Source organism: Pseudoalteromonas rhizosphaerae (assembly GCF_028885455.1).
Lineage (GTDB): Bacteria > Pseudomonadota > Gammaproteobacteria > Enterobacterales > Alteromonadaceae > Pseudoalteromonas > Pseudoalteromonas rhizosphaerae.
In genome coordinates this window covers 4,670,980-4,786,322 of sequence record NZ_CP118496.1, presented here as the reverse complement: position 1 = coordinate 4,786,322, position 115,343 = coordinate 4,670,980, and the positions used below count along the sequence as shown (strand labels likewise).

Sequence of the window (115,343 nt, the reverse complement as noted above, 5' to 3'; positions counted from 1 at the left end):
TGAACTTTAGACCAGGGGTAAAAAAACTTAATTGATCGGTATTATTTAGCTGACTGATGATGGCTGTTGGTAGAGGGTGTTGAGTTAATATGCGTGTGGCGATATTTTGCAGATAAGTATATTTTACACTCATGCGTTGCGCACTGCTATATAAGTGCTGTAACTGCATGGCTTGTTGTATTGCAGATAAACTGGCAAAGCTATCAACAATGGCTTGCAACTGATGCTGCTGCATCTGTTGATTTAGTTGACTGATACATGTATCCATTGTTAATCCTATACGTTACGTGTATATCAATTGCTTTATCCTAGCGTAAAGCACTTGTTGGTCAAGTGTTTATCTATTTTTCAGGCAATAAAAAAGGCCGTAGATACGGCCTTTGTATATGTTATAAAGTAAGGATACTTAAGCTGCTAGTTTGCTTGCAACCCATTCATCAACAAAGTTTTCAAGTACGTTTAGTGGCACTGCGCCATTTTTAAGTACTACATCATGGAATTGGCGAATATCAAACTTATCGCCTAGTTTAACCTTGGCAGCTTCACGAAGTTCTAAAATCTTCAGCATACCTACTTTGTAAGCAGTTGCTTGCGAAGGCATTACAATGTGACGTTCAACCATTTTAACGCCGTCAGACGTCGCGTTTGGCGTGTTATTTACGTAGTAATCAATACCCTGTTGGCGAGTCCACTTCATTTCGTGGATACCAGTATCAACCACTAAGCGACATGCACGCCATAGTTCCATCGATAGACGGCCAAAGTCAGAATAAGGGTCTGCATACATGCCCATTTCTTTTGGTAATAACTCTGAGTACAAGCCCCAACCTTCGATATAGGCTGTGTAGCCACCGAATTTACGGAACTTAGGCACGCCTTCAAGCTCTTGCGAAATTGCAATTTGCATGTGGTGACCTGGAATACCCTCGTGATAAGCCAGCGCTTCCATTTGATACGTTGGCATTGCTTCCATGTCGTAAAGGTTAGCGTAGTAAACACCCGGGCGTGAACCATCTGGTGCAGGCTGTTGGTAGAATGCTTTACCAGCCGCTTTTTCACGGAATGCTTCAACACGCTTAACAATCATGTCGGCTTTAGGCTTAACAATGAATAGCTCATCCAAGCGTGATTTCATGGTGTTAATAAGTGCCGTGGCTTCGTCAAGGTATTGCTGCTTACCTGCTTCAGTATTAGGTAAGTAAAATTGCTTATCGGTTTTCATAAACTGCATAAAGGCTTTTAAATCGCCTTTAAAGCCAACTTTTTCTTTGATTTGGCGCATTTCGTCATGAATACGAGATACTTCAGCTAAACCGATGGTGTGGATTTCTTTAGCCGTTAAATCAGTAGTAGTAGTGCGCGCTAATGCGTTGTTGTAAAACGCTTCGCCATCAGGAAATTTCCAAGCACCATCACGATCATCAGCACGTTTTTCAAGCTGTGCTAAATAATTAATCAACTTAGAGTAAGAAGGTTTTACAGCCGCTTTAAGGGCTTTCTCAGCATCGCTGATTAACGCGTCTTTATCAGCTTGAGCAATTTCAAGCTTCGCAACTTTACGTTTAAAGTCGGCAAGTAAGGTGGAATCATCACCTTGTTCAAATGGCGCACCGTGAATGATATTTTTGCTTGAATCAATAACATGTGGGAATACAAATTTAGGAGCGATAATGCCTTTATCAGCACGTACTTCTAAATCGGTGATCAGTTGATCAATAACCGTGGTTACGCCATTCAAACGCGAGATATAGGCTTTGGCATCGGCAACATCAGAAATCTGGTGTTGGTTGATTAAAAAGGCCGGGATCATCGAGTGAGTACCAAACATTTGGTTCACTGGGTAGTTATGATAGCGCCATTTAAAATCAGCAATGCTGTTTTCAAGGTCTTGCTTTTTAAGGTCATAACTAACTTTTGTGGTGTCATCTAGGAGTTCGCGGTTAATAGCGTTTAATGCCACTAAATCATCTTTTGTTTGTTGATGATCTTTCAGTACGCGCGCTTCGCTACCGTCATCCCATTTGTCGTAGTCTTGTTTGATACCCATGTATGTTTGATAAACAGGGCTGCTCATCACATCACGGTTAAAAGTATCTTCGAAGAACGCATTCGCTTTGTCTATTTCGCTTTGTACCGGTTGTGCTTGTACAGTTGGCGTGCTTTGTTGCTCTGGTGTTTGCTGGCAACCACCTAGCAGTGCAATACTCACTGCGGCGGCGATAAAGGTTAGTTTACGCATGTTTTCCCTTTTGTTGTTAGAAACCATTGAAGGTTATTAATTATTATTAGTGTGTATTTGTTAGTAAAGTTTGGGTCGTTATTACACAAACAATTCTAGCAGGTCATTTAAAAAACGATGACCTTTTTGGCTTACCTGCCAGTGACTATCCGTTTGCTTAAGCAAACCCTTGGCAATGGCTTGTTGCAGCGCATCAGCTTGGCTTTGCAGCGGTAACTGAGTTAAGGCTGTAAAGTCACTAATTGGGCAGGCTTCAAATAACCGTAAGCGATTCATAAAGAATTCAAACGGTAAGTCGTGCTGTTCAACTGGCCACTGTTTAAATAAATAGGGCTTAGCTAAATCCATATAACCGCGAGGATGTTTTACTTTCTCAGTGCGGGTAATGATGCCTGTTTTAGCATCGGTTACCTTACCATGGGCACCACAACCAATGCCTAAATAATCGCCAAAGCGCCAATAATTTAGGTTGTGTTGACATTGGTAGCCAGGTTTTGCATAGCCGGAAATTTCATATTGCTGATAACCTGCCTCAGTAAGTAAGGCTTGGCCTTGCTCTTGAATATCCCATAAGGTGTCATCGGCCGGTAACGTTGGCGGTTTAGAGGCAAATTGGGTATTGGCCTCAATCGTTAACTGATACCACGAAATATGTGGCGGATTAAGGGCGATGACTTTTTTCAAGTCGCTCAGCGCATCAGCAACAGATTGCCCCGGTAAGCCATGCATTAAATCCAAATTAAAGCTGTTTAAACCTGCTTCATGGGCTTGCTCTGCTGCATATATGGCTTCATCGGCACCGTGAATACGCCCCAACGCTTTGAGCTTGTCGTCTTGCATGCTTTGCACACCAATCGAAATACGATTAATGCCAGCTGCTACATAGTCTTTAAAGCGGCCTGTTTCAACCGTACCGGGGTTGGCTTCTAAGGTGATCTCGCAGTTTTCACTTAGGCCAATTAATGAATCCACCGCCGTTAATAAATTAACGTAGGCCTCACCGGTTAATAAGCTAGGCGTGCCACCACCGATAAAGATTGAATGAATTTTACGTCCTTGCACTAAGTGCAGATCGGTTTTTAAATCATCAATTAAATGCTGCACATATTCCTTTTCAGGGAGCTCACCTTTTTGACCGTGACTATTAAAATCACAATACGGGCACTTTTGCACACACCAAGGGACGTGCACATATAAACTTAATGGTGGTAAATTCACAGGCCGCCTTTGAGCTTAAGCTCAGACAATAAACGTTGTAACGCCTGACCACGATGGCTAACTGCATTTTTTTGCTGTTTAGTCAGTTGCGCACTGGTGCATTCAAGTTCTGGCACATAAAAAATAGGGTCGTAACCAAAACCACCTTGGCCGTTTTGGGCTAAGGTAATTTGACCTTCCCAGCTCGCACTGCAAATCAGTGGGGTAGGGTCATCAGCATGACGCATTAATACCAGCACACACCAAAAGCGCGCACTGCGGTTTGGGTTGTCAGCAAGTTCGCTTAATAATTTATCAATATTATCTTGATCGCTAGCGCCTTCTCCGGCATAGCGAGCTGAGTAAACGCCAGGGGCGCCGTTAAGGCCATCAACCTCCAATCCTGAGTCGTCAGCAATAGCTGGTAGCCCAGTTATTTTTGCAGCATGGCGAGCTTTGATAATAGCGTTTTCAACAAAGGTGGTGCCTGTTTCTGCTACTTCTGGCACATTAAAATCGCTTTGTGGCACAACGTTTATTTCAAGCGGGTTTAGCATTTGCGCCAATTCGTTGACCTTACCCGGATTGCCAGTGGCTAACACTAAAGTTTTTTTCATGAATTAATCTACGTAAAATTTTTGCTGGAACTGCAGCTTTTGAAATTGATTACCTTGTTGTATTTCAATTTCAAAGCGCAGAATTTCTTCGTTAGTAAAATCAACTTGCGCGAGGTAATAAATTGCATCGCCTTCGATGACTTCTTTGAAATCTAAGGTTTGCTTATTACCAAGTAGGTTTTTAGCAGTGCCTTTAAGAATGGCGGTTTGCGCTGTGGCATCGCTATCTTTTTTAAGGATTGAAATATTTACAATGCCCTTATAACCACTACGTTCTAGGCCATAGGTTTTAGCTATTTGTGGTTGAATAAAGGTTGACGGAAATGCAATGTAATGTACTTGCCATGGGCCGAGTTCTTTGTATTGTGCGCCTTGCATTTGTTCACTGTGAGCACTAAAGGTAATGCCTGCCAGTGCAAAAAATAAAATACTTGCGAGCTTTTTCATAAATGACTCTTAAAAAAAGAGGCCTAGTAGGCCTCTGTGTTAATGATAAGGTTAGCCGACTAAATCCATAAACAAAAACTGGGCAAATTGCAGTGCGATAATCAGCACTAAAATCGATAGATCTAAGCCGCCCAGTGGCGGTAACACTTTACGAATAGGTCTTAACATTGGTTCAGTTAGCTGCTGAAATACCGCTTCTACTGGATTGTTGCCTTGGCTTACCCAGCTTAATAACGCGCGAATAACTAACACCCAAAACAACAAGTTTAAGCCTTCTTTAATCACCGTTACTAGCGCATTTAAAAGTACAAATCCAACTTCCCATGTCGCGCCTACTAAAAATATCAGCGCAGTAATTTTTGCAGCAGCGACAATGAACGCCAGTAATAACGAAGCTAAGTCTAGGCCACCTAACCCTGGAATAATTTTACGCAGTGGATTAACAGCAAATGAAGTAGCTTTGACCACAAACTGACTCAACGGATTGTAAAAATCAGCCTTGGCGGCTTGTAGCCAAAAGCGCATTAATACGACCATTAAAAATAGATCGAATAGTGTGCTTATTAAAAATTGCATGGCGTTCATAACGTACCTTAATTAAAAACCTTAAACATAAATAGGGCTAAAAGCAGCAAAGTGCTTTTAAAGTTCTTGTTCCATTTGCTCTGCGCGAGCAATACAGGCATCCATTGCATCGGCAACAGTATTAGTCAGACCGTGTGCTTTTAAATGTTCAACGGCTGCATGCGTGGTGCCACCTTTTGATGTCACATTAGCACGCAATTGTGAAATACTAATCTCAGGCTGAGATAGTGCCATTTCAGCTGCACCTAATGCTGTTTGCTGTACTAAGCGACGCGCGTCTTCATCGCTAAAGCCAAGTGCTTTGGCTTTTTCTTCTATGGCTTCCATAAATAAGAAAAAGTAAGCCGGTGATGACCCTGTAACAGCAATAACATCGTTAATTTGTGACTCTTGCTCAACCCATACCGCAATACCTGTACATTCAAATACTTGTTGCACAAAAGTGTGTTCTTGCTCGGTTTCGCCAGCACCAAATAAACCTGATACACCGCGCCCTAATAAAGACGGGGTATTTGGCATACAACGTATCATTTTAACGTCTTGTCCGAGCATTTCACGTAACCGCTTAACCGTTAAGCCTGCGGCGACAGAAATAAATAGCTTATCGCTAAAGTCGATACCCGAATCTTGAAATGATTGACATAAATCACCCATCATTTGCGGCTTTACAGACAACACAATAACATCGGCATCGCGCAGTGCTTCGTTGTTATCTGCGGTGGTTTTAACCCCGAAATCCGCTGCTACCTTAGCGAGTTTTTCTTGGTTACGATTTGTTGCAATAATATTCGATGCAGCAAATCCTTTTTTTACCATGCCGCCAATAATGGCGTAGCTCATATTACCTGTGCCTATGAATGCAATTGTTTTATCTGACATATCTTAGTTATCACCTTAGCTTCGTTGGCCAAAAATATCCGTGCCGATGCGTACCATGGTTGAGCCTGCTGCAATCGCAGCTTCGACATCACCACTCATCCCCATCGACAGGGTGTCTATTTGAGGATATTGGGCTTTAAGTCTATCAAAGCAAGCACGTAATTGCTCAAAATATTGTATTTGTTGCTGTGGATCGTCAGTTTTTGCTGGGATTGCCATGACACCACGCAATTCTAAATGCGGGCAATGGTGAATAAATTCAGCGAGGCTTGCAAGTTTATCGGGGTGGCAGCCTGATTTTGAGTCCTCTAAGCTGATATTTACTTGGATCAGTACTTTTAAAGGGGCTTTATCTGCGGGCCTTTGATCGTTTAAACGTTGCGCTATTTTTTCACGTTCAATACTTTGCACCCAATCAAAGTGGCTGGCAACAAGGGCGGTTTTATTTGATTGAATAGGGCCAATGAAATGCCAAACAATATCGCTATAATTTGCTAATTGGGTTATTTTATCAACAGCTTCTTGAACGTATGATTCACCAAATTCTCGGTGACTTTGTTGATAAGCCGCTAGAATGAAATCAGCAGGTTTGGTTTTTGATACTGCCAACAAGCAGACATCGTGCTCATTACGATGATATTTTTTTGCCGCTAAGGCAATTCTAGCATAGGCGGACTTAAGTCGTTCTGCTATTGTAACCATATAATTATCAGTTAGTTGTGGAGTCATAAATGGATATTACCGAATTGTTGGCCTTTAGTGTGCAGCACAAAGCATCAGATTTACACTTATCATCAGGGGTTGCGCCAATGATCCGTGTTGATGGTGATGTGCGACGTATTAATATACCAGCGCTGGAAAACAAAGATGTTAACAGCCTAGTTTACGATATTATGAACGATAATCAACGCAAGGACTATGAACAAAACCTTGAAGTGGATTTTTCGTTTGAAGTGCCAAACTTAGCACGTTTTCGTGTTAATGCCTTCAACTCAAATCGAGGCCCCGCAGCTGTATTTCGTACCATTCCCAGTGAAGTGCTGACGCTTGATGATTTAGGTGCGCCAGATATATTTAAAACAATCTCAGACACGCCGCGTGGTTTAGTGTTGGTAACAGGACCTACAGGCTCTGGTAAATCGACCACATTGGCTGCGATGGTGGATCATATAAATCAACACAAGCATCATCATATTTTAACCATCGAAGATCCCATCGAGTTTGTGCACGACAATAAACTGTCGTTGATTAATCAACGTGAAGTGCATCGCGATACGCATAGTTTTTCTAATGCATTGCGCAGTGCTTTACGTGAAGATCCAGACGTAATTTTGGTTGGTGAGCTACGTGATTTAGAAACTATTCGCCTTGCCATGACTGCTGCTGAAACCGGCCATTTAGTATTTGGTACATTGCATACTACGTCAGCCCCGAAAACCATTGACCGTATTATCGATGTGTTTCCTGGTGAAGAAAAAAGTATGATCCGCTCAATGCTTTCAGAGTCATTACGCGCAGTTATTTCACAAACCCTGTTGAAAAAAATTGGTGGCGGGCGAGTCGCAGCACATGAAATCATGATTGCAGTGCCTGCGATCCGTAACCTTATCCGCGAAGATAAAATTGCGCAAATGTATTCGTCCATTCAAACTGGCGCATCGCATGGTATGCAAACCATGGATCAGTGTTTAATCAATTTAGTGAATCACGGTGTTGTTACCAATGCTGAAGCGCGTGCTAAAGCACAAGATAAAAATAATTTCGGCGGCTAGGCCCGAGTAAGGAGCAGTAATGACACATTCTCTTGATTACTTTTTACATTTGATGATTGAAAAGCAAGGTTCGGATTTATTCGTATCGAGCCAATTGCCAGTCAGCGCAAAGATTAATGGCGAACTAATTGCACTTGGCGACGAAAAAATATCAGACGAAGAGTCGCTGCAATTAGTTGAATCAGCGATGAGTGAAAAACAAAAAGCAGAGTTTCATAATACTAAAGAGTGCAACTTTGCCATAGCTACCGATGAAGGGCGCTTTAGGATCTCGGCATTTTGGCAACGAGATTGCGCGGGTATGGTTATTCGCCGTATTGTTACGCAAATTCCTGATGTTGCTGAGCTTGGTCTACCGTCGACATTGACCGATGTGATCATGGCTAAACGTGGTTTAGTGCTGTTTGTCGGTGGTACTGGCACCGGTAAATCAACGTCGTTGGCTGCATTATTAGGTTACCGTAATCGTAATCAACGTGGGCATATCTTGACCATTGAAGACCCGATTGAGTTTGTCCATGAACATCGCAAAAGTATTATTACTCAGCGTGAAGTTGGCTTAGATACGGAAAGTTTTGAGGCGGCGTTAAAAAGCTCATTACGCCAAGCCCCCGATGTCATTTTAATTGGTGAAATACGCTCGCAAGAGACCATGGAATACGCACTTAGTTTTGCTGAAACCGGTCATTTATGTGTTGCTACATTACATGCCAATAACGCTAACCAAGCAATTGACCGTATTATGCATTTAGTGCCTAAAGAAAAGCACGATAAGCTAAAATATGATCTATCCTTAAACTTACGAGCTATCATAGCACAACAACTAGTGCCTACAGCTGATGGCAATGGTCGAGTAGCTGCTATCGAAATTTTATTGAATACCCCGATTATCGGCGAGCTTATCAAAAAAGGCGACATTGGCGGCATTAAAGAAGCCATGGCTAAAGCGAAAGATATGGGTATGCAAACCTTTGATCAAGCGTTATTTGAGCTCTACAAACAGCAACGTATCAACTATGCAGATGCTTTGCATCACGCTGACTCACCTAACGATTTACGTTTGATGATTAAGCTTCGAAATAATGAACAGCAAGGGGCTGGTTTTTTACAGGGAGTAACAATTGACGGGTTAGAACCTAAAGGTCAGTAGTATGAAAAAACGCATAAAATGGTTACTTGTAACAGTTAGTTTTTATGTTGTTAGTAACTCATTTTTTGCGATGGCGACAGATCAATCTATTGCTATTTTTATCCGAGATGACGTGCATTATGATTACACACATTTTTTAGCCGGTAGAGCACCGCAGGATATTACTGATTTTAGTGGTCGATTTATACGTCGCGATGTAGTTGATATGATCATTGCCCAACAAGCCTTGTACTTGGGGGGCTTTAATAAAACCTTCAGTTATCAAATTGGTAAAATTAATTTTCGTAATACCAAACTGTTAGAAAAAGGTGAGCTACTGATCAGCTTTGATAGTTATTGGTATGAAGATGCCAAATCACTGGCAGATAAAGTGTATATCAGCGATGAGCTGATCCGTAAAGGCGAGTATTTTGCGGGGATTTTTACTTCTCCAAACAATAAAAAAGTATTTCAGCTGCAGCACCTGTCAGATTTTAATCAACTAACTAGTGTGTCTACGCCGCGTTGGCGTACAGATTGGAAAACTTTATCGCAATTACCATTAAAAGATCTAGTTGCAGAGGATGAATGGCTCAGTCAAGTGCGTATGGTATCGATGCAATGGATTGATTTTATGTTAATGCCACTGATGCCACAGATGGGTAACCAATATGTACTTGAAGATATTGTTTTGCAAGCGGTACCTAATGTGCTGATATTATTAGATGATAGTCGTCATTTTGTAATATCAAAACGCCATCCTGATGGCGCTCAGGCTTTTAAAGCGTTGCAAAAAGGCTTAAAGATATTACGAGAACAAGGTGCGATAGAAAAAGCCTATCGCCAAGCTGGATTTATTCCTGAACTGAGTGAGCAGCTTATTATAAACCTACCGCTTACCCGTAAGCTTGTTCAAAGAAGCTTTCCAAAATAATAACAGCCGACATATTATCCACATTTCCTTTACCTAAGCTACGGTAACCGCCTTGCTCAAATAATCGTGCTTTTGCATCTGCTGTGGTTAAACGTTCGTCTTGGGTCTCTACAGGCAGTCCATAGTGATTATGTAAGCGGTTGGCAAACTTTTTAGCTTTAAAGGTGACTTCTTGATTTGTGCCATCCATATTAAGCGGTAATCCAACCACCAGTAAATCAGGTTGCCACTCATCGACATGCTTTTTAATAAAATCCCAATTTGGAATACCATCTTTGGCTTTGATAGCGCTTAGGCTCGATGCGGTTCCTGTTAGTTCTTGGCCGATAGCAACACCAATGCTGGTGGTGCCAAAATCAAAGCCCATCACGGTGCGTTCACCTTTGGGCTTTAGTTGTTTTTTAGTCATGCTATCTCTGTGCTTTAAAATTGTGGTTGACCACGCTTATGCGTGGCCAGCTTCCGAACTTAGTTGGCTAATATCAAAACCGAGCGTCGCGACTGCTTTTTCCCAGCGTTGCTCTATCGGTGTGTTAAAAATAATCTCAGGATCGGCTTTTATAATTAGCCATGAATTTTCGAGTAGCTCTTGTTCGAGCTGGCCTTGCTCCCAACCCGCATAGCCCAGTGTAATAATAAACTGTTCTGGTGCTTGGGCTGTGGTTAAACTTGCCAACACATCTTTGGATGTGGTTATCATGATTTCGCTGCTAAGTTCTTGGCTTGCGCTATAACCTGCTTTTGGAGAATGCAGTACAAAACCACGATCGGTTTTTACAGGTCCTCCAGCAAATACTGCAACACTTGCTGCGTGGGTGGATTTGTCGTTATCAATCTCTATTTTGTCGAGCAAGTCGCCGACTGTAATATTGATCGGCTGGTTGATCACCAGCCCCATAGCCCCGTCTTCATTGTGCTCACAAATATACGCGACAGCACGTTTAAAAAAAGGGTCTTGCATTGATGGCATTGCGATTAAAAAATGATTTTCTAATGATTGCATAACGATACCCCTTTATTGTTAGTAAATTTAAGTATGGCTCAGTTTTCTTTCTATGGCATCAAATAAGCGCCCAGTAATTGAAATATCATAGGCAGCTTCGATTTCTTTTACGCAAGTAGGTGCTGTAACATTAATTTCTGTTAGCTTATCACCAATGATATCAAGACCTACAAAAATAAGCCCTTTAGCTTTTAATGTTGGTGCAACGGCTTCGGCAATTCTACGATCTGAATCACTGATTGGGCGTGCTTCACCACGACCGCCAACAGCTAAATTACCACGTGTTTCACCATTTTGTGGAATGCGGGCTAGGCAATATGGGATCACTTCGCCATCGACCACCAATACGCGTTTATCACCTTGTTTGATCTCTGGGATATAGTTTTGTGCCATGGCAAAACGGCTACCGTGTTCGGTGAGTGTTTCGCAAATAACCCCAATGTTGGCATCATTTTCAGTCACACGGAAAATAGAGGCGCCACCCATACCATCTAAAGGTTTTAGAATGATGTCTTTATGTTCAGCCAAAAATGCGCGGATCTGGTGCTTACAACGGGTTACTAAAGTGTCAGGTGTATGCTCACTAAACCATGCGGTGAATAACTTTTCGTTCGCATCACGCAGGCTTTGTGGCTTATTAATAATAAGCGTGCCTTCAAGTTCGGCGCGTTCTAAAATATAGGTTGCGTAAATGTACTCAGTATCAAACGGTGGATCTTTACGCATTAAAATAACATCTAAATCAGCAAGTGCGATACTGGCTTTTTCTTCCAGCTCATACCAATGGTTTGTATCGTCGAACACGGTTGCTTTTGCGGCTGTGGCATACGCTTTGCCTTTACGCAATGAAAGATCATTCATTTCCATGTAGTAAATTTCATAGCCACGGCTTTGGGCTTGCATCATCATTGCAAAACCGGTGTCTTTTTTGATGTTGAATCCGCTGATCGGATCTGAAATTATACCTAACTTAATTGCCATGTTCGTTGCCTTACTGAATCTGTTGCTATTGATATGAGGGTGGTTTTACTAATTTCAATTAGCTAAATCGCCAAATTGTAGCTGTAGTGCACTTAAGACTGTCAAAGCGGCAGTTTCAGTGCGCAGCACGCGTGGACCGATACGGATATCAACAAAATTTTGTTGTTTGGTCTGGGCAATTTCATCATCAGTGAAGCCACCTTCAGGACCAACTAAAAACCGCACGCCAGCGCTAGGTACTTCGATTGTTTTAATACTGTGCTCTGCACGAGGGTGTAGGGTAAGCTTAATTTCATCACTGCTTTGTGCAAGCCATTGGCTGATGTCTATCGGTGGATGAATCGTGGTGATTCGGTTACGACCAGATTGCTCTGCTGCAGCAATCGCTATTTTTTGCCATTGCTGGTGTTTTTTTGCAAGTCGCTCGGCGCTTAATTTAACGCCACAACGTTGACTGAAAATAGGGGTGATTTCAGTGATCCCTAATTCAACAGACTTTTGAATGGTAAAGTCCATTTTGTCACCGCGAGAAATCCCTTGGCCTAGGTGAATGCTCAGCGGTGATTCAACATCTTTTTCATTAAATTCAAGCGGCATTGCAACGACTGATTTTTTTCCTACTTCAATGAGTTCGCAAAGATATTCGCCGCCTTGGCCATTAAACAACGAGATATGCTCACCGACTTTCATCCGTAATACGCGACCTATGTGGCCTGCTGCATCATCTTCTAACTGAAGTGCAGTGGCAATTACAATAGGACTTGCTTGATAAATATGAGGAACTCTCATGATGACCTTCAACAAAAATAGCTAATATCGTTATGGTATGTAAGTCATCTCTTCGGTGCAAATACTTATTGTGAGTCAGTGATAATTAGTTAAGTTTTATTTTAACTAATTATTAAGCTTTTCACATAATGCGTCTAAATTTTGCGGTGTTTCGGCTATTTCGGTTTGACATGATAAGTGATTGTTTTGTGCTAAGTCTGTGACTGGTTCAAACAGGTATCCATCATCAATCTCTTTAATTAAAAACCGTACAGAATGTAAAGAATTGAATATAAATCGTTGTTTATCATCAGCTAATAAATAATCCGTTTGATTGTATAGTACACCGGCAATATCATGGTGTTCATGTAAATAACTCGCCAGTTCTGACACGCTAATTTCATTACTAAAGTCGCAGTAGCAATAATCTTTGATCAACTGGTCAAACATTAATTTAACCAAGTGACGGGTATTTGCACCAGCAACAACAAGGGTACTTGGACTGGTGCCGTGTGGCTGAGCAAAATAATGTTCAGTGAATTGCCGGCTGAATTCACTGTCGTTATCGATCAGTAGATAGTTATTTACTTCAAACGGCATAAGGCCCCACGTATTACGTCATTTTCAATATTAAATTGAAAACATACTTATTAGTAAATAGCCTATAGCGCTGAAAACAGCAAATTCAATGCAAGCTATTCCAATATTATCCTGATGATCAATTTCAAGCTCAGTATCAATGTTTGGCAAAGAGATGAACTTGATTATAGTCGTTAATAGATACAGTAATAACCACATAGTTCCGCAATGTAAAGCTAATGTGAATAAATTCTCAACCATTTTACCACTGTGAAAAGTGGCACTGGCAAGACCCGCATAGATAGCTAATGCAAGGCCAATGGATTTACCGGCATAACGAATGCCAATAGAGGTGTTTTCTAAATTAAAGTTACTTTGTAATGACGCCCCTTGATTGGCGCGAGCAAAGCGATATTCACGGAATTTACTGTCTAAGGCAAAAATAGTTTGCAGTAAAAAGAAGCTGACAAAGGCAATTAGTAAGCTGCTAAACCCTTGGGTATGAGACCAGCTGTATAGCCCTAATGTAATAATACAGTTAGCGATCAACATGCCTGAATCTACCAAAGCGGCACAGACATTTTGTTTTAGTATGGCGGCTTCTTCATTAAAGCGGTGCAAGATCCACTTGCGGTGGATCAAGTGGCCTACTTTAATAAAAGTAAACAACAGAACTATCAGTACAATCATCTTAAGCGGGTTTGATTGGGCTGCACTGATACTAATTTCATCAAATAAAAATGCTACAGTCGCGATCACTACACTAATTTCTGACGCAAAACTAATTCCTAGAGCAAAATTGTCATGTTGAGCAAGTTCTTCTTTTAATGCTTGTTTAGCCTTGAGTTGACTCACTACCCGCAAACAAATAACAGCTAAACAAATAACCATAAAACAGATAGCAATCGCGAGTAAACTAGTGTTAGATAAAGATAAATATGACATTGAGAACCTAGGGTGGTTATTATTATGTTAACTATTCTAGTACGGTTACGACTGATATAAAAGAGAGTATTTGATGACACCAGGCGAACAACTCCCAACAGCACTGCATGGCTTAGGCAGCGAACGTTTTTTTCAGCTATATCCAGAGCTTCCTGCTAATGAATTAATTATTAATTTGTTAGGTTTGAGTGACTTCGCCTGGCGTTGCCTGCAATCTCAGCCGCAGTTAATTGAGATGTTGCTCAGTGATACTCAAATGAGTTTGCGAGATAGTCCTAACCCATTTCAAGACTTAAATCTTACCGAGGTTGATGAAGCGCAGTGCCATAAAATTTTACGCCGTTACCGGGAACGCTATTGGCTAAAAGTAGCGTGTTTAGATTTATGTTACAGCAATGATATAGCCGATAGTATTGGCTATATCTCGGCTTTAGCCGATAAGCTAATTGATAGTGCCAATAACTGGGCATTTGCTCAGGTTGCTCAGATTAATGGGCAACCATTCGATGAGCAACAACAGCCACTGGCGATGTTGGTATTAGGAATGGGTAAGTTAGGTGGCCAAGAACTTAACTATTCGTCAGATATCGATTTAATTTTTTCTTATCCGCGTAGTGTAAAAACTCAAGGTGGGCGGCGCTCTTTAGAAGCGCAAGTGTTTTACACTAAAGTGGCACAAAAGTTGATTGCCGCACTTAATCAAACAACAGTTGATGGACAAGTATTTAGGGTCGATATGCGGCTGCGGCCTTTTGGTGAAAGTGGCCCCTTGGTGATGAGTTTTAATGCCATGGAAGATTACTACCAAGATCAAGGCCGTGAGTGGGAACGCTATGCGATGCTCAAAGGACGTTTAATTGGCCCTCAAACGCGCTACTGTGATGAATTTTATCAGTTATTAAAGCCTTTTGTGTATCGTCGCTATATCGATTTTTCAGTGATTGAATCGCTGCGTAAAATGAAGCAAATGATAGCTCAAGAAGTACGCCGTAAGCGCTTAACCAACAATATAAAACTAGGCGCTGGTGGGATTCGTGAGGTCGAGTTTGTGGTGCAAGCATTGCAAATGGTACGAGGTGGGCGTGAAGCCAATTTACAAACACAATCATTACAAAAAGCGTTAGCTGAATTAGTAAATATTCAAGTTATTGGCGCAGATGAAGCAAAATTATTACGCCACAATTATTTGTTTTTAAGGCGAGTTGAGCAATATTTACAGATTTTTGCAGATCAACAAACGCAAACATTGCCAGATGATGCCCTGAACCAACAACGGCTAAATTACCTGTTAGAGCAGAGTGACTTCAGCGCATCTTTAGCGCAAATAAATGACATTATGGCTGGCATACACAGTGAATTTGAACAAGTTATTGGTTATGAAAGTGAGCCAGTTGATCCTTGCGAAAGTGCTTTTATAAGTGCTTGGGAACACACCGATATTAGTGTTTTAACCGACCCAAATGATGCATGGCAAATACCATTAGAAGATTTTAAAGCCCGCTTAACGAAAACTAAAATTGGTCATCGTGGCCGTGATATTCTCGATAAACTCATGCCATTAATGCTAAAGCAACTATCAGACAGTCAAGCAAGTGGTGACGTATTTAGTATGATCTGCCAAGTATTAAGCAAGGTTATTTCACGAACAGCCTATTTAGAGTTGCTGTTTGAAAACCAAGGCGCGTTAAAACAGCTTGTTTCGTTGTGTTGCCATAGTAAATGGATTGGTGAGCATATTTCGCGTTACCCGATTTTACTTGATGAGCTTATCGATCCTGCGGTGCTGTATAAGCCTACACCACTGACTGCATATAAAGACGAAATACGACAGTATTTTTTACGAATTGATAGCGCAGACTTAGAACAGCAAATGGAAGCACTGCGTCAGTTTAAACAAACCCATCAACTACGTATTGCTGCCGCTGATGCAACCGGTGTGTTAGATGTAATGAAAGTAAGCGATCATTTAACAGCATTAGCCGAAGCGATAGTTGAGCAAGCGGTGAACCTTGCTTGGCAGCAAATGGCGCAGCGTTTTGGTATTCCGCCCAATACTGATGAAGAGCACAAGGGCTTTGCCGTAATAGCTTATGGTAAAACCGGTGGTTTTGAAGTGGGTTATGATTCTGATCTCGATTTAGTCTTTGTACATAATAGTGATGGCTCAGAGCAAACTAATGGCACTAAAGCGATTGATTCACGGCAGTTTTATTTAAAATTAGCACAGCGACTAATGCATTTATTTAATACTCGTACGGCGTCGGGCATTTTATATGAACTAGATACGCGGTTACGCCCAGAAGGTGCCTCAGGGTTAATGGCAATCAATCTTGAGAGCTTTAACCACTATCAGCAAACGCAAGCTTGGACATGGGAACATCAAGCGCTAGTGCGTTCTCGGATGATTTTTGGGCAACCCGAATTACAGCAGCGCTTTGCGCAAATTCGCTTAGGCATTTTGTGCCAGCAGCGCGACCCGCAAAAGCTTAAAGAAGATGTGATCATCATGCGTGAAAAAATGCGCACACATTTAGCGAAAGGCAACGATATTGAGTTTGATTTAAAACAAGATACTGGCGGCATTGCTGATATTGAGTTTCTGACTCAATATTTAGTGCTTGATAACGCTTATAGCTTGGAGCAACTAACTACTTACTCAGACAACGTAAGGATTTTAACCGATGCAGCAAGGCTTGGTTGTATTAGTGATGAGATCAAGCAAGGGCTTATTACAGCCTATATTGATTATCGCTCGCGTTATCATGTGTTGAGCCTAGATCAGCAGGGACGTTGTGTAACAAAAGCTGAATTTGCGAAAGACATCGCATTTGTTACACAAGCATGGCAGCAGATATTTGAGTTAAGCGCTTAACTTCTTAGGCGCTTACAGTTTTCGCGCACATATTCAGAGGGCAGCTCGGTTATCACGGCTGCTCGCTGTTTAAAACAAAAGAAGGTATAAACTTCGTTTTCAAAGTCATCATTGATCGCCCGGCCAACTTGATAAAGTGTTGAATTAAAATTGCTATCCACTCTAAAGTGTTCTTTGATCACATAGTCTTTACTTAAATACCAATACAGAACGATATCTTCATCGCGTGCGTAATCAGTTAACACTTTTTTTAAAGTCGAGCCATTTTCAAAGCGTCTCGGCATTAATTCACCAGTCCAATTTGGTGAGGATGGTTCAACAACTTTAGCGCGCTCGGTCAGCGCCGCATCTATATTTATATCCGGATTAGCTAATTTAAGTACGTATTTATCGCGTTCATTGCTTTTATTTACTTGGTTGCGTAATGATGAATAAAAACGTGATAAACCTTGCGCAGCCGCATTTTTGGTATCTTTCATATCCATGACTGGACCATGGCCTAATAAAAAATAAATTGCTGCGGCAATTAAAATAGCAGCTAATGATAAATGCTTAACCCAAAACCACATGGCTCATACTCTTGTATTTGTATTTACTAATAAAAGCATATTACAATGCTGTTGTCACTTGTAATAAGAAGGTGCATCAATATCAGGGCGTGTTTTAAAACGTCTATGAAGCCACATATATTGCGTTGGTGCAACGTTTACAGCTTGCTCGATACGTTGGTTGACGCGTGTTACATCAGCATGATCATCACCACTTGGAAAATTATCTAGTGTTGGCAGTATTTCTAAATGATACTTGCCATGTTCATCGCGACGGCTGGTTAAACTAACTGTTTCGCAATTTTTGCTGGCTGCAAAAAGTAATGTACCAGTGGTACTTGCTGTATCTTTGACTGCAAAAAATGGTGCAAATTCACAACGTTTACGACCGTAGTCCTGATCTGGTAAATAGTAACAAACCTTTTTAGCCTTAAGTGCTTTTAGTAACCCTTTGACATCGCGCTTGCCAATTAAATACTCATTGGAACGTAAGCGGCCACGAGTCATAAAAAATTCCATTAGCGGGTTGTTATGTGGACGATAGAAGCCAATACCTTGGTGATTGAGCCCCATAATGCGGCTTGTCATTTCAAGATGAAGAATGTGTGGCACGAGTAACAGTACACCTTTACCTGATTGTTGGATCCTGTCAAAGTGCTCAAGTCCTTTCACTGAGCCATAAACGCGTTTTATCCGCCAGTTTGGCCACCACCATGCCATTCCGGTTTCAAGAGTCGCAATACCGGTGTTTTCCATATTCTGTTTGACCAGTGCGCGTTGCTGCTCAGCGGGCATTTCAGGAAAGCACAATTTAATATTTACTTCGGCAATATGGCGGCGTTTTTTCATAGTGCGATACACCAAACGGCCAAGTTGCCTTCCTAGCCAAAGTTGTAGTTTCGAAGGTAACCAAGATATTGTATATAAAATGAACACACCAAGCCAAGTAAGCCAATAGCGAGGCCCCAGAAAGGACCATTTAAATTCAGAAGAGTTGACCACGGAAATATCTCACATACGAAAAGTAGCTAGTTTAACTGGATGAATAAAAAAATACAAAAAAGCCAGCAATTTGCTGGCTTTTAAATGAGTAATGTTAAGCTTATCTTTATTGGATTTCTTTTAAACCTTGGTTGATGGCTTGTAAATCATTACTTGTTAACGTGCCCGCTGCTTGTTTTAAGCGTAGCGTTGATACAACGTAGCGATAACGTACATCAGCGAGGTTACGTTTGGCGTTAAATAAGTTTTGTGTACTGACCAGTACGTCAACAATAGTACGAGTACCCACTTCAAAACCAGCTTCAGTGGCTTTTAATGCACTTTCAGCAGAAACTACGGCTTGTTCAAGCGCTTTAAAGGTCGCAATATCTGATACTACTTGATTATAAGAGGTGATCACCGAGCGGGTTACGCCACGCAGACTAGCTTCTAGATCTTCACTTGCAGCAACATAAAAAGCACGTGCCTGCTCAGTCGCTGCAGTAGTAGCACCGCCTGAATATATTGGCACACTAAAGTTAATGCCAATATTTGTACTATCACCACGTGGGCGGGCAGTGTTGCTATTGCTATCAGTTAGTGTATCACCGTAGCTGGCATCTAAAGTCAGCTTAGGATAATGGCCTGCTTGTGCTAAATCAATTTGATCTTTAGCGATATCAACCGTTACCTTGGAGACCTGCAGGTTTAAATTATTTTGTTCTGCAAGCTTAATGTAATCGGGTGATTTTTTTGTCGGTTGTACCGTAGAGAATGTTTCGGTATTTAATACATCAAGCTTAGCATGATATTTACCGGTAATTTCACGAAGCTGCTCACGGGCAGTTTCAACGCCGTTTCTGGCAACGATTTCGCGGGCAACCGAGTTATCAAATTGTGCTTGCGCTTCATGCACATCGGTAATTGCCGTCAAGCCTACAGCATAACGCTGTTTGGTTTGCTCAAGTTGACGTTCAATAGCGCGTTTTTCAGATTGTACAAATTCTAAGTTATCAATTGAACTTAATACGCTGAAATAGCCATCTGCAACACGAACAATTAGGTCTTGCTTGGCAAAATCATATTGAGCAGCTGCTTGCAACGCTTGTTTGTCTGCAATACCGAGTGAATTCCATGCACCTAAATCAAACAGAGTTTGGCTTAGTCTAAGACCACGGCTGAAAGTATCTGAATCGCTATCGATCTTGGTATATCCTGCCGCATCAGTTCCGTTAAATGATGTGCTATCGGTTTTCTCATACCCCATAGAAAAACCGATTTGTGGCAATAATGCGCTCATCGCACGGTCACTGTTATAAGCTTGTGCATTTGCTTGGGCTTTTGCTTTTAAAACTGTAGGATCGTTAGCAGTGGCAATTTCATAAACTTGTAATAAGTCTTCAGCATTTGACGCTGTAGCTGTTAATGCGCAAGATATACCAATCAGCGCAGCAAGAATGTTCTTTTTCATTATTCGTTCAGTCCTTAGACAATTTACGTTCTAAAAGCATGGTAACCTGTTTTACATAAGAACAAAAAAAAATTTGCGTAAAACAGCGTAAACAAGTGTAACAGAATATAATATCCCGGACATGATAGTAAGTATCTAGGTTGAAACTCAAGTAATAATATGTGTAATAGGAAACTTCATGGCTGATGAAATACTCACAAAATTTACCAAGCAAGACGTTATAATAGCTCCTATAAAGGTACTTTATAACGGTTTTTTTAAGATTAACTTATATCAGTTTGAACATGCATTATTTGCGGGGGGCCAATCAGCGACGATCCGCCGTGAAATACTTGAACGCGGTGACGCTGTTGCGGTTTTACCGTATGATCCCGTAACAGACTGTATTTTGCTGATCGAACAAATACGTATTGGCGCGATAAAAAGTAAACAGTCACCTTGGTTATTAGAATGTATAGCAGGCATGACCGATGGCAGCACTAATTATGAAGATGTCGTTAGGCGCGAAGCATTTGAAGAAGCGGGCTTAGTACTGAGTGAATTAGAATTTATGCTATCGTATCTGTCAAGCCCTGGTGGGACTACTGAGCGGTTACATCTTTACCTTGCAAAGACTGATTTAAGCCAGCTGCAAAGTGGCGTGTATGGACTTGCAACTGAAGGTGAAGATATTAAAACGCATATTCTCAGTTTTGATGATGCAATGGCGCGTTTAGCAACCGGTGAGATAGATAATGCTGCCTCGGTAATTTCATTGCAGTGGTTAGCGCTTAATCGCGAACGTATAATTAATAATCAGCGCAGCTAAAATAGTAATAGACTACCCTTAACCTCTAACTTTATGGCGGTAATGTGACAGCACTTGCAGTGAAACAACGATATATTCAGAGTCTTCCTAAATACTTGACGTTATGTGAGCATAACTACCTACGTGCTTTAAAATTGTTGCCCAATGAGCGCAAAGAAGGCAATACACGTCATGTACAACTGGGTAATAACCAGTTTGTAATTAAGGTTGATGGCTGTGCTAAATACACGATGGATATTTCAATAACGCAATTAACCGGTATGTTAAAAGGGTTTAATCCGCTGTTTTTAACTGTGCGTTTATATCACGATGCAAAAGTTGCTGAAATAATTCACCATGATTACCATCAAAGGATCAAACCTTCATATGGTTACCCTAATCCGCAAATGCATCAAAAAGATGAAAAATATCAACTCAATGCGTTTTTGTATGATTGGTTAGTGGCGTGTGTTGAAAGTGGTCGAGCGGTACTTAACTGGGATATAAATGATGGCCTGGTTTGATGAGTCGGCGCAGTTCAATAATACTCAGCTGCGCTTAGCACATATTACCGATTGTCACTTATTTGCAGACCCACAAGGGGAGTATTTTGCGGTCAATACCGCTGAGCACTTTTCTCGCGCGCTTGCAGATATGGCAAAACAGTCACTAGACGCCGTGATCTTTGGTGGCGATTTAACCCAAGATCACAGTTTTGCATCATATTTGTTGTTTGCTCAGTTGATTGCCGATTCAGCACTTACTTGCCCAGTCTTTTGGCTGCCAGGTAATCATGATGATATCAGTGCGATGCAGCGTATTTCTGGTGGTCAAATCAATAGCGCAAAACGGTTAATTGCCGATGGGTTTGAAGTGTTATTAATTAGCTCTAAAGGGCCAACACCAGCAGGTTGGGTAAGCGAAGCCGATTTAAATGAACTCGCTGATTTATTAGCGACTTCACAGTCGCCAAGCGTGGCTTTTTGCCACCATAATCCATTACCTATTAATGGTTACCTAGACAAGCATATGCTCGAAAATGGCCCGCAATTACTTAATGTATTGCATAATAGCGCGCTAGTAAGACAGTTATTTCATGGTCATGTTCACAATGACTATCAATTTAAATTCAGAAGTATTGAGATTTTTGCTACGCCAGCAAGCTCAGTGCAGTTTACTAAATACACCGATGACTGGCAGCAACATAATGCGGGGCCTGGTTATCGATTGTTGACAATATCAAAGCCAACAAACAGTGCAAAACTATTAATTAACTCGGAACTGATGTGGCCCAACGAGTAATTTATATTCATGGTTTTAATAGCAGCGAACATTCATTTAAAGCTGTCCGCTTTGGTGAGTATATGGCACACTATGATGTTGATTATTGTGTGCCACGGCTAAGCCATGAACCGTTTCATGCGATAATTCAAATTGAACAATTATTAACGCCAAATACTGTATTACTTGGCAGTTCTTTAGGTGGTTTTTACGCCACTTATTTATCGCAAAAATATCAGTTACCAGCAGTGGTTATAAACCCTGCAGTTAAGCCTTATTTATTATTGAGTTCTTTGTTAGGGCCGAACTATAATCCCTATCAGGATAGCCATTACGAGCTCAACAATAGTCATATTAACGCGTTAAAATCACTGTTGATACCCTGCTTAGAGCGCCCATCATTACTGTATTTATTACAGCAAACGGGTGATGAAGTACTGGATTATCAGCAGGCCGTTAAATATTATTCACAATGCAAGCAACAGATAGAATTTGGTGGTGATCATAGCTTTGTTGGCTTTGAAGACTCCATTGCTAGTATTGTAGATTTTCTTAAAATCACGTAAAACATAGCTAAGCGCATAAAAGATAAAAACTATGAGTCAGCAAAATTATAACGCCGAAGCCATTGAAGTATTAAATGGGTTAGAACCTGTTAAACGCCGTCCTGGTATGTACACCGACACCACCCGTCCTAATCACTTAGGACAAGAGGTTATTGATAACAGTGTCGATGAAGCCATGGCCGGACATGCCACTAGAATTGATGTCATTTTGCATGAAGATAATTCGCTAGAAGTTAGCGATGATGGCCGTGGTATGCCTATCGATATTCACCCAGAAGAAGGTATTCCTGGGGTCGAATTGATTTTTACCAAGCTGCATGCTGGTGGCAAGTTCTCTAATAAAAACTACCAATTTTCAGGTGGTTTGCACGGGGTAGGGATCTCCGTGGTTAATGCATTATCAACGCGCGTTGAAGTGGTTGTGCGCCGCGATGCACAACAATACATGATGGCGTTTGAAAGCGGTGATAAAGTTGAAGATCTTCATGTTATAGGCACCGTAGGTAAACGTAATACAGGTACAACTGTACGTTTTTGGCCTGATGTAAGCTACTTTGACTCAGCTAATTTCTCGTTGACTAAATTACATCATTTATTAAAAGCTAAAGCCGTACTTTGCCCAGGCTTACGTATTAAGTTTGTTAATAAACAAACCAAAGAAACCCAAGAGTGGTATTACGAAACAGGCCTTAAAGACTACTTAAACGAAGCTGTTAAAGGTTACGAAGTACTGCCAAAAGACCCATTTACCGGTGAGTTTTCAAGTTCAACGGAAGGTGCTGATTGGGCGGTTGTTTGGTTACCTGAAGGCGGTGAATCGATAGCTGAAAGTTACGTTAACTTAATACCAACTGCGCAAGGCGGTACTCACGTAAATGGTTTGCGACAAGGTTTACTTGAGGCTATGCGTGAGTTTTGTGAATTTAGAAACTTACTGCCGCGTGGCGTTAAGCTCACCCCCGATGACATTTGGGAACGGTGTAGCTACGTTTTATCAGTGAAAATGCAAGATCCACAATTTGCTGGTCAAACCAAAGAGAAATTATCTTCTCGTTCGTGCTCGGCATTTGTATCTGGGGTGGTAAAAGATGCATTCAGTTTATGGTTAAATGAGCACACCGATACTGCTGAGTTACTGTCAGAGTTATGTATTTCTAATGCACAAAAACGTCTTCGCGCAGCCAAAAAAGTGGTGCGTAAGCGTGTTACCGCAGGCCCCGCATTACCGGGCAAATTAACCGACTGTAGCGCTGCAGATAACGACCGTACTGAGCTGTTTTTAGTAGAAGGTGACTCAGCTGGTGGCTCAGCTAAACAAGCACGTGATCGTGAGTTTCAGGCAATAATGCCACTACGTGGTAAAATTTTGAATACGTGGGAAGTTGAATCAGGGCAAATTTTAGCGTCACAAGAGGTGCACGATATTTCTGTGGCGCTGGGTATCGACCCTGACTCAACTGATATCTCTTCGTTACGCTATAATAAAATTTGTATCTTAGCGGATGCTGACTCCGATGGACTGCATATTGCGACTTTGTTGTGTGCACTATTTGTTCGTCATTTCCCAACGTTGGTGAAAACGGGTCACGTATATGTAGCTATGCCACCGTTGTTTAGAATCGACATTGGTAAAGATGTTTATTATGCCCTTGATGAAGATGAAAAATCCGGCATCCTAGCGCGTATTGAAGCAGAGAAAAAACGCGGTAAAGTAAACGTACAGCGTTTCAAAGGCTTGGGTGAAATGAACCCACTGCAACTACGCGAAACGACCATGGATCCTAATACTCGCCGCTTAGTCCAGCTAACCTTAGAGGATGAAGTGGAAACCATGGAAATGATGGATATGTTGCTGGCGAAAAAGCGCTCATCAGATCGTCGTCAATGGTTAGAAGATCATGGTAATCGTGCTCAAGTGTGATTTTTAAAGTTGTTTGTACTTGTATCGTATAAAGCTGTAACTCGATTTATACCAATTTATTAAAAACATGATTATTTAGTGAGTTATATCCCCCTAAGGTAAAATAACTCACTAATTTAATGCAATTGGTATTTGCTGACAAACGACTATGTAATCAAAGTCCTGATTACTTAATTAAAGCTCGTATAATCAGTGTTCGCGGTGAGTTCTAAGTCATGGCAAGTTTGCTGTGGTGAAAAAACGTCGCTCAAAGATTTTTAATAGAAAGCAGATTAAGCGTTATATGCAGCGAAGCAGCATGGCCAAATAGGGTAAAATCGATGAATAAATTACTAGTTTCTCTACTAACTTTAGGCTTGCTAAGCCCGTCCTTAGCAGCAAAAGAAATCCTTAAAGAACTCAGTGTTCCTGATGGCTTTACTGTAAACATATTTGCCAGTGATGTGGAAAATGCACGGCAATTAGCAGTATCTAAAAAAGGTATTGTCTATGTTGGCTCGCGCAGAGCGGGAAACGTATATGCACTTATTGATCACAATAGTGATGGGGTTGCTGATAAACAAATACTGGTGGCCAGTGGTTTAACTATGCCATCGGGTTTAGCAATCAAAGATGGCGACCTGTATGTTGCTGAAGTACAACGTATTATCCGCTTCAAGAATATTGATACACAATTAAAAGCACCTAAATATGAAGTGGTATACGACGCATTACCGACAGAAAGTCACCACGGTTGGAAGTTCTTACGCTTTTCACCAACTGGCGAGTTAATCATTCCTGTGGGTGTACCTTGTAATATTTGCGGCGAAGATGAGCGCTATGGGCGAATATTTTCATTGGATGTAAACACCAAACAAATGACCACGTTAGCACAAGGTGTGCGTAACTCTGTTGGTTTTGACTTTCATCCTAGCACCCAGGCTATGTGGTTTAGTGATAATGGCCGAGATATGATGGGGGATGATCTTCCACCGGATGAACTAAACCGCTTAACAACCGAAGGTGAACATTTTGGTTTTCCCTATGTGCATGCAGGTGCCATCTTAGATCCTGAATTTGGTAAAGGTAAAAATATTGCCGATTACAGTGCCCCAGCTTTAGCTTTGGGTGCGCATGTTGCTCCATTAGGGATTCATTTTTATCAAGGTAAACAATTTCCTGCTACTTATAAGCAGCAATTATTTGTTGCTGAACATGGCTCGTGGAACCGCAGTAAAAAATCTGGATATAAAGTGGCAGTTGCCACTATTGAGCAAGGACGTGTGATAAAATACACGCCGTTTATTACGGGCTTTATGAAAAACGAAGAAACATTGGGTCGTCCGGTTGCTTTTGCAGAACTTGCCGATGGCAGCTTATTGATCTCCGATGATTATGCCAATGTGATCTACCGTGTAAGCTATAAAAAAAATTAGGTAGGCTTTGATGAGTGATACAGATACCTTGCTATTGCAAGGAATTGAGCAACAAACAATGGGGCGTTTTACTGAAGACGCCTATTTGAATTATTCCATGTATGTGATCATGGATAGGGCATTGCCACATATTGGCGATGGTCTAAAACCAGTACAGCGTCGTATTATTTACGCCATGAGTGAACTGGGTTTATCGGCAACGGCTAAGTATAAAAAGTCAGCCCGTACCGTTGGTGATGTACTCGGTAAGTATCATCCTCATGGTGATAGCGCCTGTTATGAAGCGATGGTGTTAATGGCACAACCATTTTCTTATCGTTACCCATTAGTTGATGGGCAAGGGAACTGGGGTGCTGCAGATGATCCAAAGTCATTTGCGGCAATGCGTTATACCGAAGCGCGTTTATCTAAGTTCTCAGAAGTACTGTTAAAAGAACTTGGCCAAGGAACTGTTGATTGGACGCCAAACTTTGATGGCACAATGGACGAACCACAAGTATTACCTTCACGCTTACCACATATTTTACTCAATGGTATTACGGGTATTGCAGTCGGTATGGCAACTGACATTCCGCCACACAACGTGCGCGAAGTAGCCAGTGCCTGTTGTTTGCTGTTGGATAACCCTAAAGCTGAGTTAGATCAACTGCTTGAGCATGTACAAGCTCCCGATTACCCAACTGAAGCTGAAATAATCACTTCAAAAGCGGATATTCGTAAAATTTATCAAACCGGCCGTGGTTCGATAAAAATGCGCGCTATTTATACAGAGGAGCACGGCGATATTGTCATTACTGCACTGCCACATCAATGTTCTGGTGGTAAAGTACTTGAGCAAATCGCAGCGCAAATGAATGCCAAAAAGCTGCCTATGGTCGCTGATTTACGTGACGAATCAGATCATGAAAATCCAACCCGGATTGTCATCATTCCGCGTTCTAATCGCATTAAAGTGGAGCCGTTAATGGCTCATTTATTTGCCACTACGGACTTGGAAAAAAATTACCGCGTTAATATCAATATGCTTGGCCTTGATGGCCGTCCGCAGGTAAAAGATTTACGAACCATTTTAACTGAGTGGCTGGTGTTCCGTCGTGAAACAGTGCGCCGTCGCCTGCAATATCGTTTAGATAAAGTATTGGCTCGTTTACATATTTTAGAAGGTTTACTTGCAGCCTTTTTAAATATTGATGAAGTTATTGAGATTATTCGTAGCGAAGACAAGCCAAAGCCTGTGTTAATGGAACGCTTTGGTATTACAGACATCCAAGCCGAAGCAATCCTTGAATTAAAACTACGTCATTTAGCGAAACTTGAAGAGTTTAAAATTCGAGGTGAGCAAGATGAGCTTGCCAAAGAACGCGATAAATTACAGCTGACTTTAGGCTCTGAACGTCGTATGTCGACGTTACTAAAAAAAGAGATTCAAGAAGCAGCAGAGCTGTATGGTGATGAGCGCCGTTCACCGATTGTCGAACGTCTTGAAGCTAAAGCATTAAGCGAAAAAGATTTAATCCCATCAGAATCAGTAACCGTTGTGTTGTCTGAAAAAGGTTGGGCGCGTGTTGGTAAAGGCCATGATTTAGATGTTGAAGGGCTCAGTTACCGGGCTGGCGATGCATATAAAGCCTCTGCGCGTGGTAAGAGTAACCAACCTGCGGTGTTCTTAGATTCTGCTGGGCGTGCATTTGCCACTGATGCGCATGGGTTACCGTCGGCACGAAGCCAAGGTGAACCAATGACAGGTCGGTTTAACCTTACTGCAGGTGCTAATTTTGAGCATGTAGTGATGGGCGAAGACAAACAAGTGTTGTTAATGGCATCAGATGCAGGTTATGGTTTTATTACTGATTTTGTAGATCTAGTAAGTAAAAACAAAAACGGTAAAGCCCTGGTCAGTGTGCCTAAAGGTGGGCAATTATTAGCGCCAATTCGGGTTAATGATGTTGCTAACGATTACTGTATGGCGATATCTAATGAGGGCCGGATGTTGTTATTCCCATTACGTGATTTACCAAAACTAGGTAAAGGTAAGGGTAACAAGATAATCTCTATCCCAAGTGCCAAAGTACAAGCGCGTGAAGAGTTTGTTAAAGTGCTGGCAGTGGTGCCTGAAGGTACCAGTGTTACCTTGCATGCAGGTAAGCGTAAACTGACTCTTAAACCTACTGATTTGGAGCACTATCATGGCGAGCGTGGCCGTCGAGGTAACAAACTACCGCGTGGTTTACAGCGTGTCGATGAAGCGGTTGTAGAGCTGACGGCGATTGATGATGATATTGAGCCGACAGAAACCGAGTAAGTATTTTTTTATATCTATGAATAAAACGGCCTGCTATTGCAGGTCGTTTGTTTTTAAAGCAGAAAATTATTTTAAGCTTACATGTGTTCGCTAAACACTCGTTTAGCGGCAAAAATAACGCTATAATGCTGGCGTTATTATTTTTGGAGCGTTTTCTTTGTTAGCTATTATTCGTATTGTTATTATGGCATTGTTTATTTTATTAAGCTGTGTATTTGGTTTACTCCTTTGTTTAGTAAAACCTTTTCATATAAATAATGTACATATTATTTCAAGTTGGTTTGGCACAGTGGCTAAAATGCTTGGTGTAAACGTGGTTATTACACGCCATCCTGACGCGCAAAATTGTGGCCCTGCAGTGTATGTTGCAAACCATCAAAATAATTACGATATTTTCACTTTACCGGCGGCGGTACCAAAAAACTGTGTCAGTTTAGGTAAAAAAAGTCTTAAGTGGATCCCATTTTTTGGACAGCTATATTGGCTTTCGGGCAATATTTTAATTGATCGGGGAAATCGTTCTAAAGCGGCTAGCACGATCACTAAATCGGCCGATAAAATCAAACAAAAAGGCCTGTCAGTGTGGATTTTCCCAGAGGGAACCCGCAGTTACGGACGTGGCTTATTACCATTTAAAACAGGTGCATTTCACACGGCTTTAAATGCGGATGTACCTGTAGTACCTGTATGTATGAGCACAACATATAAAACCATTAAGCTAAATCGCTGGGACAATGGTATAATCTACATAGACATGTTAGCGCCAGAGCCACTTGATAAAACGATTGGAGCACGTGAACACGCAAAGCGTATTCATAGCAAAATGGCTGCTAGAATAACTGAATTAGATGCTCAAGTGAGAGAAAAGTAATGGAAAATTGGCGTGAAATTAGTGAAGACATTGTAACTTCGTTATTAGAAGATGGTTCTGATCCTGAGATCTTATACGAAGTAGAACATCACTTTGTTTGCGAAGACTTTGTCAAGCTTGAGCAAGCTGCACTAGCTGCGTTTAAACTAGGCTATGATGTTGAAGAGCCTGCAGAACTTGAGCTTGAAGACGGCAGTAAGATTTGGGGCTTTGACATCGTTGTTGAAGCTGAGTTAGATGTTGACGTAATAATGGAAGATGTTGATAAACTAGCACAACTTGCGATCGACACCGACGTAGAATACGACGGCTGGGGCACTTACTTTCAAGAGTAATATGTTATCCACTAGGTCCTAACCACTAGGACCTAGTGTAATTCATACCTATTATTGACTCGCCAACTCGCCAACTCGCCAACTCGCCAACTCGCCAACTCGCCATTTCCTAGTGCTTATTTCGTATTCGTTACTTTTGTTATAGACATTTGTAGTGGATCGTTGATAATCAGTAATTATTATTGTTTGAAATGAATTAATCACTTTATATGCTTATTACCCTTCCAATTTCTGAACTCGTACCAGGAATGTTTGTTGACAGTGTTAGCAAGCAGTTTGAGGGGGTTGATAGTATAAAAATCAAAACTCGCGGCCTAGTTCGCGATAAATCGATCATCAAGCGCTTGGTATCAGAAGGAGTGCAAGAGCTGCTGATAGATTTTACGCAAAGTGACGTGAGTGTTCCTGCCAAATATCAGCTTAAACCTGAAGTCGCGACTGTGGCAGCCGACAAGCCTAAAAAATCAAAAATAAAAAAGGTTATTACAGTTGAGCAAGAGTTTGCCAAAGCGAGTGTGAGCTATGAGCAACATAATCGTAATTTACAAAGTTTATATGGCGATGTTACTTCAGGCTTAAAGATGAATATCGCATTGCTTGATGGCATTGCCAAAGATATCGTGGCATCGGTATTTCGTAATCATAATGCAATGACTATTTTAACTCGTATTAAAGATAAGCATATGTACAATTGGCGACATATGACTAACTGCGCCATTTTTGTCACTGTATTTGCCAAGTACTTAGGTTACAAAGAAAGTGTTGTACAAGAGCTGGCTATGGGGGCCTTGCTACATGACTTAGGCCAAGCTAAATTACCACAAGGGATTTTTTCTAAACCTGAGAAAGTAAATAAGCTTGAGATGCAAGCGATTAAAAAGCATGTAGCGCAAAGTTTAGGCTTGGTAAAAGGCGAAAAAGGCATTACCCCATTAATGCTTGATATGATAGTTAATCACCATGAGCGCTTAGATGGCAGTGGTTATCCTCGAGGTCTGCAGGGCGAAAAACTTAGTCGACCAGCGCGAATTATGGCGATAGTTGACGTTTATGATGCAATGACCGCAGATAGACCCCATCAAATTGGTGATGAACCGATCAACGCATTGCGCTATTTATTAGCTAATAAACACATGTTTGATGGTGAGTTAGTACAGCGGTTTATTAAGTGTTTAGGTGTGCATCCGGTCGGTACGATTGTTAAATTAACCAATGAACGATTGGCATTAGTAACTGAAGGTAATCATCAGAACCCCATTCAACCTAAAGTTAAAGTTTTCTATAATGCTAAGCATAGTCATCATATTACGGCAAAAGATGTTGATTTAACTTCACCAGATCATGACTTAAAGATTTTAGCGAGTATCAAACCATTAGATTATCAGCTTAATTTGGCTCGTTTGTTAAAAGAGCATCTGTTGGTTTAAGCGGTTTTTTGGTTATTGCTTTGTTACAGTGTTTTTTAGTTGATTGCTTAGCCGATAATAGCGCACCACTGAAGCAACTTACCATTAATAATAGCCACAATAAAGTCCCATTCTCTGAATGTAACGCACTGCAGCAGCACACTAGTGCGACTAAAGCACAAACAATAGCACCTAACCAATAATGGTTAACAGGGTTATCGCATTCACCAGCTCTAGTGCAGGCACAAAAATTAGCTTTGCAAAAGCAATATACACTTACCCCACAAAAAGCCAACGCAGCAATAATTAATCCTATTTCCACCGCTTCATCTCCTTTGCTAGTCCTGTTTGGCAGTCTAATAGTGCTTATTAAACAATTCAATCTAAATGATAATTAATTGCAAATGAGTTTTTCGCAGCAGCTTATCCGATGAGTTTTAAAAAACTGTTACTTTGCTGTTAAAAAATGGTTTTTATAGGGTTTTTTAACGCTTTGTTACAGTTTTTTATTTAAAAGTAAGGTACTGTGCAAAGGTTTTGAAGTAACTTACTCCTAATAATTAGAGACAACACATGGGAACCCAAGCATTTTGTTTGGTTAAGGAAACACAATGAAATTTACAAAAACTTTAATTGCAGCATCACTTGCTGTTATGTCTGCAGATACGTTTGCAGCGGCTTTCCAGCTTGCAGAGCAAAATGCCTCTGGCTTAGGGCGTGCATATGCTGGTGAAGCAGCAGTGGCTGATGATGCCTCTGTAGTTGCGCGTAATCCAGCTCTTATGTCTGTATTTAAAGAGCAGCAGCTAAGTATTGCAGGTATTGCTGTCATTCCAGATGTCAGCCTTCGTGGCACTGAAGCTAGTAATCAATCAGTTAACCCTGGTCAACTAAACGACAGCAGTATTGCGCCAGCCGCTTTTGTTCCTGCAGGTTATTTTGTAATGCCTATCGATGACAAGTTTGCTGTTGGTTTTGGTGCGTTTTCAAATTTTGGTTTATCAACTGAATTTGAAGCAGATTACCCTGCAGGCCAGCTTGCTGGTGAAACAGAGATTGTTACTGTAAATATGAACGTAAGTGGTTCATACAAAATCAATGAGCAATTTAGTGTTGGCCTTGGCTTAAACTATGTTTATGCAGATGCGAAAATCATTCGTAACTTTGGTGCCAATCCATTAGGTTTACCAGCACAAACTCAAGCAGTACATTTAGAAGGCGATGATACTGGCTTTGGTTGGAACTTAGGAGCTAGCTATCAGATTGATGAAAATAGTCGCTTTGGTTTTAACTATCGTAGCGAGACAGATATCACATTTGATGGCGAGTTTTCTAACCAATTACCTGCACAAATCGGTGGCCTAGCTGGCGTAAGTGTACCTGGAAGTGTTGAAATCACTCTCCCTGCGATTGCTGAGTTCTCTGGTACACACCAGTTAGATGAGAAAACAGGCTTACACTACAGTGTATTATGGACTGGTTGGGATAGTTTCCAAAAGCTAGAAGCTTATGTTCCAGGCAAAGATACACCTGTATTCTCTAAAGATGAGCACTTCTCAAACTCAATGCGTTACTCAATCGGTGGCGATTATCAGTTTAACGATGCTGTACTATTACGTGCTGGTATTGCTTATGATGAATCACCAGCCGATCAAAAACACCTGTCGATTTCTATCCCTGATACTGACCGTTTTTGGTACTCGTTTGGTGTTAACTACACCATGAGCGAACAAGCAAACCTAGATATTGGTATGAGTATTCTCCGTGGTAAAACACAAAACTTTACTGAATCTGATGGCTTAGGTCAGCAGTGGGGCTTTGAATCAAAAGGTCATGCATACTTATTTGGTGCGCAGTATAACTACACGTTTTAATTTGTAGGCGCGGGTTTATCCCGCGCAAATAAAAAGCCGCGTTATTTATTAACGCGGCTTTTTTTGTGTCTAGCTGTGCGGGGTTCCCCGCATCTAGTTACAAGCTTTCGATCTTGGCTTTTTGCTCAAGTAGTTTTGCTTTCGCATCTGAGAACTCTGCAAGTTTCTCATTTTCTTTAGCAAGGACTGCTTCAGGTGCATTGTTAACAAACTTTTCGTTTGCTAGTTTATTTTGCACTTGAGCTAGGCCTTTTTCGGCTTTTTCAAGCTGCTTAGCAATACGTGCAAGTTCGGCGTCAACATCGATTAGACCTGCCATTGGGATCATGATCTCAAGGTTACCAACATAAGATGTTGCACATGCAGGTGCGTCATCTTTGTTATCAAGCAGCGTAAATTCTTCAATTTTAGCAAGTGATGCTAAGAAAGATTTATTTTCTTCAATACGACGTACATCATCCGCAGATGCATTTGCTAGTAATACTGATAACGGCTTGCTTGGGCTAATATCCATTTCACCACGAATGTTACGAATGGCTAAAATGAATTGCTTAACCCACTCTAAATCATCCATTGCTTTTGCATCAACGTTAGCTTCATTGTAAACAGGGAAGGCTTGTACCATGATACTAGTGTTCGCTGTTTCAAGACCTGCCAGTGGCGCAACACGTTGCCAAATCGTTTCGGTAATGTATGGCATCATTGGGTGCATTAAGCGCAGTAGGCTTTCAAGCACAGTGATCAGTGTATGACGCGTACCACGTTGTTGTGCTTCATTGCCTTTGAATAATACAGGCTTAGTCAGCTCTAAGTACCAATCGCAAAATTGGTTCCAAGTGAACTCATAAAGCGTATTGGCTGCAAGGTCAAAACGGTAGTTATCTAAGTGCTCAGTATAGGTTTTAACAGTTGCTTCAAATTGGCCTAAGATCCAACGATCAGCAAGTGAATACTCTTTAACTGCATCATTTGTAAAGCCACAATCTTGCTCTTCGGTGTTCATTAGTACATAACGGCTGGCGTTCCATAACTTATTACAGAAGTTGCGGTAACCTTCAAGGCGGTTCATATCCCAGTTGATGTCACGACCAGTCGACGCCATTGCCGCTAAAGTAAAGCGCAGTGCATCTGTACCGTGGGCTTCAATGCCGTTATCAAAGGTTTTACGAGTATCTTTTTCGATTTTCTTAGCGACTTTTTCTTGCATCAGGTTACTGGTGCGTTTTGTTACTAAGCTTTCAAGGTCGATACCGTCAATCATGTCGATTGGATCAAGTACGTTACCTTTTGATTTTGACATTTTATCGCCATTTTCATCGCGAATAAGACCCGTAACGTAAACCGTTTTAAAGGGCACTTGTGGCTTGCCGTTATCATCTTTGATGAAATGCATGGTCATCATGATCATGCGCGCTACCCAGAAGAAGATAATATCAAAACCAGTTACCAATACGTCAGACGGGTGGAAAGTTTTCAAATCATCTGTGTTCGCAGGCCAGCCTTGGGTTGAAAAAGTCCAAAGTGCTGATGAGAACCAGGTATCGAGTACATCTTCGTCTTGGCTAAGTGTTACGCTATCAGCAATGTTGTTTTCACGACGTACTTCTGCTTCATCACGGCCAACAAAAACGTTGCCTTCGCTGTCGTACCAAGCAGGAATGCGGTGACCCCACCATAACTGGCGCGAAATACACCAATCTTGTACGTCGTTCATCCACGAGAAATACATGTTCTCGTATTGCTTAGGTACAAATTGAATATCGCCATTTTTTACTGCGTCTTTTGCAGGCTCAGCCAGTGGTGCAACACGTACATACCATTGGTCAGTAAGTAGCGGTTCAATAACCACACCAGAGCGGTCGCCGTAAGGTACGGTTAGAGCGTGATCTTCAATCTTTTCAAGTAGGCCTAACTGTTCAAATTCAGCCACAATTGCTTTACGTGCATCGAAGCGGTCAAGACCATGCAGGCGCTCAGGAATTGGTGCATCAAACTCAAGCTCTTTACCATCAAAGGTGTAGGTTTCGCCTTGGCTTAGAATTGCGGCATCTTTATCGAAGATATTGATCAACGGCATTTGATGACGCTTACCAACTTCGTTATCGTTAAAGTCGTGTGCTGGCGTGATTTTTACACAACCAGTGCCTTTGTCTTTATCGGCATGTTCATCAGCAACAATTTTAATTCGACGATTAACAATCGGCAGTAAAATCTCTTTACCGATCAAGTCTTGATAGCGTTCGTCATCTGGGTTTACTGCAACACCTGAGTCACCAAGCATGGTCTCTGGGCGAGTCGTTGCCACTACAATGTAGTTTTTACCGTCTTGGGTTGTAACACCATCAGCCAATGGGTAACGTAGGTGCCACATGTGGCCTTGTTTGTCTTTGTTTTCAACTTCAAGATCAGAGATAGCCGTGTGTAGCTTTGGATCCCAGTTTACTAGGCGCTTACCACGATAAATTAAATCTTCTTTGTGTAAGCGTACAAACACTTCTTTAACTGCTTCTGATAAGCCGTCATCCATTGTGAAACGTTCACGATCCCAATCAACCGATGCGCCAAGGCGACGAAGTTGTTTTGTGATAGTCCCGCCAGATTGTTCTTTCCACTGCCAAATTTTGTCGATGAAAGCTTCACGGCCTAAGTCGTGGCGTGTTTTACCTTCTTCAGCAGAGAGTTTACGTTCAACCAGCATTTGCGTAGCAATACCTGCGTGGTCAGTACCTACTTGCCATAATGTGTTATTACCTTGCATACGTTTAAAACGCGTTAAGGTATCCATAATGGTGTCTTGGAAAGCGTGGCCCATGTGTAAGCTACCAGTGACATTGGGTGGCGGGATCATAATTGAATATGCATCGCCTTTACCTGATGGTTTGAAGTAGCCTTTTTGTTCCCAGTCTTGGTATAACGACTGTTCAATATCTTGCGGATTGTAGGTTTTATCCATTACACAGAACCTTAAATAAGTACTTAAATGAGTTAGTTAGCTATTTATACAAAAGGTATGTTAGCTATTAATATCTTGCGTGGTGATATTAGCACCGAGTTGGCGTAGCTTTTTAAAGCGCTCACGGGCAGCTTGTTTAGCAGTGGCTTCAACGGGCACAAAATCAAAAACTTGGTTAAACCGACGAATAAAGTCCGGCAATTGTGCAGCCAAGTTAATTAAAACTTTACGATTACCGACTGGCGGGGTAGTACCTATTTCAACGGGCGCACCACCTTTTGGACCTTCACCTTGGAGATTGTGAGGCACAAAACTGTCGGGGTCGAATGACCAAATAGTTTCATCAATGGCATGGGCAATTTCAAGATCATCAACGTAAATAAAGATACGATGACCAAGACGATACTGTTCAGCAGCAATATCAGCCGCTAAGCTAAAGTGATCATCAGCCTTGGCTAATGACTCATCTTGTTGCTTTAGAACGAAAAACTGGGCGTTCATGCTCATTATATCGGGGCTTCCCACAGTATTGAAAATAATACTTAAATCAAAGCAGGGATTTTGCCATATAACGCGTTTTGCTTCAATTAATACGCTAATTTATACGTTAATAAGTGGGGAATAAATAAGGCGCTAAAAAGCGCCTTATTTAAATTTACAATGTATTGTTAAACGCGGGGTTTAATCTTGGCTGGTTTCGCTTACACCGGCACGGTTGAGTAAATATTGCGTAAGCATCGGCACCGGTCGACCTGTTGCGCCTTTGTTTTTACCACTGCGCCAAGCAGTGCCTGCGATATCTAAATGGGCCCAGTTATACTTTTTAGTAAACTTAGATAAGAAGCATGCTGCTGTTATCGTTCCCGCAGAGCGGCCGCCTAAGTTAGTAAAATCAGCAAATGGGCTTTCTAGTTGATCTTGATAATCATCCCACAGTGGCAACTGCCACGCACGGTCGCCACTTTGCTCAGATGCTTTTAACAAGTCATGTGCCAGTGGGTTGTGGTTAGATAATAACCCCGTTGCATGAGCGCCAAGGGCAACAATACAAGCGCCAGTTAAAGTAGCGACATCAATCACGGTTTCAGGTTCAAAGCGCTCAACATAAGTGAGTGCATCACATAATACTAAGCGGCCTTCAGCGTCGGTATTTAGTACTTCAACTGTTTGCCCTGACATAGTGGTCAAAATATCACCCGGACGATAAGCATTCGAGCTTGGCATGTTTTCACAACCTGCGAGTACACCAATTACGTTAATCGGTAATTGCATTTGCACCAAAGCACGCATTGCGCCAATAACACCGGCTGCACCGCCCATGTCGTATTTCATTTCATCCATGGCTTCGCCTGGTTTGAGTGAAATACCACCTGAGTCAAAGGTTAAACCTTTACCAACTAGCACGATTGGGGCTTGATCTTTCGCGCCGCCTTGGTAGTTAATTACCGACATAATAGATTCGTTATCACTACCACGACCAACTGCTAAGTATGAATCCATACCTAACTCTGCCATTTTATCTTCGCCAATTATATCAACCGTAACGTTGTCAAAGTTAGCTGCAAGTTCTTGCGCTTGTTCACCTAAATATGCAGGATTACAGATGTTTGGCGGCATATTCGCTACGTCTTTACATAACTTACTACCTGCAGCGATCGCTAGACCATGTTCAATGGCGCTTTCACCAATGGTAAGTTCGCGGCGAGTTGGCACGTTAAACACAATTTTACGCAGCGGGCGACGCGGGTCACTTTTTTTGCTTTTTAATTGGTTAAATGTGTACAAGCAGTCTTGGGTGGTTTCGACCGCTTGGCGGACTTTCCAGTAGGTGTCGCGACTTTTAACATGTTGCTCAGTTAAAAAGCATACCGCTTCCATCGACCCAGTTTCATTTAGGGTATTGATAGTTTTTGAAATAATTTGTTTGTATTGTTTGTCGTCTAGCTCGCGCTCTTTACCACAGCCGACCAATAGTATGCGTTCACTTAACACATTGGGTACATGATGCAATAACAGCACTTGTCCCGGCTTGCCTTCAAGGTCGCCGCGACGCAATAAATTAGAGATATAACCATCACTGATTTTATCGAGTTGTTCACCAATGGGGGATAAACGACGTGGCTCATAAACGCCAACTACAATACATGCGCTACGTTGCTTTTCAGGACTACCACTTTTTACGCTAAATTCCATTGTCACTCCTAATTTTGAGTCATTTAACCCTTAAATAAGGGTAATAAAATAAAAATCCAGATACTAGCTTAATATTAGCTTATAAACGCTGACTCATTATGTGTATTTGAACTTTATACTTTTGTAGCCATCAATACCACTAATGCGACAATATATCGAGTTGCTAGGTATGATATTTAATGTTGATGACATATAATAAAACCCTAAGTTTACTCAAATTTTCTTACTCTTGAAGTAAAACATCATGTTTAACAGGGGCGATCATTGCTAATTTTCCGTTATTTGACCACTGAAGTTTTAAAGTCTCAAGCTGCTGTATTTGTAACTTTGATGACTATTTTTTTATCTCAAAATTTTGTGGTTCTGTTAGGTGAAGCTTCGGAAGGGGACATACCTGCTCAACTATTATTGTCCGTTATTGCACTTAGGTTGCCGCAACTTGCTTCGCTCATTTTACCATTGAGCATTTTTTTAGGCATTATTTTAGCCTACAGCCGTATTTATGCGGACAGTGAGATGACTGTATTGAAAGCCTGTGGTGTGAGTGAATGGTATGTTGTTCGAGTAACATTAATATCGAGTACAGTATTGGCTATTTTTGCCACTATTCTTACTTTTTACTTGGCACCTTGGGCAAGTGAACAAGAGTATCAGCTTGCAGAAAAAGCAAAAACAGATGCGGGTTTATCTACATTGAGAGCAGGCCGATTTCAGCAAACAGATAATGAAAAAGCTGTTGTATTTATTCATAATATTGAAAATGGCGGTAAAGAGTTACATAAAGTGTTTGTAGCACAGCTACCGAGCGACAGTAAGGATAACTTGGCCCGTTTAGTTTATGCCGAGCGTGGTGTAGTTATCGACTCTGCTACGGGAGAGCAGCAATTGATTTTAAACGATGGCAAAAGATACGAAACAGATGGTTTAACTAAAGCATTAAATCTCACTGAATTTGATGGCTACAGCGTACAAATTCAAGATAAAGAAATAGAACATAAACGGCGCCAGTTAGAAGCAATCTCAACATCTGATTTACGGTTAATGGAAACGCCAGAGGCTTATGCCCAATGGCAATGGCGAATAGCAGTACCTCTATCAATACCGTTACTTACCTTACTTGCTGTACCTTTAAGTGTAGTAAACCCTCGACAAGGTAAATTTGCTAAATTAGTGCCTGCAATTAGTTTGTATTTAGGCTATTTCATTTTATTGAATGCAGCAAAATTTGCCGTTGAAGATGGCAAAATACCGCCTTCAATTGGTTTATGGTGGATCCATTTAAGTGCCTTGTTTATTGGCGGTTTTTTAATAATTAAAGGACGTCCTTTAGGTACTTGGGTGAAAGCGCTACTCACTAAGTGGAGAGGAGGCGCATGATGAAAACGCTTGATTGGTACTTAGGTCGTAGTATCTTGCAAACCACAGGTTTTACTTTAATGGTATTGGTGGGTATCAGTACTCTGATTAAATTTATTGACCAGCTAAGAATTGTCGGTCGAGGCAGTTATGATATCACTACTGCATTACTTTATACCTTGTACAGTATGCCTGGCGATCTGGTGATATTTTTCCCAATGGCTGCGTTAATCGGGGGGCTAACGGGGCTGGGGGCACTCGCTTCAAGTAGTGAGTTAGTGGTTATGCAAATGGCGGGAATGTCACGTTTACAAATTATACTATCGGTGATGAAAACTGCTTTGTTTATGGCAGTTTGTATGATGGCATTAGGTGAATGGGGCGCGCCAGAGACGCAGCTTAAAGCCAAAGAAATGCGTAATCAGGCTATTCACGGTGGTGATGTATTTAATGCTCAGCAAGGTGTATGGGCTAAGGATGGTAATAACTTTATAAACATCGAAAATGTTGATCAGAATGGTACATTACACAACGTGAATATGTATCAATTTGACAAATCCTTGCAGTTAACTCAAATAACTAGAGCACGCGAAGCCGTGGGACGCGAAAATGGTTGGCTATTACGTAATGTAAATAAAGTAAAATTGGGTACGGAAACTATTACGACACAGCAGGTAAAAGAAGAGTTTTATGAATCACAGTTAACCGCTGAAAAACTGGGCGTGGTATCGGTAAAACCAGAGGCGCTTTCTTTCACAGGACTTTGGTCGTATTTAGGTTATTTAAAACAAAATGAGCAAGATACCAGCACCTATGAGCTGGCTTTATGGCGTAAAATTATGCAGCCAGTATCGATTGCGGTGATGTTATTAGTGGCGCTATCGTTTATCTTTGGACCATTACGTACGGTTACAATGGGTGCACGAATTATAATGGGTGTCATCACGGGTATTACTTTTTACCTAAGCAATCAGATATTTGGTCCTGTAGTGGTGGTATATCAGATCCCTGCAATTATTGGTGCTATTTTACCAAGCTTACTTTTCACTGGTTTTGCGATTTACTTACTCAATAAGCGAAATTGATAGTGAGGAGCTAGCAGCCTAGCTCCTTATTGCTAATCTAAAGAACGATAAATTCGTTTGTTTTCTTCTTTTGTTAGCGCAACAACCTCGGTTTTAGACAGGTAATCTTGCAGCGCTCGTTTGTTTTTAAAATCAACTAATACCACTAAATTACCCAAGCCAAGTAATGCGGTTACGCTACGAATAACGGCTTGTGACCAACTAATTAGCTTACCATCGCGAGTTTGTACTTTTAAACGCCATGCGCGCATACCAATCGTTTGGCCACTCTTAGTCCAAAAATAGCCAAAAAACACTAACGCTACAACGACTAAAAGTGTACTGCGAAGACCTGATAACAATAGTGAATTTTGAATTAGCGCAGACACATCCTCAGCACCATTTAAACTAATAACCTCAAGTGAAATAAGCCCTTGTACGGCAAACAAATACAAAACAACGCTTAGCATAGCAAATGCAATAATAGCTAACGTATCGTAAACTAACGACGCAAAGCGACGCCAAAAGCTCGCACGCGGAAATTCAGCAGACATAAATAAACTCACAAAGTTAATATGTGCGCTAGTTTAGCAAATAGCGAGACAAATACTAGCTAGTCGCTTTTATGAGTGAATGTTAATGGTTGCTCAATTGTTAAGCGGTTGATCGTGGTTTTGTAAAAAACGCTTGCTGCTCCTCTTATTGTTTGTATAATGCATGGCATAGAGACAAAGACAGCTTGATAAGTCCTAGCTCTAAAGTGGTTTTTCTTTATCTTCTCATGTTAGAAGGTTAAAGAAAAATGATGCCAGCGTGATGAAATTGGTATACATGGGGGATTCAAAATACAACCTGTTTAGGTGTTTTTTATTTTCAGCGTGTTGATTTATATGGTTTTTTGGTTAAAAACTAGTTGGTTCATATCTGGTATGAGTTGGTATGAAGTTTTGGAGTAAAGTTTTAAAATACAATTATTTAAGTTGTTTTTTAAAACCTTATTTAGGTTAAAGAGTTTTGCCGCGGTGGTGGAATTGGTAGACACGATGGATTCAAAATCCATTTTCTTCGGAAGTGACGGTTCAAGTCCGTCTCGCGGTACCATCATAAGAGAGCCTTGCTAGAAATAGCAGGGCTTTTTTTTTACCAAAATTTCATATCTAAATCACTTTCTATCAAAGCCAAACAGAATTCAAAATATTTGTTGTTAACTTAAATTGTTAAATTTAAAACAAACATCACCAATAAAGATACTTATAGTCGGTCGACTTATAGTCATCTTTTGGGCCTAATTTATCTTATGACAAAAAATAATATTCAGATCACTTTTGGTTTGTCTGTTCGTAAAGAAAGAAACCTCAAAGGTATGACCCAAGAAGAACTAGCACATTTGTGTGGGTTAGATAGGACTTATGTGGGCGGTATTGAACGCGGAGAGAGAAACGTCAGTTTAATAAATATTAGCAAAATAGCATTTGCTTTAGATAAAGAAATAAAGGATTTATTTTAATGAATTACGACCAGTTAAAACAAGAGATTTTTGATTACTTTCATACTGAACTAAGAGATATTACTTTTCAAATTCAAAACAGTAATATAACAAGAAATAAAAAAGCTACTCAAATTAATAATGCTGTTGAAAATGTTAAAAATAGAGTTGGTGATTTATTGGTTAATAAATATTCTCATCTAAATCGCCCCAAACTTTATATGCTTGTTCAATATTGTTATACAGTAATGAGCTTTGAATATAGAAATACGGTGTGGCCGTATGAATATATGGCTTTTTCTCGAAGAAATGGTGAACTTTGGGAGCGATTTTGTAAAGCTGCTTGGGATCACTCAGAAAAAGATACACTTTATAGAATACAAGCTCCTCATTTTAATGAGGTTAAGAACAATTTTATACAAAAAATCAGAGGTTATGTAGATGCCCCTGTCCAACAAAATCAATTAGTCGCGGATACAAATGAAATTTTTGAACTTGTTGGTGAAATCAATATGGTTGAAGATGAAATGTTTAATCTTCATAATCAAAACCACATAATTGATTTTAAAAGTGGCTTTGGCTCAAATGAGAAAGGGAATACATTAAGACTTTTAGCCGTTGGTAAAGCTTATAAACATTGGGATCAAAATGTAAATTTACTTTTCCTAGTTAGACAAAATGAAAATAATAATTACCTAGAAACAATTAGACGTAGTAATCTCTGGTCAGTTTTTTGCGGTGATGATGCTTATAATAAAATTGATGAATTGACCGATGCGGGGATTTGTGAAGTTAGGCGTGAGGCCGTAAATTTTCAAAATGATCTATCTCCAGAGTTTTGGAGCTATTTAGTCCAAGAAAATATTCATGGTTATTTAAATTGGTAAAAACTTAAATAGATTTAAAGGTGCAGGTTTGATCCTGCACCTTCAAATCTATAAGTTTTAAATAACAGATTTTATATATTTCGCTCTCATTAATTTAGTTTCGTTCCAGCCAAGCGATTTTGCCGTTTCTACTATTTTTGTTGCTTCACTAAGCTCTTCAATAGTTAACTTTGGAATTTTTAATCTTTTTAAGTAATTTGCTGAATTATTTGCTCCTGGAGCAATTAGTGATTTTAATTTTGATGAAAAATCATCATTTAAATAAATTAATAAAAAATTATGGTAATCATTATTTTTGGCAAAAACACCAACAACTCCTTGATCAAATATAGCATTATTAAAAGTAGAAGCTGAGAGTCGACCTGAAGTCACCATAGGTATAGCTAATCCTTCTTTAAAATAAAAAACCTTGTTTTGTAATCTTGCTTTTTTATCTTTATCGTAAAAAATGACAGCTTCTTTATCCCACCTAATACAACTATTGGTTGTTTCAAATGGTTCTCTATGTCCTCCTCGGATAAACGGAACATATGCTACTTCTTTAGCTATTCCAGACTCTTTCTCATCTAGAGTAGGGGTCATTATAACATCACTCCAGTTAACAGCATGCCCATTTACCCGCTTGGGTGGATTGTCTATGTTATAACCGCAATAGTCAGTATTATTTCCTGTATAAATACCTGTTTTACAATCGGCAATTTCATCTAAAGTAATAACATCACGACTAAAAGATACTGAACCAATAACCTTGGGGCTTATCCATGAATCATTGCAGTTTTCTATTAAATAAGAGCCTTTAATTGTTGTTTTGTCTGTATCAAGCAAATTAATTAGTGCTTCATCAGATGAAACAGCATCAATCCAGTTGATATCACAGTCAGGCGTGGTTTTTGTTTTAGTTCCTGCAATTATACATAAATTGCCGTATCCAAAATTCACCGAGCCAAACCTCTTACTCTTAAATTGCAGTATATGGGTAGGTTTTGCTGTCTCTAAAATAAACTTTCTTAAATAAGTTAAATTTGTACTTGTAAAAAAAGTATCAGGCATGATGAAAACATATTTTCCATTTTCTTTTAAAGACTTCAATGTTAAATAGAAAAATAGCCCGTAAGATTCCCTAGCATACACATCAGGAAATTTTTTCTTAATATCCTTTCTATATTCTTTTGAGAATTTAAGCCCGTATGGGGGGTTACAAATCGTAGAGTCGTATTCCCTATCTGGTAACATTTCAACTCTATTTTCTGAATGAATATGGTAATCAATAAAGTCTAAGTGATAATAATTGCAGTTGTTAAATTTAACTTCGCTTTTAAAATGCTCTTCATCTATGTCAATAGCATCTATTTGTTTTGGAGAACCTATTAAGTCTTTGATAAATGCCCCTTCACCAAAACAAGGCTCAATTATGGTGTGTCCTGAAGTATCACCAAGTAGTTCAATCATCGTATGTCTGATATCATCAGCGTTGGTAAAAAAGCCTTGAAATGACTTATCGGTATATCTATTATTCATATTGAAATTTCAACTTAAGAAGGATACTAAAAGTCATCAATTTAACAGGGGTTAGTACAAATTTCAAGGGGTATGTATAAATAAACAGTACTCGAATATTGTTAGGTATTGCATTTAACAAGAAAAACAAGCTAAGCTACTGATTTTAATGAGTAATACAACTTGTTTTTATTTTATTTTTTTGTTTTTTCGTAAATAATCAACGCGAATTCTGTCTGAATATTATGCTTTTATGCCTTATTTCAAGGTAAGTTCTAAATTCACTGCATGAATCAACCGTCTAGTGATTTCGCAATCAGACCATGCTTCATGAGCTGATAAATCAGATATATCAATGCGTTGTTGTCGTGCGGCACTGGTTAGTTTTTGCCAAGTATAACTTTCAAAATAGTCATTCCAACAATCGTAATATTCTGAATACCATTCCATGACACAAAATATGTCCCATTTTTCAATGGTATCAGGGATACAATCATGCATTACTGCGGTTTGATAGGTAATGCGTTGATCAAATTCAGCATTATAAATAAGTACTTTTTTACCTGCTGTTAATTTAACTACTTTTTCATGAATAGATTGATAAGTAATACAACCTTTAACTTCTTCATTGGTTATACCATGAATATTTGATGCTGATTTTGAGATGGACGTTATAGGTTTTAATTTTTCATTTAATAGAATCTTACCAGTAAAGCCGTCAATGATAGCAATTTGCACTATTTCATCTTCATCACCTAAGCCAGTGGTTTCAGTATCAAGAATCACAGTATTTTTTAATTTTATTTTTTTAACCATTATTTTTCTCCTTTTAGATTTTGGTTAATTATTGTTTTGAGGGAGTATCATTACCTGAAAGCGGTAATGAAATTCCCTTAATGAGGGAAGCTAGATGTTGGGTTTTCCGCAGGAACTTGGGAGTTTTCGGTATTGGCCTTATCTATATGTATATAGGTATTGCTACTCTTAACTATCTTTCTTCTTTTTATTAGGTTAAATAACTTGGTTAATAAACTAGATTTTTGAGGAAATGATGCTTCTAGTGTTTCTGTTTTTTTAGTTTTAGTTCTTTTTTGTTTAGTTGGATTAACTGTTTTATTTTTAGCTAATGTAGCGTGTTTTTTGATGAAGTTGGGTATAGCACTAAAATCAAAAGTAATGGCCTTGATTGGGCTAGTTTCATTTGATTCATCTACATGTTCGATGTTGTAGGTTATATTGTCTCTCATCTTACGATTTTCAGACCAATTGCCTTTTCCCATATAATATGGGTTTAGCAAATACGTTCCTTTACCGATACGAGCAATAAGCTGTTGTTTTACAAGTTCGGTTAATGCATTGTCTAGTGTTGAACTAGCAATGTTTAAATCATCACAAATATCCTGCTTTAAGATGGTATTAAGTATTACTTGATTAGTGTTATAGCCAGAGTAAAAACTTAGCTCTAAATAAACCAAAATATGATTTTTAGCTATATTCTTGAGTCTGTGTCTGTCTTGGTAATAGACTTTTGCAAAGTGAGGCTCTGAATCTATTTGAGCTTTATATTCGTTTACCTCTTCAGAAGCAGTATATTCACCCTGTTCATTTAAGACACTTTTTGTAGTGCTTCTTTTTAGTGTTTGTTGTTTTTTCTTCGTATTAAAAATATCAACCATGTTAGTTCTCCTATGTATTAACCCAGTTAATACATAAAGAGCATATATTTTAATTAATACAAGTCGCTAATCTGAAATAAATTAAGTTCTATCAGTTAGTTGGTGTTAGCCACTAAGTGTTGAACCTTATTTTTAGGGCTAACGTTTTTCTTTTTTTTCTGTGTTTTTTTGTTGTTATTATTTAGATAGATTAGTTGAATGTTAGGGTGTTTCTCACATTTGAAAGGGAATTTATTTCTCTCGCGTTGAGGGAAGTGTTCCTCCCTGATAGAGGGACTTGGAGTGATATTATTCTATTGAAAAATAAATTTAATAATTATTAAAAATAATGAAAATATTTTTTGGTTTGAGTGTTTTACACAGAAAGGTCAGAAGTTTGGTTAGCCAATAAAATAGTGAAGTATCATTTTTATGGCTAACATTTTGGATTATTTATTGCTTTTTCTCCAGCTTCGCAGAACCAGTGACAACCTATGAACGAAGTGAATGATCAAGGTTGTCCTATCTGGAAGGTTCAACTTCCCCCTCTGATTCTCATCACGTTTTTGACTTTTAAAATTTGTATGGTAAATATTATTATATAATCAATAAACTACATGGAGGTAGTTATGAAAAATTGGGTCGTAATATCAAAACCAATAAAAGAAAGTGCAAAAGGACTTGCTAAGTATTTAAGTTATTTAACTAGCCCTAACCATCAGAACCATAAAAATAAAACCAATATTATTCCGCTGTTTGGTAATAATCAGAATTTATATAAGCGCATTATTTTTTCAGTGGCTGATAAAGAGCTAAAAACAGCCAAAAAACGAAAGGGTGGTAGACCAATAAGTTCTTTTGCTCAGTCGTATGTATTTACCCTGCCTGAGGGGATTGGCACTAAACCAACCAAACAGGAATGGTCTTATATTGCTAAAGAGTTAATTCATACTCTGATGTTTTTTACTGGTTCATCAAAAGAGGATATTGCCAAGCATATTTTTATTAATATTCATGATCAAAAAAATCCTCATCTAAATTTAGTTGTTTCAAAGATCATTAATGGCAATGTTAAAACTGAGCTTCAAAAGAAAAGTATTGTTACAGCTCTTAAAAAGACGTTTAACTATGCAGTATTAAACCGTCTTAAAATTTCCCCAAGTGACTATCAACCACAGACTAAACGCAATAAGCGTTATAACTCAGATTATTATCATAAAAATGATCAGTTCATAAATCATATTAGCCGAATAGATGAACCAACTCCTGAAGAAAAAATTATTTTTAAGGATACATCAAAGCTTAATAAACCAAATCCAAGTTTGGGTAGGAGGTTTAATTAATGGCAAGTTGGGAATTAGCCAAGTATTTAGCTGCTGAATTAGTTAAGGAGCATAATCTAAAAAATGCAGAAAGTTGGTTAACTGACGAAGTGCTTTATTTATTAAATAAATATCCTGAACTTGAATCTTATATAGATAGTAAATCTGGTACATTAACTATCTCTGATATTATTTCAGCATATCTTTTATCGCCAAGAAACAACAAGAAAACTAAACGACTATATCTACGAGGGTTCAAACCAGAAACGCTTTATAAATTGAGACTATCGCATTACCTCTTAGCGGGATTTTTGTTTTCTACTGCACTGAGGTTTTGCTTTAATCATAGGTATAATAAACAGCAATTAATTTTGTGGGAAATTGACTATACAGAATCAAAAAAGTTGATTTTAAAAAAATTAGCAATTCAGGAAATAGTTGTAACTATTGATAAAGGTAAAGATACAAAGGGATGTAAGTATAAAAAACAATAGTTTTAATATGTGAGGTAAAATTAATTGCTATATGAAAATAGCTTACTCAATTATGTAGGTTTAGTCGGGTAAGCTTCATTGGATAATTTATATTTACTCAAAAATATTCAGGTTTTCTTGGTTTAGATCTTCCATAACAAATTCAGATGCTAAAGCTGAGAAACTACCATCATAATAATCTCTGATCATTGTGGGACTATTTCCAACATATTTTGCAAGTTTATAAACATCAATTTCTTGATGCAGTTTTTTAGTAATAAAATAATGCCTAAATGAGTAAAGTGTAAATTTATCTTCCGTTAATTTTTTCTTTAAAAAAGTTCTGTACTGCTTCCATACATCACAATAATCAGGCGTTTTACCACAACTTCTGGCGAAAATATATTCATTACCATGATCTTGTTTTAATTGCATAAAATCATTTGATGGAATTCCGTTTGCATGTTTAAACAAAAATGCTATTTCTTTTTCTGATTTGAATTTTTTAAAATATAGCTGTGTTAGTAATTGATATGTTTTTCTATCTATATGAATTTCTCGTGTTTTGTTTCGATCACCCATTTTACCTTTTTCTAGGAAAATAGTAGTTCTAGCTTCATTTTTAAATTCACTTTGAAAAATATGCTTCCATTTTATTCCTGTTGTTTCGTCTCCTGGTCTAGTGCCAGTATTTTCGATAAATTTGATATAGAATTTGAAAAGGTTCCTGTTCGCCTTCACTTTTTTGTTAGTTGATTTACCGATAAATAAATCAATATTTTTGTCTACTGAATCAACATCTACCTTCCTGAAGGTAAGGCGTTTTTTTGACTTGGTTGTTTCAATTTTAATATCTTTCCATAACGGTCTATCAGCTTGAACAATCATTTTCTTTTTAAGCGCATAAACGTAAATACGGTCTAGAGCGGTTTTAGTCATTGTAGTTTGTGTATCACTGTTGCCAGTATCACGCTGATCAAAAAAATCAATAAGCTCATTCAGACCCAGATTTTTAATGTAGCAATTACCCAGTACAGGGATAATTTGATTTTCTATAATTCGCAAATACCCTTTTTTAGTTTTATCGTGCAATTTTTCTTTTTTGAATTCATCAATAACTTTTAAAGCAACTTGTTTCACTGTTGGTTTAAGATCAGATAGAGGTAAGCCTTCTTCAAGTAGAACATCATGTTTGTTCTTTCTCTTTTTTGCAAAATTAACCGCTTCTATAAAGCTTTCCAGAGTTCCAATTTTACACCCAGTAGAAAATCTAACTCTATTATTCTTAAAACCTAATTCTGGCGGTGTTTTTATCTGCGCCCACCAATTTGACGAAGTTTGTTTGAAAATAACTAAGTCACCATTTTCAAAAATATTATATGGTGTGATCGTAAATGAATTGGAAATGTCCATCTTTGAATTCCGAATCTGGTATGAGGTTTGGTATGATATAATCATGTCACTATACTAAGTTATTGAATAATTAGCTATATATAGTAAACCAAATGAATTCAAAATCCCCTGCCGCAAGGCGTGCCGGTTCAAGTCCGGCCGCTGGTACCACTTTTGATAGCCCTTGCTTTTTAGCAAGGGTTTTTTTATGCCTATAGAAAAGTGAAATGCGGACTCGAGCGCCACTCAAACCAATATTTGACGATGAACCATAGCTTTTTTAGCCAATCCGTATCGTTTTAACTTTCCCTCATGCTGATTAAAAAACTTATCAACAATAGTCTATTGGTAAATAAATACAGATTACCTATTGTGGGTATAGTAGAATGCGCGCCCTAAATATATTTTTACTTTATTACTTACCCATACTCAAAGTTCGTACATTGAGGCATTTTAAAGGAAAAAAAATGACGACTAATCGCTTATTTATCTTTAAGCATATTTTTATTTTGTGCATTCTGTTTACATTATCTGCTTGTGGCGGTGGCTCTGGTAGTGCAGAAAAATCTGACACAGGAACTAATTCAAACCTAGATATAACAGCGCCTGTTATTACTTTAAACGGTTCGCAAGCTATTACGCTCAATATAGGCAATAGCTACCAAGAGTTAGGTGCATCTGCTTCAGACGATAAAGACGGTAGCGTAAGTGTTAGCGTGTCAGGCTCTTTGAACCTTAATCAAGCTGGTGTATATACGTTTACATACACTGCTACTGACAGCGCGGGAAACTCTTCAAGTGTAATTAGAACAATTACAGTGGTTGCACCCGACGATACACAAGCGCCAACTATAACGTTGAATGGTGAAAAGTCTATTTCTCTTGAGCTGGGCGAATCATACCAAGAACTAGGGGCGCAAGCACAAGACAATGTGGATGGAACAGTCAGTGTCGCTATTTCAGGCTCTGTGGACGAAAGTACGCACGGCGACTACACAATTACATATACTGCAGTCGATTCCGCTGGTAATACGGGTTCAATTACCCGAAAAGTGACAGTACTTGAGGCTAAAGACACCTCGCCACCGCTGCTTACTCTCATTGGTAAAGAGTATATTAAGCTATTTTTAAATGAAGAGTACTCAGAGCAAGGGGCGTCGGCACTTGATGACTTTGATGGTGCAATCAGTGCAACAGTATTTGGTGAAGTGGACGTTAAGAACACAGGTGTATACATAGTTACCTATACTGCAACAGATAAAGCAGGAAACACGGCAAGTATTGAGCGCACTGTTGAGGTGGTTATACCTCGTGAATTTATCACAACCTGGAAAACGGATAATACACAACTGTTCTCAACAGATGCTAATACAATTAAAATTGCAACGAAAGGTGAAGGTTATAACTTCCAGATAGAGTGGGGGGATGGCACTATCGACCGTAATGTTGTTAATACAATTACCCACACATACGACACCAGCGGAACCTATACTATTAAAATAAGTGGTGACTTCCCACGTTTTTACTTTGATGAAACGCAAGCTGATTGGAACAAATTATTAACCATAGAGCAGTGGGGTGATATTCGTTGGACATCTATGGAACGCGCATTTATAAACTGCTCTAACCTTGTTATTAATGCCTTAGATACACCTGACTTATCAAACGTCACGAATCTCTCTTACATGTTTTCGTATGCGCAATCGTTCAATCAAGACATAAACGATTGGGATGTTTCTACTATTACTGATATGACCGGTATGTTTCAAGGTGCTATTTTATTTGATCAAGCTCTTGAAAGCTGGGATGTGTCTCGTGTCGTAAGAATGGGGCATATGTTTGATGGTGCAACGAACTTTAATCAAGATATTAGCAATTGGGATACAGCGAGCTTAAAAGACATGATACGCATGTTTAATAATGCCAGTCAATTCAACCAACCAATAGGCAGATGGACAGTTGGCGGTGTTTATAGGATGACAGGACTATTTGCTAATGCAGTGTCATTTAATCAAGACTTAGGTGATTGGAAAGTTGGGTTTGTATTTTATATGGGCAATATGTTTGATGGTGCATCAGCATTTAATCAAGACATTGGCCGCTGGAATGTGTCCGACGTTGCCTATATGAACAGTATGTTTCGCAATGCGGTTTCATTTGATCAGAACTTAAGTGATTGGGATATTTCTAACCTCAGTGATATGCGTAGCATGTTTGAAGGGATTGCATTGTCGGTTGAAAACTACGATGCTCTACTCAATGGCTGGAGTAAGTTATCGACTCCACCGCTAAAAATTGGTTTTCATGCTGGTAATAGCCAGTATTCTGAAGCTGGAAAAACTGGACGCGATATTCTCACTAACATACATGAATGGAATATTGCTGATGGCGGATTAGTACAATAGCATTTAACCAGTAAGCTGTGTTGTTCTATGTTTAGAGCATCGCAGCATTTACTTGCATCACAGAAGTGCATGGTAAATAAGCTCTATATTATATAAGTGTAAATTTATCTAGTGTTTATGAGTTACGGTAATAAGCCTTTTAAAAACGCGATACATGATAAGTTGAGCCATAAAACAAGTTGGCAGAGAACTTAACTTATTGATTAAAAATCTAGGTAATGCATACAAGGACAGTCGTAAAGCAAATTCACACTGTTCTTCAGCGCACTTATCAAATAGAAGCAAGTTGCTCAGTATTAAATCAACAGATACTTTAAATATAGTTTTAGTCGTGCGGACTTGTCTACCTTCAGCTTTAGTTAAAACGTGAGCCAAGAAAACCTAAACAGGTGAGAGCTAAGCGACGTTCAAAGTTACTATACGCCGCTTAATTTAATCTAGTAGAGCAAACTATGTTCTATTTAGTCAATTAGAGTCACTTTGCATTGGTAGGTATTATCACCCACTGAAAAACTGCCTTTGCCATTCCATTGATTATCAACGCCAAAGCTTGCCGTAAAAGGTGACTGGTAACTACCAATTGCAGGTGGTGGAAAAGACACCACTGCTTGACCTGTTAGCGCGCCAACTTTAGTTACATCATTATAGCCAGTTGCATGCATATGGCCTGATGCGCTAGCGGTGAAATGAGGTGAATGCTGCGTTCCTTCTTGGATGCTGCCATTCGCTCGACCATTTAATGAAGCTGTTTTTGGATCTACAGCAAACTGAATTTCCATAGAGCCACCACCAACAACACCAGATTGAAATTGTAATTTAACGAGATATAAGCTTTCATCAGACATTTTCTTGTTCCTTTTGTAGATTGCATTCGCACTGTTATATGGTTACTCAGTAACCGAGTGAAATTGTAGAATGACCACCACAAAAGACATATTACAGCGTATTACATGAAGTTGAGTTTGAGGGCGTACAGGTTTTTTTATCGTTGTTTTTTAGAATAGGGGCTGCTTTTACAAAGTATTCGCTGATTAAACTAAATGTTCTTTTTAGTATTTCTTTTCGAAGCTAGCTACACTGGCAATAGTATTGTTGCGACTGCACCTTGGTGTTTTTCTTTATTCGCTAAGCTCAAACTACCATGATGCTGCTCTATCACGTTGCGACAAAAGCTTAGACCAATCCCTTGACCTTGTTGTTTAGTGCTGTAAAACGGCACGAATATGTTATCGGGGTTGGCAAGGCCTTGGCCGTTATCATCAATGGTGATGCAGCTTACTTTTCCTTGCTTATGCACACCTAATGTTATTTTAACGGGCGGGGTGCTTGCTTCGATGGCATTTTTTATTAGATTGATCATGACTTGATGAATAAACGTGCGGTCGGCCTTAAAAGTTGCGGCGTCTGTTACGCAGCTAAATGCAACGTCAGGGTATATTGCGCACACTTGTTTTAAAAATGTGTCGGTGTCTATTGCTACTATATTAAGTGCCAGTGGTTTATTTATATCGCCATAGCGCGTGACAAATTCATTAAGATAATTACAGCGCTCACTTATAACATTAAGTGCTTGTATTTGTCGTGGCTCGGTGAGCTTCACGGCGAGATTTTCAGCCATTGCAGTAACTGGTGTGAGTGAGTTGCGAATTTCGTGACCGAGTACGCGAATAATTTGCTGCCATGCTTGCAGTTGGCTTTCGCGAAGGGCTGAGGTGATGTCGATCATAACAATAAGTTGATGACAGCTGCCTTGCTCTATAAATTCACTGTGGCGTATTTGCCATTGCTGGGCTGTAATAACATCGCTAAATTGCCAATGTGCGTCTTGCTTTGTAAGCCCTAATTGTTCAGCGCTTGCATAGCGTAAGGTTTGCCATTGAGTCTGTTTAAATTCGCTAAACGCATTATTGGCATAACTGAGCTTATTATGTTGATCGAGCACCATGATCGGCACATTAAAATGCTCAATTAATTGGTACACCAAAAAAACATGCTGATCGTATCGCGACTTCTTTTTAAATAACTCTTCACTTAACTCAATCAAGCTTTGTTGTAATTGGTGAATACTCCCCGCCTGATAGCTGGGCTTAACGAGCTGGTTATAATCTTCGTTTAAAATGGCATCTAGGTGGGCGTAATTGCGGTTAAAGCTGTTGATCACTTTTTTATAGGTACGAATAAACAGCTTAAGATAAATAGCTAAAAATAGGATTGAGATAACGGCAGAAGTAACAACAGATAAAGCAAAATATTGGCCAATAAAATAGCACCCCAACGCTGCTAAAGTGCTACTAAAAAATGCAAAGCCAATTAAACTGCGTTCCAGCGATGAGTGATAAAGACAACTAAGTTTCATACTGCTTTTCATACGGTAATCCCGTATTTTTCAAGGCGACGATACATAGAAGATTTACCTAAACCTAATAATTTAGCGGCGTTAGGAATATGGCCTTGGGTCTGCTTGAGGGCTAAATCAATTAATTGGCGCTCTGCGTGCTCTAGTGTCATTAGTGGTAATGTGTTATTGATTTGACTGCTGTGCAGGTTTAAGTCATCGGCGGTCAATGTGTCGGTTGTTGCTAACAATATTGCCCGTTCAATCACATGGCTTAGCTCGCGTACATTACCCGGCCAAGTATAGTGGTTTAATTCCTGTTTAGCGCATTCACTCAATGTAAGTATGGTGCTTGAGTATTTTTTAGCATGTAAATTTATAAAGTGCTCGCACAAAGGCACTATATCTTCAATGCGTTCGCGTAGTGGCGGTATTACAAACTCCAAAGTGTTTACCCGGTAGTATAAATCTTCTCTAAACTGGCCTTGTTTTATCAGTGTGGCAATATCGCCATTGGTGGCACTGATCAAGCGTACATTGGTTTTTTTAGTGTGACTCGCGCCAACCATCTCAAACTCTTGGCTTTCGAGTACCCGTAATAATTTTGCTTGTTGTGGTAGTGGTATATTGGCTATTTCGTCTAAAAATAAACTGCCGTTATCGGCCAGTTCAAAGCGGCCAATGCGCTCATTTTTAGCATCAGTAAACGCGCCTTTTTTATGACCAAACATTTCGCTTTCAAATAACGATTCAACAATAGCCCCCATATTCACTGCAATAAACGGTTGTGTATGGCGCGTTGACTGCTGATGAAGCCATTGTGCTAATTGGCTCTTACCCGTACCATTTTCACCGGTTAGTAAAATGTTGGCATCGGTTTTAGCCACCTTAGCTAACTGACTTATCAGTTGTTGCATAGCGTGTGACTGATACACAAATGCAGGCGAGGCATGATCGTTAAGCTGTTGCAGCAACTTTTGATTTTGTTTGTTTAACTTTTTAAGTGTGAGTTGCTGATCGAGCAATTTTAATAAGCGCTGGTTTTGCCATGGCTTTTCAATAAAGTCACACGCACCGTGTTGCATAGCGCGAACCGCTAGATCTACGCTCGACCACGCAGTCATTGCGATGACAGGGATATCTAACTGTTGTTTATGTAAGTGCTGTAAAAACGCCAAACCTTCGTCACCTGATGTGGTGTCGCGGGTAAAATTCATATCGAGCAAAATAAGGTCAATCGCTTGGCTATCTTTAACTACTGTTTGCGCGCTAAAAGGTGAGTCGCATTCGAGCACTTGGTAGCCGTTATCTTCTAAAATAAAGCGCGCGCTTAGGCGGATTTCGGGGCTATCTTCAATGATCAAAATAGTGGCAGGCATAAACTTCCAAATAGGTGAATAAGCACAGGTTGATTGTAGCGTATAGCGATTTCTATGCCAGTGATTTTATTTTTGTATTTCAGCTTGTTAGCTATTTAAAGGTGATTTCAGTAGGTGTTCCAGTCCGATTACGGACTGCTTGCGTCCGATTTTGGGTTAGCGTGTCTGTCGAAGTGAAAGCCTTTAACTAGGGCCAGTCTCAAATTGATACTGAGGAGTCCGGTATCGCCGCTCAATAAGAATTTTTAAATAGTACATACTTGTAATTGTTTGTATTTATTGATTTTTAATGTTGGCACGTGTTTCGCTATAGCTTAGATATACAAAGCATAATGCGGTGCAATATGGACATAGTAAAAACAAAAGTAGTCAAGCAGTTATCGCTTTGGCATAAGCTAATTTTATTACTGGCTGTTATTTTAATTGTGGCAGTGATTTATCAGCGCAGCAGTCAAGTAGGTGTGTCAGTATCGCGCAGTAATATTATTATTAGTAATGTACGCCAAGGCGCGCTTGCGATTACGGTTACAGGTTATGGTGAACTTAAATCTGCGCAGCAGCAATTGCTTACGGCAAAAACGTTGGCCACTGTGCAGGCTATTTTATTAAAACCAGGCGCAATAGTGACCAGTGACTCAGTGATTGTGCAGTTAGCCAATCCAGCGCTTGAGCAACAGCTCGAAAATGCGCAGCAAGAACTTAATAAACTCAATGCTAACTTACGCCAGTTAAGATTAAACAATACTCGCGAGTTATTAAACGAGCGCTCTCATGTGGCGCAAAGCCATGCCGCTTACGAAAATGCCAAACTAAAATTAAAAGCTGAAACCAGTTTGGTTGAACAGGGCATAGTCTCAACGCTTAATTATCAGCGTAGCGTGTTAGACGAGCAACAACTTCGCCAGCAATTAGCAATAGCTAAGCAACGTTCAGAGCAACTAAAAGCCGTACACATAGAATCTGAAAACATTCAGCTTGAGCAAATTAAACAGCAACAAGGGTTAGTAGTTATGGCACAAACACAATTGGCCAATCTATCTGTAGTAGCGGGAATGGATGGGGTATTACAGCGTTTACCGATTGAGCTTGGGCAAAGCGTAAATGCAGGGCAAGAAATTGCGCTTATCGGCTCGGTTGATTCATTAATTGCAATTATTCAAGTACCACAAAATCAAGTAGATGATATTCGGTTAGGGCAGCTCGCAGAAGTAGATACACGCCGCGGTGTTGTTATGGCAAAGGTGTCACGCATCAGCCCTGTGGTGAGTAATAATACAGTAGAGGTAGAGTTATCGTTGCCTAAAGAGCTCCCTGAAAATGTTCGGCCGCAATTAACCGTCGATGCCAATATTAAGGTCGCACAGCTAAAAGATGTTACTTATATCGAGCGCCCAGCAAACGTAAAACCGCACAGTGTAAGAGATCTGTATCAGGTAAACTCACAGCAGCAAAGCGCACACTTGGTTGATATCAAATTTGGTCGCGAGGCTGGGCGCTTTATCGAAATACTAAGCGGCGCACAGTTAGATCAGCAATTAATTATTTCAGATTTAACCAACCTTACTCGCAGCAATAGCGAAATTCTAATTAACTAATGAACAGGACAAAAATAATGACAGAGCAAAAAATAACGAACACCCAAGCCGATGTCGTATTAGCAATGAAAGGAATTAGTAAGGTATTTGAAACCCAAGAGTTACAAACCTATGCACTGCGTAGTATTGATTTGTGTATTTATCGCGGTGAATACTTGTCGATATCGGGGCCATCTGGCTGTGGTAAATCAACATTACTTTCATTATTGGGTTTACTTGATATGCCAACCAGCGGTGAATATTTAATTGACGGTAAAGACGTCTCTGCACTTTCGCTAAATCAGGCTGCTGAAATTCGCAATGCAAAAATAGGATTTATTTTTCAATCATTTAATTTAATTGATGAGTTAAGTGTGTTCGACAACGTGGCATTACCACTGCGTTATCACCACTGTAAACCAAACAAGCAAATAATTGCTGAAAAAGTAAAAGCGTGCCTTGAAAAAGTAGGGCTTGGGCATCGTATGAGTCATAAACCTAACCAATTATCAGGAGGACAGCAACAACGCGTGGCGATAGCCCGAGCGCTGGTGACTGAACCGGCAATATTATTAGTTGATGAGCCAACGGGTAATTTAGACTCAAAATCGGGAGATCAAGTTATGCACGTATTAAGTGAGCTACATGCAGCCGGCACCACTATTTGCATGGTGACACATGACCCGCGTTACTGTGATATGGCTACAAGGCAACTAAAGCTATTGGATGGTGAGATGCTAGGGGCTGTGGGTATAAAAGATCAGCTAAGTGCTTAAATAACCTGTTTAGTGAGAGTAAAATGGAATATCCAAAAATAATAAAACGTCAATGGCTATTAAGGGATAACTTAACGGAGTGCCATAATGACTTATAATTTAAAAAATGCATTACTTAATATAACTAATCATAAAGTTTACAGTTTAAGTGTTGTAGCGACGTTAAGTATTGTTTTAGCTGCATTAATTACTGTATTAACACTTGCCTATATTATGCTGTTAAAACCATTGCCATACCCTGAGCAAATGCGGTTAGTAAAAGCTGAATATGCTCAAATAGACCAAACCGGGGCGCTTAATACCCGCGCTTTTAATTACCCTGCACTGATTGATTTATATAAAAATCATAAATTATTTGAGCAAGCTGCGTTGGTGTATTACGGTGAACAACGCCTTGATGATGTAGCGGGCTTACCCATAGTAAACACCTCATTTGTTACCCCTCAGTGGTTTGAAATGTTTGCAATTAAGCTACATTTAGGACGAGGTTTTACGCAAACCGAAGCTCTTGATAGTTTTAACCCCGTTGCCGTTATAAGTTATCGAACATGGCAAAATGACTTTGCCAGTAAAGAAAACATAATAGGTCAAACACTTAGTGTGGGCGCTCAGCAATTCAAAATTATAGGTGTGGCTGCAGCCAACTTTAAATCGCCTGCACTTATCAAAACAGGGCAGGTCACTGACGTATGGTTGCCGTGGGATTATAATTTAACCTCTGCAGAGGCTAAACCATTTTGGTGGAACCGTTACTCGCGCAGCCATTTTGTGGCTAAATTACCAAGCGATGTAAGCATTGAGCGGGCGAGTAAAAGGTTATCGCAGTATGTGGATGATGTATGGCAACAGCATATTACGACCGAAGCATTCTTTGCAGGTTGGCATATCGAACTTGAGCTAAACACCTTGCAAACAGTAATATTAAAAGAGACACCGCAGAATATTTATTGGCTCATTTTAGCTGTAACGGGGTTGGTTATTATTGCCTGTGTAAACATTAGTAACGTGTTTATTGTAAGAACTGCAGCGCGTAAACACACATTAGCACTGAGTGCGGCGCTGGGCGCAACACGGTTTACTTTGTTTAAACAGTTTTGGCTGGAGATTGCCTTGCTAATAGGCTTAGCAAGTATAATAGGCCTTGCGTTAGCGGCGATTTTTTTAGCAACCTTAAGCGATTTTGCCATGGCAATATTACCGCGCGCCAATGAGCTTTCTATTAATGCAGTATCATTCCTTATCACACTGGTTAGCGGCTTAATATTAACGACGCTGTTCGCTTTTTTATGTACGCGAATAGTAAATTACCAACAACTGATAAGTAGTTTAAAGTCAGCAGGTAAAGGGACGACAGTGCAGGTGGGCAAGCGCGTATGGCAAGGCTTGGTCGCTTTTCAAGTAGCTGTAGCGTGTACATTATTGTTTATTAACTTTTTAGTTTTTAGCGTTAATAAAAGTAATATTGACGAGGCTTTCACACTGCCACTTGAGCAATTAACGAGTTTAAAGGTTAATGTAGCAAGCCATGTAGCGGCTGATAGAGACAAAGCAAATCAGCTATTAGAGCAAGTAGCTAACGAGCTTGCTTTACTGCCAGAGGTTAGGCAAGTAAGTCGTTCATCATCACCTATAAACGATAATTTAATTACTTGGTCATTGGTTGAGGTAGCAAGCAATCAAAACGTATTACCTTATGGTAAATCAGTTGATGAGCAGTATTTTTCATTACTTAAACAACCCGTATTACAAGGACGTGGTTTTACAAACGAGGATACTAAAAGTAATGCGAATGTTATTATTATTAATGATGTACTAGCAGAAAAATTATCAAATGATGGTAATGCATTGGGTATGCATTTGAGTTTTGATATAACTTCAGGGCGCGAAAATGATTTAGTAATAATAGGCATAGTTAAAACAATGCTTATACCGGGGAAAACGTCGCTTGAGCCTAAAGCTTATTTGACTCGTGCTGGTTATAATTCATTTATTATCGAGTTTAAAAGTGCTCAGCACTTAACAAAAAATACGCTTAACACCTTATTACAATCTATTGATTCAGGCTTATCAGTTCATCAATTAGCGCCATTAAATGCACAGCGCGATACAGCACTGTTTCGTCAATATGTAGTATCGGCGACAACGCTGATGATCATTGCTGCCACTATTGCCTTAACCAGTATTGGTTTGATAGGTATTATGCGCTACTCAGTGTTATTAAGGCGTGCTGAAATTGGTATTCATTTGTGTGTTGGCGCAAAGCCACTGGCATTGTTTTTGTTAGTATTTAAGCAAAATGGCAGCGCAATCGTAACGGGTATAATACTCAGTATTGCGTTATTGCTGGCTTTACAACAACCACTACAACTGATTGCGGATGGAGTACCGCAAATTATGCAGCTTGGTATGTTATTCATGACTTTATTGTTTGTAATTAGCCTTGGCGCACTGGCGTGTTATTTACCTTTAAGTGCCCAGCTAAAGCGCCCTGCAATTTACGGTGTACAAGGATCACAACAGTAAAGTGTGTAGTTTAGGAGGGACTGATTGAGTAAAAGGCTTAAATCAGCTCCTTCAACTAGCTCTTTTAAAAACACTTTATAAAATTTGGCACGTTGATAAGTTAATAATAATTATAAAGATGGTACGGGCTGAATGTTATTATCTGCAGTCTATACAACTAAAAATGCTACAACAGGGATTTCAGTCAATGATTGCAAAGTTAGATAATGCAAATGAGGCAGTCGCAAAGCAAATTTACACCACCTTTCAACGCTCTTATAAAATAGAAGCTGAATTAATAGGTACGCAGAATTTTCCGCCTTTATCGCGCACTGTTAATGATATACACAATTCGCAAACGCTTTTTTATGGATTTTATGACGATACTCAGCTTGCAGGGGTTATTGAACTGGTAATTATCAATGAGCGATTAGAAATTAATAGCTTAACGGTTGACCCAAAGCATTTTAGAAAAGGCATCGCCGATAAGTTAATCCGCTATGCGTTAACTAACTTTATTGAAACAGCATCAACAGCGATAGTTGAAACCGCAGTAGTTAACGAGCCCGCTATTAAGTTATATAAAAAGCATGACTTTGTTGAGTTTAAAAGATGGACGCCCGATCACGGTATTGAAAAGCTAGCCATGATTCGAACTGGCATTGTTTGATTCAAAAGCCACAGTGTAAAAAACGTTGTAAATTCAATTTCTTTTCAATTATTAGTTTAACTAGCAAATACTTATCGAAAGGTAACCAACGGTTGTTATTTTGTTATGCCAATCACTTAAGTTTATTTTAAGTTTTACTGTTTACGCTTAACCAACCATATTTAAACATGATTTTTGAAATACAAATTTTATGTTTTAGATCACTAAATACTTAGTAACGATAGGTTACTGTATGTGGAGTATTTAATACGTACAAGGGTAGAGGTTACCTCTTCAAGCTCTCAAAACATAAGAGGTAGGTTGATGAGTAGCCATGTAATACCGATCGACTTAAATATTTAACCATTCTAGCGAGCTAAATAAAGCGCTAACTGCGTTATGATTTTTTCAAGTAGAACAACTACATGTCAAAATTTATGCCTTGTTATCACTGTATTTATCTGTCGCTATAAATGGTCAGTAACTTAACACGATTGGTATAATTTCATTTTTCGAGAGGCATTATGAATTTAAAAAACACGACAACTCATTACAATACGCTCTCCATTGCTTTGCATTGGCTTATGTTCATATTGATTGTAGCTGTTTACGCAAGCATTGAACTGCGCGAATTATTCGACAAAGGGACTACAACCCGAGATGCCTTTAAAATGTGGCATTTTATGCTTGGTTTATCGGTTTTAGCTTTAGTAAGCGTTAGGCTAATTGCTCGCGTAGTGGGTGGCTCGGCTCCTGATATAAAACCAGAACCAGCTAAGTGGCAAAATAACCTGGCCAAACTAGTGCATGTTATTTTGTATGGTTTCATGTTTGCTATGCCTATTGCGGGATGGTTAATTTTGAGCACGGCAGGCAAACCAATTCCGTTTTTTGGTCTAGAGCTGCCGCCATTGGCCAGTAAAGATTTAGACTTGGCTAAAACCATCAAAGAGCTGCATGAAACCGCTGGGGAAGTTGGCTATTACTTGATTGGATTACATGCCGCCGCCGCCTTATTCCACCATTATGTTTTATCTGATAATACGGTTGCACGAATGCGTTTGCCGAAAAAATAACAGCGAATAAAAATTTAAAAAAGGGAGATTCAGTCTCCCTTTTTTAATTTTGCTACTTTCTGTTTGACTTAACGCTATTGCCACTTTGACGAAGTTCGGCTAATAGTGATAGCCAGACATTGAAATTGACTAAATATAATAGCTAATTAAGTGCTCAAACTGTTGTTTGCGCACATATTCAAGGATATGAGCGGCGCGCGTATATTGTTTCATTTAGCTTTGCTTAAAGATAATAGAAAACTTAGTGATAGTAATACCTTAGCTAATTTGTTAAAACTGTGTAATGTATTAATGTGAGAGTGGTCGGAGTAGAAAGATCCGCCCTTCGCGCATTGTAAAATGCGATATTCATTTTTGATTAACAAGAGAAATGTTAATGGAACAAATTTTTAATGATGGGTTTTGGTCTATTTCAGGAGCTGTAATCGGTGCATTTCTTGGGGCTTTATTTGGTTTTATAGTATCTATTTTTCTCGATTACCGAAGAAGTACTAAACTTGAAAAATGTCTTTATAAAGAAGCTGATTTTGTATCAAGTTACATGAGTTCATTTTTGATTTCTGTAGTTAATGAAAATGACAAATTAGAAATTAACCTTAATCAAGGTGATAGTATTAGTGCTCCGCGCAAAATCGACTTTGATGTTTTCAATATATTGTATTTAGAGTTGTATAAAACAAAAATAGTCCCTACAGATGATCATAGACGGTTCGTTCATAATGTTAGTTATCAATGGGAACAAATTTTCTCTTTAGATAAAGATCGCATTGTAAGGGTAGGAAAAAGTGCTATCTATAAGATAAATAGAGCTAAATGTAAGAATGTTGTTTATATTTTAGTGGGGTTACTTTATTACTTTGACTTGTTCGTATCAAAAAAAGGAAAGTTTAAATTCGATGGAAGTAACGATTTCAGAACAATGGCTAATTTGGTATTTCGTAAGTATCAAATAAATAATGAGAATTTAATTAATGTAATTAGCAATGAAACGGCTCATTGGTGAAATGAATATAACAAATGCATCAACACGATTTACGACACTTGGTGTTGTTAGTTTACCTTTAGTTTCAGTGAGTAAGGCGTTGAATTTCAGGAGAAACAATGAAGCTCATTCTAGTAACAATCCTCTCGCTAGTATTTTCAGCTAGCACTTTAGCAAGTGAGGCAGTTGAACTTCGCCACAAAGGTGTGGAGGCAGCATCGAAAGGTGATTTTGCATCAGCTCAAAAATACCTAGATCAGAGTGCAAAACTAGGATTTTACACAGCACAAGTTGAGTATGCATATTTGCTAGAGTCTAGCCCAGGCTCAGTACAAAATAGTGTTGAGTCTTATGCTTGGTACAAAGTGGTTATTGCGCGAGCAGGTACTGACAAAGAGTTCGCAAAAGAGGGTTTGGCTCGGCTAACCAAAGCAATGTCTGAGGCAGAGTTAAACCAAGCAAAAGAAACTACCACAAAATATATTGAACAATATGCCAAGTAAAAATTTAACACATATGAGCCTGAACTCATTTCATAGGCACTTGTGTTCTATTTGACAGTTTTCATTTAGTGGCGGTCAACTCTAAATCAATAAACTAATTCGTTTACTTCGTCTGTCGATGTGGCTGTTAAGCAAGTAGCTTACGGCAAACACATATAGAGGCGCTTTTATCGCAGCCAGGTTTTTCCCATATCCTTTTGGGGTCGCTGGGGCACTACGACCAAATGGATTTAGAAGGTAGGGCGAAGCAGTATGCCAGAGCCGAGACATTCATCGGTTAACTTCATCATGGCACTACTCAAGGGGGCTGGTTTCATCAATCGAATATGTCAGTCTAGTTTAGTCTAATTTTAATCTACATGCTCGTTAGCTGTGTTTCCTAAATTGCTTACTCAGTGCTACTATAGTGATACATTTTTGTGGAGGTTATTATGAGAGTAGAGTTAGTAACAACATTGAAACGCCAAGCGACGAAAATATTATCTGAACTGCATTTAACTAAAGAGCCCGTATTAATCACCGAACATGGGCAACCGTCAGCGTATCTTGTTGATGTTGATGACTTCGAATTCATGCAAAAACGTATGCAAATCCTTGAGGCGTTAGCTAAAGGCGAGCAGGCAATAAGTAGAGGAGAAACTACGTCAAATATTGAAGCTAAAGAGAAAATGAATAAATGGCTGAAATGATCTGGACAAATCCTGCTCTGGAAGATTTAAACGATATCGCTGAATATATTGCATTGAGTAACTTGCTGTCAGCTAAAAAGTTGGTGGTGAAAATCATTGCTAAAGTTGAACGCCTTGAAGAGTTCCCTGAATCAGGGAAAACACCGATTGAACTATCAAATCTGAATTATCGTGAAGTGATAGTTAATCCTTGTCGTATATTTTACAAAATAGACAATGATAAGGTTTTTATTTTACACATAATGAGACAAGAGCGTGATTTACGTAAGTTCTTGTTGCAAATGTAGCTTACACTAATCGGGTAGCCTGAGCTCTTTCAACATCACCCATATGCGCTTATTATTTACAGTAAGTGCAGTGGGCGGTTCACCTCCTGTAATCACGATGTACTGATAAGGCTAGGTACTTACCGCCTAAAATAAACCACTCAGACACCTGCAAAAATGCCAATTAAAACAACACCAAGCCCTCTTTTTATATTTTACGTGAAAGTCAGTTGTCGATTGAATCAAAATAGCAACTGGGCTATGGTTGAACCATCAATAAAAATAAATTAAAAACGAGTAATTCTACAGCCTCGTTAGAGTTTTCTGTATGTCTCTTGTAAACGGAATTCCAATTTCAGAACTACCAAAGGTTCTTAATCTTATCTTTGAAGATGATGTTCTTATTTACGAAGCTTATTCAGATTTCGATAAAGAAATACAAATTTTTTCTAATCGGAAGGATTTGAATGAATATGCTAATTTCAAACTATCTGAGAATGACTTTAGGTGTAAAGATATCAACTTGACTCTCCACTACTCTGACACTGGTGGGGAGGTTTACATTGAGAAACATGATTTGGTTCCAGATAAGTGTGATGGTGCTACCTATAGATATACAGCAGATGGCTGGGGCACAATCAATTTCAATATTTTTATTGAAGGAGATTACTTCGTGTTGTTTTCGCTTCATGCAAGAGATAAAAAGGAAGCAAAAGAGTGGCAGGATACTTATCCAGAGTTTGGGTCTTTTTTAGTTTGGGAATGGAAAAATGTCAGTAAGCATTTAAAAAGACTAGAGACGTCATACAGTGCAATTCATAATAAGTTGGCAAAAAAACTCTAACAAGTCGATTATGTTCGCCCAACAATTTGGGCTGAGACTGCAAACCCGCGCGCCATATCGAAGAAAAACAGCATCAGGTCTTGCATCTTGCATTTTATTATAAAAGTCAAAAAGAAAGACCTGCCGACGGAACCATGCGAAGGTTATAGTCTCTGAAAAGGCAAAAGCTATCCCAACTTGTCAGCTAGTGATTCAAATTACTCATGCTCTAAATATCAACCGTGGGAAGCTGAAGCGTTTGAACTAGAAGATAGAGTAAGAGAAGCTTTATATAACAGGATCCCAGAATTAAAATGCTTATAACAAGCAATTAGGATCGGCAACGTCCGTTCATGACACTCTGTCGCCATAATAATTCTTACAGGTCAAAAGACCACTTTTTAATTTAAGTCGATTTAGCTACGGCTAACTTAACCAATTGTAGTTATATTAAAAAAACATGCTTGACTTAAATTAACGGCACTTTTATTTTTTCGTTGCTCGTTGCTCGTTGCTCGTTGCTCGTTGCTCGTTGCTCGTTGCTCGTTGCTCGTTGCTCGTTGCTCGTTGCTCGTTGCTCGTTGCTCGTTGCTCGTTGCTCGTTGCTCGTTGCTCGTTGCTCGTTGCTCTAGCAGCTTTTTATTTATTCGGGTATCATCTGCGCAACTTTGATTATCAGTTGCTATTTATGACCACGTTAAGTGCTAAGGAAAATATTCAAGCCATTGTTAAGGCGATTAAAGCTGAAGAAGCCAAGCTTCGTCAAAAGCATCCGTTATTAGCCCATCAGAATACTATCGGGATGGCTATTTTATTATTATCACTCGGTGCGTTAATTGGCGTTGGTGCGCTTTATTACTTTGCTATTATTCCCGCGTGGTTATGTATTATTTTAGCGGCTATTGCTGCGTCAATTTCCCACGAGCTTGAACACGACCTGATCCATAAACAGTATTTTAGTAACCAGCCTTTTCTACATAACTTTATGATGCTAACAGTGTGGCTAATGCGCCCAAATACTATTAGCCCATGGTATCGCCGTAAAATGCATTTACATCATCATAAAGTGTCGGGTACTGAGCAAGACTTAGAAGAGCGCTTAGTGGGTAATGGCATTAAAAAGCCATTGTTACGGGCGTTGGTAATAGTTGATGGCTTACTCGGTTTGTTGATTAACGCTAAACGTTTTAATAAAGAAATCAAAGGGTTTAGCTTTTTTAAGGTATTTAACGCAGGGTTTCCGGTTACCACAGCGTACTTTGCTATTTTATACAGCGTAATTGTGTTCCATTTAGTTGATTTATTTACCCCACTTGCGGCTAATTCGCCGGCGTTGTTGCTGGACATTATGGCGGTGTTTGAGTTTTTAATGGTGGTGTTGATTGTGCCTAATATTGTGCGTTCAAGTTCATTAAATTTTGTGACTTCATCAATGCATTACTATGGCGGCGTGAATAACATGCTGGAGCAAACGCATGTTTTAACGAGTCGCTTGTTCGCACCGTTTAACTTGTTTTGTTTTAACTTTGGCCATACCCATACGATTCACCATTTTGTGCCAAATCAGCCGTTTTATTTACGCCAGATGATCAGCAAGAAAGTGCTTGAGGTAATGAAAAAACACGGTGTTCGCTTTAACGATTTTGCTAGCATCAAACAAGCAAATCGCTATCAAGCTTCTTAATATCAAGATACCAATTACTAATTGACCTCAAGTTAAGTTAAGGTTTTAAAGTCGTTATCTGACTCAATATTTAGGTAACGACTATGAACCTTAATCAAATCACTTTACCTGTCTCTGACATCGAAAAAGCAAATCAATTTTACCTGGCCATGGGCTTTACACAAATTGTAAAAACGGATCATTACTCACGCTTTGAGTGCCCTAATAAAGCTACATTTTCTTTATTATTAACTGATGCTGTGTTTAGTAATGGCGCGGTTATATATTTTGAAAGCGCAGAACTAGAAAAGTGGGTCGCGTCACTAAAAGCTAAGGGCTTTGAGTTTGAATCAGTGATCACCGAGCAGCGTTATTTATGGCGAGAAGCGGTGTTAAAAGACCCATCAGGCAATAAAATTAAACTTTATTGGGCGGGGTATAATCGGCTGAATCCACCATGGCGAGTTGAAATTACAGATTGATCGTATTCTTGCTATGTCGGGTATAAAGATATTTTGTAGAAGAGTCTGTTATGTTTGATAGTAGCCAAGTGTCTAGAATTATCGAGATGGCGTGGGAAGATCGCACGCCATTTGAAGCCATTGAAAACCTTTATGGTTTAAATCATTCCCAGTTAGTTAGTTTTATGCGCGACAATATCTCATCGGGTTCGTTTAAAGTCTGGCGCAAGCGCCATGCTGGCCGTACAACAAAACATTTAAAATTACGCAATCCCGCTATTATGCGCAGCCACTGTAAAACCCAGTATAAAAACCGTTAGTACTTTTCTTATGCCGTTATTTAGCATCAAAAGATGCTAAATACTTACTCTCATTAAAGGGATCAAGTACTTTGCCTGCTATTTTATTAAAGGCAATGCTTTAAGATTAGTTTGTGTGGTTAAGTGAAGTTTAACCTAACAGTCAATAAGGTAAAATGTACGATTGCTTTATGAGCTAGTTGTCTTATGTGTCATATTACAATTTTTAAAATTAGTTATTAATTTTTCCATCATTTTAAAAGAGTATTTAAGTGTTTAATTAACAGTAGCCAGTAGCTCTTTTGGCTGCTCTGTAAATCAATGTAAAGGGTTGCTCCATATTTAAGGTTTTGAATATATTGTTTATTTTTCTTTTTTAAAAACCTAGCGCGAAATGTAAGTTACTTTTATTTCGTAATTTAACCAATTTCGAACACGCGTTAATTTGAGTGAAATATTTCTGTAATATTCGGATGTTCTAATGTGCTTTGAAACAAAAACGTCATCAAAATGCCACAATCGGCAAGACAAAAATTGAGATTTAAACATGAGTGAATCAAAGCAGAGCACGCTATTAATTAAAACACTTAACTGGGCTGCCATTGCCTTTTTAGTTTATTTAGTATTGGTTGCCGTGGGCACTGTCAGTGGTGGTTTCAAGCTAGCGTCCGGTGGTACCGAGGGCGCACAAGAAATTTTTGCGTTTGCAACAAATCCGTTTATTGCTTTACTACTGGGGGCTTTAGCAACCGCTTTAGTACAATCATCTTCTACGGTAACGTCAGTAATTGTTGGGCTTGTTGCTGGTGGTCTGCCTTTAAGTATTGCTATCCCTATGGTGATGGGGGCAAATATTGGCACAACTATTACAAATACGTTGGTATCTATTGGCCATATTCGCTCAAAAGAAGAGTTTCAGCGTGCATTCGCAGCCTCTACGGTTCATGACTTTTTTAACTTATTTGCTGTAGCGATATTTTTACCGCTTGAAATCATGTTTGGTTTACTACAGAAACTCTCCGCCATGTTGTCGCACTTATTTGTAGGTGATGCTGACTTATCATTAAATAGCTACAACTTTATTAAGCCATTGGTTAAGCCTGTGGTAGGTGTAATCAAAGATGCATTTAGCTTTTTAGATACAAAAATGTTGGGGGCAGCGATGGTTATTGCCGGTATTTGCTTAATTTTATTCGCTGTAACAACACTTGGTAAGCTCCTTAAAAAGGCACTTGTTGGTAAGGCGAAAGACATACTGCACGGTGCAATAGGCCGTGGTCCGGTGGCTGGTATTACATCTGGTGCCGCTGTAACGATTATGGTGCAATCGTCGTCAACAACAACAAGTTTAATGATTCCGCTTGCAGGTAGTGGTGTATTTACAACGCGCCAAATTTACCCATTCACATTAGGTGCTAATATTGGTACAACTATAACTGCATTATTAGCAGCAACTTCTATCACTGGGCCTATGGCTGAAGTAGCGCTAACAATCGCGCTAGTACATGTAATGTTTAATGTGTTTGCTGTGGCACTTATATATGGCATTCCGGTCTTACGCGAAATCCCAATTAAATTGGCTGAAAAGCTGGCTGAAATTGGTACGAAGAATAAATCGGCTGCATTGGGTTATGTGTTGGGGTCGTTCTTTGTTCTACCTGGTCTAATTGTTTTAGCCGTTCGCTAATACATTATATAGAGTTAAAAAATGCGCTATGTGGTTACCCATATAGCGCATTTTTAATTTTATCTTTGCTCATTATTTAATTGGTTTAATGAGCACTTCTCATAGTGATATTACGCCCACCTAGATAACCAAATACAGCACATAAAGCGCTGGCGAAGGCACATAACCATAAGGTGGTTGTCCAATTGCCAAAGTAGCTATGTAATGAGCCTGCGATAATAGGCCCAGAGGCGGCAAGCAAATAACCCAAACACTGTGCCATGCCTGAAAGTGATGTAGCCTGACGGGTGTCATGAGTACGTAAGCTAATAAACGATAACCCTAGAATAAAACATGCTCCTGAACAAAATCCTAAGGTAATAGCCCACATTGCTGCAAACTCAGGGATAAACAGTAATCCTAATGAGCAAAATGCGGCTACCAGCGCTAATAAGCTAGTTAGTATGCGTTGATCTTTAAGCTTTGCCAGCAGTGGTATTAAGATGATGCCAGGGGTTGCTGAGGCTACCTGAAATGCGCCTTGCAAAGCTCCCGCGTGTTGTGCTGTATGACCTGCTTCAATCAAAATGCTCGGCAACCAACTAATCATAATATAGGTAAAAAATGAATTTAACCCCAGCAATAAGGTAATTTGCCACGCAAGCGCCTCGTGCCATACTTTGTTGGTGTTGACACTCGCCAGTAGATCTTTTGTTGGCTTAGTATGAAGTTTTAACTGTGGTAGCCAAATAACAATACTCACTAGTACTCGTTCACAGAAGTTCTGATCAGTTGCCTTACTTAAATTCAGGCAACTGATTTATTCCTATCAATAGCTTTATCGTTCGGCTTTTTCCAGCAGTTGAAGTGATGAACCCTTTCTTTTTAAGCGTTAAAATCATTGCATGAACACTTGATGATGCAGTTCCAAAATAACGCTCAAAATCATTTTCAGCAGGTGCAACACCATTCACTTTTGTGTAGTAATAAATAAATGCCAAATACTGCCCTTGTTTCACAGTGAACGACGGCAACTCTTCTTTATTCATAATGAACTTTTATCCTAATTGACGATCCTTTAACTCATATTTACTCATTTAATATTGTTATGAACCGAAAGTATATTGTTGAATTATCAGCAGAAGAAAAATGCGAATTAGTTAACTACTGCAAAAAAGGCATGGTCAATGTTCGAAAGTACAAACGAGCCGCCATTTTATTAAAAGCGGACCGTTGTCGATATACAACAGATCAAATATGTGAAGCGGTTCAAGTGAGCTCTTCAACTGTATTTCGAGTCAAACGTCAGTTTGTCGAAGACGGTTTAGAAGCCGCTTTAAATGAAGGTGCACGAAGTAGTGCTATGAGAAAAACCTCCGCGAAAGATGAAGTAACTTTAATAGCCACAGCCTGTTCTGAGCCGCCAACAGGACACTGCCGATGGACATTAGCGTTACTTGGCGAGCGATTAATAACATTAACGGATTTAGACAGTATTTCATATGAAACGGTTCGTAGACGCCTTAAAGAAAATGCGTTAAAGCCATGGCAAAAAAAGATGTGGTGTGTGGCAACAATGGACGCTGAGTATATTGCAAGAATGGAGCATGTACTTGAATTATATGCTGAGCCAGCGGATGAGCTCAATCCCATTATTAATTTTGATGAGGCGATGAAGCAACTTGTTGATGATACACGGCCAGTACAACCGATGAAAAAGGGACAGGTAAAACGCCTAGATTATGAATATAAACGGGTTGGCGTGGCTAACTTATTTGTATTCTTTGACCGTCATCGGGGTTGGCGACACGTTAAAGCAACACAGAGGAAAACGAAAGTTGATTTTGCACACTGTATGAAGGACTTAGTCGATGAACACTACCCACATGCGAATAAAATTCGTGTCGTGCTAGATAACTTATCGACTCATACGGAAGGTGCGTTATATAAAGCATTTTCACCGCAAGAAGCACGACGTATTTTAAATAAAATAGAGTTCCATTACACACCTAAACATGCGAGTTGGTTGAATATGGTCGAGATAGAAATTGGCAATATGAATAAGCAATGCTTAGATCGGCGCATAGCAAGTATGGAAGAGTTAAAGACAGAGCTCACGGCGTGGGAATGGCGCCGAAATAAAGAAGGCGCCAGTATAAATTGGATGTTTAATGTTGATTCAGCACGTGAAAAACTAGAGAGAGCTTACGGTGCTCTCAACTAGTCAAAATTTGTGTGACGAAGTACTAGGGTAAGTAAGCCATAACAAGCAAGGGCTAATTGCCAGCCGATACTTTTATATTCAGCCAGCGGAATAATAAGCGCGGCATAACTACCACCAAAAATTCCCATTGCTAGTACGTAAGTAGAGGTCATCACTGCAACTTTATGTGGGAAGTCGCGTTTAATTAAACTCGGTAACAGTACGTTACCAATTGCGATACCGATGCCAATGACTGCTGTGCCTAAGTAAAGCATTGGCATAGAGTCAATCAGTCGTGAAGCCAGGCCCAAACCAATCAGAATAAGCGCAATAAACAATGATATTTCTAGCCCTTGTTTTTTAGCAAGACTTGCCGCCATCGGGCTGGCTAAAGCAAAGGCAATTAACGGCAGTGTTGTGAGCATACCGGCTTGCGAAGGGCTTAAGTTAAAGGTCAAAATTATTTGCTCAAGCACAGGAGCAAGCCCTGTAACGGGTGCGCGTAAGTTAGCGGCAATAAAAATAATGCCTAAAATTAAAATCGCAGTGGAAAATAAAGTCCGTTTAATTGGAGTTGAATACAAAACTAAAGTCACCAAGTAGATGGCAGGTAGCGTAATTATACCCCAACGCAACTGACGTTGATATTAAATTGCCAGCTGATTACTCTTTAAATTTGAATAACTTATTCTTAACAATTCCTTGTTCAGCAGGGTATTTTAAAAATAATTAACCCTACTTTTTAAAGTCATCCGTTAATAGGTTTAGTAATCCTAATTAATAACAAGGTGAGTTTATGAACCACACTACATGTTACCACTATGGTAAAAACAATTTGCGTTTGACGCTATTAAGTATCGCGGTTTTGGCTGGTTTAGCTGGCTGTGATCACACATCACGTAGCTCTGTTAAAGAGCAAGAGCAACAAACAGATGCGATCGAAGTAACGCAAACTGAAGTAGATAGTCAACAGGGGCTTGAGCAGCAAGTTCAGCTGCAAAAACGACAACGATTGCACCCGGTAAGCTACGCAGCAAGCCCTCAAGGTTTAACGCATGCAAGTGTTATGTTAATGCCGCAAATGCCACAACCAATGCCTATTGATGATGTGGTATTTACTACTGAACAAGAACGTGAAAACTATTTGAAATCCCAGCAAAACCCAGTAAAACAAGTTGGTACTGAACCGGTTTCAACCTTTTCAATTGATGTTGATACGGGCAGTTACAGCAATACTCGGCGTATGCTCAATATGGGGAAATTACCACCTAATGACGCAGTGCGTGAAGAAGCTTTTATTAATTATTTTGACTACGATTACAGTGCACCCAATAGCATAGCTACACCTTTTAATGTTCATACCGAGATGGCAACAGCTCCTTGGAATGAGCATCGGCAACTGTTAAAAATTGGCATTAAAGGTTTTGAGATTGAAAAAGCCGATTTAAAGGCAGCGAATTTAGTGTTTTTACTGGATGTATCTGGCTCTATGAATACACCAAATAAGTTACCCTTATTAAAAACCAGTTTAACCATGTTAACTAAACAATTAGATGAAAATGATTCAGTTGCTATTGTCGTGTATGCCGGTGCCGCAGGCGTGGTATTACCAGCAACGAAAGGCAATGATCAACAAACTATCAGCGCCGCGTTAGATAAACTGGCAGCAGGCGGCTCAACTAATGGCGAGCAAGGTATTGAACTGGCTTATCAAATTGCGGCCGAAAATTTTAAAAAAGGAGGTATTAATCGGGTGATTTTAGCCACTGATGGCGACTTTAATGTGGGCACCCAATCAATCGATAAACTCAAAGAGCTGGTGGCATCTAAGCGCAAAACGGGGATTGCCTTAACTACTTTGGGGTTTGGCCAAGGTAATTATAATGATGGCCTAATGGAGCAACTGGCAAATATAGGTAACGGCCAGCATGCTTACATAGATAACATAAACGAAGCACGCAAAGTACTGGTCGATGAACTCAGCAGTACCATGCAAATTATTGCCAAAGACGTAAAAATTCAAGTGGAATTCAATCCACAGCAGGTGGCTGAATATCGTTTAATTGGTTATCAAAATCGCGTACTCGCTAATGAAGATTTTAATAACGATAAGGTCGATGCCGCAGAGTTAGGGGCTGGGCATAGCGTGACTGCGCTGTATGAAATAACCTTAGCCAACTCTGATCATAAACAAATTGATGAGCTGCGTTACCAATCTAAAGAAGACAAAAAACTGGCTACCAGCAATGAACTCGCCTTTGTAAAAGTGCGTTATAAACAGCCTGACGCTGAGCAAAGTAAGTTGATCACTCAAGCTGTTGCAACACCTAAAGGTGAGCTGCCTTTATCGCAAGCCAGCCAAGACTTTAAATTTGCCGCCGCAGTGGCTGGTTTTGCGCAGTTATTAAAAGGTGCAAAATATACCGGAGACTGGCAGTATGAAGATTGCGCTAAATTAGCAACCGCTAACAAAGGCATAGACACATTTGGCTATCGTAGTGAGTTTGTGCAACTCGTTAATAATGCTGCGGCACTGTGATACCAATCAACTTAAATATTTAGCCATTCTAGCGTGCTAAATAAAGCGCTAACTGTGTTATAAATTTCTCAAATAGAACAACTATATGTCAAAGTTTATGCCTTGTTATCACTCTATTTATATGTCGCTATAAATGACTAATAACTTAACACGATTGGTATGATTTAAGTAAAGGACGTTATGACAGAACTAGCTGATGAGCAATTAATGTTGAGTTATGGACAAGGCGATGTACAGGCTTTTACCCAGCTGTACCTGCGCCATAAAAATAGCTTATATCGTTATTTTTTACGCCAGTGCGCAAGCCCGCAAGTGGCTGAAGAGCTCTATCAAGAAGTCTGGAATAAGCTGATAAAAGCGCGCTCACAGTATCAAGTGAGCGCTAAATTTACCACTTGGTTGTATCGTATTGCGCACAATGAATTGATTGATCATTACCGCCGTACTGGTACGCAAAACAAATGGTTAGACGGTGATAATCAAGACATTGAAATTGCCGAATTTGCTGATCATAACAGTCGACCAGATGCTGAAAAGCTCGAGCAGGCTCAGCAAGCAGCGCAGTTAAAAGTGTGCCTAGCACAATTGCCACGTGAGCAAAAAGAGGCGTTTTTACTTAAACACGAAGCTGATTTTACCCTCAAAGAAATTGCCGAACTAGCGGTAGAAACAACTGAAAATATCAAAAGCCGCATCCGTTACGCGCTAGCCAAGCTAAAGCAATGTATCAAGTATAAAATGGAGACTAACAATGAGCGATAAGTTAACCGATCATGATATTGCTTCACTTTATAAACGAGGTGCAACGGAGCAACCAAGCTTACAACTTGATGAGCAAATATTACAACATGCAGCTGAAGCCGCTAATGCTAACAAAGTAACCAATATTAATAAGCGCAAACGCTTTTACCAAACTTGGTATGGGCAATTATCTACTGCGGCATCACTGGTGTTAGTCGCGGTTTTATATATGCAAAATACTACTCAGTATCTTAAGCCGTCAGAGGCAATGAATGATCTACAAATTTTAGCCGATGAACAGACTGCTTTAGCACCTGCAGCCTCGTCTGAAATGATGCAAAGCGAAGTGCTAGAACAAAAGCAGCTAGAGCAATTAAAGCAAACTCAAAGGCTTCAACGCAGTACACAATCTTACATGGCAGGACGGCAATTTGAGTCGCAAAGCATGACCGCTAAAAGCGAAGTATTATTAGAGCTTGAAATTATCACCGCAGAGGTAGCAAATAAATTTAAACGTATAGATACACTTATTGCTGATGGTGAAACAACCGCCGCTAAAGCTCAGCTTGCTGAGTTATTAGTAGCGCACCCAGAACTCAAGGTGCACTTAACTGAGCAGTATAAACAGCTATTACAGTAAAAGGTAATCTAGTTATGTTCGCTATATAGCTATATTTTTTGTTTTATACTACCATGTTCGCTATATGGCGAGTTTTTGGTGGCTGCGATGAATAGAATAGAAATAGGAAAAGCGCTTGCTCAGGCGCGAAAAGAAAAACAACTAACACAACGAGAAGTGCAAAAATTGACGAACATTAATAAAAGCACACTATCTGAAATTGAAAACGGTAAATTTACAGGATCATTGGATATCCTTGAGCGTTATACTCATTATTTAGATTATGAGCTAGCTGTAGTACCAAGAACTTTGTCTAAATCACGGTTACCTCGTTGGGATGAATTAAACGAGCTTTTTAGTGAGGATAGCTAGTGATGGCTTTTAACCTACCTGAAAAAGTACAAAAGTTGACAGTGTGTATAGATGACAAAGAGCTGGGTGTGCTAACTCATGATGCAATACACGATTATAAGCAAACGCAAAATGAATTTAATCTATCATTAACTATGACTGAAAAAGGCATGGATGATAGTTATCGATCTGGTGCATTGCATCCTATTTTTGCGCAAAATTTGCCTGAAGGGCATAACCGTAGATACATTGCACAAAGGCTTGCTCGTTACGCCAAAGTTAACGACATGTACTTATTAGCTTTGCAAGGAAGTGATGGTATTGGCATGTTATCTTACCAAGGTGACTTTAAATTACCGCAAGTTGATAGCGTGTCACTTAACGATATTCTTACGTATTCGCATGCACAGCCTTTATTTCCGCAGTTATTAGAAAAATACTATCTCAGGAATACCTTGTCAGGAATGCAACCCAAAGTAAGTATTCCAAGTGTTGAGCGAACAGTTCATCAAAAAGATCTGATCGTAAAATCATTTGATGAAGAGTTTGAGCTGCTTACTGTTAATGAATATGTGTGCATGCAAGCAGCTAAATATTGCGGTCTAGCACCGCCAAATACGTATTTATCTGATAACCTTGAAACATTTGTGATTGAACGCTTTGATCGTGGTGAAAGTGGCACTCAGTTGCTAGGTTATGAAGACTTTACAACTTTGATGAAGCGCTCTTCAGATCCCGATGAAAAATATCGGGGAAGTTACGAAACTCTACTGAAAGCAACCTATTTGTACACGAATAATATGCTCGAAGTTGAAAAAATGTATAAGTACATTGTTTTCAGTTGTTTAATTGGTAACGGTGACGCCCATCTTAAAAATTTTGCGCTGCAGTACACGCCAGATATGAGCAATATTTTTGTTTCTCCACCTTTTGATATTACTCATACATTAATTTATCCAACCATTAATAATAAAATGGCACTTAATATTTGTAAGAGCAAAGAGTTCCCAGACTGTGAGCACTTAATTAAGCTAGCTAATCAAGGGTATATCGTAATTAGGAATGCGCAAGAGATTGTTGAATCGTTAGCTCAAGGGGTTATAGAGTATGTTTCAAGGTCACAAGAAGTCTTGCTCTTAAGTGGTTTAAAAGAGTCGATTTTAGCTGGAGTTGATAAAGTGATGACTGCAACTTACAACTCAAAATCATATCGCCATGATAAAAAGAAAAAGTTTGAGTAATAGCAGAAATCACTTAATTCAATATTTACCAAGCGTAACTTGCTGAGAACATTATATTACGTGGTCGCCCAGGAAAATAACGGTCGCCAGTAAAGCTGGTGTAATCGGCACGCTCTGCATAGGCGGTATCAAATAGATTGTTAATGCGCGCGGTTAGTTTCAATTGTTCAGTCAGTTGCCATGCTGCGCGTAAATTTAGTAAGTCATGGCCTGCGTAACTGTGTTGGTTTTCAGGATCGGTAAAATAGTCACTGACATGATGCCACTCAATAGCAATTAAGGTGTTATTGGTGACTTGCCAGTTAGCTTGTAGGTTGGCGATATTACGCGGTGCTGTGTCTATGTCGTTACCGTTAATGTTTACTTCAGATAAAACTTGGTCATAGTCGTATGTGTGTATTGCATGGCTTGCTGCTAGGGCAAGTTGAATCGACTGAGTAAGTTGATAATCCAGCTCCAGTTCAATACCACGGTGCTGAGTTTGGCCATCATTAATGGTGAAAAAATTGCTGTCGCGAAAAATCACGTTTTGTTTATTCATCGTATACGCAGAGACTACATAGTGCAGTTGTTGATATTGCCCTTTGAGGCCCACTTCTAGATTGTCTGCTGTTTCAGATTCGAGATCAGCCACTTGTTGTTCGCGCTGTAGCTGATAAAGTTCAGCCGCTTGCGGCGCACGGTAACCGCGAGATAGGTTTGCATATAAATAATTATCAGCACTTAATTGATAACTCAAGCCAAGTTTAGGCGATGTATTGGTAAAGGTATTCTTACTACTTGGCGGGCGCGAGTAACGACAACCGCCAAATCCACATTCGCTGCCATTCTCGTCAGTGCGACCAGCCAGCATATTATTGGTGTAGTCGTAATCAAGCTGCTCAAAGCGTGCGCCTAAACTGATAGCGAGTTGCTGCCATTGCCAATCAAGGCTAATAAAAGGGGCGAGTAGGGTGCTGGTTACATCGTAATCGTAATGCTTACCTTGTGGCACAGTTGCTACTAAAAATGCTGAACCTTGAGTTGGCTCGTCTTGATATTGCAAAAAATCTGCACGGGTGTATTCGCTGTCTAGCCCTAAATTAACAGTTAATTCGTTTGAATACGTATGCTGCCAAAGTGATTGCACGCCAACGCCATTTTGGCTGTTTTCTTCAAGCGGTGTGCCCGGTAAAAAATGCTTAAAGAAGGTCATACTTTGATTGCGCACATACGGGGTAATGGTTAGCGTATCTTTTGCTGTTTGCCATTGTGTTTTTGACCAAAGCCGAAATGAGCGGGCTTTTCTAAATGCATCAGGATCAAAGTTTTGCTGGGCTATTTCATCGTTTTTATAGCTTTCAAAGCCTTCAATAAATCCGGCAGTTTTTTGATCTAAGTGGGTATAGCTCAATCCTGTTGTGACGGATAGATCATCACTTGTATAGCGATGGCGCAGATTGAGCTTTTCTTGGTCTACGCTTTCATCATCACGGTATCCGGTATCGCGAGTGATACTGGCATTGATACCAAATCCGTGATTGCCTAAATCTTTTCCGCTGCGCAGTTTGAATCGGTTGTAACCGTAAGAGCCTAAATCAACGCCGAGCAAATGTTCATCATAAGTGGTATCAGGGGTGATCACATTAATTACGCCATGCACAGCATTTGAGCCGTAAAGGGCAGAGCCTGGGCCTTTTAAAACTTCAATACGCTGCGCCATTTCGGTGTGCGCTTCAAACAATTCGTTAATATTGCAAAAGCCTGCCGCACGCAGGGGGATGCCATCTTCGGCTGTTAAAATACCGCCACAGGCGCCAGCGCCAGAAAGCACCGGAGAGCGCAGTGCGGGCAAATATTCTTGACCGTTACCATGTTGCACATTGGCACCTGCAACTTGCTTTAATACTTGCTCGATATGGGTCGGTGCGATTAAATCTAACTGCGCTTTAGTGATACTGCTTATTACTAAAGGTAGAGGGTCGGCGCGTACCTCAGCACGAGATGCTGTAGTGGTAATGCGTTCAATGTCGTTTTGCGCGGCGAAAGAATTAAAGGCTGTAGGTGTGATCAGCGCCAGACATAATAATCGAGAAAGCATGAAAGCCCTTTATCTAAAATATTTCAAAAGGGCAGGATATAACCTTTTTTAGGAATTCTAAAGCTTTAGCGATAAACGCTTGTTAGTTTAATGTAGAGCTGTTTAGTTATTTGCTCGTGTTGTTTTAAAATTAACATAGCAGTGAGTAACATTAATAAGAAATATAAACTGCCACCACTGCTGCCGTCTTTATGATTAACATTGGCTATTTTGTCTTCTTTGACACGGGTTTTAAATGAACCAAGTTCAGCATCTAAGTTTGTGATCATGTCATCAACAGCTAAGCTAAAGCTGCCTTGCGACTGCTCGTTTAAGGTTTCATCAATACCGACGGCTGTACTGCGTTGCTCTACTTTGTTAATTCCCGGAGCTCGAAACAGCATTTTTCTACTTTTCACATCGAAAACAGCTGTATCAACAAAAGTTTGTACGGTGTTTTCGTTGCCAGGAATAACGTATAACCCCACAATTGTTAAATATAAGAATGCAGCATTATTTTCGAGAGTTTGTGATACTTGGTCATATGATACCAGCGCAATAATATCAACGTCATATAATCTAGATACTTGCTCAAGAGTGGTAAATCCTTGACCTCCTTTTAAATAACTACTAGGAATAACTTCAATACGGTCAATGTAGTCATATTGCATAAACTGTTTTTTTACTTTCTCAAGCAAGGCGATTTCGTCGTTACTGCGAATGCCAGAGTCATATTGATTGGGAATAAATGCAATACCTACAGTGGCAGGTAAGTTGAGTGTTGGCACGCTTGGTTGATGGGCTTGGCGACTTTGTTCATCAGGGTATAGAAAATCCACCAAGCTACTTGAGCGCGTTTTTTGATTCGCATTTTGGCTGAGCATAGTGCTGCAGCCAGCTAACGAAGTAATTACAATCACCAAAACCAATTTTAGAGTTTTCATATTATTCCTTTTTATAATTAAGTGATCCGATGAGTTTGAACCTTGAACGATGAAAAAGTTCTCACTGTGCTATTTTAAGATAATGTTAGTTAGTACATTAGATTGCTTAATAAACTCCTCATCGTGGCTCACCAATATAAAGCTGCCAGTAAAATCAGCCAGATTTTGCGCAAGATGTTGCTTGTTAGCCAAGTCTAAGTGGTTATCGGGTTCATCGAGTAACAATAAATAGTGCTGCGCATTTTGCGCCGCTATAAGCATGGCTAATTGCATTTTCTCGCCGCCGCTTAATTGACTAATTGGCCGATAAATATTCTCTCCCTTAAAGCCAATATTCGCAAGCAAATGGCGTACTGTTTGTTGTTTTAGCTGACAGTGTTTTTCTAATGCATTGCATAAAGTGTCTGTTGCTCCTAAAAAAGAGCTGTGTTGATCGATATAAAGCACTTTACTATTTAATTGAAGCGCTGTTGATACTGGTGAATTTGCCGAGTCATTAATCATCCGGAGTAATGTTGACTTACCGCTGCCATTGGCTCCTTTTAGGTGTAACTTATCACCACTAAAAATTTGCAGGGTGATTGCTTTATTAGCGCTTGAAAATGGCAAAGTAAGTTTTTCAATAAATAGTAGGCGTTTATTGCTAGTCGGTTGCGTAAACTTTACTGTTTTAGCTTTACTATTTGGTAACTGCTGTTGAAGTGTTTGGCGTTTTTCGGTTAGGGCTTTGCGTTTGGCTGAGGCTAGCCGCTCAGAAGCGCCTTTACTTGCTTGGGCACTGTTTTTCTTAAAGTCTAACATCACTTTTGGTTGGCTGGTGGTGTTACGTTTTTTATTACCTTGTGCTGCTCTTTGTTGGGCTTTTTCACGATTAAGCTGGGTTTGCTGAAGGTGTTTTTGTCGCTCCTTGTCAAGATTATTAATTTGCTTTGTAAGCGCAGTTTGTTGCAGCGATTTCTGTTGGCTAAAATGCTGATAGTTACCCGTTTCATAATGAACACCTTGGCTGCTGAGCTCAATAATAGCATCGCATTGATTAAGTAATTGGCGGTCATGACTTACTACAATTACTTGCCCTTTAAACGCATGTAATTGGTCAATTAGCCATTGCTTTGCTGATTGGTCTAAATGGTTACTTGGCTCATCTAAAATCAGTAAATCAGGCTTTGTTTGCAACGCGCAAAATAGCATTAAACGCCGCTGTTGACCGCCGCTTAAATGCTTAATTGGCTGGTTTAATGAGGTATCAATAGCAAGGGCTAAAAGTTGTTGTTTGTAATATTGCTCGCATAACCAATCATCATTGATTAGGTTAAAGTCAGCCTCATGGCAGCTTCCTTGTTCAATACGATTAAGGGCGGCTAACTTTTTATCAACTCCTAATAGTTGTGCAATTGTAGATGACGATGTTTGAAGGTGCTGCTCACTTAATTGTTGTTGTGAAATAAGCACGCGAGTACCACTAAATTCAACATGTCCCGTACTAGGTTGTTGTTGGTTTGCCAATATACTCAACAATATTGATTTACCGCTGCCATTAGCACCAATGATCGCGGTGAGCTTTTCATTTATTGAAAAACTAAGTTGTTTAAATTGAGTTTGGCCATCAGGGTGTTGATAGCTTAAATTGTGGATGTGTAATGTATGCATAATGCCTCTGGAGTGTTCAGGGCATGGCGCGCAAAGCAATTAAAATTAACTAGGTATCGTTAAGTCGATATCAAGATATATGACGAATTTTGCGCCCACTAACCCTGTAAATTCAAAAAATAAAACGAATTTCAACAGGTGTTAGTTATTCATTAATGCGCAAACTCCAGTAAGGTAAGTGAGTTAATAATATACGAATATGTTGTGAGCTGTCAGCCAGTTTTTATTATTTATTCTCTTTAATATAGCTAACTAATTGTTTGTTAAAACACAAAACTGTAAGCACTCACTACCTTTACAAAGTTTACAATTCATTTCATCTTTCATTCAGGCTGACTTGTTAGGCTTTAATTATTCACACAGATTATGCTAGGAAGTAGCTATGAATAAATTAATCCCCCTGTCTTTGGCTGTACTTGGTTTGAGCCTATTACCGTTTGCAGTAAATGCTAAGCACGAGCGCGAACATGATCGTTATGAACATCGCCATGAGCATCATCATGAGCATAAAAAGCACAGTAAAAAGTACCATAAAAAATATTATAAAAAACACCATAAGTCAGCAGATTATAAAAAGTTGCCGCCGGGTTTATACAAGAAAGTAGGCTACGGGCATGGCTTACCGCCGGGTTGGTATAAAAAATATCATCGCGGCGATCGCCTTGATAGAGATATTTACCGCCGTGGTCGAGTTGTTGAGCGTCATGACCGAAAGGGGATAATTTTACTGGAAGTTGATGATCAGCTAATTCATTTAGTGCATGACACTCGAGAGATTCTCTCTATTGTTACTCGTCACTAAATTTTTACCAAGTCACAACTTGATGTAGGGTTATTTAATTTACTTCATAACGAGTTCATGAATTATTGCTATTCTTTAAATGAACTAAATAGGGAGTAAAATATGAAAGCACTTCTATCTACTGCTTTGCTTGGCTTAGTACTTTGCAGCGGCGCAGCTTTTGCAAAAAATGATAACCATGACAAAGACAAAAATAAAGGTAAAGGGAGTTTACCGCCAGGATTACAAAAAAAAGTTGATAATGGTGGTCAATTGCCTCCTGGTTGGCAAAAAAAGTACCACAAAGGTGACAGATTAGATTACGATATCTATCGCCATGGTCGAGTAGTAAAACCGATAGACCGTGATGGTCGTATTACGATTGAAATAGACGATACCATCATTCATATGGTGCATGATACTCGCGAAATTTTGTCAATTTTAAGTCGTTATTAATAAAGGATTATTGAATGCTAATTGTGCTGGTAAGTATATTAAGTGTGTTATTAGTTGTGACACTTTTACCTATGTCTTTCAGCCAGCATTATTTAATTCGTAGTTGCGACTTTGTTCGTTTACAGGTTTTTTATCTTGCATTGGCTGGGTTGCTTTTAGGTGTTTATTTTGCATTAAGTGGACTATCGCCTTTGGTTGTATCGTCGCTAATCATGGCAACTGTAATTTTGCTTATTCAAGGTAAATGGATATATCCTTATACTTGGCTTGCTAAAAAAGAAGTGGCGCAAAGTCCCGCAGGCAGTGGGCATAGTATTCGTATTATGTCGGCTAATGTGTTGATGTCGAACACTCGCTACCAAGACTTAATAGATTTAGTCCATGAACATCAGCCAGATTTACTTATTACGCTTGAGTCAGATACTAAATGGCAACAGCAACTTGCAGCCATTGAAGAAGATTATCCATACAAAATATTTTGCCCGAAAGATAATCGCTACGGCATGCATTTATACAGTAAATATAAAATAAAAAAACAACAAGTATGTGAGCTTGTAGAAAACGATATTCCCTCAATTCACGTTCTATTTGAGACTGCAGAAGGTCTTGAAGTACAAGGTCATTTTATTCATCCTGCTCCTCCAAGTCCTACCGAAGAAGATACCTCTAGGCCACGAGATACCGAACTTATTTTGCTTGCTAAGGCATTAAAGAATAACAAACGTCCAACAATTGTTGCCGGCGATTTAAATGACGTTGCTTGGTCAAGAAGTACCCGTTTATTTATGGAAATCAGTGACTTTTTAGATCCACGCAAAGGCCGAGGATTTTTTAATACCTTTCATGCTGGGTATTTCTTTATGCGCTGGCCGCTCGATCACTTATTCCATAGCCATGGTTTTACTGTTAAACGTATAAAACGGCTAGAAAAATATGGCTCGGATCATTTTGCTCTTTTAACTGAGTTAGTGCATAAGCCTGATAATAGTAACCAGCAACTAGATGACGACATGGATATTCAAAAGGCGGTTAATGAATTGCAAATGGAGAATACTTCTAGCCGAGAAGTGCCTACCTTTAATGATGAAGTAAGTAAAATATAGCTAATAACCGTTATTGTACACTTAACTTATTTAGTCATAAAAAAAGGGCCAATTAAGGCCCTTTAGAGTATTTTTTATTGAGAGTTATTAGCTATTGATCATAATGGTTTTGATGTTAACAAATTCACGAATGCCAAAGCCGCCATGCTCACGACCATAACCACTGTCTTTAACACCACCAAATGGTAAGTTTGGCTGGGCCAGCCCATAACCATTTATGTTAACCATACCGGTATCAAAATGCTTTTTAGCAAGCTCAATGGCTTTCTTTTCATCTTTAGAAAAAATACCGCCGCCCAAGCCATAACGTGAGTCATTAGCGATACGCATTGCATCTCCATTATTCTTAGCTTTGATAAGTGAAGCGACCGGGCCAAATAGTTCATCGTCGTAGGCCGGCATGCCGGGAGAGAGGTTCTCAAGTAATGTGGCTGGATAGAAATAACCCGTTTGCTTAGGTATTTCGCCACCAGTCACAATAGACGCACCAGCCTCAACTGATTGCATTACTTGTTTATGAATTTTGTCTCTTAAATCCTCGCGTGCCATTGGACCAAGATCGGTGTTTTCATCCATAGGATCGCCAACTATTAAGGCGTTAAATTGCTCTGTTATGCCTTTTTTAAACTCATCGTATAAGGCTTCTACTACCACAAAACGTTTTGCTGATACGCAGGTTTGCCCGTTATTAATCATCCGCCCTTGCACACAGGTTTTAATCGCAAGCTCTAAATCTGCATCATCAAGCACTAAATAGGCATCGTTACTGCCAAGTTCTAATACGGTTTTTTTAACGTGTTTACCAGCGTGTTCAGCTACTTTTTTACCAGTGCCATCACTGCCTGTGAATGTCACTCCACGAATTGCGCTGTGGCTTATTAGCTCGCTGGCAGTTTTGCCATCGATTAATAAGTTTTTAAACACATGGCTTGGAAAGCCTGCTTCAATAAACAATGCTTCGATTTTTTCAGCCATACCAAACACGTTACTAGCGTGTTTTAGTACAGTGGTATTGCCTGCCATGATATTAGTAACGGCATAACGTACAACTTGATATAGCGGAAAGTTCCAAGGTTGAATGCCTAATAAAACGCCTGTTGGCTGGTAGCTAATAACGGCGTGACCATTTTCCATTGGGCGTTCTTCATCAGCCAATTGAACTTGACCGTGCTCGGCGGTGTAGCGGCAAATTGCTGCGCAGAGCTTGACCTCTTGCAAACCTTGCTGATACAACTTACCCATTTCATTAGTCATAAGTGTGGCTAATAATTTTTTATGTTGTTCAAACAGATAGGCTAGCTGGTTTAAATACTTGGCACGATCAGTGAGTGAAATATGACGCCAATCTAAGAAAGCCTCATGACTTTTATCTATCTCGGTTTTTGCTTGTGCTAAAGTAAGCAGCGTATATTCTGCAATGGGTTGTTCAGTACTTGGATTGATCGTTGTTACTGTATTAGTCATCATAATCTCCTTACGAATAGTATGTAGGGAGTGTGCAAAGCTAACACCAACTATGTATTAATTTGTTTTATATTTTTAATGTGCTGTAATTATTGGTTTTTTTATAATTTTTGATTCATTCTATTATTATTTTTAGTGATCATTTAGTTTTATGTCGGTAAAAAGTGCAGGCGACTGAAAAAGTTACAAGGAGTATGTTGTGGCGTTATCTTTTTTTAATACGCATTTAGCGCTTATTCAAGCGCCGATGGCGGGTGTGCAAGATTTTCGTTTAGCTGCTGCGGTGAGTAACGCAGGTGGTTTAGGATCATTACCCTGTGCAATGCTCTCAAAACAACAGTTAGTGAGCGAGCTTGATAAACTGACTCAAGCGACAAGTAATCCCTATAACCTTAACTTTTTTTGTCATACGGTCGGTGATTACACCAGCCAACAAAAGCAGCAATGGCATAATTTGCTAGCGCCTTATTTTGATGAGTATGGTATTGATGCTGAAAGCTTAACTGCAGGGGCTTCTCGTCAACCTATTAGTCAATCGGTTGTTGATATTATTGCCCCTTATAAACCCGCAGTGGTGAGTTTTCATTTTGGTTTACCTGAGCAAACGATTATGGCGCAAATCAAAAGCTGGGGCACTAAAGTGATTTCAACCGCTACCACTTTAGATGAAGCTATTTGGCTGAGTGAAAATGGCGCTGATGCTATTATTGCGCAGGGTTTAGAAGCAGGAGGCCATCGAGGGCATTTTTTATCAATGGATTTAAGTCTGCAGCAATCAACTGTGCAATTAGTTCAAAACTGTGTGGCACGTCTTTCTTTGCCTATTGTTGCCGCAGGCGGTATTGCAACCGCTGATGATGTAGAGCAAATGCAAGCTTTAGGTGCAGCCGCTGTGCAAGTCGGGAGTGCTTACTTATTATGTCGCGAGGCACAAACCTCAGCGCTTCATAAGCAAGCAATTTTAAATCAGAAAACGGATAATACTGCGCTTACTACGTTATTTTCTGGTCGGGCGGCACGAGGCATTCAAAATCGTGTAATGAATGAGTTAGGCGCTTTGGCTATAGGTGTGCCTGAATTCCCTCATGCCAGTACCGCGATAACGGCACTTAGAGCAAGCGCTGAAAAAGCAGGGCGCGATGATTTTTCACCACTTTGGTGTGGCCAAAAGCATGTGCCTCGTGTTGATATGTCGGCGGTAGAGATCACTCATTTACTTATGAAAAAGTGATTGGTTTAAATGAGTCAAAGCCCTAACTTATTACTGCGTGATAGTTATCAATAATTAGTAATATGTTTGGCAATCTCTTTTAGTAAATAGGTTTCGCGCAGGATTGATTGGCCTTGTTTATCACTGGTTGCCAGCGTTCGCTCATTATGAGCAATGGCATCATGAATGTTAACCCATTTAGCAACCATGCCATTTTGTTGCTCATAATGCTCTAGTTGGGCTTGCCCTAATTGCGTATCAAGACTACAAAAATAGCAATAAGACTTTATATGGATCACTGCAAAATCGTCTTTATACCAAGGGCGGTATTCTTCATAAAGCCCAAATTCACCGAGTACTTTGATGTTTTGTGCGCCAGTTTCTTCTTGTAGCTCGCGGATTAATCCTTGCTCTATGCTTTCACCTTCATCAATGCCGCCGCCAGGCAAGCTGAAATCTTCATAGCGGGCAGTGTACATTAATAAAATATCAGTGCCTTTTAAGGCAATAGCACGGCTCGTTAGGCGAGTAAATTGACGTGGTTCGCTGGCACTCACACTGGGATGAACGGTGCTTTTAAGTAAGCGCATCAGAATGTTCCTTAAAATTTAATTTAAAAATTATATCTCAAAAAAGATCTAAATCTATTTAGACAGCGTAAATTTCCAGTTAAGCATCGATTTTGTAGAATAAGGCAGTTAAGATGTTAGGCTGGGCAATGATAACAAGCATAGGGATTTATCATGTTAAACATACTGTTAGTTGATGATGATAGCGAGTTTAGTGATGTCGTTTGTCATATCGTAGAGTTTTTAGGACATAACATTAATACTGCTGCTAATTTAGCAGAGGCTGAGCAGTGGTTTGTAAATAATACCTTTGACCATGTATTGTTAGACTTTATGCTGCCTGATGGAAGTGGTTTACACTTGGTTGAGCACCTTAAAAATATTGGTCAAAAACCAAAAATAACCCTTATTTCAGGTCATCCTTCAGTCAAAGGTAAGTTGGCTGAAATGTGTGAGCCTAACGTTGGTCATCTAGTTAAGCCCTTGCAGCGCGAAGATATTGAGCGCCTTCTCAACCCTAAAAAAACCACGGCTAAGAAAAAAGCCGAGCCAAGTATTAAAAAGCATTTTGGCACCTTAATAGGTGAATCGCCGCAAATGCAGCATTTGTATACCATGATTGAGCGCGTTGCTAACACCAACGCCAACGTAATGTTAATGGGTGAAAGTGGTGCTGGTAAAGAAGTTGTCGCACAAGCGATTCATAATGCTAGCGCATGTACAGGACCTTTGGTGGCTACTAACTGCGGTGCGTTATCGAAAGAACTTATTGGTAGCGAATTATTTGGCCATGAGAAAGGGGCTTTTACTGGCGCTATTGCCCGTAAAGATGGGGTGTTTGAACAAGCAACCGGCGGAACATTATTTCTAGACGAAGTGACTGAAATGCCAATAGATATGCAGCCTAATCTATTGCGAGTGTTAGAAACTAAAAAAGTAACCCGAGTAGGTGGCAGTAAAGAAAGTGCGGTAGATTGCCGAGTTATTTCTGCGACTAACCGCTCATTAGAAGATTTAGCGCAAAATAATGTTATTCGTGAAGATATCTACTTTCGGTTAGCGGTATTTCCTATTGATATTCCACCACTGCGTGAAAGAAAAGAAGATATTGCCTTATTGGCCAATGCTTTTTTAAATCAACTAAATGAAGAAAATAATACTGACTTTCAATGGCAGACGGCACAATTAAAGTTACTTGAAAGCTATGATTGGCCAGGCAATGTTCGAGAACTGCGCCACGGCATTCATCGTGCTTTTATTATGAGTGATCCAAAAGGTAAAGCGATTACTTTGCCAGATAACTTAGAGTCACCATTTTCACGAGTGAATAAGCAAACTCAAGCAAATCAAGTGACTGCAGGGCAAACTATTGAAGAAGTTGAAAAAGAGCTGATCCACGCTACGTTGGAGAAAGTACAAGGCAATAAAACGCTTGCAGCACAAATGCTAGGTATAAGTACTAAAACTTTATACAACCGTCTAAATGCCTATGGTGGCATTGGCGAATATAGCTAAATTAAACTCAAGTAATCAACCAAGGGGTAGCATGGCTAATAACGATAAAATCAATAAGTTGATTCATGATGCACGCGGACCACTGAATCGTATATCGATGAATGCAGAATTGATCAAATTAGTGCTAGAAAATGATATGCCAAAAGAAAAAGCATTGGCAGCACTTGATAAAATAATAAGTAATTGTCAGCAATGCAGTGACAGCTTGGAACAAATATCGAATCTCGGCGTCGTTGAATAAGATAATATAAAAGGATTATAAATGAAGCTGCAAAAGCAACAAGGTAAGGTCAAGGTAACCTGGGCCAGTTTTATCGCGGTGCTGCTGTGTATTGTGGTGGGGAATGCGATTTTGGCAATGAATACCATTCAAAGCCTGACTCAAACCCAACAGCGTTTAGATGACACTAATATGTTAAACACCGCAATTGAGAAGCTTCATCTTTCAATTGTGCAGGCAGAATCAGGACAACGTGGTTACTTATTAACGGGCGATAAAGATTATTTAGCACCCTACAACGACGCTATTATGCAGCTCAATTCACAAGCTACACTGGTTAAAAATTTACGTACTGAAATTGCAGGCCAAGCAGATAAAGTAGCGCGTTTACTATTTTTGGTTGATGATAAAGTTGCGGTATTAACCAGAACCGTTGATTTAGCGTTAGCAGATAAAGAACGCCGTGCCCATTATTTACTAGAGACGCATCAAGGCCGTAAGCTTTACGAACAAATTAGAGAGCTCGCTGATGAAATTCAAGATGCGGAATCTGCTTTTAAAGCTGTGCAGTTTCGAAAGTTAGGGCAAATTAAAAAAGAAGCTAAACTCACTTTTGCAATTACTGCCGTAACAAGTGCTTTATTGATCCTTGGTATGTTTATGCTCACGCGTATTAACTTACATACAGCGGCAAAATATCAGCAGGAACTTGAATATCAAAACGAAACACTGGCTAGTAAAGTGACCGAGCGTACACAAGAGCTGACCTTGTACTCTGATGAACTAAGTCGCAGTAACCGTGAGCTTGAAGAGTTTGCCTTTGTAGCGAGTCATGATTTGCAAGAGCCACTGCGCAAAATTCAAGCATTTAGTGATCGCTTAGAAACCATGTTTAAAGACGAATTGGGTGAAAAAGGTGTTGATTATATCGCGCGTATGAAAAATGCAGCGCAAAGAATGTCTAATTTAATTAATGACTTGTTAGAGTTTTCGCGAGTGACAACACGTGGTAAAGACTTTGCCGATACGGATTTAAAGCAAGTACTTGATGATGTGCTAAGCGATTTAGAAATTGCGATTAAAGAGTCAAATGCGCAGGTCAACGTGGGCGAAATGCCAGTAATACAAGCTGATCTGAGCCAAATGCAGCAGCTATTTTTGAATTTGATTTCAAATGCGGTGAAATTTAGACGTCCAGATGTGGCACCAATTATCACTATTGAGTATCAGCATCATACTGAATTTAATGATGATTATAATACAGAGCTGGAATGGCAAATCATTACAGTGAAAGATAATGGTATTGGTTTTGCGCCAGAATATACCGACAAAATTTTTGTTCCGTTTCAACGTCTGCATGGGCGTTCGCAATATAAAGGCACGGGGATTGGTTTATCCGTGTGCCGACGTATTGTAGAGCGTCACGGCGGTACGATAGCGGCACAAAGTGAAACCGGTGAGGGAGCAACCTTCATCATAAAACTACCTGTGGAAAGCGAGCTTTTCACATTGCAAGGAGAGGCTTAAATGCCATTTTCTAAAGTAAAGCCAATCACCATTTTAATGGCTGATGATGATGAAGATGATCGTTTATTAACGCAAGACGCACTCGCTGAAAGCCGTGTATTAAACGAGTTATACTTTGTTGAAGATGGTGTGGAGCTTTTGGAGTACCTAGAGCGTAAAGGTAAGTTTGAAGACAAAAACTCATCGCCACGACCTGGGTTGATTTTATTGGATTTGAATATGCCACGCATGGATGGACGCGAAGCGTTGCAAGCGATTAAAGGCAATTCAAACTTAAAAGGTATTCCTGTAGTTATTTTAACCACGTCTAAGCAAGAGGAAGACATGGTTAAGGGTTACGATTTAGGCGCGGCTTCATACATTACTAAACCAGTTACGTTTGATGGTTTAGTTGAACTAATGAAAACGTTAGGTAAGTACTGGGTGGAGTTTGTAGAGTTACCTAGTACGTTTAATGACTAAATAAAAAACTGGAGACGCTATGTTAGATAAGGCAACCAGACTGTTACTTGTTGAAGACGATGAAGATGATTATATTTTAACCTGTGATTATCTAGAGCAGCTGAGTTCGCATACATTTGATATAGAGTGGATCAGTGATCCCAAGCAGGCAGTTAAGGTACTGAGTAAAAATCAGCACGATATTTGCCTGCTTGATTACCGCTTAGGGGCTTCAGACGGCTTAGCAGTTTTAAAGCAAGCTGTAGAAAATGGTTTTAATGGCCCTATCATTATGCTCACCGGGCAATCAAACGACGCCCTTGATTTAGCCGCTTTGGATGCCGGAGCTGTTGATTACCTCGTAAAAAGTGAAATGAGTTCAAGTCGCTTTGCCCGCTCTATTCGCTACGCATTAGCCCGACGCGATGTTGAAGATGAACGCCTTGAACGACTCAAAGCAGAAGCCGAAAATCGTTCTAAAGACCGCTTTTTAGCACATTTAAGCCATGAGCTACGCACTCCGTTATCGTCAATCTTGGGCTATACCGAGTTGCTTATGCAAAGTGAATTTAACAATCATGCCAATAATGAGTTAGGGGTTATTTATCGTAATGGTAAGCATCTACTTAGCTTGTTAAATGATGTTCTCGATTTATCAAAAATAGCTGCCGATAAACTGGAGCTCAGCTGCAGTGATGTCAACCTTGATAGTTTAATGGCTGATGTGTTTACCTTAATGCGAGTATCTGCGCTGGATAAAGGGCTGTCGCTGCGTTTTGAGTCATTACAACCTTTGCCCCTTGTAATTAGTATTGATGCGACACGGTTTCGGCAAATTTTAATTAATATCATCAATAATGCGATTAAGTTCACCGAGCAAGGCGATATCATTGTTCGCGCATGGACAAAAGTTATTGATGGCCGTGAAATGCTGTTTTTTAGTATTAAAGATTCTGGAATGGGTATTGCCCCTGAGAAACAAGCACTTATATTCAAACCATTTGAACAAATAGCCGATGTAGAATCGCGCTCAGTTGGCGGCGCGGGGTTAGGTTTAGCTATTTGCTCTGAATTGTTGAGTCGTATGCAGGGCGGGATCACATTAGAGTCTGCTATCGGTCATGGATCTGAATTTACTATTTCAGTGTATCCGGGCAATATTCAATATGTAGAGCGCAGTGTATTAAAGCTCGATTTGACACCTAATATGCAGCAAAAAATGGCCCCCTGTAAAGTCAGTGGCCGAGTATTGGTGGTTGATGATTTACGAGATTTACGGGTGTTAGTTGGGCATATGATCTCTTCTGCTGGTGCAAAGGTTGATTATGCTGAACACGGTAAGCAAGCACTTGATAAAGTAACTAAAGCACAACAGCAAGGTGATCCGTACGACATTATATTTTTAGATATTCATATGCCGGTGATGGGGGGCAAAGAAACCACGATTGAACTTAGAAAAATGGGTTTTAAGGGGGCGGTAATCGCGCTTACTGCTGCCACGATGAAAGGTATACATAGCGAGTTATTGGCGCTGGGTTTTAACGATGTGATAGGCAAACCTGTTGATTCAAGCTTACTTTATCAGTGCTTAACTAATTACTCTGTGGCGGCTAATAAGCTCGTTGATAAATTAGCGCAACCAGCGCGAGTAAAAAGTTGTGCGCGTTTTTTATTGGTTGAAGATGATGCAGATGCGGCGCAAATCACCCAGTTATTACTGGAAAGTTTAGGGGTTGAAACCGTTGTTGCAACTAGTTATGAGCATACTTTAGCAATTCTAAAAAATGACTCTCAATTTGATAAAGTGTTATTAGATATGCATTTGCCTGATGGCAGTGGCTTGGATTTAGCTCGTTATACAAAGCAGTATTATCCAGATCTAAAGCGAGTAATCGTCAGTGGTATACAGCCAGATCCGAAGCAAATTGAACTCCTTGAGATAGAGCAAGTATTACTTAAACCGATTAATTTAGCATTACTAACCCAACTTATTGAGGGTTAGTAATAATTGATTGACGCACCACTAATTCAGGTTCAAAAAGAGTTTGTAAAGCTGGGGTGGTTTTTTTATACACCTCACTTAAAATCCAGTTAGCAGCCATTTGGCCCATTTCGTTGATTGGGTAATTGACGGTACTAAGTGGTGGATACACATGACGGGTAAAAAATACGTTATCGTAGCCCATAATAGAAAGTTGCTCAGGCAAGATTAATGATGACTCACGGGCACTGGCCATAGCGCCGGTTGCCATTTCATCATTGGCACAAATTAGCGCTGTAAATTTTGAATTACCGTTATATAAATGCTGAAAGCCTGCAGTGCCGCTGTCTTCCATAAAATCACCTTGATATAGTAATTGCTCATTAAAACTAATGTTGTGCTCTGCTAGAGCTTGTTTGTGCCCTGCAAGGCGATCTTGAGCATCTTGTTTCCACAGTGGGCCGCTGATATAAGCGATATTCGTATGGCCTTGCTCTAATACGTGTTTAGCCGCTAAATAACCGCCTTTTACGTTATTTAAAATAATGCAGCGCGATGCTAGTTCGCGAATGTATCGGTTGATCAGTACAAAAGGAGTTTTCCCTTTGCTCAACTCTATTAAGTAGTCATCACTAATTGCTTCAACATGCAAAATTAAGCCATCACAATTACGACTAATTAAAAACTCGATTGCTTGTTGTTCACGTTCTTCGTCACTGTGACCTGCAGCAATAATCACATGCTTGCTTTGTTTACGAAAAGCGGTCTCAATGCCGCTCATCATTGGGCCATAGAAAGGGCCTTGTAGTTCGGAAACTAATAAACCAACACTATTTGAACAGTTAGATGCGAGAGATTGTGCAATGGAATTAGGCCGGTAACCAAGCTGTGTCATCGCAACGGTTACCTTTTTTCGCGTTGCGTCGCTGACATTGGTGTTATTGTTCATTACTCTTGAGACGGTTGCTAACGATACGCCAGCAAGTTTTGACACCTCATAAATGGTCGCCATGATATTCCTTGTTAAGTACTACTTCTTTGGGCTAAATCAGCGTTTATTTTCTCTAAGGTATTATTATCAAGAATATACCTTTTCATGATCAACGCGACAAGTACACTACCAATTGCAGGAAACAGTGTAAACGAGGTTAAAATACCGGCTTTAGTTGCTTCATTAAGCTCAGTGTTAGCCTGATAGCCATAGTAAGCCAGTAACCAACCAGCAATAGCTCCGCCCAGTGCAAGGCCTAGTTTAATAAAGAACACCACGCTTGCATAGACCAAGCCAGTTAGCCGATGACCATTTTGCCATTGTCCGTAGTCAATTGCATCTGCCATTTTTGCCCATAACAATGGAGTTGCCATTTGGGTGAAAAAACACCATAAAAAATAGACTGCAAACGCGAGCACTAATTGGTCGTCAGATAAGAAAAATGCAAAACAGCTTATGGCCGCAGAGATGTATTGGAGATATATATATGCTGCTTTTTTATCAACCCGTTTACTCAGTGGTTGTGCGCAGGCGCAGCCAAGGATATTACCGATCATTCCCAAGGTAACAAATTGCGTAACTAAGTCGGCTTCACCAAGAACATATTTTACGTAATAAATTGCTAAAGTCGTACGCAGCACCATACTCGTGAGCAGCATAATTGCAGCACCACAAAGTATTTTAAAAGGACCGTTTTGCCACAACGTTGCCATTTGTGCTTTGAGGCTAAGGGTTTGTTGCTGTGGTGCAACCACACGCTCTTTAGTAAAGCGAAAGCAGGTCAAAAATAATATCACACCGAAACAGCTCATCAGTATCATAGTAAGCTGATAGCCAAGAGCATTATCGCCTTTACCAAACCAGCTTACTAATGGCAATGTGCAAGCACTGACGAGTAAGCCACCGAGCATACCAAATACAAAACGATAAGATTGAATGGATACGCGTTCACTCGGATCGCGACTTAGTACTCCACCCAAAGCTGAATAAGGAATATTAATTGCGGTATAAACCAGCATTAATAGCGTATAGGTGACAAACGCGTAGATGACTTTTCCTGTCGCGTTTAAATCTGGTGTGGTAAAAGTAATTACACTAACCAGCCCAAACGGGATCGCGAGCCACAATAGGTAAGGCCGGTAACTACCATATTTGGTTCGGGTTGCATCGGTGAGCGCCCCCATTAACGGATCGGTGATTGCATCAATAACTCGCACCACTAGGAACAGAGTACCAACGATGGCCGGAGAAATACCAAATATATCGGTATAGAAAAAAGTTAAAAATAGCATCACGGTTTGAAAAATGATGTTACTTGCAGTATCACCTAAGCCATAGGCTATTTTTTCTTTTCTAGTTAGCATAATTGGCACTCATGTTGTTATTATTTTTTGCGCTGTGTGAGCAATGCGCGATATTGTATTGCGCTCTCTTTTAGTATGCGTTGCTGGTTTTCATAATCAACATAAACGAGACCAAAGCGTTTTTCATAGCCGTATGCCCATTCAAAGTTATCCATTAAGCTCCATGCAAAATAACCCTGTATATCAACCCCTTGTTCAACTGCGTCATGCACTGCATTGAGGTGGGTATGATAATAACTAACGCGCTCTGTATCGAGCACTTGGCCATCTTGTAGTGTATCGGCCATGGCCGCACCATTTTCAGTTACATAAACTTTAGGTAGTTGGTATAGCTCATTTAATGATACTAACAACTCAGTTAAACCTTGTGGATAGACTTCCCAGCCCATGTCAGTCACAGCTATGTTGTTGATTTGTGCTTCGGCAAACCAGTTATCATCAGTGTTTTGGTAGTGTATGCGGGTATAGTAATTAACGCCAATAAAGTCGATTTTTTGACTGATTATCGCCATATCATCAGCAGCTATATGGGGTTGCACTTCACTACTGAGGCTATTTAAAAGCGCCGGATACTGACCTTCTAAAACTGCTTTGATATACCACTGATTGTGATATTGATCGGCTAATAATGCTGCTTGTGTATCGTTTTCTGTCAGTGGATAAGCTGGGCTGAAGTTAAGTACAATACCAGCTTCTATATTAGGGCAATTGGCGCGCAGTACTTGCATGGCAAGACCATGGGCTAACAATAAATGATGAGCCGCCTGACGACCTGCTTGTTGGCTTTTAATGCCGGGTGCATGTACACCCACTTCATAGCCTAAATAGGCACTGCAAAAAGGTTCATTTAAAGTCGCATAAGAGTCAACTAAACCTGTCAACTGCTTGGTAACTAAATCAGTATAGTGAGCAAATGCATAAGCGGTGTCACGATTTAACCAGCCACCGTTATCTTCCAAGTGTTGGGGTAAATCCCAGTGATATAAGGTGACATAGGTCTTTATATTGCGTGCTTTTAAAGCCGTTAATAAATCACGATAAAAGCCAATGCCTTGCTGATTAATACTGCCATCTTGATGCAATACGCGCGGCCATGAAATTGATAATCGGTACGCATCAACGGCTAAGTCAGCAATCATTGCGATATCTTGTTGCCATAGTTCAACATGGTTACAGGCTGTATCGCCATTGCTATTGTCGGCGATAGCCCCAGGTTGGTCACAAAAAGTATCCCAAATAGATGTCAGGCGAGCGCTGCGAGCTCCCTCAATTTGAAATGAGGCTGTGGCTACACCAAAGGTAAACTGAGGTTTAAGTAGCGCAGAGCTAGGCGGCAGAGAAATAGTTTTAAACACGATTAGGTGCATCCTTTAACATTCAGTTTTGGCAATTACTTTTACATTAAGCACAGCATAGTCATTAAAAATGGAAGCGCTTACAGAATGTTTGTAAATAAATTGCTAATTTCGATTTATATGATATAAATGTAAGCGCTTACATTTTATGTTGCAACTATTATTTGCTTTTTTTAAGTAGTGAAAAAGTACTTCAATAAGCGTAACTAACTGATAATTAAAATAATTAGAGAGTTTAATATGGCAAACGTCACACACAATTTGGCAACGAATGAACATAGCCTACAACCAATGGGCAAACAAACGTTTGCTTTAACGTCGTTGACCACCTTATTTTTTATGTGGGGGTTTATTACGTGTCTAAACGATATTCTGATCCCCTATTTAAAAGGGATGTTTTCACTCAATTATACCCAAGCGATGCTAATCCAATTTTGTTTCTTTGGGGCTTATTTTGTGATGTCGATACCCGCTGGTAAGTTGGTGAGTAAAATAGGTTATCAATTTGGTATTGTGGTGGGCTTAGTGGTGGCAGCGGTTGGTTGTGCATTATTCTATCCCGCAGCCGTAGCGCATGTTTATGAGCTGTTTTTATTGGCGCTATTTGTACTGGCTTCGGGGATTACCATCTTACAAGTGTCAGCCAATCCATACGTAAGCGTACTTGGCGCTGCAAAAACAGCGTCGTCGCGTTTAACCATGACCCAAGCATTTAATTCGTTAGGTACTACGGTTGCGCCAATCTTTGGTGGCTGGCTTATTCTAACTGAAGTCAGCCAAGCAACCGCAGAGCAAGTTAAACTTCCTTATTTAATGCTTTCAGCAAGCTTACTGGTACTTGCGGTGATTTTTGCTTTTTTAAAATTACCTAAACTTGGCAAAGCTGCAGATGCTGAGAGTGAAAATCAATATGTTGAGAACTTTATTGATTTAGGCAGTGTTTGGCGGTATCGCCATTTAATTTTAGGAGCTGTTGGCATTTTTGTTTATGTCGGTGCTGAAGTCGCAATCGGCAGTTTTTTAGTTGGCTTTTTAACCTTAGATCATATTGCGGGTTTTACTGAGCAGCAAGCAGCACATTATATTAGTTATTACTTCGCTGGCGCCATGATAGGTCGTTTTATTGGTGCTGCCATCATGCAAAAACTCAATGCAGGTAAGGTATTGGCATGTCATGCACTACTTGCCATGGTACTGGTTTTAATGGCGATGACAGGACAAGGGGCATTAGCAATGTGGGCTATTTTGTTGGTCGGATTATGTAACTCAATTATGTTCCCAACTATCTTCAGTTTAGCCCTACAAGGCCTTGGCAAATATACCTCTCAGGGTTCAGGTATTTTATGCTTAGCCATTGTCGGTGGTGCAATTATTCCATTATTACAAGGCGTCCTAGCTGACAATTTTGGTGTGCAATTAGCACTATTACTGCCGATCGGCTGCTATTTATATATTACTTACTTTGCGCTATTTGGCTCAAAAGTAACAACCTCAACTCGTCATTGATAACTAGGTGGACAACATGACAATAACAAAACCACGTACTCTTTTGGTAATGATGATTGCAGCAATGGCGATGAATGGCTGTTCGCAATCAGAACAAACAGCAGCGACCAATGAGATTTGGCCGATGATCAAAAGCGGTGTTAAAGACGATGCCAATATGGAGCAAAAAATTGCTGACTTGCTCGGCTCAATGAGCTTAGAACAAAAAATAGCCCAGATGATCCAACCTGAAATTCGCGATATTACAGTGGAAGATATGCGTCAATATGGTTTTGGTTCTTACCTTAATGGCGGTGGGGCTTTTCCTAATAATAATAAACATGCCACGGCTGCTGATTGGATTGAACTAGCCGAAAAAATGTACCAAGCATCAGTCGATGACTCGCTTGATGGTATCAACATCCCTACGATGTGGGGAACCGATGCAGTTCATGGTCATAATAATGTTATTGGTGCGACGTTATTTCCGCACAATATCGGTTTAGGTGCGGCTAACAATCCACAGTTGATTGAAAAAATTGCTGCAGCGACCGCGCAAGAAGTGATGGTAACCGGTATAGATTGGGTGTTTGCACCTACCGTTGCTGTGGTACGAGATGACCGCTGGGGCCGCACTTATGAAGGGTATTCAGAAGATCCACAAATTGTTAGAGATTATTCAGCCGCAATAGTAAAAGGCTTACAAGGCGCAGTTGATCAAGACTTTTTATCAGATAAACGGGTGATCAGTACGGTTAAGCATTTTATTGGTGATGGTGGTACACAAGGCGGTGATGACCAAGGTAATAATATTACCAGCGAAGCAGAGTTATTTACCATTCATGCGCAAGGTTATGTGGGAGGCTTAGGTGCTGGAGCACAAACAGTTATGGCATCGTTTAATAGCTGGCATGGCGAAAAAATCCATGGCAGTAAATATCTCTTAACTGATGTGCTAAAAGGCAAAATGGGTTTTGATGGCTTTGTTGTGGGTGATTGGAATGGTCATGGACAAATCCCTGGTTGTACCAATGGAAACTGTGCACAAGCCGCTAATGCCGGCCTTGATGTATACATGGTGCCTACTGATGCATGGAAGCCACTTTATGAAAACCTTATCGCACAAGTTAACAATGGCACAATTGCGCAATCACGAATTGATGATGCGGTAACGCGTATTCTGAGAGTAAAAATGCGTGCTGGTTTATTTGATAAACCAAGTCCTGCAAATCGTCCACTTTCAGGAAAAACAGAGGTCATTGGTAGTGCTGAACATCGTAAAATCGCAAAACAAGCAGTTCGCGAATCTTTAGTACTCCTAAAAAATAAACAACAGTTACTGCCGCTTTCGCCAAAAGCAAATGTGTTAGTAGCCGGTCTAGGTGCTGATAATATCGGTATGCAATCTGGCGGTTGGAGCATTACTTGGCAAGGTACGGGGAATCAAAATAGCGACTTCCCAGGTGGCACGTCGATTTTGGATGGTATTGAACACACTGTTAAGCAAGCGGGCGGGCAAGTTCAGCATGACTTAAACGGTGAGTTCAATACATCTCCAGATGTCGCTATTGTAGTATTTGGTGAGCAACCTTACGCAGAAGGCAATGGGGATTTAGATAATCTTGAATATCAGCGGGGTAATAAAACGGATTTAGCGCTACTGCGAAAATTAAAGCAAGCCGGTATTCCCGTTGTATCATTATTTATTAGCGGCCGCCCAATGTGGGTAAACGCAGAACTTAATGCCAGTGATGCGTTTGTCGCGACGTGGTTGCCAGGTAGCGAAGGGGATGCAATTAGCGATGTGTTATTTGCAAATGTAGATGGCTCAGTAAATCATGATTTTAAAGGCAAGCTGTCGTTTTCTTGGCCGAATAACCCAGTTGATAACGAAAATCGTGGTGATAAAGATTATTCGCCATTATTACCGTATGGTTTTGGCTTAACTTATTCAGATAAAAACACCTTACAAGATGATCTTGTTGAACAAACAGGAATATCACAGCAGCTTGATGATTTAGTATTGTTTGAGCGCGCGGTTAAAGCGCCATGGAGTCTGCATTTACAAAGTGGTGAGCAGCAAAAAGTGATGGCAAGTAGTCGCGAATCAATCGGAGCTGTTAGCGTTAAAACCTTTGATAAAGACGTTCAAGAAGATGCGCGTGCAATTACCTTCAGCGGCGATGAACTAGCAGCAGTACGTTTAAGTGCGGCATTCCCATCTGATTTACGTTCGTTTGTTGAAAAAGCAGGGCAGTTACAAATGCAAATTAAGGTTGAGCAAAGTGCCGATGCCCCGCTTTGGCTTGGTATGCAATGTGGTGATGATTGCCAAGGTAAATTGGATATTGCTAAGCAGCTAAATGCAACCAATGAATGGCAGACTTTAAGCATTGATTTACGGTGTTTTTCACAGCAAGGTGTTAATTTAGGGCAAGTATTCTCACCTTGGCAGTTAAGTACAGCAGCGCCATGGCAGGTGTCGATTGCGAAACTCAACATCACCAGCGAGCATGTATCTACTGAGGTTATTTCATGCCAGTAATGCCTTTGTTAGGCTTAACACCACTGACATCGATCTAGATAAATAGCAATACGAAGTTAATTGCCAATAAACGTCATAAAAGGTAGTCTAGGCTGCTTTTTATTGAATAGGAAAGATCGAAATGAAACCAGTGAATCCATCAAAAGTCATTTGTATTGGTCGTAACTATGCTGCCCATATTGCTGAGCTTGGTAATCAAGAGGCAGACGAAATGGTGGTGTTTTTAAAGCCGCCAAGCGCGATAACAAATACCTTAATGTGTACTCATAAGGATGAGCAATTACATTTTGAGACTGAAATTTGTTTTCAAGTTAACAATGGCTGTTTAGCTGCTGTGGCGGTGGGACTGGATTTAACTAAGCGAGATTTACAGAGTAAATTAAAAGCCAGCGGTTTACCGTGGGAACGCGCGAAAGCCTTTGATGGCTCTGCATTGTTTAGTGAGTTTGTACAAATAGACGAACAAGCTATTGAGCATTTAAGCTTAACCTTACTGATAGATAATAAGGTGCGACAACAAGGCGGCGTTGAGTTAATGCTTTATAAACCCGCGGTTATCTCAGCCCAAGTTAGTGAGTTTATGACTTTAATTGATGGCGATATTATTATGACTGGCACACCTGCAGGAGTAGGAGCTGTGAACGCAGGAAGTAAATTTATTGCTCAGTTACACTTGGGCTCAGACTTATTGGTTCAGCAAGAGTGGTTGGCTGAGTAAGTTTTAATATCTGTTGTTGATATTGTTGATCAAACTCCGCAAAGGTATTTTCAAGCAATACACGCTGTGTTTGCTGGTACTTTGCAGACGGCAGTATGCTATTTGTTAGCACTCGATTTATTTTTTTTAAGGCATTATTAGCAAAATTATTAGGGGCATTGGTTGAGCAACCAATCGCACCTAAAACCAGCTTATCGGCGTGATCGGCAATAGGTAAGGTTACTACATTATCAAATTCGCTGAAGCGGTTGTAGTAATCTGCTAAAAAAGGATAGTCGATAGTGTAATCAATATACCCATGATTGAGCCGATTGATCACCGAGCTGCTTTCGTTTTCACTGTTCCAACTTAATGATGTATGTTGGTCGCTTTTAGTATTTCGAGCGATGGTATTTAACTCTGGAGTAAATTTACGCGCAGCGGATTGACCAAAAATAAATTTATTATCTGTCAGTAGTTTAACTAAATTTATCGGTGAACTGTGTTGTTGGCTAATTACTTTCGCTGTTTTAGCTGAGGCAATGATAGCAAATGGTGGGTACACCGTTGTTGGCACCGAATAGATCACTCGCGGGGTGTTAACTTTACGGTGGATCATACAAGGGAAACATGCTTGTTGACCTTCATCGAGGTACTTACCTATACGTTTTTGCGGCAACATGAGGCGGGTATGCTTTATATCGGGTAATTCACTGATGAGCTGTTCGACTAAGTAATCACATAAGCCACCATCGGGAGTTTGTGCTGTTTTGGCCAGATGAAAAGGGGCTGTATTGCTTTGTAGCCAAGTTATATGGGTTACTTCATCGGTAGTATTAGCAAGTACATAGACGCTTGAAAAAAAAGAGAATAATGCAACGATGTAATAGACAATACGCATAGCTATATTTACTTTATCCGCTAACAATTTAAATCGAGTATACAATAACTAATATTTTGCGCTACTAAAGACTGGTAAGTTATTACGGTAAGTTAATTTTTTAATACTTTAGTGGTGTTTTTTTGATTCACTATTTGTGAGAAGTCGTTTTTCAAGTATTTTAATCCGGTGGAAAGCCCAAGCATTGATAATGATTGGGCTTTATTGATTAAAATGGCATTGGGTATTGCTTAAATACATTACCGATATCAGTTAGAGCTTGTTCACTTAATTCGATGTTGAACGCGGCAATGTCATCTTTTAGTTGTACCAAGCTGGTTGCACCAATAATTGAAGAAGTAACGCCATCAACTTGGTCACACCATGCAAGCGCCAATTGTGCTGGGGTTATTTGGTATTGCTGGGCAATTTCAACATAGTGGCTGATTGCTTGTTGAGATTGCGCTGTGTCACGGAATAAACCATTACGCTGCACCAGTGTCCAGCGGCTACCATCGGGACGTGCGCTATTTAAATATTTACCACTTAACATACCGCCTGCTAAGGGTGACCAAGGTAAATAAGCAATATCTTCGTGAATACATTGCTCTATTAGATAAGGCCAATCTTTAGCGTGTAATAAACTAAATTCATTTTGAATAGAGACCATGCGCGGTAAATTATGTTGTTCACTTAACCGTAAAAATTGGCTAATACCCCATGGCGTGTCGTCAGAGAGACCACAATGTTTAATTTTACCAGCTTTAACACAGTCGTTTAAACCTTCAAGAATATCGAGCATACCCGCTGTGTGTTGCTCTGTATTAGCGTCACTAAAACGGATCATACCTGGCCAATGTTTGCTAAAGTGCGGTGATTGACGATTTGGCCAATGCAGTTGGTATAAATCAATTACATCGGTTTGTAGGCGTTTTAATGACTCGTCAACGGCATGAACGACTGCTTGACGAGTAATATCGCCGCCATCGCGTATCCAAGCTAGGCCATTGCCAGCAATTTTAGTGGCGAGCACAATATCGTCTCGCTTACCTGGATTACGCGCTAACCAATTACCGATAATTTGCTCTGTCTTTCCGTACGTATCAGGAGTGGGAGGTATGGCATACATTTCTGCAGTATCAATGAAGTTTACGCCATGCTCTAAGGCATAAGCAATTTGCTCATCAGCATCTGCTTGATTATTTTGTACGCCCCACGTCATGCTGCCTAAGCATACACGAGACACATTTAGACCACTGCTACCAAGTGGGTTGTAACGCATAATGATTCCTTACTTTTATGATTCTCGGCTGTACTTATGTAATGCAGCCAATAATGGCTCACTTAATTGTGCTTTCTTACCCGTTTTAAAATTAAACATCACCACTTGCGATGACCCTAATGTAGTCAAGGCATTTTGCGCTTGGCTAAATACGCTGTAGTGCATCATAAAACGGTCTTTTTGAATATCACTGATGGTAACGCCTACCAACACTGTATCAGGAAATGTGACTGGGCGTTTATAACGCGCGTTATTTTCACTAATCACAGGACCAATACCTGTTGTTTGTAAATCTTCGAGTAAATTTATTTGATTAAAAAAATCAATTCGAGCAGTTTCGAAATAACGAAAATACACCACATTATTGACATGTTGTAAGGCATCCATTTCTCCCCAAGCAACATTAATTGCTGTATGGATAGGATGTTGTTCTATAAATGATTGCATATTCGACAGCTCTTTAAAGTAAAAACGTAGATTAGCAATTGGTGCTGTTTAGCTCAAGAAAATTAGGAAAACAGTGAAAATGTGCTAGTTTTAGTAGTTCACGGTTACGTAAATGAATACTTTAATCTGATTTAAAGGAGCTAATTATGAATACAGTGACAGCAAAAATAATGAAACGCTTAGCGCTACTGGTGGTGATCTGTTTGGCATTCGTTTGTTATGCGATGGGCAATGCTTCTGGGATGGTGATACTAATCGTAGTTGGTTTTATTTTAGAAGGTGCTTTTTGGTTATTCGGTGCGAGGTTATTTAATCGTAAAAAGTCTTCACAGCAAGAATCATCGAGCTGATGACTTGCTAATAAATCAAACTTAATGAATAATAACTGTTCATTTGTACAGTGCTTGGTTTGAGGAATGAAAAAGTTTATTCATATTGACATGGATTGCTTTTACGCAGCCGTCGAAATGCGCGATAACCCCGCGCTTGCTAATGTACCTTTGGCAATTGGTGGCAATAGTCGCCGTGGAGTGCTCTCTACAGCAAATTACATCGCCCGCGAATACGGTGTGCGCTCTGCGATGTCTAACTACCGTGCTAAACAATTATGCCCAGATTTAGTGATTGTACCAGGGCGTATGCAAGTTTATAAACAAGCCTCTTCGCAAATTCGTGCTGTATTCCAGCGCTATACCGACCTTATAGAGCCTCTTTCTTTAGATGAAGCTTACCTTGATGTGACTGAAAGTAATGCATGCCATGGTAGTGCGACCTTAATGGCAGAGCAGATCCGCGCCGATATTTTTGCAGCCACCGGTTTAACTGCTTCGGCTGGAATTGCGCCGATAAAATTTATTGCCAAAATTGCCAGTGATGAAAATAAACCGAATGGTCAATTTGTAGTATTGCCTGAGCAAGTGGATGACTTTTTAGCGCAATTACCTTTGGGTAAAATACCCGGGGTCGGTAAGGTTACCCTTGAAAAACTCAATTTAAAAGGCTTATACACCGGTGCTGATGTGCGCGCTAAAGGGGTTAATTGGATGCAGCAACACGTTGGTAACTTTGGGGTCTCGCTGTATCAAAAATGTGCCGGTTTACATATTGGTAAAGTATCCACAGAACGTACCCGTAAATCGCTCAGTGTTGAGCATACCTATGAATATAATAAAACCAGCTTACAAGCGTGTTTAGATCAATTGCCAATATTATTGGCTGAGCTTCAACGTCGATTAACAAAACAGCAATTAGAGCAACGCATAAATAAACTCAGTGTCAAAGTCAAGTTTGCTAATTTTGTGGTGACATCGGCCGATCAAACTTGCCACCGACTTGATGAAACTATCTTGGCTGAGCTTCTGAGCAAAGCATATCAACGTGGCTTGCAGCAGCCAGTGCGGTTACTCGGTGTAGGAGTCGGTGTTAAAAATGAACCGCAGCAACATGTACAGCTGAGTATATTAGATTAAGATACTGCGCGCTATTTGCTTCAATAAATGATAAGTGGGCAGTGAGTAACTGCTGTATTTTACACTGTAACTCCAAGTTGCCAGTGTTATGTTAGCTCGTCGTACATTGCTGGCAATAGCTATTTAAATCAATGATAATAAGCTCCTACGTATTTTGACAACAGGACCTTTTTTTATGGCATATCCTCACGCAGTTGCAGCCCCGCAATTAGATAACGCAAAACATGATGCGCTTATTATTATTGCCGATAACTTTTCTGAGTTAGACGACCCGAATCTAAGCCAAGCTATTAAAGCGCAAATGGCGGTTGATGCACGTATTGGTAAGCAAGTCACGCTGCTTGTTGTTGATTCTAAAAGGGTAATTTTAGCGCCGACAGGTCCATTAAATCGTGATTATGACGATGTACGTCGTTATTTTGATGCAGCTAAATTGGCTATCAATGAAGCTAAAGCATCAGGCAGTACAAAACCTGCTATTTACTTACCACAAGCAAGCCAAGATAGCCGTTATCAGTATGCCTTAGAAGTTGCTTATCTTGGTGCTTGCCAAGCGTTGTGGCAGCCGCTTGAGGCGCGCGAGTTTCATGGTGAAAGCATTGAACCGATCACTCAAATAGCCTTGTTTGGTGCTAATGAGCAAACAATTAAAGCAGTAAATGCCATTGCCGCAGGGCAGTATGCTGCTCGTGATTTATGTGGCACTGAGCCTGAGCGTATGGCGCCACCACGTTTTGCTGATTACTGTGTAGATTTATTTAAAGGCAGCAAGGTCAATGTTGCAGTGATTGCAGATATTGCCACGATTGATAAAGAGTACCCGATGATGAGTACCGTGGCTCGCGCTTCATATGCGGTTGAGCGTCATCACCCTCGTGTTGTAAAACTTGAATATGTACCAGAGGGCGAAGTAACACGTACCTTAATGTTTGTCGGTAAAGGCTTAGTATATGACACCGGTGGTGCCGATTTAAAAGTGGGCGGGCATATGGCCGGTATGAGCCGTGATAAAGGCGGCGCAGCCTCTGTTGCTGGTTTTATGAAATCAGTGGCAGACTTTCAACCACAAGGCGTTAAAGTTATTGCTTACTTAGCGGTAGTTCGTAATTCAATTGGTTCTGATTGTTTTGTACCAGATGAAATTATTACTAGCCGTGAGGGCGTACGTGTTCGCATCGGTAATACGGATGCAGAAGGGCGCTTAGCTATGGGGGATTTACTCAGCGAGATGAAAGATTTAGCAAAAGGAGAAGTTAATCCTGAAATCTTTACGGTCGCAACGTTAACCGGACATGCAGCTCGTGCAATGGGACCTTACAGTGCATACGTTGAAAATGGCCCTGCACGTGCGGCTAATATTTCTCGTAAGCTGGCTGACAGTGGTGACTTATGGGCTGATGGTGCAGAAGTTTCTCGCAGCCGTCGCGAAGACTATGATTTTATTAAACCGCGTACTTTAGCTGATGACGTATTATCAAGTAACAATGCAGCATCAGCAGTTACCGCACGTGGTCATCAGTTCCCTATGGCATTTTTAGCTATTGTTGGTGGCCTTGATAAGCATGGTTGTGAGTCAGCACAGCCTTTACCTTATGTGCATATGGATATTGCCGGTAGTGGTGTTGAAGGTGGTGATTGGCAGCACGGTAAACCAACTGCAGCAGGCTTAAGCAGTTTATTTGCTCGTTACTGCTTATAATAAGCAGTATTAAATACAACAGCCCCGTCATATAAAATGACGGGGCTTTTTTGTAATTTGTTTTTGTTAATTAATCTAATTTAAAGCGATTAACCACATCAGTTAGCTGTTGGCTACTGTGTTTAAGATTATCGCTTGCACCAGAAAGTTGTGATGTATTGGCCAGAGATTGTTCGGTTGATTGCGATAGTTCATTAATTCGCAAATTGACTTCATCCGCAGCACTTGATTGTTGCTCAGTCGCACGGGCTATTTGACCATTCATATCGGTGATAACCGACACCAGACGTTCAATTTCAGTTAATGAGGTATTGGCAGAGCCAGCTTGTTGTACTGTGCTGGTGGATAATTGTTGGCTAGCTGTTACCGCCTCTACAGCCGCCTGTGCGCCTTTTTGTAATTTGGCTATCATCGCCTGAATTTCGTCTGTGCTCTTGCCTGTGCGACTTGCAAGAGTGCGTACTTCATCAGCTACAACGGCAAACCCTCGGCCTTGTTCGCCAGCACGTGCCGCTTCGATTGCAGCATTGAGTGCCAGTAAATTGGTTTGCTCCGCAATACCGCGGATCACGTCTAGTACCGATCCTATATTATTACTTTCTTGAGCTAAATCAGCGGTAACTTGACTCACAGTTTCAATGTTTTTGGACAGTGTTTCTATGGATTGAATTGTTTTAGCAACGACTTCTTTACCTTCAGATGCATTCACCGCGGCTTGGTTAGCGGCTTGTTCAGCCGCTTCGGCATTGCGACTTACATCATGAATTTGGTGGGTCATTTGCTCCATTGCTGCAGCGACTTGCGTTGAGCTATCGTTTTGCAGTTCAATAAAAGAATGATTGGTTTTACTCGCATCATCCACTGTTTGGGCATGCTGGTTAACATCATTGGCATTATTTGCCACTTGTTTAAGTGACTCACGCATTTTGGTAGTAAATAAATTAAAGTGGCGAGATAATCGTGATACCTCATCATTACCATTTTCATCTAAGGTTTGGGTTAAATCCCCTTCACCTTGAGAGATACTTTTCATCATATTTGCAGCAAGCCGAGTTGGCAGTAAAATACTTCTGGCGATTAAGTAACTTAAACTAATTAATAGCAAAATAATCACTGCGGCATTGAGAATAACTAAATTCCGTAAGCTGGCAAAAGCGTTATCAATAGTATCAATATAAACACCTGAACCGACTATCCATTGCCACGGGGTAAAACCTTTCACATAGGCTATTTTATCAACTGGTTGATCTTTACCTGGTTTAGGCCATTTGTAAGGGATAAAACCTTCACCACTTTGCTTAACTATTTTAACCATTTCAACAAATAACGGTACGCCATCTGGGTCTTTACTGTTGCTGAGTGATTTACCGTTTAATTCTGGTTTAAAAGGATGCATAACCATGGCTGGCTGAAAATTATTGATCCAGAAGTAATTGTCATTGTCATAGCGAATACTAGCTATTGTAGCTAGTGCACCTTGTTGGGCTTGTTGCTCGGTGAGTTCGCCGCTTTGTTGTAATGAATGATAATGGGTAATAACGCTATAAGCAGCTTCAACCAGATTTTTAGTTTTCGTATATTGGCCTGCTTTGAGTGAACCATATTGCTGAGTTAAACTAGTAATACTTAAAAAAAGTAAACCAACAACGACCAAACTTACCAAAATAGCTAAGCGCTGAAAAATAGTAAAACGGCGTAGGTACGACATAAAAAATCCTTTAGAAGTGCTCGCAGAAGGCGCGCATATATTAAGCGTAGTAAATATTACTTTAAAATCTAGTTAACTGTTCCTTGTTTTGGTCTAAAGTTTTTAAATAAATAGGATTATCATTAAGTCAAAAAAAAGGCTGATTTTTCAATCAGCCTTTATGCGGTCATTACTGATTTACTCTACATCAAAATGACGATTAAAGAAGTTAGTGATTGTTTGATGCAAGTGAGTTTGCACTTGTTTACCCCGTAAGCTGTGCTTGGAACCAGGATAAGTCATCATTTCAAATTGCTTTTCGTTATCTTGCAATTGTTTAAATAACTTAGTGGCATGGGTAAACAATACGTTATCGTCGGCCATACCATGGTAGATCATTAATGGCCCTTTCAAGCCATCTGCGTATGGAAATACCGCACTGTCTGCATAGCCTTTGGCATTTGTATCAGGATGTCCTAAATAACGCTCGGTATAGTGAGTATCATACAGTGCCCAATCAGTCACTGGCGCTCCAGATACGCCTGCTTGAAAATAATCACCAGCTTTAAACATGGTCATTAATGCCATATAGCCACCGTAACTGTGACCATAAATACCAATACGTTGTGGGTCAACATAATCAAGCGTACGTAAAAATTCGACGCCTTTTATTTGATCAGCCACTTCAACCACACCTAAATGTTTGTAAATGGCATCTTCAAACTTTTTACCACGATTATACGAACCACGGTTATCTAATTGGAACACTACATAACCTTGCTGTGCCATATATTGGAAATATAAGTTCTTGCTGCGCCAACTATTGGTTACGCGTTGTGCGTGTGGGCCGCCATAGACATTGACAAGAACAGGGTGTTTTTTACCATCATTTACCGTTGCAGGTTTAAATAAACGATAGTGCATCTCTTGACCATCATCAGCAGTCAAAGTGCCATATTCAGGCTCAGCTAGATCAGTAAGATAAGGAGTTAGTGGATGGTTTTCATCAAGCTTATTTTGTTCTAACCAAGTAACAAATTCACCGTTTACTTTACGCAGTGCAGCTGAGTTTGGCTTGTTGACCGATGAACTGTTATCAATAAAAGTTTTACTGTCTTTTGCCATTACCACATTGTGATAAGCACCTTGCTCAGTGATACGTTTAATATCGCCCTTTTTAAACAGTGGAACACTGTATAGCTGGCTTTCCAAAGGCGTGTCTTTGCGTCCGGCAAAGTAGACAATGCCTTTTTTCTCATCAATACCTTTTAAGCTATCAACCACCCAGTCACCATCGGTGATCTGACGCACTAACTTACCATTGGTACGATATAGATATAAATGCTTAAAGCCATTGCGCTCAGAGGCCCAAACAAAATGTTTTTTGTCTTTCAAAAACTGTAGATCAAAATGTAAGTTGATCCAGGTATCACTAGTTTCTGTTAAGGCGACTTTTTGCTCTGTTGTTTCGCTGTTATAAAAGCGCAATTCTAAGTTGTGCTGTGAGCGGTTTTGCCACTGATATGATAGGGTTTTGTCATCTTCTAACCATTTTGCACGGGCAATGTAAATGTCTTCGTCTTTACCTAAATCAATCCAATCAGTTTTTTGATTATCGAGCTTAACCACACCAAGTTGAATTTTTACATTATTAGTGCCGGTAAATGGGTAGCGTTGGTTAAACAGTTTCACTTCATCAGCGTAAATTTCATTGCGGATAGCTTCTTTAACTGGGCTTTCGTCAATGCGAGTGAAGGCTATTTTTGATTCATCACCAGACCACCAATAACCTGTCATTCGGCCCATTTCTTCTTGCGCGACAAACTCCGCCATGGCGTTTTTGATCACACCGCCGCCATCTTTACTCAGCTGAATTTCTTTACCTGATTTAAGATTTAGCGCATAAAGATTTTGTTCACGGACAAACGAGACAAAGTTTCCTTTTGGTGAAAAGCGTGCGTCGGTTTCAAATGCCTCAGTATCGGTCAGTTTACGGCTTTTTCCTGCTCCTAGCTCGTAATAATAGAGGTCACCATTAAGTGGAAATAACAAGGCTTTACCGTCTTTAGACCATTTGTATTCTAAAATACCTTTACCAAAAATACGTTGGCGCTCACGGCGTGCTTTTTCTTCGTCTGAGAGGTTTTCGGGGCCTGAAAAAAGTTTGGCAGAGTCGACTAAAATACGATTTTTGTTATCTTTTAAATTATATTCCCACAAATCATAACGGTTGTAATCGTCGCTTTTACCTTGCAGGTAGGTAACTCGGCTACCGTCTGGTGAAAACTTAAGCTGTACAGGTGCTTTACCCGCTAAACTTGGATCATCAAAAATACGTTCTAAAGTAAGAGGCTTAGCTTGCACTGTGATGGCTGTTGCCACCAAAGGTAGCAAGTATGAGAGGTGTTTAATTTTTTTTAACACGTGTTTACCTTCGCTCGAATAAAAACTGCAACGATGGTAAAGCCAAGCGTGGGCAACTGCAACTAAATGCTATAAAGTAGCGAAAATGTAATGCACTTAATTTGTAAGGAATAAAAATGACCGTTGAATTCTCTTTAGCCCCAGAACTTGCACGTGATTGTATTGAACTGGCCGATTGGCCATTATGCAAAGTGTTACTTATGAATGATAGTCAATACCCGTGGTTTATTTTAGTGCCTCGTAAAGCGAATTTAAAAGAGAGCATTGATCTAAGCGAGTCTGAACAGCTATTGCTAATGCAAGAGTCAGCGAAGTTAAGTCGGCTCCTCAAGGAGGTACTTAACCCAGATAAACTTAATGTCGCAGCGCTTGGTAACATGGTTCCACAGTTACATATTCATCATATTGCCCGCTATAAAACCGATGTCGCATGGCCTGCGCCAGTATGGGGGAAGTATCCCGCCGTGCCTTACAGTGAAGAGCAATTGGCACGTTTAAAAACACATTTTTAATCGTGGTTGAGTGTTTATATAACAGAATTTTATCATGGAATTATGACTTTTAGTTGGGTGAAAATAGACTATGCTTAGGGTCACTAAGTCGTGGCTGTTTATTACATTCAGTATATAAGGATTGCAAACTAACGGATGAAAGCTTTTGTATTGTTTACCTTGTTAATTGTATTTTCGCATCACAGTGCAGCAAATACATTTTACTTTGTTGGTACCACCTTTCCGTCGGTACTTGAAAAAAATGAACAAGGTCAAATAGAAGGCTTAGGCGCCGACATCGCAGGTGAGATTTGCCTGCGTTTAGGTTGCCAAATTAAAATTGATATTTTGCCATTTAAACGGGCGCTAAAAATGATTGAACTTGGCAAAGCTGATGCATTTATAGGCCCTTATAAGTCGGCTATTAGAGAGCAATATATGGTTTATAGTGAGGCTGCTTTCTATCAAGATCCGCTGGTTTTTTATGTCAAAAATAGTAATGAATTCCAGTGGCATAATAATTTAGAAACATTAAAAGAGTTATCGGTAGGATTAACAAGAGGTTGGAACTATGGTGACGATTTTGAGCAATATAAAAGTCAGTTGGAAGTTTCTGAAGTGGGTACTGTAGAGGCCAGTTTTTTGCAATTAATTCATGACCGTGTCGATATTATAGTGACTCATCCAAGAGCCGCACAGCCCGTTATTAAGCAGTTAAGTTTAGCTAATCAAGTTAAACAGTTACAACCGCCATTAATTGTTAATAAAGGCTATTTTGGTTTTTCAAAAAAACGTAATTTAAATGAGTTTATTACCTTATTCGATAAAGAATTAAATAATATGATTGCTAATGGTGAAGTAAAAAAAATGAGTGAAAAATATGGTTTAGCATTCCCGTAATAGCAATATTGAATTAAAAAAGGCGTTTTAGGTGAGCCCCTAAAACGCCTTTTTAGTATTAATTATATTATTCTAAACCTAACTCTTTCTTACCTTGTTTAAATGTGACATCTACAGGGATATTAGCTTGGCTTAGTTTTTCTAAATCTTTAGCAAGTTCCACTTTGATATCACCATGTGTGGCAATCAATTGATCAACTTTCTCATAATCACCATCACCTTGTAAGGTTAAGATCAAACCAGATAGCTTGGCCATTGCTTGGCCCATTTTTTCCATATTTACGCTGTAAAGGCCTTGCTCATTTTTAGAGAATGCACCTTCTTCTGCGAAAAAGTTAAAGCGGATCATATTTGCTTTACCATGGGCACTTGATGCGCCAAAACGCACTGAGCGGAAAATACCGGCCATAAAAGTGATGTAATAATCTTCAAGTGTTCCCTCTGTGATCTCACCTTTTTTGAGTAACTGCTCAACCATGTACAAGCCTAAGATATCGGCTTTGCCTTCTTCTAAAGCACTGGCATGTTCTTGTAAAGACTGACGAACAGTGCCTTTACCTGTGATAGTATTTTTTATCCCTAAACCATGAGCGACTTCATGGAACATGGTATTGGCAAAAAATGCATCGAAAGTAATGTGTTTACGTTGCTCAGGAACAATTAACTGCTCAGCGATTGGCACCAATATTTTATCAAACTTAGCGCGCATAGCATTTTTCAGTTGTAAACGGCGAGTGCCTTTTTCAAGTTGTACTTGTTCGTCATTTGGTAAGTTAATAGCAATAGTTTTACTGCCAGCATTAGAATGGCCTGCGTAGTAAACAACATCATATGCATTTAAGTCCGCATCAGAGCCTGGCACTTCTTGTTTGTATTTGCCATCAACAGGGAGGCCTTTTTGTAGCTCTGGTAAAAATGCTGCAAATTTAGCAAGGCGCTCTGACCATGCTAAATCTTTCACTAATACATACGATTCGAAGGCTGCGCGAGAGCCGAACAATTGATCTTCATAGGTTTCGATTGGACCAATAACGATATCGATGGGGTTGTTCTTCATGTCCATCCAAGCAAAGTCTGATGCTTGATAATCATCGTTTTGTAGTGCATCTGCACGTAAATTCAGGTAACTAGCAAACTCTTTATCATCGGCAAGCTTGCTCGCCTCACGTAATAAGTTAGCCGCTTTTTCAAGGGCTTGAGCATATTCAACCGAATAGGCAACGCTATATAGCTTGCCTTGCTCATCTCGCTTAATGACTGAATACAGGCCATTTTTATCTGCTACGTCAGCCTTGTTTAGCTCTTCTTTAGTGATATCGGCTGGATAAAATTGAGCTCCGGCTGTTTTATCTTCATAGCCTGACAAAAAGACTTGATCGCCATTTAATCTATCCCATGGTCCATAGTTAATATCGGCAAATTTTTGTACTTTAGGATCATTGATTTTGGCTAAAAATGCCGCTTTATCTTCACCAAATGCTTGGCGCCAGAATAGATCATCCATAATTTTAGACGCATCAATAAGTTTTGCTATTAACGCTTTTTGGTTGTCGCTTAAATGTGATAAATCAGTGGTTAAACTAAAATCGGTATAGATATCAAGGCGACTAGTGTCAGCGTTAACAAGTTGTGGGCCGCTATCTTGTACTTGCTTAATTGAGGCTGCTGCGTCAGTTGACGCTTTAGGTGCGCTGGCTTGATCTGAACATGCACTAAGAAAAACGGCACCGGTGAGAATAAGTGCTTGGCTAATTTTATTGAGAGTCATTATATTGCCTGTTAAAAAGTAAGTTTAATTATAGATACCCTTGAGAGGGTATTTCGCTTCCTTGTTATGCCAGCATTAAAGCAAATCTTATGCGTAAATAGCAAGTTTCCTGTGTTGTGATGGTCTTAGCGAAGGGATATAAAGTGTAGTAGAAAAATAAACTAATATAATTTCTGTAATTTTCTTAACTTTAGCGGTAACTTAGACAATACTGTATTTATAAAAAATAAACATTCCATGGTTTGGGTGTATTAACAAATCAATACAAAAGGATGGCACATTTATGTCAACAGAAAACGCACTACTGACCATTTTGGTTGATCGTATAAATAATGACACGTTAGTTTTACCCACCTTGCCTGAGGTTGCGGTTCGTGTACGTCAAGCTGCCGATAATCCAGATGTAAACTTAGCGCAAATGGCTGATGTGATCTCTCATGATCCGGCATTAGCAGCACGGATGATAAAAGTCGCAAATAGTGCTTTTATGGGGCGAACAGTTAAAGTTTCTAATATAAATCAAGCGGTAACGCGTATTGGTCTGCGTCAAATCAAAAATATCGCAACAGCAATGGCGATGGAGCAACTGTTTGTTTCAAATAATGAGCTGATCAAAGGTTACATGGATAAGGCATGGCAGAAGACCTTAAAAGTAGCATGTCACTCAATTACTGTGATGGAGTTTTTCCTTAAGAAAAACAAGCAGACCTCATTGAATCGTGACACCATTACACTGGCATCACTAGTTTATAATATTGGTGTATTGCCTATTTTGACTGAAGCGGAACGTCACCCGGAAGTATTTGCCAATCCAAGCTTTTTAGCGCATGCGATTCAAAAGCTTAGCGGTAAAGTAGGGGGAGCCATCATGCGTGCTTGGGAGTTTACTGATGAATTTGTTGAAGTAGCAGAAAGCTGGGCCAATCCTAACTATCGCCCAGAGCATATTAGCTATGTTGATTTCATTCGTATTGGCGCGATTATGGAAGGTATTTTACAAGTTTCAGATAAGTCTGCAGCATTACAAACTTATATTGATAAAGGTGTGATCCCATCACTTGATATCTTCTCAAGTGATGAATATAACGATATGCTCGATGATGTGAAATCGGTATTTAGTTAAGTTAATTCGTCAGTTAAAAAAAGCGCCAATAGGGCGCTTTTTTAGTATTTAAAACTTAGTCAAAATTTAGGCTAAATCTTCCACGTCACCT

Annotated in this window: 106 protein-coding genes, 1 tRNA gene and 1 pseudogene (2 of these 108 only partly in view); 61 read left to right on the top strand and 47 right to left on the bottom strand. The window is 39.9% G+C overall.

Annotated features, from left to right (window positions below; genetic code table 11):
* From PVK79_RS20695 to PVK79_RS20660, 8 genes are all read right to left on the bottom strand, one after another.
* On the bottom strand, nucleotides 1-268 hold the 5' portion of the coding sequence (locus PVK79_RS20695; RefSeq protein ID WP_257324437.1) for a hypothetical protein. 431 nt of this gene lie to the left of the window's left edge; only the first 268 of its 699 coding nucleotides appear in the window; it begins with the start codon at nucleotides 266-268; the stop codon falls past the left edge of the window.
* Between the two features lie 138 nt (nucleotides 269-406).
* The gene (locus PVK79_RS20690; protein WP_257324435.1) at nucleotides 407-2,239 is read right to left on the bottom strand and encodes a DUF885 domain-containing protein; all 1,833 of its coding nucleotides are present in this window, start codon (nucleotides 2,237-2,239) and stop codon (nucleotides 407-409) included.
* Nucleotides 2,240-2,320: 81 nt separating this feature from the next.
* The gene (gene hemW, locus PVK79_RS20685) at nucleotides 2,321-3,457 is read right to left on the bottom strand and encodes a radical SAM family heme chaperone HemW (protein WP_182731341.1); all 1,137 of its coding nucleotides are present in this window, start codon (nucleotides 3,455-3,457) and stop codon (nucleotides 2,321-2,323) included.
* On the bottom strand, nucleotides 3,454-4,053 hold the full coding sequence (locus tag PVK79_RS20680) for an XTP/dITP diphosphatase (protein WP_145234920.1): 600 nt from the start codon (nucleotides 4,051-4,053) through the stop codon (nucleotides 3,454-3,456). Before PVK79_RS20680 ends, hemW begins: the two co-directional genes overlap by 4 nt.
* 3 nt (nucleotides 4,054-4,056) lie before the next feature.
* A complete protein-coding gene (locus PVK79_RS20675; RefSeq protein ID WP_257324432.1) occupies nucleotides 4,057-4,500 on the bottom strand; it encodes a DUF4426 domain-containing protein in 444 nt (147 codons plus the stop codon).
* Between the two features lie 51 nt (nucleotides 4,501-4,551).
* Nucleotides 4,552-5,085 (bottom strand): YggT family protein, encoded by a 534-nt coding sequence (locus PVK79_RS20670; protein ID WP_149981274.1) that lies wholly within the window; start codon nucleotides 5,083-5,085, stop codon nucleotides 4,552-4,554.
* Nucleotides 5,086-5,142: 57 nt separating this feature from the next.
* Complete coding sequence (gene proC, locus PVK79_RS20665) at nucleotides 5,143-5,964, bottom strand: pyrroline-5-carboxylate reductase (RefSeq protein ID WP_257324430.1); 822 nt, start codon at nucleotides 5,962-5,964, stop codon at nucleotides 5,143-5,145.
* A gap of 15 nt (nucleotides 5,965-5,979) precedes the next feature.
* The gene (locus tag PVK79_RS20660) at nucleotides 5,980-6,693 is read right to left on the bottom strand and encodes a YggS family pyridoxal phosphate-dependent enzyme (protein ID WP_274803963.1); all 714 of its coding nucleotides are present in this window, start codon (nucleotides 6,691-6,693) and stop codon (nucleotides 5,980-5,982) included.
* A gap of 2 nt (nucleotides 6,694-6,695) precedes the next feature.
* Between PVK79_RS20660 and PVK79_RS20655 the strand changes: the two genes are divergently transcribed.
* From PVK79_RS20655 to PVK79_RS20645, 3 genes are read left to right on the top strand one after another with little or no spacing between them, the layout of a single operon-like run.
* The gene (locus PVK79_RS20655; protein WP_145234931.1) at nucleotides 6,696-7,736 is read left to right on the top strand and encodes a type IV pilus twitching motility protein PilT; all 1,041 of its coding nucleotides are present in this window, start codon (nucleotides 6,696-6,698) and stop codon (nucleotides 7,734-7,736) included.
* 19 nt (nucleotides 7,737-7,755) lie between these two features.
* A complete protein-coding gene (locus PVK79_RS20650; RefSeq protein ID WP_145234933.1) occupies nucleotides 7,756-8,886 on the top strand; it encodes a PilT/PilU family type 4a pilus ATPase in 1,131 nt (376 codons plus the stop codon).
* Between the two features lies 1 nt (nucleotide 8,887).
* A complete protein-coding gene (locus PVK79_RS20645; RefSeq protein ID WP_145234935.1) occupies nucleotides 8,888-9,799 on the top strand; it encodes a hypothetical protein in 912 nt (303 codons plus the stop codon).
* On the opposite strand, the gene ruvX is transcribed toward PVK79_RS20645, so the two are convergent.
* The 6 genes from ruvX to PVK79_RS20615 form a co-directional block, all read right to left on the bottom strand.
* Nucleotides 9,762-10,208, bottom strand: coding sequence for a Holliday junction resolvase RuvX (gene ruvX, locus PVK79_RS20640; protein WP_145234938.1), 447 nt, complete (start codon nucleotides 10,206-10,208; stop codon nucleotides 9,762-9,764). The two genes, PVK79_RS20645 and ruvX, sit on opposite strands and share 38 nt — an antisense overlap.
* A gap of 36 nt (nucleotides 10,209-10,244) precedes the next feature.
* A complete protein-coding gene (locus tag PVK79_RS20635) occupies nucleotides 10,245-10,802 on the bottom strand; it encodes a YqgE/AlgH family protein (RefSeq protein WP_145234940.1) in 558 nt (185 codons plus the stop codon).
* Nucleotides 10,803-10,829: 27 nt separating this feature from the next.
* Nucleotides 10,830-11,783 (bottom strand): glutathione synthase, encoded by a 954-nt coding sequence (gshB, locus tag PVK79_RS20630; RefSeq protein WP_145234942.1) that lies wholly within the window; start codon nucleotides 11,781-11,783, stop codon nucleotides 10,830-10,832.
* A 54-nt stretch (nucleotides 11,784-11,837) separates the two neighbouring features.
* Nucleotides 11,838-12,572 carry a 16S rRNA (uracil(1498)-N(3))-methyltransferase gene (gene rsmE, locus PVK79_RS20625; RefSeq protein ID WP_145234944.1) on the bottom strand — a complete coding sequence of 245 codons (735 nt, stop codon included), beginning with the start codon at nucleotides 12,570-12,572 and terminating at the stop codon, nucleotides 11,838-11,840.
* 105 nt (nucleotides 12,573-12,677) lie between these two features.
* On the bottom strand, nucleotides 12,678-13,151 hold the full coding sequence (locus PVK79_RS20620; protein ID WP_145234946.1) for a hypothetical protein: 474 nt from the start codon (nucleotides 13,149-13,151) through the stop codon (nucleotides 12,678-12,680).
* 30 nt (nucleotides 13,152-13,181) lie between these two features.
* Nucleotides 13,182-14,075 carry a DUF350 domain-containing protein gene (locus PVK79_RS20615; RefSeq protein ID WP_145234948.1) on the bottom strand — a complete coding sequence of 298 codons (894 nt, stop codon included), beginning with the start codon at nucleotides 14,073-14,075 and terminating at the stop codon, nucleotides 13,182-13,184.
* A 73-nt stretch (nucleotides 14,076-14,148) separates the two neighbouring features.
* Here PVK79_RS20615 and glnE point away from each other — a divergent pair, with 73 nt between their 5' ends.
* Nucleotides 14,149-16,947, top strand: coding sequence for a bifunctional [glutamate--ammonia ligase]-adenylyl-L-tyrosine phosphorylase/[glutamate--ammonia-ligase] adenylyltransferase (glnE, locus tag PVK79_RS20610; RefSeq protein ID WP_257324418.1), 2,799 nt, complete (start codon nucleotides 14,149-14,151; stop codon nucleotides 16,945-16,947).
* On the opposite strand, the gene PVK79_RS20605 is transcribed toward glnE, so the two are convergent.
* From PVK79_RS20605 to tolC, 3 genes are all read right to left on the bottom strand, one after another.
* On the bottom strand, nucleotides 16,944-17,516 hold the full coding sequence (locus PVK79_RS20605; RefSeq protein WP_145234952.1) for a TcpQ domain-containing protein: 573 nt from the start codon (nucleotides 17,514-17,516) through the stop codon (nucleotides 16,944-16,946). The two genes, glnE and PVK79_RS20605, sit on opposite strands and share 4 nt — an antisense overlap.
* 54 nt (nucleotides 17,517-17,570) lie before the next feature.
* On the bottom strand, nucleotides 17,571-18,497 hold the full coding sequence (gene lpxL / locus PVK79_RS20600) for an LpxL/LpxP family Kdo(2)-lipid IV(A) lauroyl/palmitoleoyl acyltransferase (protein WP_145234954.1): 927 nt from the start codon (nucleotides 18,495-18,497) through the stop codon (nucleotides 17,571-17,573).
* Between the two features lie 106 nt (nucleotides 18,498-18,603).
* Nucleotides 18,604-19,947, bottom strand: a complete 1,344-nt coding sequence (gene tolC, locus PVK79_RS20595; protein ID WP_182731346.1) for an outer membrane channel protein TolC — start codon at nucleotides 19,945-19,947, stop codon at nucleotides 18,604-18,606.
* A gap of 178 nt (nucleotides 19,948-20,125) precedes the next feature.
* Here tolC and PVK79_RS20590 point away from each other — a divergent pair, with 178 nt between their 5' ends.
* The 10 genes from PVK79_RS20590 (at nucleotide 20,126) to PVK79_RS20545 (ending at nucleotide 30,852) form a co-directional block, all read left to right on the top strand.
* Nucleotides 20,126-20,755 carry an NUDIX domain-containing protein gene (locus PVK79_RS20590; RefSeq protein ID WP_145234960.1) on the top strand — a complete coding sequence of 210 codons (630 nt, stop codon included), beginning with the start codon at nucleotides 20,126-20,128 and terminating at the stop codon, nucleotides 20,753-20,755.
* Nucleotides 20,756-20,799: 44 nt separating this feature from the next.
* Nucleotides 20,800-21,258: a DUF1249 domain-containing protein gene (locus tag PVK79_RS20585; protein WP_182731347.1), complete on the top strand. Its 459-nt coding sequence runs from the start codon at nucleotides 20,800-20,802 to the stop codon at nucleotides 21,256-21,258.
* Nucleotides 21,245-22,036, top strand: coding sequence for a metallophosphoesterase (locus PVK79_RS20580; RefSeq protein ID WP_149981416.1), 792 nt, complete (start codon nucleotides 21,245-21,247; stop codon nucleotides 22,034-22,036). The genes PVK79_RS20585 and PVK79_RS20580 overlap by 14 nt, the downstream gene beginning before the upstream one ends.
* On the top strand, nucleotides 22,021-22,581 hold the full coding sequence (locus PVK79_RS20575) for a YqiA/YcfP family alpha/beta fold hydrolase (protein ID WP_257324406.1): 561 nt from the start codon (nucleotides 22,021-22,023) through the stop codon (nucleotides 22,579-22,581). The genes PVK79_RS20580 and PVK79_RS20575 overlap by 16 nt, the downstream gene beginning before the upstream one ends.
* A 31-nt stretch (nucleotides 22,582-22,612) precedes the next feature.
* Nucleotides 22,613-24,502 (top strand): DNA topoisomerase IV subunit B, encoded by a 1,890-nt coding sequence (gene parE, locus PVK79_RS20570; RefSeq protein WP_145234966.1) that lies wholly within the window; start codon nucleotides 22,613-22,615, stop codon nucleotides 24,500-24,502.
* Nucleotides 24,503-24,822: 320 nt separating this feature from the next.
* The gene (locus PVK79_RS20565) at nucleotides 24,823-25,917 is read left to right on the top strand and encodes a PQQ-dependent sugar dehydrogenase (RefSeq protein ID WP_182734571.1); all 1,095 of its coding nucleotides are present in this window, start codon (nucleotides 24,823-24,825) and stop codon (nucleotides 25,915-25,917) included.
* 10 nt (nucleotides 25,918-25,927) lie between these two features.
* On the top strand, nucleotides 25,928-28,219 hold the full coding sequence (gene parC / locus PVK79_RS20560) for a DNA topoisomerase IV subunit A (protein ID WP_145234971.1): 2,292 nt from the start codon (nucleotides 25,928-25,930) through the stop codon (nucleotides 28,217-28,219).
* A gap of 157 nt (nucleotides 28,220-28,376) precedes the next feature.
* Nucleotides 28,377-29,090: a 1-acylglycerol-3-phosphate O-acyltransferase gene (locus tag PVK79_RS20555; protein WP_145234973.1), complete on the top strand. Its 714-nt coding sequence runs from the start codon at nucleotides 28,377-28,379 to the stop codon at nucleotides 29,088-29,090.
* Nucleotides 29,090-29,425, top strand: coding sequence for a ribonuclease E inhibitor RraB (gene rraB, locus PVK79_RS20550; RefSeq protein WP_064667208.1), 336 nt, complete (start codon nucleotides 29,090-29,092; stop codon nucleotides 29,423-29,425). The genes PVK79_RS20555 and rraB overlap by 1 nt, the downstream gene beginning before the upstream one ends.
* Before the next feature lie 209 nt (nucleotides 29,426-29,634).
* On the top strand, nucleotides 29,635-30,852 hold the full coding sequence (locus PVK79_RS20545; protein WP_145234975.1) for an HD-GYP domain-containing protein: 1,218 nt from the start codon (nucleotides 29,635-29,637) through the stop codon (nucleotides 30,850-30,852).
* On the opposite strand, the gene PVK79_RS20540 is transcribed toward PVK79_RS20545, so the two are convergent.
* A complete protein-coding gene (locus PVK79_RS20540; RefSeq protein WP_149981258.1) occupies nucleotides 30,812-31,153 on the bottom strand; it encodes a hypothetical protein in 342 nt (113 codons plus the stop codon). The two genes, PVK79_RS20545 and PVK79_RS20540, sit on opposite strands and share 41 nt — an antisense overlap.
* 289 nt (nucleotides 31,154-31,442) lie before the next feature.
* Between PVK79_RS20540 and PVK79_RS20535 the strand changes: the two genes are divergently transcribed.
* Nucleotides 31,443-32,705, top strand: coding sequence for an outer membrane protein transport protein (locus PVK79_RS20535; protein WP_145234979.1), 1,263 nt, complete (start codon nucleotides 31,443-31,445; stop codon nucleotides 32,703-32,705).
* A gap of 97 nt (nucleotides 32,706-32,802) precedes the next feature.
* Here the strand turns inward: PVK79_RS20535 and PVK79_RS20530 are convergent, their stop codons facing one another.
* The 3 genes from PVK79_RS20530 to pepA all read right to left on the bottom strand — a co-directional run bounded on the left by PVK79_RS20530 (nucleotide 32,803) and on the right by pepA (nucleotide 37,851).
* Nucleotides 32,803-35,658 carry a valine--tRNA ligase gene (locus tag PVK79_RS20530; RefSeq protein WP_182734581.1) on the bottom strand — a complete coding sequence of 952 codons (2,856 nt, stop codon included), beginning with the start codon at nucleotides 35,656-35,658 and terminating at the stop codon, nucleotides 32,803-32,805.
* 60 nt (nucleotides 35,659-35,718) lie between these two features.
* Nucleotides 35,719-36,165, bottom strand: a complete 447-nt coding sequence (locus PVK79_RS20525; protein ID WP_145234983.1) for a DNA polymerase III subunit chi — start codon at nucleotides 36,163-36,165, stop codon at nucleotides 35,719-35,721.
* 174 nt (nucleotides 36,166-36,339) lie between these two features.
* Nucleotides 36,340-37,851: a leucyl aminopeptidase gene (pepA, locus tag PVK79_RS20520; RefSeq protein WP_257324380.1), complete on the bottom strand. Its 1,512-nt coding sequence runs from the start codon at nucleotides 37,849-37,851 to the stop codon at nucleotides 36,340-36,342.
* A gap of 264 nt (nucleotides 37,852-38,115) precedes the next feature.
* Between pepA and lptF the strand changes: the two genes are divergently transcribed.
* Both lptF and lptG read left to right on the top strand, forming a co-directional pair.
* Nucleotides 38,116-39,228 carry an LPS export ABC transporter permease LptF gene (gene lptF, locus PVK79_RS20515; protein WP_257324373.1) on the top strand — a complete coding sequence of 371 codons (1,113 nt, stop codon included), beginning with the start codon at nucleotides 38,116-38,118 and terminating at the stop codon, nucleotides 39,226-39,228.
* Nucleotides 39,225-40,292 carry an LPS export ABC transporter permease LptG gene (gene lptG, locus PVK79_RS20510; RefSeq protein WP_257324371.1) on the top strand — a complete coding sequence of 356 codons (1,068 nt, stop codon included), beginning with the start codon at nucleotides 39,225-39,227 and terminating at the stop codon, nucleotides 40,290-40,292. The genes lptF and lptG overlap by 4 nt, the downstream gene beginning before the upstream one ends.
* 32 nt (nucleotides 40,293-40,324) lie before the next feature.
* Here lptG and PVK79_RS20505 read toward each other — a convergent pair whose 3' ends face one another.
* On the bottom strand, nucleotides 40,325-40,825 hold the full coding sequence (locus PVK79_RS20505; RefSeq protein WP_145234991.1) for an RDD family protein: 501 nt from the start codon (nucleotides 40,823-40,825) through the stop codon (nucleotides 40,325-40,327).
* Nucleotides 40,826-41,287: 462 nt separating this feature from the next.
* Between PVK79_RS20505 and PVK79_RS20500 the strand changes: the two genes are divergently transcribed.
* From PVK79_RS20500 to PVK79_RS20490, 3 genes are all read left to right on the top strand, one after another.
* Nucleotides 41,288-41,372: transfer RNA gene (locus tag PVK79_RS20500), tRNA-Leu, on the top strand.
* A gap of 196 nt (nucleotides 41,373-41,568) precedes the next feature.
* Nucleotides 41,569-41,778, top strand: coding sequence for a helix-turn-helix domain-containing protein (locus tag PVK79_RS20495; protein ID WP_274803960.1), 210 nt, complete (start codon nucleotides 41,569-41,571; stop codon nucleotides 41,776-41,778).
* Nucleotides 41,778-42,644: a hypothetical protein gene (locus PVK79_RS20490; protein WP_274803959.1), complete on the top strand. Its 867-nt coding sequence runs from the start codon at nucleotides 41,778-41,780 to the stop codon at nucleotides 42,642-42,644. The genes PVK79_RS20495 and PVK79_RS20490 overlap by 1 nt, the downstream gene beginning before the upstream one ends.
* A 57-nt stretch (nucleotides 42,645-42,701) precedes the next feature.
* Here the strand turns inward: PVK79_RS20490 and PVK79_RS20485 are convergent, their stop codons facing one another.
* The 3 genes from PVK79_RS20485 to PVK79_RS20475 form a co-directional block, all read right to left on the bottom strand.
* Complete coding sequence (locus tag PVK79_RS20485) at nucleotides 42,702-44,162, bottom strand: Eco57I restriction-modification methylase domain-containing protein (RefSeq protein ID WP_274803958.1); 1,461 nt, start codon at nucleotides 44,160-44,162, stop codon at nucleotides 42,702-42,704.
* Between the two features lie 237 nt (nucleotides 44,163-44,399).
* Nucleotides 44,400-44,957, bottom strand: a complete 558-nt coding sequence (locus PVK79_RS20480; protein WP_274803957.1) for a 3'-5' exonuclease — start codon at nucleotides 44,955-44,957, stop codon at nucleotides 44,400-44,402.
* 77 nt (nucleotides 44,958-45,034) lie between these two features.
* The gene (locus PVK79_RS20475; RefSeq protein ID WP_274803956.1) at nucleotides 45,035-45,817 is read right to left on the bottom strand and encodes a helix-turn-helix domain-containing protein; all 783 of its coding nucleotides are present in this window, start codon (nucleotides 45,815-45,817) and stop codon (nucleotides 45,035-45,037) included.
* 608 nt (nucleotides 45,818-46,425) lie between these two features.
* Here PVK79_RS20475 and PVK79_RS20470 point away from each other — a divergent pair.
* Together PVK79_RS20470 and PVK79_RS20465 are read left to right on the top strand one after the other, a co-directional pair.
* Entirely contained in the window at nucleotides 46,426-47,139 is a 714-nt protein-coding gene (locus PVK79_RS20470) for a hypothetical protein (protein ID WP_274803955.1), read from the top strand.
* Nucleotides 47,139-47,612, top strand: a complete 474-nt coding sequence (locus PVK79_RS20465) for a hypothetical protein (protein ID WP_274803954.1) — start codon at nucleotides 47,139-47,141, stop codon at nucleotides 47,610-47,612. The genes PVK79_RS20470 and PVK79_RS20465 overlap by 1 nt, the downstream gene beginning before the upstream one ends.
* 93 nt (nucleotides 47,613-47,705) lie before the next feature.
* Here PVK79_RS20465 and PVK79_RS20460 read toward each other — a convergent pair whose 3' ends face one another.
* Nucleotides 47,706-49,004, bottom strand: coding sequence for a tyrosine-type recombinase/integrase (locus PVK79_RS20460; protein WP_274803952.1), 1,299 nt, complete (start codon nucleotides 49,002-49,004; stop codon nucleotides 47,706-47,708).
* 446 nt (nucleotides 49,005-49,450) lie between these two features.
* Here PVK79_RS20460 and PVK79_RS20455 point away from each other — a divergent pair, with 446 nt between their 5' ends.
* Nucleotides 49,451-51,388 (top strand): BspA family leucine-rich repeat surface protein, encoded by a 1,938-nt coding sequence (locus PVK79_RS20455; protein ID WP_257324368.1) that lies wholly within the window; start codon nucleotides 49,451-49,453, stop codon nucleotides 51,386-51,388.
* 461 nt (nucleotides 51,389-51,849) lie between these two features.
* Here the strand turns inward: PVK79_RS20455 and PVK79_RS20450 are convergent, their stop codons facing one another.
* The 3 genes from PVK79_RS20450 to PVK79_RS20440 all read right to left on the bottom strand — a co-directional run bounded on the left by PVK79_RS20450 (nucleotide 51,850) and on the right by PVK79_RS20440 (nucleotide 55,102).
* Nucleotides 51,850-52,233 (bottom strand): DUF1842 domain-containing protein, encoded by a 384-nt coding sequence (locus tag PVK79_RS20450; protein WP_257324367.1) that lies wholly within the window; start codon nucleotides 52,231-52,233, stop codon nucleotides 51,850-51,852.
* A 227-nt stretch (nucleotides 52,234-52,460) separates the two neighbouring features.
* The gene (locus PVK79_RS20445) at nucleotides 52,461-53,744 is read right to left on the bottom strand and encodes a sensor histidine kinase (RefSeq protein WP_257324354.1); all 1,284 of its coding nucleotides are present in this window, start codon (nucleotides 53,742-53,744) and stop codon (nucleotides 52,461-52,463) included.
* Nucleotides 53,745-53,752: 8 nt separating this feature from the next.
* Nucleotides 53,753-55,102 (bottom strand): sigma-54-dependent transcriptional regulator, encoded by a 1,350-nt coding sequence (locus tag PVK79_RS20440; RefSeq protein ID WP_257324353.1) that lies wholly within the window; start codon nucleotides 55,100-55,102, stop codon nucleotides 53,753-53,755.
* Between the two features lie 344 nt (nucleotides 55,103-55,446).
* On the opposite strand from PVK79_RS20440, the gene PVK79_RS20435 reads away from it, so the two are divergent.
* The 14 genes from PVK79_RS20435 to PVK79_RS20370 all read left to right on the top strand — a co-directional run bounded on the left by PVK79_RS20435 (nucleotide 55,447) and on the right by PVK79_RS20370 (nucleotide 69,052).
* Nucleotides 55,447-56,697 carry an HlyD family secretion protein gene (locus PVK79_RS20435; RefSeq protein ID WP_257324352.1) on the top strand — a complete coding sequence of 417 codons (1,251 nt, stop codon included), beginning with the start codon at nucleotides 55,447-55,449 and terminating at the stop codon, nucleotides 56,695-56,697.
* Between the two features lie 17 nt (nucleotides 56,698-56,714).
* Entirely contained in the window at nucleotides 56,715-57,452 is a 738-nt protein-coding gene (locus tag PVK79_RS20430) for an ABC transporter ATP-binding protein (protein WP_182734586.1), read from the top strand.
* An 87-nt stretch (nucleotides 57,453-57,539) separates the two neighbouring features.
* The gene (locus PVK79_RS20425; protein ID WP_257324351.1) at nucleotides 57,540-59,975 is read left to right on the top strand and encodes an ABC transporter permease; all 2,436 of its coding nucleotides are present in this window, start codon (nucleotides 57,540-57,542) and stop codon (nucleotides 59,973-59,975) included.
* Nucleotides 59,976-60,162: 187 nt separating this feature from the next.
* Nucleotides 60,163-60,624: a GNAT family N-acetyltransferase gene (locus PVK79_RS20420; RefSeq protein ID WP_145235007.1), complete on the top strand. Its 462-nt coding sequence runs from the start codon at nucleotides 60,163-60,165 to the stop codon at nucleotides 60,622-60,624.
* A gap of 503 nt (nucleotides 60,625-61,127) precedes the next feature.
* A complete protein-coding gene (locus PVK79_RS20415) occupies nucleotides 61,128-61,679 on the top strand; it encodes a cytochrome b (protein WP_145235009.1) in 552 nt (183 codons plus the stop codon).
* Nucleotides 61,680-62,055: 376 nt separating this feature from the next.
* On the top strand, nucleotides 62,056-62,682 hold the full coding sequence (locus PVK79_RS20410; protein ID WP_257324350.1) for a hypothetical protein: 627 nt from the start codon (nucleotides 62,056-62,058) through the stop codon (nucleotides 62,680-62,682).
* A 98-nt stretch (nucleotides 62,683-62,780) separates the two neighbouring features.
* Nucleotides 62,781-63,164: a hypothetical protein gene (locus PVK79_RS20405; protein WP_257324348.1), complete on the top strand. Its 384-nt coding sequence runs from the start codon at nucleotides 62,781-62,783 to the stop codon at nucleotides 63,162-63,164.
* A 431-nt stretch (nucleotides 63,165-63,595) separates the two neighbouring features.
* Nucleotides 63,596-63,853: a type II toxin-antitoxin system Phd/YefM family antitoxin gene (locus tag PVK79_RS20400; RefSeq protein ID WP_149981240.1), complete on the top strand. Its 258-nt coding sequence runs from the start codon at nucleotides 63,596-63,598 to the stop codon at nucleotides 63,851-63,853.
* The gene (locus PVK79_RS20395) at nucleotides 63,841-64,140 is read left to right on the top strand and encodes a type II toxin-antitoxin system RelE/ParE family toxin (RefSeq protein WP_257324345.1); all 300 of its coding nucleotides are present in this window, start codon (nucleotides 63,841-63,843) and stop codon (nucleotides 64,138-64,140) included. The genes PVK79_RS20400 and PVK79_RS20395 overlap by 13 nt, the downstream gene beginning before the upstream one ends.
* 307 nt (nucleotides 64,141-64,447) lie before the next feature.
* Entirely contained in the window at nucleotides 64,448-64,963 is a 516-nt protein-coding gene (locus tag PVK79_RS20390; RefSeq protein WP_182739800.1) for a hypothetical protein, read from the top strand.
* A gap of 667 nt (nucleotides 64,964-65,630) precedes the next feature.
* Nucleotides 65,631-66,626 (top strand): fatty acid desaturase, encoded by a 996-nt coding sequence (locus tag PVK79_RS20385; RefSeq protein WP_257324343.1) that lies wholly within the window; start codon nucleotides 65,631-65,633, stop codon nucleotides 66,624-66,626.
* A gap of 83 nt (nucleotides 66,627-66,709) precedes the next feature.
* Nucleotides 66,710-67,087: a VOC family protein gene (locus PVK79_RS20380; RefSeq protein WP_257324342.1), complete on the top strand. Its 378-nt coding sequence runs from the start codon at nucleotides 66,710-66,712 to the stop codon at nucleotides 67,085-67,087.
* 50 nt (nucleotides 67,088-67,137) lie between these two features.
* Nucleotides 67,138-67,386 (top strand): TIGR03643 family protein, encoded by a 249-nt coding sequence (locus tag PVK79_RS20375; protein WP_145241233.1) that lies wholly within the window; start codon nucleotides 67,138-67,140, stop codon nucleotides 67,384-67,386.
* 526 nt (nucleotides 67,387-67,912) lie between these two features.
* The gene (locus PVK79_RS20370; protein ID WP_182734601.1) at nucleotides 67,913-69,052 is read left to right on the top strand and encodes a Na/Pi symporter; all 1,140 of its coding nucleotides are present in this window, start codon (nucleotides 67,913-67,915) and stop codon (nucleotides 69,050-69,052) included.
* Between the two features lie 85 nt (nucleotides 69,053-69,137).
* On the opposite strand, the gene PVK79_RS20365 is transcribed toward PVK79_RS20370, so the two are convergent.
* Together PVK79_RS20365 and PVK79_RS20360 are read right to left on the bottom strand one after the other, a co-directional pair.
* Nucleotides 69,138-69,794 carry an MFS transporter gene (locus tag PVK79_RS20365; RefSeq protein WP_257324335.1) on the bottom strand — a complete coding sequence of 219 codons (657 nt, stop codon included), beginning with the start codon at nucleotides 69,792-69,794 and terminating at the stop codon, nucleotides 69,138-69,140.
* Between the two features lie 34 nt (nucleotides 69,795-69,828).
* Nucleotides 69,829-70,080 carry a LexA family protein gene (locus PVK79_RS20360; protein ID WP_149983453.1) on the bottom strand — a complete coding sequence of 84 codons (252 nt, stop codon included), beginning with the start codon at nucleotides 70,078-70,080 and terminating at the stop codon, nucleotides 69,829-69,831.
* 59 nt (nucleotides 70,081-70,139) lie between these two features.
* Between PVK79_RS20360 and PVK79_RS20355 the strand changes: the two genes are divergently transcribed.
* Complete coding sequence (locus tag PVK79_RS20355; RefSeq protein ID WP_257324334.1) at nucleotides 70,140-71,255, top strand: IS630 family transposase; 1,116 nt, start codon at nucleotides 70,140-70,142, stop codon at nucleotides 71,253-71,255.
* A gap of 20 nt (nucleotides 71,256-71,275) precedes the next feature.
* On the opposite strand, the pseudogene PVK79_RS20350 reads toward PVK79_RS20355, so the two are convergent.
* Nucleotides 71,276-71,839: pseudogene (locus tag PVK79_RS20350) on the bottom strand (MFS transporter); the annotation flags it as partial.
* 191 nt (nucleotides 71,840-72,030) lie between these two features.
* Here PVK79_RS20350 and PVK79_RS20345 point away from each other — a divergent pair.
* The 5 genes from PVK79_RS20345 to PVK79_RS20325 all read left to right on the top strand — a co-directional run bounded on the left by PVK79_RS20345 (nucleotide 72,031) and on the right by PVK79_RS20325 (nucleotide 76,725).
* Complete coding sequence (locus PVK79_RS20345; RefSeq protein WP_257324331.1) at nucleotides 72,031-73,773, top strand: vWA domain-containing protein; 1,743 nt, start codon at nucleotides 72,031-72,033, stop codon at nucleotides 73,771-73,773.
* A 180-nt stretch (nucleotides 73,774-73,953) separates the two neighbouring features.
* Nucleotides 73,954-74,535 carry a sigma-70 family RNA polymerase sigma factor gene (locus tag PVK79_RS20340; RefSeq protein ID WP_182767655.1) on the top strand — a complete coding sequence of 194 codons (582 nt, stop codon included), beginning with the start codon at nucleotides 73,954-73,956 and terminating at the stop codon, nucleotides 74,533-74,535.
* Entirely contained in the window at nucleotides 74,525-75,154 is a 630-nt protein-coding gene (locus PVK79_RS20335) for a hypothetical protein (RefSeq protein ID WP_145241221.1), read from the top strand. The genes PVK79_RS20340 and PVK79_RS20335 overlap by 11 nt, the downstream gene beginning before the upstream one ends.
* An 87-nt stretch (nucleotides 75,155-75,241) precedes the next feature.
* A complete protein-coding gene (locus PVK79_RS20330; RefSeq protein ID WP_182731812.1) occupies nucleotides 75,242-75,505 on the top strand; it encodes a helix-turn-helix domain-containing protein in 264 nt (87 codons plus the stop codon).
* Between the two features lie 2 nt (nucleotides 75,506-75,507).
* Nucleotides 75,508-76,725 (top strand): type II toxin-antitoxin system HipA family toxin, encoded by a 1,218-nt coding sequence (locus PVK79_RS20325; RefSeq protein WP_257324324.1) that lies wholly within the window; start codon nucleotides 75,508-75,510, stop codon nucleotides 76,723-76,725.
* A gap of 25 nt (nucleotides 76,726-76,750) precedes the next feature.
* On the opposite strand, the gene PVK79_RS20320 is transcribed toward PVK79_RS20325, so the two are convergent.
* The 3 genes from PVK79_RS20320 to PVK79_RS20310 all read right to left on the bottom strand — a co-directional run bounded on the left by PVK79_RS20320 (nucleotide 76,751) and on the right by PVK79_RS20310 (nucleotide 81,378).
* Nucleotides 76,751-78,805, bottom strand: coding sequence for a TonB-dependent receptor (locus PVK79_RS20320; RefSeq protein WP_257324323.1), 2,055 nt, complete (start codon nucleotides 78,803-78,805; stop codon nucleotides 76,751-76,753).
* A 65-nt stretch (nucleotides 78,806-78,870) separates the two neighbouring features.
* Nucleotides 78,871-79,728, bottom strand: a complete 858-nt coding sequence (gene rhlP, locus PVK79_RS20315; RefSeq protein WP_182731815.1) for a rhombotarget lipoprotein — start codon at nucleotides 79,726-79,728, stop codon at nucleotides 78,871-78,873.
* 69 nt (nucleotides 79,729-79,797) lie between these two features.
* The gene (locus tag PVK79_RS20310; RefSeq protein ID WP_182759597.1) at nucleotides 79,798-81,378 is read right to left on the bottom strand and encodes an ATP-binding cassette domain-containing protein; all 1,581 of its coding nucleotides are present in this window, start codon (nucleotides 81,376-81,378) and stop codon (nucleotides 79,798-79,800) included.
* Between the two features lie 382 nt (nucleotides 81,379-81,760).
* On the opposite strand from PVK79_RS20310, the gene PVK79_RS20305 reads away from it, so the two are divergent.
* From PVK79_RS20305 to PVK79_RS20295, 3 genes are all read left to right on the top strand, one after another.
* Nucleotides 81,761-82,180 carry a hypothetical protein gene (locus PVK79_RS20305; protein ID WP_182759596.1) on the top strand — a complete coding sequence of 140 codons (420 nt, stop codon included), beginning with the start codon at nucleotides 81,761-81,763 and terminating at the stop codon, nucleotides 82,178-82,180.
* A gap of 102 nt (nucleotides 82,181-82,282) precedes the next feature.
* Nucleotides 82,283-82,615, top strand: a complete 333-nt coding sequence (locus tag PVK79_RS20300; RefSeq protein WP_145241208.1) for a hypothetical protein — start codon at nucleotides 82,283-82,285, stop codon at nucleotides 82,613-82,615.
* 14 nt (nucleotides 82,616-82,629) lie between these two features.
* Nucleotides 82,630-83,718, top strand: a complete 1,089-nt coding sequence (locus tag PVK79_RS20295; protein WP_257324313.1) for an endonuclease/exonuclease/phosphatase family protein — start codon at nucleotides 82,630-82,632, stop codon at nucleotides 83,716-83,718.
* Between the two features lie 87 nt (nucleotides 83,719-83,805).
* Here PVK79_RS20295 and PVK79_RS20290 read toward each other — a convergent pair whose 3' ends face one another.
* The gene (locus PVK79_RS20290; RefSeq protein WP_257326405.1) at nucleotides 83,806-85,182 is read right to left on the bottom strand and encodes an NAD-dependent succinate-semialdehyde dehydrogenase; all 1,377 of its coding nucleotides are present in this window, start codon (nucleotides 85,180-85,182) and stop codon (nucleotides 83,806-83,808) included.
* Between the two features lie 199 nt (nucleotides 85,183-85,381).
* Between PVK79_RS20290 and PVK79_RS20285 the strand changes: the two genes are divergently transcribed.
* The gene (locus PVK79_RS20285; RefSeq protein ID WP_182820224.1) at nucleotides 85,382-86,413 is read left to right on the top strand and encodes an NAD(P)H-dependent flavin oxidoreductase; all 1,032 of its coding nucleotides are present in this window, start codon (nucleotides 85,382-85,384) and stop codon (nucleotides 86,411-86,413) included.
* A 47-nt stretch (nucleotides 86,414-86,460) separates the two neighbouring features.
* Here the strand turns inward: PVK79_RS20285 and PVK79_RS20280 are convergent, their stop codons facing one another.
* A complete protein-coding gene (locus PVK79_RS20280; RefSeq protein WP_145241200.1) occupies nucleotides 86,461-86,982 on the bottom strand; it encodes an NUDIX hydrolase in 522 nt (173 codons plus the stop codon).
* Nucleotides 86,983-87,135: 153 nt separating this feature from the next.
* On the opposite strand from PVK79_RS20280, the gene PVK79_RS20275 reads away from it, so the two are divergent.
* The 5 genes from PVK79_RS20275 to PVK79_RS20255 are packed head-to-tail and all read left to right on the top strand — an operon-like array spanning nucleotide 87,136 to nucleotide 92,666.
* On the top strand, nucleotides 87,136-88,476 hold the full coding sequence (locus tag PVK79_RS20275; protein WP_257324308.1) for a sigma-54-dependent transcriptional regulator: 1,341 nt from the start codon (nucleotides 87,136-87,138) through the stop codon (nucleotides 88,474-88,476).
* Between the two features lie 31 nt (nucleotides 88,477-88,507).
* Nucleotides 88,508-88,717: a histidine kinase gene (locus PVK79_RS20270; protein ID WP_145241196.1), complete on the top strand. Its 210-nt coding sequence runs from the start codon at nucleotides 88,508-88,510 to the stop codon at nucleotides 88,715-88,717.
* A 21-nt stretch (nucleotides 88,718-88,738) separates the two neighbouring features.
* Nucleotides 88,739-90,223: a sensor histidine kinase gene (locus PVK79_RS20265; protein ID WP_182759593.1), complete on the top strand. Its 1,485-nt coding sequence runs from the start codon at nucleotides 88,739-88,741 to the stop codon at nucleotides 90,221-90,223.
* Nucleotides 90,224-90,685, top strand: a complete 462-nt coding sequence (locus tag PVK79_RS20260) for a response regulator (RefSeq protein WP_145241192.1) — start codon at nucleotides 90,224-90,226, stop codon at nucleotides 90,683-90,685.
* A gap of 19 nt (nucleotides 90,686-90,704) precedes the next feature.
* Entirely contained in the window at nucleotides 90,705-92,666 is a 1,962-nt protein-coding gene (locus PVK79_RS20255; protein WP_257324301.1) for a hybrid sensor histidine kinase/response regulator, read from the top strand.
* Here the strand turns inward: PVK79_RS20255 and PVK79_RS20250 are convergent.
* The 3 genes from PVK79_RS20250 to PVK79_RS20240 are packed head-to-tail and all read right to left on the bottom strand — an operon-like array spanning nucleotide 92,653 to nucleotide 96,367.
* Nucleotides 92,653-93,657, bottom strand: coding sequence for a LacI family DNA-binding transcriptional regulator (locus PVK79_RS20250; protein ID WP_149981218.1), 1,005 nt, complete (start codon nucleotides 93,655-93,657; stop codon nucleotides 92,653-92,655). The genes PVK79_RS20255 and PVK79_RS20250 overlap by 14 nt on opposite strands.
* A gap of 11 nt (nucleotides 93,658-93,668) precedes the next feature.
* Nucleotides 93,669-95,000, bottom strand: coding sequence for a glycoside-pentoside-hexuronide (GPH):cation symporter (locus tag PVK79_RS20245; protein ID WP_182731822.1), 1,332 nt, complete (start codon nucleotides 94,998-95,000; stop codon nucleotides 93,669-93,671).
* 20 nt (nucleotides 95,001-95,020) lie between these two features.
* A complete protein-coding gene (locus PVK79_RS20240; protein WP_257324291.1) occupies nucleotides 95,021-96,367 on the bottom strand; it encodes a GH1 family beta-glucosidase in 1,347 nt (448 codons plus the stop codon).
* A gap of 279 nt (nucleotides 96,368-96,646) precedes the next feature.
* On the opposite strand from PVK79_RS20240, the gene PVK79_RS20235 reads away from it, so the two are divergent.
* The 3 genes from PVK79_RS20235 (at nucleotide 96,647) to PVK79_RS20225 (ending at nucleotide 101,103) form a co-directional block, all read left to right on the top strand.
* Nucleotides 96,647-97,861 carry a sugar MFS transporter gene (locus PVK79_RS20235; RefSeq protein WP_257326404.1) on the top strand — a complete coding sequence of 405 codons (1,215 nt, stop codon included), beginning with the start codon at nucleotides 96,647-96,649 and terminating at the stop codon, nucleotides 97,859-97,861.
* Nucleotides 97,862-97,877: 16 nt separating this feature from the next.
* A complete protein-coding gene (locus PVK79_RS20230; protein WP_257324276.1) occupies nucleotides 97,878-100,385 on the top strand; it encodes a glycoside hydrolase family 3 protein in 2,508 nt (835 codons plus the stop codon).
* 121 nt (nucleotides 100,386-100,506) lie between these two features.
* Complete coding sequence (locus PVK79_RS20225) at nucleotides 100,507-101,103, top strand: fumarylacetoacetate hydrolase family protein (protein ID WP_149981213.1); 597 nt, start codon at nucleotides 100,507-100,509, stop codon at nucleotides 101,101-101,103.
* Here PVK79_RS20225 and PVK79_RS20220 read toward each other — a convergent pair.
* The 3 genes from PVK79_RS20220 to PVK79_RS20210 form a co-directional block, all read right to left on the bottom strand.
* A complete protein-coding gene (locus tag PVK79_RS20220; RefSeq protein WP_145241176.1) occupies nucleotides 101,042-101,983 on the bottom strand; it encodes an ABC transporter substrate-binding protein in 942 nt (313 codons plus the stop codon). The two genes, PVK79_RS20225 and PVK79_RS20220, sit on opposite strands and share 62 nt — an antisense overlap.
* Nucleotides 101,984-102,191: 208 nt before the next feature.
* Complete coding sequence (locus PVK79_RS20215) at nucleotides 102,192-103,244, bottom strand: aldo/keto reductase (protein WP_145241174.1); 1,053 nt, start codon at nucleotides 103,242-103,244, stop codon at nucleotides 102,192-102,194.
* Between the two features lie 15 nt (nucleotides 103,245-103,259).
* Complete coding sequence (locus tag PVK79_RS20210; protein WP_145241172.1) at nucleotides 103,260-103,691, bottom strand: acyl-CoA thioesterase; 432 nt, start codon at nucleotides 103,689-103,691, stop codon at nucleotides 103,260-103,262.
* A gap of 146 nt (nucleotides 103,692-103,837) precedes the next feature.
* Here PVK79_RS20210 and PVK79_RS20205 point away from each other — a divergent pair, with 146 nt between their 5' ends.
* The 3 genes from PVK79_RS20205 to PVK79_RS20195 all read left to right on the top strand — a co-directional run bounded on the left by PVK79_RS20205 (nucleotide 103,838) and on the right by PVK79_RS20195 (nucleotide 106,859).
* Nucleotides 103,838-104,041 carry a hypothetical protein gene (locus tag PVK79_RS20205; RefSeq protein ID WP_145241170.1) on the top strand — a complete coding sequence of 68 codons (204 nt, stop codon included), beginning with the start codon at nucleotides 103,838-103,840 and terminating at the stop codon, nucleotides 104,039-104,041.
* 66 nt (nucleotides 104,042-104,107) lie between these two features.
* Nucleotides 104,108-105,160: a DNA polymerase IV gene (gene dinB, locus PVK79_RS20200; RefSeq protein WP_145241168.1), complete on the top strand. Its 1,053-nt coding sequence runs from the start codon at nucleotides 104,108-104,110 to the stop codon at nucleotides 105,158-105,160.
* A gap of 175 nt (nucleotides 105,161-105,335) precedes the next feature.
* Nucleotides 105,336-106,859, top strand: coding sequence for a M17 family metallopeptidase (locus PVK79_RS20195; protein ID WP_182718306.1), 1,524 nt, complete (start codon nucleotides 105,336-105,338; stop codon nucleotides 106,857-106,859).
* 70 nt (nucleotides 106,860-106,929) lie between these two features.
* Here PVK79_RS20195 and PVK79_RS20190 read toward each other — a convergent pair whose 3' ends face one another.
* Nucleotides 106,930-108,567, bottom strand: a complete 1,638-nt coding sequence (locus PVK79_RS20190; RefSeq protein ID WP_182734626.1) for a methyl-accepting chemotaxis protein — start codon at nucleotides 108,565-108,567, stop codon at nucleotides 106,930-106,932.
* Between the two features lie 177 nt (nucleotides 108,568-108,744).
* The gene (locus PVK79_RS20185) at nucleotides 108,745-110,970 is read right to left on the bottom strand and encodes a S9 family peptidase (RefSeq protein ID WP_257324253.1); all 2,226 of its coding nucleotides are present in this window, start codon (nucleotides 110,968-110,970) and stop codon (nucleotides 108,745-108,747) included.
* A gap of 116 nt (nucleotides 110,971-111,086) precedes the next feature.
* On the opposite strand from PVK79_RS20185, the gene PVK79_RS20180 reads away from it, so the two are divergent.
* Together PVK79_RS20180 and PVK79_RS20175 are read left to right on the top strand one after the other, a co-directional pair.
* On the top strand, nucleotides 111,087-111,482 hold the full coding sequence (locus PVK79_RS20180) for an HIT domain-containing protein (protein ID WP_145241160.1): 396 nt from the start codon (nucleotides 111,087-111,089) through the stop codon (nucleotides 111,480-111,482).
* A 135-nt stretch (nucleotides 111,483-111,617) separates the two neighbouring features.
* On the top strand, nucleotides 111,618-112,361 hold the full coding sequence (locus PVK79_RS20175; RefSeq protein ID WP_145241158.1) for a substrate-binding periplasmic protein: 744 nt from the start codon (nucleotides 111,618-111,620) through the stop codon (nucleotides 112,359-112,361).
* A 67-nt stretch (nucleotides 112,362-112,428) separates the two neighbouring features.
* Here PVK79_RS20175 and PVK79_RS20170 read toward each other — a convergent pair whose 3' ends face one another.
* On the bottom strand, nucleotides 112,429-114,129 hold the full coding sequence (locus tag PVK79_RS20170) for a dipeptidyl-peptidase 3 family protein (protein ID WP_145241155.1): 1,701 nt from the start codon (nucleotides 114,127-114,129) through the stop codon (nucleotides 112,429-112,431).
* A 283-nt stretch (nucleotides 114,130-114,412) separates the two neighbouring features.
* Between PVK79_RS20170 and PVK79_RS20165 the strand changes: the two genes are divergently transcribed.
* The gene (locus tag PVK79_RS20165; RefSeq protein WP_145241153.1) at nucleotides 114,413-115,252 is read left to right on the top strand and encodes an HDOD domain-containing protein; all 840 of its coding nucleotides are present in this window, start codon (nucleotides 114,413-114,415) and stop codon (nucleotides 115,250-115,252) included.
* Nucleotides 115,253-115,318: 66 nt separating this feature from the next.
* Here PVK79_RS20165 and rdgC read toward each other — a convergent pair whose 3' ends face one another.
* Nucleotides 115,319-115,343, bottom strand: the 3' portion of a protein-coding gene (gene rdgC, locus PVK79_RS20160; RefSeq protein ID WP_145241151.1) for a recombination-associated protein RdgC. 887 nt of this gene lie beyond the right edge of the window; the window shows 25 of its 912 coding nt (coding positions 888-912); its start codon lies off the right edge, out of view; its stop codon occupies nucleotides 115,319-115,321.

Bases quoted from the DNA above. Each gene is read 5' to 3' on its own strand.
- PVK79_RS20305 (WP_182759596.1), top strand. From the start codon at position 81,761: ATGAATAAATTAATCCCCCTGTCTTTGGCTGTACTTGGTTTGAGCCTA.
- tolC (WP_182731346.1), bottom strand. From the start codon at position 19,947: ATGAAAAAGAACATTCTTGCTGCGCTGATTGGTATATCTTGCGCATTA.
- PVK79_RS20615 (WP_145234948.1), bottom strand. From the start codon at position 14,075: ATGTCATATTTATCTTTATCTAACACTAGTTTACTCGCGATTGCTATC.
- PVK79_RS20375 (WP_145241233.1), top strand. From the start codon at position 67,138: ATGTTTGATAGTAGCCAAGTGTCTAGAATTATCGAGATGGCGTGGGAA.
- PVK79_RS20580 (WP_149981416.1), top strand. From the start codon at position 21,245: ATGGCCTGGTTTGATGAGTCGGCGCAGTTCAATAATACTCAGCTGCGC.
- PVK79_RS20425 (WP_257324351.1), top strand. From the start codon at position 57,540: ATGACTTATAATTTAAAAAATGCATTACTTAATATAACTAATCATAAA.
- PVK79_RS20320 (WP_257324323.1), bottom strand. From the start codon at position 78,805: ATGCTTTCTCGATTATTATGTCTGGCGCTGATCACACCTACAGCCTTT.
- PVK79_RS20325 (WP_257324324.1), top strand. From the start codon at position 75,508: ATGGCTTTTAACCTACCTGAAAAAGTACAAAAGTTGACAGTGTGTATA.
- PVK79_RS20445 (WP_257324354.1), bottom strand. From the start codon at position 53,744: ATGAAACTTAGTTGTCTTTATCACTCATCGCTGGAACGCAGTTTAATT.
- PVK79_RS20390 (WP_182739800.1), top strand. From the start codon at position 64,448: ATGTCTCTTGTAAACGGAATTCCAATTTCAGAACTACCAAAGGTTCTT.
- PVK79_RS20395 (WP_257324345.1), top strand. From the start codon at position 63,841: ATGGCTGAAATGATCTGGACAAATCCTGCTCTGGAAGATTTAAACGAT.
- PVK79_RS20355 (WP_257324334.1), top strand. From the start codon at position 70,140: ATGAACCGAAAGTATATTGTTGAATTATCAGCAGAAGAAAAATGCGAA.
- dinB (WP_145241168.1), top strand. From the start codon at position 104,108: ATGAAAAAGTTTATTCATATTGACATGGATTGCTTTTACGCAGCCGTC.
- PVK79_RS20680 (WP_145234920.1), bottom strand. From the start codon at position 4,053: ATGAAAAAAACTTTAGTGTTAGCCACTGGCAATCCGGGTAAGGTCAAC.
- PVK79_RS20545 (WP_145234975.1), top strand. From the start codon at position 29,635: ATGCTTATTACCCTTCCAATTTCTGAACTCGTACCAGGAATGTTTGTT.
- PVK79_RS20260 (WP_145241192.1), top strand. From the start codon at position 90,224: ATGCCATTTTCTAAAGTAAAGCCAATCACCATTTTAATGGCTGATGAT.
- PVK79_RS20660 (WP_274803963.1), bottom strand. From the start codon at position 6,693: ATGACTCCACAACTAACTGATAATTATATGGTTACAATAGCAGAACGA.
- PVK79_RS20215 (WP_145241174.1), bottom strand. From the start codon at position 103,244: ATGCGTTACAACCCACTTGGTAGCAGTGGTCTAAATGTGTCTCGTGTA.
- PVK79_RS20280 (WP_145241200.1), bottom strand. From the start codon at position 86,982: ATGCGCTTACTTAAAAGCACCGTTCATCCCAGTGTGAGTGCCAGCGAA.
- PVK79_RS20505 (WP_145234991.1), bottom strand. From the start codon at position 40,825: ATGTCTGCTGAATTTCCGCGTGCGAGCTTTTGGCGTCGCTTTGCGTCG.
- PVK79_RS20175 (WP_145241158.1), top strand. From the start codon at position 111,618: ATGAAAGCTTTTGTATTGTTTACCTTGTTAATTGTATTTTCGCATCAC.
- PVK79_RS20690 (WP_257324435.1), bottom strand. From the start codon at position 2,239: ATGCGTAAACTAACCTTTATCGCCGCCGCAGTGAGTATTGCACTGCTA.
- gshB (WP_145234942.1), bottom strand. From the start codon at position 11,783: ATGGCAATTAAGTTAGGTATAATTTCAGATCCGATCAGCGGATTCAAC.
- PVK79_RS20335 (WP_145241221.1), top strand. From the start codon at position 74,525: ATGAGCGATAAGTTAACCGATCATGATATTGCTTCACTTTATAAACGA.
- PVK79_RS20240 (WP_257324291.1), bottom strand. From the start codon at position 96,367: ATGCACCTAATCGTGTTTAAAACTATTTCTCTGCCGCCTAGCTCTGCG.
- PVK79_RS20475 (WP_274803956.1), bottom strand. From the start codon at position 45,817: ATGGTTGATATTTTTAATACGAAGAAAAAACAACAAACACTAAAAAGA.
- PVK79_RS20330 (WP_182731812.1), top strand. From the start codon at position 75,242: ATGAATAGAATAGAAATAGGAAAAGCGCTTGCTCAGGCGCGAAAAGAA.
- PVK79_RS20670 (WP_149981274.1), bottom strand. From the start codon at position 5,085: ATGAACGCCATGCAATTTTTAATAAGCACACTATTCGATCTATTTTTA.
- PVK79_RS20405 (WP_257324348.1), top strand. From the start codon at position 62,781: ATGAAGCTCATTCTAGTAACAATCCTCTCGCTAGTATTTTCAGCTAGC.
- rraB (WP_064667208.1), top strand. From the start codon at position 29,090: ATGGAAAATTGGCGTGAAATTAGTGAAGACATTGTAACTTCGTTATTA.
- PVK79_RS20235 (WP_257326404.1), top strand. From the start codon at position 96,647: ATGGGCAAACAAACGTTTGCTTTAACGTCGTTGACCACCTTATTTTTT.
- PVK79_RS20250 (WP_149981218.1), bottom strand. From the start codon at position 93,657: ATGGCGACCATTTATGAGGTGTCAAAACTTGCTGGCGTATCGTTAGCA.
- PVK79_RS20435 (WP_257324352.1), top strand. From the start codon at position 55,447: ATGGACATAGTAAAAACAAAAGTAGTCAAGCAGTTATCGCTTTGGCAT.
- parE (WP_145234966.1), top strand. From the start codon at position 22,613: ATGAGTCAGCAAAATTATAACGCCGAAGCCATTGAAGTATTAAATGGG.
- PVK79_RS20415 (WP_145235009.1), top strand. From the start codon at position 61,128: ATGAATTTAAAAAACACGACAACTCATTACAATACGCTCTCCATTGCT.
- PVK79_RS20675 (WP_257324432.1), bottom strand. From the start codon at position 4,500: ATGAAAAAGCTCGCAAGTATTTTATTTTTTGCACTGGCAGGCATTACC.
- PVK79_RS20270 (WP_145241196.1), top strand. From the start codon at position 88,508: ATGGCTAATAACGATAAAATCAATAAGTTGATTCATGATGCACGCGGA.
- PVK79_RS20440 (WP_257324353.1), bottom strand. From the start codon at position 55,102: ATGCCTGCCACTATTTTGATCATTGAAGATAGCCCCGAAATCCGCCTA.
- proC (WP_257324430.1), bottom strand. From the start codon at position 5,964: ATGTCAGATAAAACAATTGCATTCATAGGCACAGGTAATATGAGCTAC.
- PVK79_RS20210 (WP_145241172.1), bottom strand. From the start codon at position 103,691: ATGCAATCATTTATAGAACAACATCCTATCCATACAGCAATTAATGTT.
- PVK79_RS20245 (WP_182731822.1), bottom strand. From the start codon at position 95,000: ATGCTAACTAGAAAAGAAAAAATAGCCTATGGCTTAGGTGATACTGCA.
- PVK79_RS20380 (WP_257324342.1), top strand. From the start codon at position 66,710: ATGAACCTTAATCAAATCACTTTACCTGTCTCTGACATCGAAAAAGCA.
- PVK79_RS20490 (WP_274803959.1), top strand. From the start codon at position 41,778: ATGAATTACGACCAGTTAAAACAAGAGATTTTTGATTACTTTCATACT.
- PVK79_RS20275 (WP_257324308.1), top strand. From the start codon at position 87,136: ATGTTAAACATACTGTTAGTTGATGATGATAGCGAGTTTAGTGATGTC.
- PVK79_RS20370 (WP_182734601.1), top strand. From the start codon at position 67,913: ATGAGTGAATCAAAGCAGAGCACGCTATTAATTAAAACACTTAACTGG.
- PVK79_RS20590 (WP_145234960.1), top strand. From the start codon at position 20,126: ATGGCTGATGAAATACTCACAAAATTTACCAAGCAAGACGTTATAATA.
- PVK79_RS20430 (WP_182734586.1), top strand. From the start codon at position 56,715: ATGACAGAGCAAAAAATAACGAACACCCAAGCCGATGTCGTATTAGCA.
- PVK79_RS20300 (WP_145241208.1), top strand. From the start codon at position 82,283: ATGAAAGCACTTCTATCTACTGCTTTGCTTGGCTTAGTACTTTGCAGC.
- PVK79_RS20265 (WP_182759593.1), top strand. From the start codon at position 88,739: ATGAAGCTGCAAAAGCAACAAGGTAAGGTCAAGGTAACCTGGGCCAGT.
- ruvX (WP_145234938.1), bottom strand. From the start codon at position 10,208: ATGACTAAAAAACAACTAAAGCCCAAAGGTGAACGCACCGTGATGGGC.
- PVK79_RS20480 (WP_274803957.1), bottom strand. From the start codon at position 44,957: ATGGTTAAAAAAATAAAATTAAAAAATACTGTGATTCTTGATACTGAA.
- PVK79_RS20465 (WP_274803954.1), top strand. From the start codon at position 47,139: ATGGCAAGTTGGGAATTAGCCAAGTATTTAGCTGCTGAATTAGTTAAG.
- PVK79_RS20525 (WP_145234983.1), bottom strand. From the start codon at position 36,165: ATGAGCATGAACGCCCAGTTTTTCGTTCTAAAGCAACAAGATGAGTCA.
- PVK79_RS20460 (WP_274803952.1), bottom strand. From the start codon at position 49,004: ATGGACATTTCCAATTCATTTACGATCACACCATATAATATTTTTGAA.
- PVK79_RS20485 (WP_274803958.1), bottom strand. From the start codon at position 44,162: ATGAATAATAGATATACCGATAAGTCATTTCAAGGCTTTTTTACCAAC.
- PVK79_RS20170 (WP_145241155.1), bottom strand. From the start codon at position 114,129: ATGACTCTCAATAAAATTAGCCAAGCACTTATTCTCACCGGTGCCGTT.
- lptG (WP_257324371.1), top strand. From the start codon at position 39,225: ATGATGAAAACGCTTGATTGGTACTTAGGTCGTAGTATCTTGCAAACC.
- PVK79_RS20655 (WP_145234931.1), top strand. From the start codon at position 6,696: ATGGATATTACCGAATTGTTGGCCTTTAGTGTGCAGCACAAAGCATCA.
- PVK79_RS20470 (WP_274803955.1), top strand. From the start codon at position 46,426: ATGAAAAATTGGGTCGTAATATCAAAACCAATAAAAGAAAGTGCAAAA.
- PVK79_RS20165 (WP_145241153.1), top strand. From the start codon at position 114,413: ATGTCAACAGAAAACGCACTACTGACCATTTTGGTTGATCGTATAAAT.
- PVK79_RS20310 (WP_182759597.1), bottom strand. From the start codon at position 81,378: ATGCATACATTACACATCCACAATTTAAGCTATCAACACCCTGATGGC.
- PVK79_RS20345 (WP_257324331.1), top strand. From the start codon at position 72,031: ATGAACCACACTACATGTTACCACTATGGTAAAAACAATTTGCGTTTG.
- PVK79_RS20190 (WP_182734626.1), bottom strand. From the start codon at position 108,567: ATGTCGTACCTACGCCGTTTTACTATTTTTCAGCGCTTAGCTATTTTG.
- PVK79_RS20455 (WP_257324368.1), top strand. From the start codon at position 49,451: ATGACGACTAATCGCTTATTTATCTTTAAGCATATTTTTATTTTGTGC.
- PVK79_RS20180 (WP_145241160.1), top strand. From the start codon at position 111,087: ATGACCGTTGAATTCTCTTTAGCCCCAGAACTTGCACGTGATTGTATT.
- PVK79_RS20400 (WP_149981240.1), top strand. From the start codon at position 63,596: ATGAGAGTAGAGTTAGTAACAACATTGAAACGCCAAGCGACGAAAATA.
- PVK79_RS20420 (WP_145235007.1), top strand. From the start codon at position 60,163: ATGATTGCAAAGTTAGATAATGCAAATGAGGCAGTCGCAAAGCAAATT.
- PVK79_RS20230 (WP_257324276.1), top strand. From the start codon at position 97,878: ATGACAATAACAAAACCACGTACTCTTTTGGTAATGATGATTGCAGCA.
- PVK79_RS20340 (WP_182767655.1), top strand. From the start codon at position 73,954: ATGACAGAACTAGCTGATGAGCAATTAATGTTGAGTTATGGACAAGGC.
- PVK79_RS20205 (WP_145241170.1), top strand. From the start codon at position 103,838: ATGAATACAGTGACAGCAAAAATAATGAAACGCTTAGCGCTACTGGTG.
- PVK79_RS20635 (WP_145234940.1), bottom strand. From the start codon at position 10,802: ATGCAATCATTAGAAAATCATTTTTTAATCGCAATGCCATCAATGCAA.
- pepA (WP_257324380.1), bottom strand. From the start codon at position 37,851: ATGGAATTTAGCGTAAAAAGTGGTAGTCCTGAAAAGCAACGTAGCGCA.
- PVK79_RS20360 (WP_149983453.1), bottom strand. From the start codon at position 70,080: ATGAATAAAGAAGAGTTGCCGTCGTTCACTGTGAAACAAGGGCAGTAT.
- PVK79_RS20255 (WP_257324301.1), top strand. From the start codon at position 90,705: ATGTTAGATAAGGCAACCAGACTGTTACTTGTTGAAGACGATGAAGAT.
- PVK79_RS20295 (WP_257324313.1), top strand. From the start codon at position 82,630: ATGCTAATTGTGCTGGTAAGTATATTAAGTGTGTTATTAGTTGTGACA.
- PVK79_RS20450 (WP_257324367.1), bottom strand. From the start codon at position 52,233: ATGTCTGATGAAAGCTTATATCTCGTTAAATTACAATTTCAATCTGGT.
- rhlP (WP_182731815.1), bottom strand. From the start codon at position 79,728: ATGAAAACTCTAAAATTGGTTTTGGTGATTGTAATTACTTCGTTAGCT.
- PVK79_RS20220 (WP_145241176.1), bottom strand. From the start codon at position 101,983: ATGCGTATTGTCTATTACATCGTTGCATTATTCTCTTTTTTTTCAAGC.
- PVK79_RS20620 (WP_145234946.1), bottom strand. From the start codon at position 13,151: ATGCCGTTTGAAGTAAATAACTATCTACTGATCGATAACGACAGTGAA.
- PVK79_RS20565 (WP_182734571.1), top strand. From the start codon at position 24,823: ATGAATAAATTACTAGTTTCTCTACTAACTTTAGGCTTGCTAAGCCCG.
- PVK79_RS20195 (WP_182718306.1), top strand. From the start codon at position 105,336: ATGGCATATCCTCACGCAGTTGCAGCCCCGCAATTAGATAACGCAAAA.
- PVK79_RS20290 (WP_257326405.1), bottom strand. From the start codon at position 85,182: ATGACTAATACAGTAACAACGATCAATCCAAGTACTGAACAACCCATT.
- PVK79_RS20385 (WP_257324343.1), top strand. From the start codon at position 65,631: ATGACCACGTTAAGTGCTAAGGAAAATATTCAAGCCATTGTTAAGGCG.
- rsmE (WP_145234944.1), bottom strand. From the start codon at position 12,572: ATGAGAGTTCCTCATATTTATCAAGCAAGTCCTATTGTAATTGCCACT.
- PVK79_RS20410 (WP_257324350.1), top strand. From the start codon at position 62,056: ATGGAACAAATTTTTAATGATGGGTTTTGGTCTATTTCAGGAGCTGTA.
- PVK79_RS20535 (WP_145234979.1), top strand. From the start codon at position 31,443: ATGAAATTTACAAAAACTTTAATTGCAGCATCACTTGCTGTTATGTCT.
- PVK79_RS20605 (WP_145234952.1), bottom strand. From the start codon at position 17,516: ATGTGGTTTTGGGTTAAGCATTTATCATTAGCTGCTATTTTAATTGCC.
- PVK79_RS20650 (WP_145234933.1), top strand. From the start codon at position 7,756: ATGACACATTCTCTTGATTACTTTTTACATTTGATGATTGAAAAGCAA.
- PVK79_RS20225 (WP_149981213.1), top strand. From the start codon at position 100,507: ATGAAACCAGTGAATCCATCAAAAGTCATTTGTATTGGTCGTAACTAT.
- PVK79_RS20645 (WP_145234935.1), top strand. From the start codon at position 8,888: ATGAAAAAACGCATAAAATGGTTACTTGTAACAGTTAGTTTTTATGTT.
- parC (WP_145234971.1), top strand. From the start codon at position 25,928: ATGAGTGATACAGATACCTTGCTATTGCAAGGAATTGAGCAACAAACA.
- PVK79_RS20495 (WP_274803960.1), top strand. From the start codon at position 41,569: ATGACAAAAAATAATATTCAGATCACTTTTGGTTTGTCTGTTCGTAAA.
- PVK79_RS20530 (WP_182734581.1), bottom strand. From the start codon at position 35,658: ATGGATAAAACCTACAATCCGCAAGATATTGAACAGTCGTTATACCAA.
- glnE (WP_257324418.1), top strand. From the start codon at position 14,149: ATGACACCAGGCGAACAACTCCCAACAGCACTGCATGGCTTAGGCAGC.